At 60.5% G+C, this 113,197-nt stretch carries 108 protein-coding genes and 8 pseudogenes (1 of these 116 running past the window's edge); 53 read left to right on the top strand and 63 right to left on the bottom strand.

The annotated features are described in order from the left end of the window. Window positions 1–47 precede the first annotated feature (47 nt). Window positions 48–257: a hypothetical protein gene (locus tag HP062_RS07255; protein ID WP_042933086.1), complete on the bottom strand. Its 210-nt coding sequence runs from the start codon at window positions 255–257 to the stop codon at window positions 48–50. 178 nt (window positions 258–435) lie between these two features. Between HP062_RS07255 and HP062_RS07260 the strand changes: the two genes are divergently transcribed. Further along, on the top strand, window positions 436–675 hold the full coding sequence (locus HP062_RS07260) for a hypothetical protein (protein WP_077749261.1): 240 nt from the start codon (window positions 436–438) through the stop codon (window positions 673–675). Window positions 676–817: 142 nt separating this feature from the next. Here HP062_RS07260 and HP062_RS07265 read toward each other — a convergent pair whose 3' ends face one another. Beyond that, window positions 818–1,165 carry a hypothetical protein gene (locus HP062_RS07265; RefSeq protein ID WP_077749262.1) on the bottom strand — a complete coding sequence of 116 codons (348 nt, stop codon included), beginning with the start codon at window positions 1,163–1,165 and terminating at the stop codon, window positions 818–820. 118 nt (window positions 1,166–1,283) lie between these two features. Next, window positions 1,284–1,484 (bottom strand): hypothetical protein, encoded by a 201-nt coding sequence (locus tag HP062_RS07270; RefSeq protein ID WP_010455040.1) that lies wholly within the window; start codon window positions 1,482–1,484, stop codon window positions 1,284–1,286. A gap of 212 nt (window positions 1,485–1,696) precedes the next feature. Here HP062_RS07270 and HP062_RS07275 point away from each other — a divergent pair, with 212 nt between their 5' ends. Continuing rightward, on the top strand, window positions 1,697–2,059 hold the full coding sequence (locus HP062_RS07275) for an NUDIX hydrolase (RefSeq protein ID WP_077749263.1): 363 nt from the start codon (window positions 1,697–1,699) through the stop codon (window positions 2,057–2,059). Window positions 2,060–2,074: 15 nt separating this feature from the next. On the opposite strand, the gene HP062_RS07280 is transcribed toward HP062_RS07275, so the two are convergent. From HP062_RS07280 to HP062_RS07315, 8 genes are all read right to left on the bottom strand, one after another. After that, a complete protein-coding gene (locus HP062_RS07280) occupies window positions 2,075–2,848 on the bottom strand; it encodes a 1,6-dihydroxycyclohexa-2,4-diene-1-carboxylate dehydrogenase (RefSeq protein ID WP_010455044.1) in 774 nt (257 codons plus the stop codon). Between the two features lie 89 nt (window positions 2,849–2,937). Further along, complete coding sequence (gene benC, locus HP062_RS07285; RefSeq protein WP_172791154.1) at window positions 2,938–3,951, bottom strand: benzoate 1,2-dioxygenase electron transfer component BenC; 1,014 nt, start codon at window positions 3,949–3,951, stop codon at window positions 2,938–2,940. Between the two features lie 10 nt (window positions 3,952–3,961). Then, the gene (benB, locus tag HP062_RS07290; RefSeq protein WP_083376537.1) at window positions 3,962–4,450 is read right to left on the bottom strand and encodes a benzoate 1,2-dioxygenase small subunit; all 489 of its coding nucleotides are present in this window, start codon (window positions 4,448–4,450) and stop codon (window positions 3,962–3,964) included. Further along, entirely contained in the window at window positions 4,447–5,811 is a 1,365-nt protein-coding gene (benA, locus tag HP062_RS07295) for a benzoate 1,2-dioxygenase large subunit (RefSeq protein WP_083376536.1), read from the bottom strand. The genes benB and benA overlap by 4 nt, the downstream gene beginning before the upstream one ends. 297 nt (window positions 5,812–6,108) lie before the next feature. Further along, window positions 6,109–7,068, bottom strand: coding sequence for an AraC family transcriptional regulator (locus tag HP062_RS07300; protein WP_172791155.1), 960 nt, complete (start codon window positions 7,066–7,068; stop codon window positions 6,109–6,111). A gap of 268 nt (window positions 7,069–7,336) precedes the next feature. Further along, on the bottom strand, window positions 7,337–8,266 hold the full coding sequence (catA, locus tag HP062_RS07305; protein ID WP_172791156.1) for a catechol 1,2-dioxygenase: 930 nt from the start codon (window positions 8,264–8,266) through the stop codon (window positions 7,337–7,339). 55 nt (window positions 8,267–8,321) lie between these two features. Further along, window positions 8,322–8,612, bottom strand: coding sequence for a muconolactone Delta-isomerase (catC, locus tag HP062_RS07310; RefSeq protein ID WP_172791157.1), 291 nt, complete (start codon window positions 8,610–8,612; stop codon window positions 8,322–8,324). 10 nt (window positions 8,613–8,622) lie between these two features. Further along, a complete protein-coding gene (locus HP062_RS07315; RefSeq protein WP_172791158.1) occupies window positions 8,623–9,771 on the bottom strand; it encodes a muconate cycloisomerase family protein in 1,149 nt (382 codons plus the stop codon). Between the two features lie 127 nt (window positions 9,772–9,898). On the opposite strand from HP062_RS07315, the gene HP062_RS07320 reads away from it, so the two are divergent. After that, window positions 9,899–10,780 carry a LysR family transcriptional regulator gene (locus HP062_RS07320; RefSeq protein WP_172791159.1) on the top strand — a complete coding sequence of 294 codons (882 nt, stop codon included), beginning with the start codon at window positions 9,899–9,901 and terminating at the stop codon, window positions 10,778–10,780. Here the strand turns inward: HP062_RS07320 and HP062_RS07325 are convergent. Both HP062_RS07325 and HP062_RS07330 read right to left on the bottom strand, forming a co-directional pair. Continuing rightward, window positions 10,777–11,019 (bottom strand): DUF1652 domain-containing protein, encoded by a 243-nt coding sequence (locus tag HP062_RS07325; RefSeq protein WP_010455056.1) that lies wholly within the window; start codon window positions 11,017–11,019, stop codon window positions 10,777–10,779. The genes HP062_RS07320 and HP062_RS07325 overlap by 4 nt on opposite strands. Window positions 11,020–11,137: 118 nt before the next feature. Further along, window positions 11,138–12,037: a polysaccharide deacetylase family protein gene (locus HP062_RS07330; RefSeq protein WP_172791160.1), complete on the bottom strand. Its 900-nt coding sequence runs from the start codon at window positions 12,035–12,037 to the stop codon at window positions 11,138–11,140. A gap of 279 nt (window positions 12,038–12,316) precedes the next feature. On the opposite strand from HP062_RS07330, the gene HP062_RS07335 reads away from it, so the two are divergent. From HP062_RS07335 to HP062_RS07345, 3 genes are all read left to right on the top strand, one after another. Then, the gene (locus HP062_RS07335) at window positions 12,317–12,997 is read left to right on the top strand and encodes an SOS response-associated peptidase (protein ID WP_010455060.1); all 681 of its coding nucleotides are present in this window, start codon (window positions 12,317–12,319) and stop codon (window positions 12,995–12,997) included. Between the two features lie 251 nt (window positions 12,998–13,248). Further along, the gene (locus tag HP062_RS07340) at window positions 13,249–13,521 is read left to right on the top strand and encodes a hypothetical protein (RefSeq protein ID WP_077749271.1); all 273 of its coding nucleotides are present in this window, start codon (window positions 13,249–13,251) and stop codon (window positions 13,519–13,521) included. 181 nt (window positions 13,522–13,702) lie between these two features. Further along, entirely contained in the window at window positions 13,703–13,930 is a 228-nt protein-coding gene (locus HP062_RS07345) for a DUF6555 family protein (RefSeq protein WP_077749272.1), read from the top strand. Window positions 13,931–14,054: 124 nt separating this feature from the next. Here HP062_RS07345 and HP062_RS07350 read toward each other — a convergent pair whose 3' ends face one another. The 3 genes from HP062_RS07350 to HP062_RS07360 are packed head-to-tail and all read right to left on the bottom strand — an operon-like array spanning window position 14,055 to window position 15,282. Next, the gene (locus tag HP062_RS07350) at window positions 14,055–14,213 is read right to left on the bottom strand and encodes a hypothetical protein (protein ID WP_167362281.1); all 159 of its coding nucleotides are present in this window, start codon (window positions 14,211–14,213) and stop codon (window positions 14,055–14,057) included. A gap of 59 nt (window positions 14,214–14,272) precedes the next feature. Next, window positions 14,273–14,584, bottom strand: a complete 312-nt coding sequence (locus tag HP062_RS07355) for an AzlD domain-containing protein (RefSeq protein WP_010455066.1) — start codon at window positions 14,582–14,584, stop codon at window positions 14,273–14,275. Then, a complete protein-coding gene (locus HP062_RS07360) occupies window positions 14,584–15,282 on the bottom strand; it encodes an AzlC family ABC transporter permease (protein ID WP_042932778.1) in 699 nt (232 codons plus the stop codon). The genes HP062_RS07355 and HP062_RS07360 overlap by 1 nt, the downstream gene beginning before the upstream one ends. Before the next feature lie 168 nt (window positions 15,283–15,450). On the opposite strand from HP062_RS07360, the gene HP062_RS07365 reads away from it, so the two are divergent. Further along, entirely contained in the window at window positions 15,451–15,825 is a 375-nt protein-coding gene (locus tag HP062_RS07365) for a DUF2784 domain-containing protein (RefSeq protein ID WP_010455070.1), read from the top strand. Window positions 15,826–15,971: 146 nt separating this feature from the next. Here the strand turns inward: HP062_RS07365 and HP062_RS07370 are convergent, their stop codons facing one another. Further along, window positions 15,972–17,549, bottom strand: a complete 1,578-nt coding sequence (locus tag HP062_RS07370; protein ID WP_077749274.1) for a sensor domain-containing diguanylate cyclase — start codon at window positions 17,547–17,549, stop codon at window positions 15,972–15,974. A 165-nt stretch (window positions 17,550–17,714) separates the two neighbouring features. Continuing rightward, window positions 17,715–18,242, bottom strand: a complete 528-nt coding sequence (locus HP062_RS07375) for a DUF3087 domain-containing protein (protein ID WP_172791161.1) — start codon at window positions 18,240–18,242, stop codon at window positions 17,715–17,717. 226 nt (window positions 18,243–18,468) lie between these two features. Between HP062_RS07375 and ppnN the strand changes: the two genes are divergently transcribed. Continuing rightward, the gene (ppnN, locus tag HP062_RS07380; protein ID WP_010455076.1) at window positions 18,469–19,842 is read left to right on the top strand and encodes a nucleotide 5'-monophosphate nucleosidase PpnN; all 1,374 of its coding nucleotides are present in this window, start codon (window positions 18,469–18,471) and stop codon (window positions 19,840–19,842) included. A 177-nt stretch (window positions 19,843–20,019) separates the two neighbouring features. Here the strand turns inward: ppnN and HP062_RS07385 are convergent, their stop codons facing one another. Then, the gene (locus HP062_RS07385) at window positions 20,020–20,196 is read right to left on the bottom strand and encodes a DUF2790 domain-containing protein (protein ID WP_172791162.1); all 177 of its coding nucleotides are present in this window, start codon (window positions 20,194–20,196) and stop codon (window positions 20,020–20,022) included. A 204-nt stretch (window positions 20,197–20,400) separates the two neighbouring features. Between HP062_RS07385 and HP062_RS07390 the strand changes: the two genes are divergently transcribed. The 5 genes and pseudogenes from HP062_RS07390 to HP062_RS07405 all read left to right on the top strand — a co-directional run bounded on the left by HP062_RS07390 (window position 20,401) and on the right by HP062_RS07405 (window position 22,596). After that, entirely contained in the window at window positions 20,401–21,141 is a 741-nt protein-coding gene (locus HP062_RS07390) for a response regulator (protein ID WP_077749277.1), read from the top strand. Between the two features lie 22 nt (window positions 21,142–21,163). Further along, window positions 21,164–21,460: pseudogene (locus tag HP062_RS07395) on the top strand (two-component sensor histidine kinase); the annotation flags it as partial. 216 nt (window positions 21,461–21,676) lie between these two features. Further along, a complete protein-coding gene (locus tag HP062_RS07400; RefSeq protein ID WP_172791163.1) occupies window positions 21,677–22,102 on the top strand; it encodes a hypothetical protein in 426 nt (141 codons plus the stop codon). 65 nt (window positions 22,103–22,167) lie between these two features. Continuing rightward, a pseudogene (locus HP062_RS31000) lies at window positions 22,168–22,263 on the top strand (ABC transporter substrate-binding protein); the annotation flags it as partial. A 108-nt stretch (window positions 22,264–22,371) separates the two neighbouring features. Then, on the top strand, window positions 22,372–22,596 hold the full coding sequence (locus tag HP062_RS07405; RefSeq protein ID WP_010455083.1) for a hypothetical protein: 225 nt from the start codon (window positions 22,372–22,374) through the stop codon (window positions 22,594–22,596). Between the two features lie 158 nt (window positions 22,597–22,754). On the opposite strand, the gene HP062_RS07410 is transcribed toward HP062_RS07405, so the two are convergent. Continuing rightward, on the bottom strand, window positions 22,755–24,038 hold the full coding sequence (locus HP062_RS07410; protein ID WP_172791164.1) for a Zn-dependent hydrolase: 1,284 nt from the start codon (window positions 24,036–24,038) through the stop codon (window positions 22,755–22,757). A 131-nt stretch (window positions 24,039–24,169) separates the two neighbouring features. Beyond that, window positions 24,170–25,653, bottom strand: a pseudogene (locus tag HP062_RS07415) (NCS1 family nucleobase:cation symporter-1). A 554-nt stretch (window positions 25,654–26,207) separates the two neighbouring features. On the opposite strand from HP062_RS07415, the gene hydA reads away from it, so the two are divergent. The 3 genes from hydA (at window position 26,208) to preA (ending at window position 30,447) form a co-directional block, all read left to right on the top strand. Continuing rightward, window positions 26,208–27,647 (top strand): dihydropyrimidinase, encoded by a 1,440-nt coding sequence (gene hydA / locus HP062_RS07420; RefSeq protein WP_010455090.1) that lies wholly within the window; start codon window positions 26,208–26,210, stop codon window positions 27,645–27,647. 157 nt (window positions 27,648–27,804) lie between these two features. Continuing rightward, entirely contained in the window at window positions 27,805–29,172 is a 1,368-nt protein-coding gene (locus HP062_RS07425; protein ID WP_172791165.1) for an NAD(P)-dependent oxidoreductase, read from the top strand. Further along, a complete protein-coding gene (gene preA / locus HP062_RS07430; RefSeq protein WP_010455094.1) occupies window positions 29,173–30,447 on the top strand; it encodes an NAD-dependent dihydropyrimidine dehydrogenase subunit PreA in 1,275 nt (424 codons plus the stop codon). Window positions 30,448–30,594: 147 nt separating this feature from the next. Here preA and HP062_RS07435 read toward each other — a convergent pair whose 3' ends face one another. Then, complete coding sequence (locus tag HP062_RS07435) at window positions 30,595–31,215, bottom strand: TetR/AcrR family transcriptional regulator (protein ID WP_010455096.1); 621 nt, start codon at window positions 31,213–31,215, stop codon at window positions 30,595–30,597. 318 nt (window positions 31,216–31,533) lie between these two features. Here HP062_RS07435 and HP062_RS07440 point away from each other — a divergent pair, with 318 nt between their 5' ends. The 7 genes from HP062_RS07440 to HP062_RS07470 all read left to right on the top strand — a co-directional run bounded on the left by HP062_RS07440 (window position 31,534) and on the right by HP062_RS07470 (window position 38,710). Further along, window positions 31,534–32,829: an OprD family porin gene (locus tag HP062_RS07440; protein WP_010455098.1), complete on the top strand. Its 1,296-nt coding sequence runs from the start codon at window positions 31,534–31,536 to the stop codon at window positions 32,827–32,829. Window positions 32,830–33,014: 185 nt separating this feature from the next. Beyond that, window positions 33,015–33,833 carry an NAD(P)-dependent oxidoreductase gene (locus HP062_RS07445; protein WP_172791166.1) on the top strand — a complete coding sequence of 273 codons (819 nt, stop codon included), beginning with the start codon at window positions 33,015–33,017 and terminating at the stop codon, window positions 33,831–33,833. Window positions 33,834–33,886: 53 nt separating this feature from the next. Next, window positions 33,887–34,780 (top strand): SMP-30/gluconolactonase/LRE family protein, encoded by an 894-nt coding sequence (locus tag HP062_RS07450; protein ID WP_172791167.1) that lies wholly within the window; start codon window positions 33,887–33,889, stop codon window positions 34,778–34,780. A 61-nt stretch (window positions 34,781–34,841) separates the two neighbouring features. Beyond that, entirely contained in the window at window positions 34,842–35,813 is a 972-nt protein-coding gene (locus HP062_RS07455; RefSeq protein ID WP_010455104.1) for a TRAP transporter substrate-binding protein, read from the top strand. Between the two features lie 78 nt (window positions 35,814–35,891). Continuing rightward, complete coding sequence (locus HP062_RS07460) at window positions 35,892–36,419, top strand: TRAP transporter small permease (RefSeq protein ID WP_010455106.1); 528 nt, start codon at window positions 35,892–35,894, stop codon at window positions 36,417–36,419. Further along, on the top strand, window positions 36,420–37,700 hold the full coding sequence (locus HP062_RS07465) for a TRAP transporter large permease (protein ID WP_154501119.1): 1,281 nt from the start codon (window positions 36,420–36,422) through the stop codon (window positions 37,698–37,700). Between the two features lie 125 nt (window positions 37,701–37,825). Further along, the gene (locus HP062_RS07470) at window positions 37,826–38,710 is read left to right on the top strand and encodes an aldose 1-epimerase (RefSeq protein WP_172791168.1); all 885 of its coding nucleotides are present in this window, start codon (window positions 37,826–37,828) and stop codon (window positions 38,708–38,710) included. Here the strand turns inward: HP062_RS07470 and HP062_RS07475 are convergent. From HP062_RS07475 to pedF, 12 genes and pseudogenes are all read right to left on the bottom strand, one after another. Next, window positions 38,695–40,422: a NahK/ErcS family hybrid sensor histidine kinase/response regulator gene (locus HP062_RS07475; protein WP_172791169.1), complete on the bottom strand. Its 1,728-nt coding sequence runs from the start codon at window positions 40,420–40,422 to the stop codon at window positions 38,695–38,697. The two genes, HP062_RS07470 and HP062_RS07475, sit on opposite strands and share 16 nt — an antisense overlap. Further along, window positions 40,406–41,569 (bottom strand): alcohol dehydrogenase-like regulatory protein ErcA, encoded by a 1,164-nt coding sequence (gene ercA / locus HP062_RS07480; protein WP_010455114.1) that lies wholly within the window; start codon window positions 41,567–41,569, stop codon window positions 40,406–40,408. The genes HP062_RS07475 and ercA overlap by 17 nt, the downstream gene beginning before the upstream one ends. Window positions 41,570–41,796: 227 nt before the next feature. Next, the gene (pqqE, locus tag HP062_RS07485; protein ID WP_010455116.1) at window positions 41,797–42,930 is read right to left on the bottom strand and encodes a pyrroloquinoline quinone biosynthesis protein PqqE; all 1,134 of its coding nucleotides are present in this window, start codon (window positions 42,928–42,930) and stop codon (window positions 41,797–41,799) included. Further along, window positions 42,927–43,679 (bottom strand): pyrroloquinoline-quinone synthase PqqC, encoded by a 753-nt coding sequence (gene pqqC / locus HP062_RS07490; RefSeq protein ID WP_172791170.1) that lies wholly within the window; start codon window positions 43,677–43,679, stop codon window positions 42,927–42,929. The genes pqqE and pqqC overlap by 4 nt, the downstream gene beginning before the upstream one ends. Window positions 43,680–43,818: 139 nt before the next feature. After that, on the bottom strand, window positions 43,819–44,733 hold the full coding sequence (pqqB, locus tag HP062_RS07495) for a pyrroloquinoline quinone biosynthesis protein PqqB (protein WP_172791171.1): 915 nt from the start codon (window positions 44,731–44,733) through the stop codon (window positions 43,819–43,821). 53 nt (window positions 44,734–44,786) lie between these two features. Next, window positions 44,787–44,858: a pyrroloquinoline quinone precursor peptide PqqA gene (gene pqqA, locus HP062_RS07500; RefSeq protein ID WP_010455123.1), complete on the bottom strand. Its 72-nt coding sequence runs from the start codon at window positions 44,856–44,858 to the stop codon at window positions 44,787–44,789. Between the two features lie 247 nt (window positions 44,859–45,105). Continuing rightward, window positions 45,106–46,626, bottom strand: coding sequence for an aldehyde dehydrogenase family protein (locus HP062_RS07505; protein WP_077749287.1), 1,521 nt, complete (start codon window positions 46,624–46,626; stop codon window positions 45,106–45,108). Between the two features lie 262 nt (window positions 46,627–46,888). Beyond that, entirely contained in the window at window positions 46,889–48,664 is a 1,776-nt protein-coding gene (locus HP062_RS07510; RefSeq protein ID WP_102594346.1) for a PQQ-dependent methanol/ethanol family dehydrogenase, read from the bottom strand. 271 nt (window positions 48,665–48,935) lie between these two features. Further along, a pseudogene (locus HP062_RS07515) lies at window positions 48,936–49,873 on the bottom strand (quinoprotein relay system zinc metallohydrolase 1). Window positions 49,874–49,889: 16 nt separating this feature from the next. Next, window positions 49,890–50,651 (bottom strand): quinoprotein dehydrogenase-associated SoxYZ-like carrier, encoded by a 762-nt coding sequence (locus HP062_RS07520; RefSeq protein ID WP_010455133.1) that lies wholly within the window; start codon window positions 50,649–50,651, stop codon window positions 49,890–49,892. Next, complete coding sequence (locus tag HP062_RS07525; RefSeq protein ID WP_172791172.1) at window positions 50,648–51,526, bottom strand: ABC transporter substrate-binding protein; 879 nt, start codon at window positions 51,524–51,526, stop codon at window positions 50,648–50,650. The genes HP062_RS07520 and HP062_RS07525 overlap by 4 nt, the downstream gene beginning before the upstream one ends. Before the next feature lie 3 nt (window positions 51,527–51,529). Then, complete coding sequence (gene pedF / locus HP062_RS07530) at window positions 51,530–51,991, bottom strand: cytochrome c-550 PedF (protein ID WP_010455137.1); 462 nt, start codon at window positions 51,989–51,991, stop codon at window positions 51,530–51,532. 254 nt (window positions 51,992–52,245) lie between these two features. Between pedF and exaA the strand changes: the two genes are divergently transcribed. Further along, a complete protein-coding gene (gene exaA / locus HP062_RS07535; RefSeq protein ID WP_083376516.1) occupies window positions 52,246–54,138 on the top strand; it encodes a quinoprotein ethanol dehydrogenase in 1,893 nt (630 codons plus the stop codon). Window positions 54,139–54,372: 234 nt separating this feature from the next. After that, window positions 54,373–55,019, top strand: a pseudogene (locus HP062_RS07540) (pentapeptide repeat-containing protein). 139 nt (window positions 55,020–55,158) lie between these two features. Here the strand turns inward: HP062_RS07540 and HP062_RS07545 are convergent. Genes HP062_RS07545 through HP062_RS31005 form a run of 3 tightly spaced genes read right to left on the bottom strand, consistent with a single transcriptional unit; the run spans window position 55,159 to window position 57,181 of the window. Beyond that, a complete protein-coding gene (locus HP062_RS07545; RefSeq protein WP_010455143.1) occupies window positions 55,159–55,797 on the bottom strand; it encodes a response regulator transcription factor in 639 nt (212 codons plus the stop codon). After that, window positions 55,794–57,056, bottom strand: a complete 1,263-nt coding sequence (locus HP062_RS07550; protein WP_145310577.1) for a histidine kinase — start codon at window positions 57,054–57,056, stop codon at window positions 55,794–55,796. The genes HP062_RS07545 and HP062_RS07550 overlap by 4 nt, the downstream gene beginning before the upstream one ends. A 2-nt stretch (window positions 57,057–57,058) precedes the next feature. Next, window positions 57,059–57,181: a hypothetical protein gene (locus HP062_RS31005; RefSeq protein ID WP_255311831.1), complete on the bottom strand. Its 123-nt coding sequence runs from the start codon at window positions 57,179–57,181 to the stop codon at window positions 57,059–57,061. A gap of 159 nt (window positions 57,182–57,340) precedes the next feature. Between HP062_RS31005 and HP062_RS07555 the strand changes: the two genes are divergently transcribed. The 6 genes from HP062_RS07555 to HP062_RS07580 all read left to right on the top strand — a co-directional run bounded on the left by HP062_RS07555 (window position 57,341) and on the right by HP062_RS07580 (window position 62,619). Beyond that, window positions 57,341–58,525 (top strand): ABC transporter substrate-binding protein, encoded by a 1,185-nt coding sequence (locus HP062_RS07555; RefSeq protein WP_172791173.1) that lies wholly within the window; start codon window positions 57,341–57,343, stop codon window positions 58,523–58,525. 40 nt (window positions 58,526–58,565) lie between these two features. Then, complete coding sequence (locus HP062_RS07560) at window positions 58,566–59,525, top strand: YVTN family beta-propeller repeat protein (protein WP_172791174.1); 960 nt, start codon at window positions 58,566–58,568, stop codon at window positions 59,523–59,525. After that, window positions 59,522–60,253 carry an ABC transporter ATP-binding protein gene (locus tag HP062_RS07565; RefSeq protein ID WP_154913391.1) on the top strand — a complete coding sequence of 244 codons (732 nt, stop codon included), beginning with the start codon at window positions 59,522–59,524 and terminating at the stop codon, window positions 60,251–60,253. Before HP062_RS07560 ends, HP062_RS07565 begins: the two co-directional genes overlap by 4 nt. Next, complete coding sequence (locus HP062_RS07570; RefSeq protein ID WP_083376511.1) at window positions 60,250–61,041, top strand: ABC transporter permease; 792 nt, start codon at window positions 60,250–60,252, stop codon at window positions 61,039–61,041. Before HP062_RS07565 ends, HP062_RS07570 begins: the two co-directional genes overlap by 4 nt. A gap of 298 nt (window positions 61,042–61,339) precedes the next feature. Beyond that, window positions 61,340–61,897, top strand: a complete 558-nt coding sequence (locus HP062_RS07575; protein ID WP_077749299.1) for a PQQ-dependent catabolism-associated CXXCW motif protein — start codon at window positions 61,340–61,342, stop codon at window positions 61,895–61,897. A gap of 56 nt (window positions 61,898–61,953) precedes the next feature. After that, window positions 61,954–62,619: a response regulator transcription factor gene (locus tag HP062_RS07580; RefSeq protein ID WP_010455152.1), complete on the top strand. Its 666-nt coding sequence runs from the start codon at window positions 61,954–61,956 to the stop codon at window positions 62,617–62,619. A 180-nt stretch (window positions 62,620–62,799) separates the two neighbouring features. Here HP062_RS07580 and nahK read toward each other — a convergent pair whose 3' ends face one another. The 4 genes and pseudogenes from nahK to HP062_RS07600 form a co-directional block, all read right to left on the bottom strand. Then, entirely contained in the window at window positions 62,800–65,397 is a 2,598-nt protein-coding gene (gene nahK / locus HP062_RS07585; RefSeq protein ID WP_154504984.1) for a hybrid sensor histidine kinase/response regulator NahK/ErcS', read from the bottom strand. Further along, on the bottom strand, window positions 65,366–66,529 hold the full coding sequence (gene nosP / locus HP062_RS07590; protein WP_010455155.1) for a nitric oxide-sensing protein NosP: 1,164 nt from the start codon (window positions 66,527–66,529) through the stop codon (window positions 65,366–65,368). Before nosP ends, nahK begins: the two co-directional genes overlap by 32 nt. 275 nt (window positions 66,530–66,804) lie before the next feature. Further along, window positions 66,805–67,989, bottom strand: a complete 1,185-nt coding sequence (locus HP062_RS07595) for a porin (RefSeq protein ID WP_172791175.1) — start codon at window positions 67,987–67,989, stop codon at window positions 66,805–66,807. A gap of 175 nt (window positions 67,990–68,164) precedes the next feature. Beyond that, window positions 68,165–68,970, bottom strand: a pseudogene (locus HP062_RS07600) (sulfite exporter TauE/SafE family protein). A gap of 161 nt (window positions 68,971–69,131) precedes the next feature. Between HP062_RS07600 and HP062_RS07605 the strand changes: the two are divergent. Continuing rightward, complete coding sequence (locus HP062_RS07605) at window positions 69,132–69,995, top strand: MBL fold metallo-hydrolase (protein WP_172791176.1); 864 nt, start codon at window positions 69,132–69,134, stop codon at window positions 69,993–69,995. Between the two features lie 118 nt (window positions 69,996–70,113). On the opposite strand, the gene bkdR is transcribed toward HP062_RS07605, so the two are convergent. Continuing rightward, window positions 70,114–70,602, bottom strand: coding sequence for a Bkd operon transcriptional regulator BkdR (bkdR, locus tag HP062_RS07610; protein WP_025111414.1), 489 nt, complete (start codon window positions 70,600–70,602; stop codon window positions 70,114–70,116). 185 nt (window positions 70,603–70,787) lie between these two features. Between bkdR and HP062_RS07615 the strand changes: the two genes are divergently transcribed. From HP062_RS07615 to HP062_RS07635, 5 genes are all read left to right on the top strand, one after another. Beyond that, window positions 70,788–72,023 (top strand): 3-methyl-2-oxobutanoate dehydrogenase (2-methylpropanoyl-transferring) subunit alpha, encoded by a 1,236-nt coding sequence (locus tag HP062_RS07615; RefSeq protein WP_010455169.1) that lies wholly within the window; start codon window positions 70,788–70,790, stop codon window positions 72,021–72,023. Between the two features lies 1 nt (window position 72,024). Continuing rightward, window positions 72,025–73,083, top strand: a complete 1,059-nt coding sequence (locus HP062_RS07620; RefSeq protein ID WP_010455171.1) for an alpha-ketoacid dehydrogenase subunit beta — start codon at window positions 72,025–72,027, stop codon at window positions 73,081–73,083. Continuing rightward, window positions 73,084–74,361 carry a dihydrolipoamide acetyltransferase family protein gene (locus HP062_RS07625; protein ID WP_172791177.1) on the top strand — a complete coding sequence of 426 codons (1,278 nt, stop codon included), beginning with the start codon at window positions 73,084–73,086 and terminating at the stop codon, window positions 74,359–74,361. It begins immediately after the preceding gene. 3 nt (window positions 74,362–74,364) lie between these two features. Continuing rightward, complete coding sequence (gene lpdA / locus HP062_RS07630; protein ID WP_077749304.1) at window positions 74,365–75,747, top strand: dihydrolipoyl dehydrogenase; 1,383 nt, start codon at window positions 74,365–74,367, stop codon at window positions 75,745–75,747. Between the two features lie 242 nt (window positions 75,748–75,989). Continuing rightward, window positions 75,990–77,009, top strand: a complete 1,020-nt coding sequence (locus HP062_RS07635; RefSeq protein WP_010455177.1) for a branched-chain amino acid aminotransferase — start codon at window positions 75,990–75,992, stop codon at window positions 77,007–77,009. A 55-nt stretch (window positions 77,010–77,064) separates the two neighbouring features. Here HP062_RS07635 and HP062_RS07640 read toward each other — a convergent pair. The 3 genes and pseudogenes from HP062_RS07640 to HP062_RS07650 all read right to left on the bottom strand — a co-directional run bounded on the left by HP062_RS07640 (window position 77,065) and on the right by HP062_RS07650 (window position 79,950). After that, window positions 77,065–77,897, bottom strand: a pseudogene (locus tag HP062_RS07640) (TIGR03915 family putative DNA repair protein). Continuing rightward, a complete protein-coding gene (locus HP062_RS07645; RefSeq protein ID WP_172791178.1) occupies window positions 77,894–79,114 on the bottom strand; it encodes a putative DNA modification/repair radical SAM protein in 1,221 nt (406 codons plus the stop codon). Before HP062_RS07645 ends, HP062_RS07640 begins: the two are co-directional and overlap by 4 nt. 80 nt (window positions 79,115–79,194) lie before the next feature. Then, window positions 79,195–79,950: a helix-turn-helix transcriptional regulator gene (locus HP062_RS07650; RefSeq protein ID WP_172791179.1), complete on the bottom strand. Its 756-nt coding sequence runs from the start codon at window positions 79,948–79,950 to the stop codon at window positions 79,195–79,197. Window positions 79,951–80,032: 82 nt separating this feature from the next. Between HP062_RS07650 and HP062_RS07655 the strand changes: the two genes are divergently transcribed. Beyond that, window positions 80,033–81,187, top strand: a complete 1,155-nt coding sequence (locus HP062_RS07655; protein ID WP_172791180.1) for a cytochrome P450 — start codon at window positions 80,033–80,035, stop codon at window positions 81,185–81,187. Window positions 81,188–81,367: 180 nt separating this feature from the next. Beyond that, window positions 81,368–82,111, top strand: coding sequence for an SDR family NAD(P)-dependent oxidoreductase (locus tag HP062_RS07660; protein ID WP_102594361.1), 744 nt, complete (start codon window positions 81,368–81,370; stop codon window positions 82,109–82,111). Window positions 82,112–82,144: 33 nt separating this feature from the next. Here HP062_RS07660 and HP062_RS07665 read toward each other — a convergent pair whose 3' ends face one another. Continuing rightward, window positions 82,145–83,026: a LysR family transcriptional regulator gene (locus HP062_RS07665; protein ID WP_172791181.1), complete on the bottom strand. Its 882-nt coding sequence runs from the start codon at window positions 83,024–83,026 to the stop codon at window positions 82,145–82,147. Window positions 83,027–83,142: 116 nt separating this feature from the next. Here HP062_RS07665 and HP062_RS07670 point away from each other — a divergent pair, with 116 nt between their 5' ends. Both HP062_RS07670 and HP062_RS07675 read left to right on the top strand, forming a co-directional pair. After that, on the top strand, window positions 83,143–84,174 hold the full coding sequence (locus HP062_RS07670) for a D-cysteine desulfhydrase family protein (RefSeq protein ID WP_172791182.1): 1,032 nt from the start codon (window positions 83,143–83,145) through the stop codon (window positions 84,172–84,174). A gap of 151 nt (window positions 84,175–84,325) precedes the next feature. Then, window positions 84,326–84,673 (top strand): pyocin S6 family toxin immunity protein, encoded by a 348-nt coding sequence (locus tag HP062_RS07675; protein WP_306163359.1) that lies wholly within the window; start codon window positions 84,326–84,328, stop codon window positions 84,671–84,673. Between the two features lie 72 nt (window positions 84,674–84,745). Here the strand turns inward: HP062_RS07675 and HP062_RS07680 are convergent, their stop codons facing one another. Next, entirely contained in the window at window positions 84,746–85,084 is a 339-nt protein-coding gene (locus tag HP062_RS07680) for an FKBP-type peptidyl-prolyl cis-trans isomerase (protein ID WP_102594364.1), read from the bottom strand. Between the two features lie 165 nt (window positions 85,085–85,249). On the opposite strand from HP062_RS07680, the gene HP062_RS07685 reads away from it, so the two are divergent. Beyond that, window positions 85,250–86,323, top strand: a complete 1,074-nt coding sequence (locus HP062_RS07685; protein ID WP_172791183.1) for a sensor domain-containing diguanylate cyclase — start codon at window positions 85,250–85,252, stop codon at window positions 86,321–86,323. 9 nt (window positions 86,324–86,332) lie between these two features. On the opposite strand, the gene HP062_RS07690 is transcribed toward HP062_RS07685, so the two are convergent. Continuing rightward, complete coding sequence (locus HP062_RS07690) at window positions 86,333–86,641, bottom strand: RcnB family protein (protein ID WP_172791184.1); 309 nt, start codon at window positions 86,639–86,641, stop codon at window positions 86,333–86,335. A 205-nt stretch (window positions 86,642–86,846) separates the two neighbouring features. On the opposite strand from HP062_RS07690, the gene HP062_RS07695 reads away from it, so the two are divergent. Both HP062_RS07695 and HP062_RS07700 read left to right on the top strand, forming a co-directional pair. Next, on the top strand, window positions 86,847–88,139 hold the full coding sequence (locus HP062_RS07695) for an MFS transporter (RefSeq protein ID WP_010455198.1): 1,293 nt from the start codon (window positions 86,847–86,849) through the stop codon (window positions 88,137–88,139). Window positions 88,140–88,164: 25 nt separating this feature from the next. Further along, on the top strand, window positions 88,165–88,941 hold the full coding sequence (locus HP062_RS07700; RefSeq protein WP_010455200.1) for a substrate-binding domain-containing protein: 777 nt from the start codon (window positions 88,165–88,167) through the stop codon (window positions 88,939–88,941). Here the strand turns inward: HP062_RS07700 and HP062_RS07705 are convergent. Then, the gene (locus tag HP062_RS07705) at window positions 88,931–89,845 is read right to left on the bottom strand and encodes a LysR family transcriptional regulator (RefSeq protein ID WP_172791185.1); all 915 of its coding nucleotides are present in this window, start codon (window positions 89,843–89,845) and stop codon (window positions 88,931–88,933) included. The genes HP062_RS07700 and HP062_RS07705 overlap by 11 nt on opposite strands. A gap of 157 nt (window positions 89,846–90,002) precedes the next feature. On the opposite strand from HP062_RS07705, the gene HP062_RS07710 reads away from it, so the two are divergent. After that, entirely contained in the window at window positions 90,003–91,814 is a 1,812-nt protein-coding gene (locus HP062_RS07710; protein ID WP_077749315.1) for a monovalent cation:proton antiporter-2 (CPA2) family protein, read from the top strand. A 109-nt stretch (window positions 91,815–91,923) separates the two neighbouring features. Here the strand turns inward: HP062_RS07710 and hcnC are convergent, their stop codons facing one another. The 5 genes from hcnC to HP062_RS07735 form a co-directional block, all read right to left on the bottom strand. Continuing rightward, window positions 91,924–93,174: a cyanide-forming glycine dehydrogenase subunit HcnC gene (gene hcnC, locus HP062_RS07715; RefSeq protein WP_172791186.1), complete on the bottom strand. Its 1,251-nt coding sequence runs from the start codon at window positions 93,172–93,174 to the stop codon at window positions 91,924–91,926. Continuing rightward, complete coding sequence (gene hcnB, locus HP062_RS07720) at window positions 93,167–94,576, bottom strand: cyanide-forming glycine dehydrogenase subunit HcnB (protein ID WP_172791187.1); 1,410 nt, start codon at window positions 94,574–94,576, stop codon at window positions 93,167–93,169. The genes hcnC and hcnB overlap by 8 nt, the downstream gene beginning before the upstream one ends. Continuing rightward, entirely contained in the window at window positions 94,573–94,887 is a 315-nt protein-coding gene (hcnA, locus tag HP062_RS07725) for a cyanide-forming glycine dehydrogenase subunit HcnA (protein WP_010455211.1), read from the bottom strand. The genes hcnB and hcnA overlap by 4 nt, the downstream gene beginning before the upstream one ends. Window positions 94,888–95,123: 236 nt before the next feature. Further along, on the bottom strand, window positions 95,124–95,663 hold the full coding sequence (locus tag HP062_RS07730; RefSeq protein ID WP_010455213.1) for a hypothetical protein: 540 nt from the start codon (window positions 95,661–95,663) through the stop codon (window positions 95,124–95,126). Between the two features lie 304 nt (window positions 95,664–95,967). Then, window positions 95,968–96,909: a hypothetical protein gene (locus tag HP062_RS07735; RefSeq protein WP_010455215.1), complete on the bottom strand. Its 942-nt coding sequence runs from the start codon at window positions 96,907–96,909 to the stop codon at window positions 95,968–95,970. A 277-nt stretch (window positions 96,910–97,186) separates the two neighbouring features. Here HP062_RS07735 and HP062_RS07740 point away from each other — a divergent pair, with 277 nt between their 5' ends. Both HP062_RS07740 and HP062_RS07745 read left to right on the top strand, forming a co-directional pair. Then, the gene (locus HP062_RS07740) at window positions 97,187–97,870 is read left to right on the top strand and encodes a response regulator transcription factor (RefSeq protein ID WP_010455216.1); all 684 of its coding nucleotides are present in this window, start codon (window positions 97,187–97,189) and stop codon (window positions 97,868–97,870) included. Then, a complete protein-coding gene (locus HP062_RS07745; protein WP_172791188.1) occupies window positions 97,848–99,242 on the top strand; it encodes a HAMP domain-containing sensor histidine kinase in 1,395 nt (464 codons plus the stop codon). The genes HP062_RS07740 and HP062_RS07745 overlap by 23 nt, the downstream gene beginning before the upstream one ends. Before the next feature lie 136 nt (window positions 99,243–99,378). Here the strand turns inward: HP062_RS07745 and HP062_RS07750 are convergent, their stop codons facing one another. The 3 genes from HP062_RS07750 to HP062_RS07760 are packed head-to-tail and all read right to left on the bottom strand — an operon-like array spanning window position 99,379 to window position 101,632. Beyond that, window positions 99,379–99,789 (bottom strand): SRPBCC family protein, encoded by a 411-nt coding sequence (locus HP062_RS07750; RefSeq protein ID WP_172791189.1) that lies wholly within the window; start codon window positions 99,787–99,789, stop codon window positions 99,379–99,381. Between the two features lie 26 nt (window positions 99,790–99,815). Continuing rightward, on the bottom strand, window positions 99,816–100,613 hold the full coding sequence (locus tag HP062_RS07755; RefSeq protein WP_145311032.1) for an SDR family NAD(P)-dependent oxidoreductase: 798 nt from the start codon (window positions 100,611–100,613) through the stop codon (window positions 99,816–99,818). A gap of 11 nt (window positions 100,614–100,624) precedes the next feature. After that, a complete protein-coding gene (locus tag HP062_RS07760; RefSeq protein WP_172791190.1) occupies window positions 100,625–101,632 on the bottom strand; it encodes an aldo/keto reductase in 1,008 nt (335 codons plus the stop codon). 118 nt (window positions 101,633–101,750) lie between these two features. On the opposite strand from HP062_RS07760, the gene HP062_RS07765 reads away from it, so the two are divergent. The 3 genes from HP062_RS07765 to HP062_RS07775 all read left to right on the top strand — a co-directional run bounded on the left by HP062_RS07765 (window position 101,751) and on the right by HP062_RS07775 (window position 105,024). After that, a complete protein-coding gene (locus HP062_RS07765) occupies window positions 101,751–102,647 on the top strand; it encodes a LysR substrate-binding domain-containing protein (RefSeq protein ID WP_172791191.1) in 897 nt (298 codons plus the stop codon). Window positions 102,648–103,326: 679 nt separating this feature from the next. After that, window positions 103,327–103,686, top strand: coding sequence for a DUF6124 family protein (locus HP062_RS07770; RefSeq protein ID WP_083376491.1), 360 nt, complete (start codon window positions 103,327–103,329; stop codon window positions 103,684–103,686). A gap of 417 nt (window positions 103,687–104,103) precedes the next feature. Further along, entirely contained in the window at window positions 104,104–105,024 is a 921-nt protein-coding gene (locus HP062_RS07775; protein ID WP_010455251.1) for a LysR substrate-binding domain-containing protein, read from the top strand. Here the strand turns inward: HP062_RS07775 and HP062_RS07780 are convergent. From HP062_RS07780 to HP062_RS07795, 4 genes are all read right to left on the bottom strand, one after another. Beyond that, window positions 104,945–105,538: a DinB family protein gene (locus tag HP062_RS07780; RefSeq protein ID WP_172791192.1), complete on the bottom strand. Its 594-nt coding sequence runs from the start codon at window positions 105,536–105,538 to the stop codon at window positions 104,945–104,947. The two genes, HP062_RS07775 and HP062_RS07780, sit on opposite strands and share 80 nt — an antisense overlap. A 102-nt stretch (window positions 105,539–105,640) precedes the next feature. Beyond that, a complete protein-coding gene (locus tag HP062_RS07785; RefSeq protein ID WP_172791193.1) occupies window positions 105,641–106,756 on the bottom strand; it encodes an NAD(P)/FAD-dependent oxidoreductase in 1,116 nt (371 codons plus the stop codon). 16 nt (window positions 106,757–106,772) lie between these two features. Then, on the bottom strand, window positions 106,773–108,086 hold the full coding sequence (locus tag HP062_RS07790; RefSeq protein WP_102595068.1) for an MFS transporter: 1,314 nt from the start codon (window positions 108,084–108,086) through the stop codon (window positions 106,773–106,775). A 270-nt stretch (window positions 108,087–108,356) separates the two neighbouring features. Continuing rightward, window positions 108,357–109,145 carry an SDR family oxidoreductase gene (locus tag HP062_RS07795; RefSeq protein WP_077749434.1) on the bottom strand — a complete coding sequence of 263 codons (789 nt, stop codon included), beginning with the start codon at window positions 109,143–109,145 and terminating at the stop codon, window positions 108,357–108,359. Window positions 109,146–109,299: 154 nt separating this feature from the next. Between HP062_RS07795 and HP062_RS07800 the strand changes: the two genes are divergently transcribed. The 3 genes from HP062_RS07800 (at window position 109,300) to HP062_RS07810 (ending at window position 111,920) form a co-directional block, all read left to right on the top strand. Beyond that, window positions 109,300–110,466, top strand: a complete 1,167-nt coding sequence (locus HP062_RS07800; protein WP_172791194.1) for an iron-containing alcohol dehydrogenase — start codon at window positions 109,300–109,302, stop codon at window positions 110,464–110,466. A 13-nt stretch (window positions 110,467–110,479) separates the two neighbouring features. Further along, window positions 110,480–110,794, top strand: coding sequence for an NIPSNAP family protein (locus HP062_RS07805; RefSeq protein WP_077749436.1), 315 nt, complete (start codon window positions 110,480–110,482; stop codon window positions 110,792–110,794). Window positions 110,795–110,936: 142 nt separating this feature from the next. After that, window positions 110,937–111,920, top strand: a complete 984-nt coding sequence (locus HP062_RS07810; RefSeq protein WP_172791195.1) for a cyclase family protein — start codon at window positions 110,937–110,939, stop codon at window positions 111,918–111,920. Here HP062_RS07810 and HP062_RS07815 read toward each other — a convergent pair. Both HP062_RS07815 and HP062_RS07820 read right to left on the bottom strand, forming a co-directional pair. Further along, entirely contained in the window at window positions 111,913–112,842 is a 930-nt protein-coding gene (locus tag HP062_RS07815; protein WP_010455268.1) for a LysR family transcriptional regulator, read from the bottom strand. The genes HP062_RS07810 and HP062_RS07815 overlap by 8 nt on opposite strands. A 72-nt stretch (window positions 112,843–112,914) precedes the next feature. Continuing rightward, window positions 112,915–113,197: pseudogene (locus tag HP062_RS07820) on the bottom strand (aldehyde dehydrogenase (NADP(+))); it runs 1,300 nt beyond the window's last position.

The following is a 113,197-nucleotide window of genomic DNA, read 5'->3' on the forward strand; positions in this document are numbered from 1 at the left end:
GAAATGTAGCGCGTAGCGAACCAGACATCCATCTATAGAATCAGCCCTCAGGGCGTTACGTTGTGATCGGGATAAGACCGTTTGTTCAAATACGTCATCCATCGCTCATACGCTTCATGCTGCCATTGAGTGACCCGCTCCCACTCCGGCCCACTTAACTGATGGGCCGAAATCAGCTTCATCATCTCCGCAGTTGCTGCGTCCAGGTCAACCATCAGCTCATGCGCATGGAATCTGAAATCATCGGTGCTGGTCATTTGAAGTTGCCTCGCCCTAGCGAACATTCGCCACTTCAGTACGACATCACGCGGGTTCGTTCGCGCTCACTCTCCCGACAAGCGGCGCACCTTCCATCCCCTGAGCAGCAGGCGAGCAAACGCCCCGCCCGTTAATTGGGACTACTCTTTTGTAGCGGGGTATCAGCAGGAGGTCATCATGTGGCTCAACGAAAATGAAAACGAACTTCGGCGTGATCTGCAAGGAGTTGCGTCGGACCTGAGGTGGTCGGCAGTGGAGCTCTTGCGCATCGCAGAGCAGCTGCGCCTGGCCGGCAATGATGTCGATGCGCAAGCAACTAAAAGGCTGTGCGAGTTATTTCAGGGTGATGAACAGCGACTGATGGGCTATGCCGATGAAGTGAAAGCCAAAATCATCAGCCGGGCGAAAGCCCAATAACGGGAGCATTGTCATGAACACGCCTCTATTCGCGCTAGATGTCATGCTGGCAGCGACGGGTGGCTGCAGCATTGATTCATACGTTTATCGGGACCAGCCGCTGGTCGCCAAGCATGGTTACTAGCCAACATGGGGTGGCAAGCTAGCTGGAAGCGGGTTTATTACAAGTGTCCCGCCATTTATCCGCGAACCTGTTAATGGCTTGGCTTTTGAGTTCTGGAGAATCGAGGACGGGCTGGTTGTACGCTTCGTTGATCAACATGGCACCCAACTTGTCATGATCAGGATTACCCGACTTCACGGCCAGCAGGCTTTCTTTCGTTTCGTTATTTTGCCGAGACTGCATGATCGATCCGGCCAATGTACGAAAAACATCGCAGACCTTTTGATTGGTGTGGATTTCGCCTTGCGTCTGGGCTAGAACCTGACCAACACCAGCAAGGTAAACAGCAGATAACAATGCCAGAGCAGTGAAGCGACCTTTCAACATGCTTTCTTCCTTGAATTAAAAGCGGCCACCCTATCATCCAAATGTCACGTTTAAAATCTTCCAACTCCTGATTTCAAGACAAAAAAAGCCCCGGCATCCCAGGGCTTCAAACTTGCGCTCATTCTGATTTCTGGCTTGGCGTCGATCGAACCGCTCTTGCTCTGTAGGCAGGAAGCGCTGCCGCAAACGCCAGTGCCTCCTCTTTGCTGCCAAAAGCCCCGAGACGGTCGCCTTTGGTGCACACCCGCCAGGGGCCGTTGTTTACGCTGAGTACGTCATAACCGTTCATGTGCATTTTATTCAGCATCGGAACGCTCATAGTCACCTCCTTTTCGGCAGTGATAAGCCACGATTGACTTGGCTACCTTACACCCGCCCTTTGCCCAAGTGCCGACCAGACGTCGTGTCAGGTTTTCGACATTCCTTTGCACTTTCTACCGCTTCCCTCACTCCAACCCTTTGAAACAGAGGCATGGGCCTGAATATTGCATTTTCATGACTTTTTTATGACAAGCGGCGGTTTAGTAACACATGAAAGTACGGGCAACAGTCATTTGCGAGCAGGATCGGCATGTTCTCCTGGTGCGCAAACCCAGGTGTCGCTGGACCTTGCCCGGAGGAAAAGTCGAGCGCGGCGAAACCACTGCGTGCGCCGCCATGCGCGAACTCCAGGAAGAAACCGGGCTTGGAGTCGACGGCTTGTTGTACTTGATGGAACTGGAAACGAGCAGCACCCGCCACCATGTGTTCGAGGCGTCGGTCCTAAACTCGGACGAAGCCCGGCCCCAAAATGAAATCTTCGATTGCATGTGGTTTCCGCTGGACTCAGTCCAGAATCTGAACACAAGCGACGCCACGCTCAAGATCGTCAAAGCCTTCCAGCGTCGCTTGTAAGTTTGCGCAGCCGCCTCAGCCCTGATCGCCGCCGCCCACCGGCATGACCATGCCGGTGATGTACGAAGCCTCGTCGCTGGCCAGAAACAGAATAGCGCCAGCCTGCTCATCCAGCGTGCCGTAGCGCTTCATCAAACTGCTGTCGAGCGTCTGGCCGACAAGTTGCTGATACCAGACTTTCTCTTCGGCGCTCTGCTCTGCGCTGTTTCGCGGGATGACCCGCGGCGGTGCTTCGGTGCCGCCGGGCGCGGTGGCATTGACCCGGACTCCGCGACCGGCGGTTTCAAACGCCAGGCAAGCAGTCAGCGCATTGACACCGCCCTTCGCCGCGCCATACGGCACACGATTGATGCTGCGGGTGGCGATGGACGAAACATTGACGATCGCGCCGCTGCCCTGTTCAAGCATGAACGGCAGCGCGGCGTGGCAGCACCACAAGGTCGGAAACAACGAACGACGGACTTCGGCTTCGATCTGCTGCTCTTCGTAGTGTTCGAAAGGCTTCGCCCAGATCGTGCCGCCCACGTTGTTGACCAGCACATCCAGACGCCCAAAGCGCTCGACGGCGGTGCGCATCACGCGGCTGCATTCGCTGTATTGCTCAAGGTCGGCGGTCAGGGCAAGCACCTGGCTGCCCTGCCCCAATTGTTGCTGCACCTCGAACACCAGGTCCGAGCGATCAACCAGAATCAATCGCGCACCCTCAGCGGCCATGCGCTCCGCCACCCGCCGACCAATGCCTTGCGCCGCGCCGGTGATCAGCGCGACTTTTTCGTGAAATCTGTTCATGTGGACCTCGTGACGAAGGATGCCATGCAGTGAAAACGTCCCAGACAAAACACTGACCTGTGGAATCAGTGATCACGCAACGGCTGGACTCAAGCCGCGCTGGCAGCGAATTTCTCGTAATAGAAGTTCGCAGGCGCGACGCCTTGCTCGCGAATGTACTGACTGACCGCTTCGACCATCGGCGGCGGGCCGCACAAGTAGATGTCGACGTCGCCCTCGTTCAAATGTCGTGGCTCGATGTGCTGGGTCACGTAGCCTTTGAGCGGATGCTGGCTGTCGGGGTTGGCGACGCAGGCACTGAAGCTGAAATTCGGGATGCGCGCGGCAAACGCTTCGAGCCGGTCCATTTCCACCAAGTCAAAATCGTTGGTCACGCCATAGATCAGATGCAGCGGATGCTCGCTGCCCTGCTCGGCTATTTTCTCCAGCATCGCGGTGAACGGCGCCAGACCGGTTCCACCCGCCAGCAGCAACAACGGCCGGCGAATGTCGCGCAGATAAAAGCTGCCCAACGGCCCGGCCAGACACATGCTATCGCCGGCCTTGGCGATGCCGGTGAGGAAGCTGCTCATCAAGCCGCCGGGCACGTTGCGGATCAGGAAACTCACTTCGCCGTCACGCTGCAACGAGCTGAAGGAGTAAGCGCGGGTCTGCTCGCTACCGGGAACTCCCAGGTTCACATACTGACCCGGCAGAAACGCCAGTTTGCTCAGCGCTTCGCCCTTGATCGACAGCGCGATGGTGCTGTCGGACAACTGCCGCACGGCGCTGATGGTGGCGTCGTAACTGGCCTGCTGGGTACGGCAAACCTGCGATGAAGTCGGCACGCGCACCACGCAATCGCTCTGGGCGCGCATCTGGCAGGTCAGGACAAAACCCTGCTGCGCTTCATCGGCGCTGAGCGCGTCTTCGATGTATTCCTCGCCCAAGTCATAACGACCGGCCTCGGCGAAACACTTGCAGGTGCCGCACGCGCCGTCGCGGCAATCGAGCGGAATATTGATGCCTTGACGGTACGCGGCATCGGCCACGGTTTCGCCCACGTTGGCGTCGATGAACCGGGTGACGCCGTCTTCGAAATTGAATGCAATGGAATGAGTCATGACGGCCGCCTCAGAGGTGGTAGACATCGATGACCTGGCGAACGTAATCGTTCTTCAGGATCACTTTCTTGGCCTTGATCAGCAGGTTTTCACCGCGCCCATCAAGGGTGTAGAAACTGCTGCCGAAATAGCTGTCGACGGTCTTGTAGCGAAAGCTCAGGGTGTGCCAGTTGAAGCGCACCTTGCACAGGCCGTCGGCCTGCTCAAGCAGTTCGATGTTGCTGATGTTGTGCGACGTACGGGTGTCCGGAACACTGGCGCTGGAGCGCTCGGTCTTGATGCGGAAGATGCGGTCTTCCAGGCCGGTGCGGTTGCCGTACCAGATCAGAGAAATTTCCCGCTGCGGATCTTCGGTCAACTCGTCGTTGTCGTCCCAGGAAGGCATCCAGAACGAGGCATCGGCGGCGTACATCTCCAGCCAGTCGTCCCATTGCTTGTCGTCGAGGTAGCGTGCTTCGCGGTAGAGGAAATCGCGCACTGCATCATAAGTGAGGGTCATTGCACGGCCTCCACAGCAATCAATTCGGGCTGTTCGGCAGCCAGGGCCTTGAGCATGGTTTGCTGCCAGTATTTGTGTTGCAGCACGAACAGGCCTTCGTCTTCGGTGCGCACGCCGCTGAGCAAAGGATGCAGGTCGATTTCCCTGGCCGCCTCATCGGCGCCCTCGACCCAGTGCTCCGCACCGCGGGACATGTCATTCCACGTCGTGACGCTGCCCTGATAGCTGGTCTGGCACGAGCGAAACTCTTCCAGATCATCCGGGGTGGCCATGCCGCTGACGTTGAAGAAATCCTCGTACTGACGAATCCGGCTCGAACGGGCGTGGTCGCTTTCACCTTTGGGGGCAATGCAATAAATGGTGATTTCCGTGCGGTCGACCGAGATCGGGCGGGCGATGCGGATCTGCGAGCTGAACTGGTCCATCAGGTAGACGTTCGGGTACAGGCAAAGATTGCGCGAATTCTCGATCATCCAGTCGGCACGGGCCTGGCCGAAGTCCCGGGACAGCTCGTCGCGGCGTTCGTAGAGCGGGCGATCCTCGGGGTTGGACCAGCGGGTCCAGAGCAGCATGTGGCCCTTGTCGAACGAGTAGAACCCCCCGCCCTGCTTGGCCCAGGTCCCGGCGCTCATGGTCGGGTTGCTGTCACCGGCTTCACGCTGTTTGCGCTGGTTCTGGGTGGCGGCGTAGTTCCAGTGCACGGAGCTGACGTGGTAGCCGTCGGCGCCGTTTTCGGCGGTGAGTTTCCAGTTGCCTTCATAGATATAACTTGAGGAACCGCGCAGCACTTCGAGGCCATCGGCGGACTGGTCGACGATCATGTCGATGATCTTTGCCGACTCGCCCAGGTGCTCGACCAGCGGCACCACATCGGCGTTGAGGCTGCCGAACAGGAAGCCGCGGTACGACTCGAATCTCGCGACTTTGGTCAGGTCGTGGGAGCCTTCGCAGTTGAAGCTCGCCGGGTAACCCGCAGCCGCCGGGTCTTTGACTTTGAGCAGTTTGCCGGAGTTGTTGAAGGTCCAGCCGTGGAATGGGCAAGTGTAGGAGCTCTTGTTGCCGGTCTTGTGCCGGCACAGCGTCGCGCCGCGATGGCTGCAGGCGTTGATGAACGCGTTGAGCACACCTTCCTTGTTGCGCGCGATGAAGATCGACTGGCGCCCCATGGTGGTGGTGTAGAAATCGTTGATGTTGGGGATCTGGCTTTCGTGCGCCAGGTACAGCCAGTTGCCTTCGAAGATGTGTTTCATCTCCAGGTCGAACAGCCGTGGATCAGTGAACATCTCGCGCTTGCAGCGGTAGATGCCCTGTTCTTTGTCATCTTCAAGCAGGGAGTGAAGGTATTCGGGTCGCAGGGACATGGCCGCCGCCTCCATTGTTTTTATTCAGGCAGGGCCATGCTAGAGCGGGGGATGGGGCGGGCTATCCGATGGGTGCAGACCTGTATCCGTTTACTGCAACGTGCGGTGAATCATTGATGCCCACCCATCAGGACCGACAGGAACCTGTGGCGAGGGAGCTTGCTCCCGCCGGGCTGCGAAGCAGCCCCAAAACCTGCGACCGCGATTATTCTGCAAAACTGGGGGTCACAGGTTTGCGACTGCTGCGCAGTGGAGCGGGAGCAAGCTCCTTCGCCACAAGTTGCTTGTCGCCTGGGGTCAGTGCCGGCGCTTGAGGGTGTCGGACGGTAACTCGCCGAACTGTTTGCGGTAGTTGTCGGAGAACCGCCCCAGGTGCAGGAAGCCGTAATCCATGGCCACTTCCGTGACGTTTCGCACGTTGCAGGTCGGGTCGCTCAGGCACTGGTTGATGCGTTCGAGTTTCTTCTGCCGAATGTAGTTTTGCGGCGAAGTCCCGGCGTTGCGTTCGAACAAACCATACAGCGAACGCAGGCTCATCCGCGCCTGACGCGCCAGTTCTTCACTGTCGATGTCCTGCTTGAGGTTGCGCGCGATGTAATCGGCAATCCCCTCGAACGTCGTCGCCGGCGAGCCAAGGCTGCTGCGGATGACATTGGTTTTCATCAGGCTGAGCATCTTGCTGACGATGATCTGCGCGTAGTGTTCCTGAACCCGGGGAATCTGCTGGATGGCCTCGGCTTCCTGGCAAATCATTGCCAGCAGGCCGACGAAACCTTCCAGCTCATCAAGCTGATAACGATTCTCCAGAAACCGCACGCCCTGCCCCGGATAGCGCCAACGCTGCTCCTCGCACACCGACTCGAACAGCCGGGTAGGTACTTTGAGGATGAATTTTTCGCAATCGTCGGAGTACGTCAAGTCCACCGGGTCGTCGGGGTTGATCAGCAGCAATTCACCTGGCGCAAAGTAATGCTCCTGACCGTGACCGCGCCACAGGCAGTTGCCGCGCAGTAGCACTTGCAGGTGATAGATCGTTTCCAGCGCGCCCGAGGTCACCCGCACGCTGGCGCCGTAGCTGATGCGGCACAGGTCAAGGCTGGCGAATTTGCGATGATCGAGGCTGGCCAGTGGACGGCCGGCCCTGGGCATGAGGATGCAATGAGTGCCGACATGCTGATTGACGTAACCCGAAACCGCGTAAGGGTCGGCGTGGTCGAATACTCTGCTGCGCGGACTCAACAGTTGCGCCTGCATCATCGGGTTACTCTCGTTGTTGTTATTGATTGCGTCGGGTCATTCTAAGGCCATATTTGCAGCGGTGTGTCAGTGGGCTGACCTGTGGAAGGTTCTGGCCCTATCGCGAGCTGGCTCGCTCCCACAGTTGACCGCGTTCGCCCTGATGTAACTTGGTCAATGTGGGAGCGAACCTGTTCGCGATAGGGCCATCAGTCTCAACATCAACGTTGACGGACACCCCGCATTCGCAAGCAGACTCGCTCCCACAAAGATTCGACGATCGTGGCAATCAATCCTCGAGCGCGCGAACCCGTTCGTGGCGCTGCTGCTCGTCAGGTTGCGCGGAGGTCTGCAAGGTGAAATCGAAGTCAATCTCGGCAAACCGGCCGCTGACACCATGGGCCGCCGCGCGCTGCGGGTCGTCGCTGAAGGTGATGTGGGCGATCAGCTCGTCGCGGGTGGCGTAGGCAAAATCGTCATGCAGGTACTGATCGCCATCGAGGTTGATCTGGGTGGTCAGGTGACGATGGTCCGGCGCGGAGATAAAGAAGTGAATGTGCGCCGGACGCTGGCCATGACGGCCCAGTTGATCGAGCAATTGCTGGGTCGGACCGTCCGGCGGGCAACCGTAGCCCGACGGCACGATGCTACGGAAACGGTAGCGGCCCTCGGCATCGGTGACGATGCGGCGGCGCAGGTTGAATTCCGATTGCGTGGTATCGAAGTAGGAATAAGTGCCGCCCGTGTTGGCGTGCCAGACATCCACCACTGCGCCGGCCAAAGGTTCGCCAGCGGTGTTGTGTACCTGGCCCTGCATGAACAGAACCACGCCCGGATCGACGCCATCGTCCAGTCGTGCATCACCCTCGGACAACGGCGCGCCCGCCACATACAACGGGCCTTCGATGGTCCGCGGCGTACCGCCCGCCTTCCCCGCCTGCTCGTCTTCGGCGTCCATCAGCAAGTCCAGGTAGTGTTCCAGGCCGAGGCCAGCCACCAGCAAACCGGCTTCCTGGCGTGCGCCCAGCACGTTGAGGTAATTGACCGCTTTCCAGAACTCTTCCGGGGTCACGGCGAGGTCTTCGATGATGTTTACCGAATCACGCAAAATACGGTAAACCAAGGCTTTGACCCGCGGGTCGCCAGCCTCGTTGAGCAAGCCGCTGGCGTCTTCGAGAAACTTCTGGGCACTGGCAGTGTGGGAAATCTTGACGTTCATTTTTTGGGGTTCCTCATCTTGTAATTATGGGCGTAGCGAACTGAACAGGCTGGGTTCAGCGGTCATCCTCGCGAATGGAAGAAGGATGCCGGCACATCGCATCGACCTCGATCGCCATGTACGGAAACAGCGGCAATTGCATCAGCAGGTCGTGCAGTTCCTGAATGCTATCGACGTCGAAAACGCTGTAATTGGCATAGTGCCCGGCGATGCGCCACAGGTGACGCCATTTGCCTTGCTCTTGCAGGCGCTGGGCCAGGGCTTTTTCATCGGACTTGAGCTGGGTGGCGAGATCCGGGTTGATGTCGACCGGCAGATTCACGGTCATTTTTACGTGAAATAGCATGATGCTCTCCTCAGGCTTGATGAACGGAAGTGGATGTTTTGTCGCGCCGGAAAAACGCCAGGCGTTCCTCATCCAGGCTCAGGCCAAGGCCCGGTGTTTGCGGCACGTGCAGCGCAAAGTCGCGATAGACCAGCGGCTCGCTGAGCACGTCTTCCGTCAGCAGCAACGGGCCGAACAGCTCGGTGTCCCAGGCCAGTTTATTCAGGGTGATAAAGGCATGGGCCGAGGCCAGCGTGCCGATCCCTCCTTCAAGCATAGTGCCGCCGTACAGACCGATACCGGCAGCTTCGGCGATGGCGGCAGTCCGCAGCACGGCCCGTGGCCCGCCGTTCTTAGCGATTTTCAGGGCGAACACCGAAGCAGCCCCTTCGCGCGCCAGATTGAAAGCGTCTTCCACGCACTCGATGGATTCATCGGCCATGATCGGCGCCGGGCTCATGGCGTTCAGTCGCACCATGCCGGCGCGGTTGTTGCGTGAGATCGGCTGTTCGATCAGGTCGATGCCGTTGCTGCCCAGTATCCGGCAGGCGCGCAGCGCGACCGCCTCGTCCCAGGCCTGATTGACATCGACCCGCACGCTGGCGCGATCGCCCAGGGCTTTCTTGATGGCAATAACGTGGGCCAGGTCACGATTGACTTCTCCGGCACCGATTTTCAGTTTGAAGATCCGGTGGCGCCGCAGGTCGAGCATTTTTTCCGCTTCGGCGATGTCCTTGTCGGTGTCGCCGCTGGCCAGGGTCCAGGCCACCGGCAGCGCATCACGAACGCGACCGCCCAGCAACTCACTGACCGGCAGGCCAAGGCGTTTGCCCTGGGCGTCGAGCAAGGCGGTTTCGATACCTGATTTGGCAAACGTGTTACCTCGAATGCTGCGCTCCAGGCGCAACATCGCCGCATTGATGTTGCCGCTGTTCTCACCGATCAGCAGTGGCGCGAAGTGTTTGTCGATATTGGTCTTGATGCTGTCCGGGCTTTCATTGCCATAGGCCAGGCCACCGATGGTGGTGGACTCACCAATGCCTTCGATGCCATCGGCGCAGCGCACGCGGATGATCACCAGAGTCTGGTTCTGCATGGTGTGCATGGCCAGTTTGTGCGGGCGAATGGTCGGCAGATCGACGATGATCGTCTCGATCGATTCAATGGCAGTTGCACGCATGTCGATACCCGTCAGGTTCTTTAAGTTCTGAAATGGATTCTCATACGGCTTTTTGCCGACGGCCAATATAGAATTGGTCTGGATCGATACCTTAAAGGTATTCAGCCGCTCAATGCTTGGAGGCACCATGGAATTGCGTCACCTGCGGTATTTTCAGGTGTTGGCTCAAACCCTCAATTTCACCCGCGCCGCCGAACTGCTGCACATTGCCCAGCCCCCGTTGAGCCGACAGATCCAGCAACTGGAAGATGAACTCGGGGTGTTATTGCTCGAGCGTGGCCGTCCGCTGAAGCTGACCGACGCCGGGCGCTTCTTCCATGAACACTCCACCGCCTTGCTCGAACAGCTGGCCAAGGTCTGCGACAACACCAAGCGCATCGGCCTGGGGGAAAAGACCTGGCTGGGCATCGGTTTTGCGCCATCGACGCTGTATGGCGTGCTGCCGGAACTGATTCGTCGCTTGCGCAGTGGCGAGCCTCTGGAGCTTGAGCTCGGGCTTTCGGAAATGACCACGCTGCAACAGGTGCAGGCGCTCAAGGCCGGGCGCATAGACATCGGTTTCGGGCGGATCCGCATCGACGACCCGGCGATCATCCAGACGGTATTGACCGAAGACCGGCTGGTCGCCGCCCTGCCCGCCGGCCACCCGCTGCTGGCCGGGCCGATCAGTCTGCGCCAACTGGCGAAAGAGCCTTTTGTGCTGTACCCCGGCAATCCACGCCCCAGCTACGCCGACCACGTTATTGCGCTGTTCGAATCCTACGGCGTGAGCATCCACGTGGCGCAATGGACCAACGAACTGCAAACAGCAATCGGTCTGGTAGGGGCCGGTATCGGGGTCACACTGGTGCCCGCGTCGGTGCAGTTGCTGCACCGCGACGACATTGGTTTCACCCCGTTGCTGGAAGACAACGCGACGTCACCGATCATTCTCAGTCGGCGCGTGGGCGATGTGACGCCGGGGTTGAATCATTGCTTGAAGATAATTGATGAACTGCTGCCCCACTAACCGGCGAAGGCCCGGCGCCCGGCACGCAGTTCGGTGCGTAATTCGCCAATAAGGTCGGAGATCGCGCGAACGGTGGTCAGCCTGGCGGGCGTTACACAGGGAATCAGCAAATCGATGCGCCCGGTGGCCCGGTCGTACACCTTGATCCGCAACAATCCATTGGGATTCACTGTGCACTCGCAGGAAAGCGGCTTAAAACCGGACTCTACAATGTTGCAAAGGACTGAAATAGAAACCATGACTGACGCCTCCTTGGCGGCTCATCGGATTCGACCCGCTGAGGATAGATCCATTTTCGCCCGTCTGCGCCCGCCGGCCTCACATTAAGTGTTAGCTGTTTCTCATTTTGCTGAAGTTCTAATGAGAATCCCCGTCCCACAACCAATTCCAGATTCCCGGCAACTTCACTGCCTCTGAACCGCTTCTGACGGTGCGCGCCAAAGCCGCCCGTTGCAGCGCCGCCCTGTCGTCGTAAAACGGCTTCTGCGCCAACGTCACCCCCGTGGCACGGGCGCTGTCGAGGAGAATTTGCAGGTATTCGCGGGCATGCCGGGCGGTGTAGCGATTCAGGTCGTGGAAGGTCACCACCACCGGAATCACACCGTCCACCGTCGGCAATTCGCCCAGTGCAATGCGCTCACGCACTTCGGACAGTTGCCGCAACATGTTGGCCCGTCTCCGCGGGCTGGCGTTGAAGCCCCAGATCTTGCCGTCGTTGGCGCTCAGGTCGGTCAGCAGCAGGTGCAGACCATGTCGCTGATAGGCGGCGAACACACGTGTGTCGTAGTTCCAGAACGGCGGACGCACCAGGGTGGGCGGTGCGCCGGTGATTGCGGCAATGTCGGCACTGCCCTTGCTCAATGATTGCTCCAGCTCTTGCGGGCTCAGCGAGCGGTGATTGGTGTGCGAGTGGGTCGCCGTGTGGAAACCCAGCACATGCCCTTCAGCCTGCTCCCGGTGCATGACCCCGCGCCCGATGTCGCTGTCGCCGGCCCGTGGCGCGCCGGTCTGCACGAAGAACACCGCTTTGATCCCCGGTTGCACCGGGTTCTGCGCGAGGCTGTCGAGCACCGTCATGCTCGGGTTCCAGAAACTTGACGCGCTGGGACCGTCGTCGAAGGTCAGCACAAAGCGGATCGGTGGCTGCGCGCGCAGACGCTGTTCGGTCTGCGGGGTCAGCTCGATCGGTGAAGCGATGCAGCCAGCGAGCCCGACAGCGATGGCTAGCGTAGTGAGAGCCTTGAACAACTGTTTCATGGTTTGCCTTGGGCCAGACCGTAATGGTCATCACGTTAAAACGGCAAAAACCCTTCGCCCATTGATCCCTTGTCAGCCCGCAGGTCGCTGCAGGCCGAGGTTGGATCAGGGTACACAGTGTTTGGTTCCAGCGCTCACCCTCGTGGCTTACCGCGCCAACGACTGCTGGAACCATCGCCAGAGCTACATTCGTCAGAAATTGGCCGTTCAACCACAGCATCCTCGCGAAGGACGGTACCCGTGCTCCTACACTAAAAGCTCAAGCCTGAGGATTAACCGATGTGCGGACGACTCTCGCAGTACCGTGGCATTCACGACTTTGTCGCGGTGCTGAGCATTCCCGACGCGCTGATCAACCATGTCGGTGATGAACCGCTGGCCCGCTACAACGCCGCGCCCACCACTCAACTCGCCCTGCTGCACCTTGAGCCTGACGGGTTGCACGCCGATTCGGTGCGCTGGGGATGGCGGCCGCACTGGGCGAAGGACCGGGCGGCGCCAATCAATGCCCGGGTCGAGAAAGTCGCTCATGGCCCGTTCTTCCGGGCGATCTGGCCGCACCGTGCGATTGTGCCGATCGACAACTGGTTCGAATGGGTGGATGCCGGCGACACGACGCGGCAGCCGTGGCTGATTCGTCGACGGGATCGGGCGCCGATCTACTGCGCGGCGATCGGCCAGTTCCCCCACGGTGGCAGCGAGCCGCGCGGCGACGACGGTTTCGTCATCATCACGGCGGACAGCGCTGGCGGCATGCTCGACATTCATGACCGACGGCCAGTGGTGTTGTCTGTGCAACTGGCACATGAATGGCTGGACCCGGCTACGCCTAAAGAGCGTGCCGAGCAGATGGTGCTCATGCAAGGCGAAGTCAGTGAAGTGTTCGAGTGGTACAGGGTCGATAAGGCAGTGGGAAATGTCAGGAACCAGAGTGCAATGTTGATTGATAAGCTGACTTGAATTGGATCCATTTCCGGTTTCTGAATAGCCGAACGGCATAAACGTTACACGGACTGTTTCATCCAAGAAACACTAAAAGGAATGCGGCAAAACGATGCATTAACCGCTTGTCTGACAATTGAATTGTTGTACATACATTTAGTAGTGCTACAGATAGCATGCGCGCCGCATTTCCCCTGGCAGTACCTAATTGACCAAAGAGTCAATAAACAAGGAAATCCCTAAATCCAACGAGCCTGCAGAGAACTAAGTTGCGCGAAGATCTTGTCATTAATCAAGTCGGCGGTCTGGAGTGCGTGTACCTGTCGCTGACAGAACGCTATCAACTTGACTGCTTTATCGGGCAATACATAAAGACCCGAAACCTGCGTTCCATCCCTAATATCAACGACATCCTGCGCTCAACCCTCGCAGCCTACTCCGGCAAGCCGCCAGTCATGGTCAACGAATTGAATGCCTGGATCGACAAGACGTTGGGCTACCGGGCCTCCCACCCGGATTTTCCGTCACTGGACGATATTTGAAGTGAGGCGCTGCTGAGTTCAGCACAAGACTGAACGAACCGAACATTGTTGCACTCTGAAGAAGAGGCCCATCGAGGCCTCTTTTTTTCAGCTCTTATCCGCACAAGGATTGCACCCCAGACTTTGCGAATTGCCCGTTCGATGCCTGAATCAAAGCCCTGGCGAATTTAAGGAGGAATACATGAGCGAACTCGTTCCCTATGCCGTGCATTATTTGCTCGATGGCGTTCGTCAGCACTTTTTCAAACTGGCTGAACAGTTCTCCGATGTTGACGCGATTCGTTCAGCCTCGGCGCATGCCTTCCCGCAATCCGACGGAAAGATCGCCGCCCACGCCTCCCCCGAAACGGCGCGCTTGAGCGCTCAACAACTGGGTATCACGCAGATACGTTGGAATGAGGCGATCTGACGGCCTTACCCGCCCCGCTTGATCGCGAATGACTGTTCAATCAAGCAAAGCACTTCAGACACACCTGCTTCCGTGGCGAGGGCGCTTGCTCGACTGAAGGTCAGCGGTGGGGGATGCGGACCCGTCAGGGCTTCAGCGGACGCTCTTGGTCACGATCTGACAGTTCTTTACCATCGTCGGGGTGCTTCCAGTCCGGTGTCGAACGCCTCTGTCGCTCAAGCTCTTCTTGAGTCGGTTCATCCTCATCTTCATCCAGATCAGGACGTTTTGGTTCATTGGCCATACGCGCCTCGCTTCCTGAAGGAATTCCCTTTAAGCGTAGAACAGTTTCCGAAGCGCGACTCAAAGCCACCAGCGCAGCAAAAAGAAAAACCCCATGCTCAAAAGCATGCTGAGCAAGGTATTGCGGGTGTACAGCACCAATCCCACTGCCACCAGCGAACTGATCAGGTACGGGTTGTCCCACTGCAGATTCAGCTGTTTGTCCGGCATGAACACAATCGGTCCGCAGATCGCGGTCAGCATCCCCGGCACGGCAAAACCGAGGAACTGCCGGGCATTGCTGCTCAAGCGCAGCGGCAGTCGTGGTTCGAGGAATACGTAGCGGTTCAGGAAGACGAGCACGCCCATCCCGATAATTACAGCCCAGACCATCATGTGCGCCCCCCATGGAATTTGTTGCAGATGAAGCCTGCAGTCATGCCCGCCAACCCCGACAGCACCAGCGCCGAGCCCCATTGCCAGTAGCTGAACAACACGGAACAAAACAGCGAAACCGCGACGCAGACCACCGTCGGAACGTTGCGTACCACCGGGGTGATCAGGGCAATGAAGGTCGCAGCGATGGAGAAGTCCAGCCCCAAGTGTTCGAGGCCGGGAATGCTGCTGCCGAGGACGATGCCGGCCAGCGTGAACAGGTTCCAGGCGATGTAAAACGTCAGGCCAACGCCCAGGGCGTACCAGCGATTGAACTGCTGTTTGTCATGCTGGCTGGTCAGTGCGAACAGCTCGTCAGTGAGCAAAAACCCCAGCCCCACGCGCCAGCGACCCGGCAGCGGTGAAATCACCGAACGCATACTCATTCCGTACAGCAAATGCTGGGAGGTCAGTAACAGCGTGGTCAGCAAAATCGAAAAGATCCCGGCACCGCCCTTGAGCATGCCGATGGCGACCAATTGCGCGGCACCGGCAAACACGATGCTCGACAACCCTTGACCTTGCAGCGGCGTGAGATTGGCCTCGATGGCCATGGACCCGGCCAGCAGACCCCAGGGCGCGGTCGCCAGGGACAACGGCATGATCGCTACAGCGCCGCGAAGAAAGGCACTGCGCGGCATGAGTGAGTTCGACATAAAGCTCTACAACCAGGGGAAGACGCCAGACTGTGCCAGCAGTTGCGTTCGATGGCTTGAACAATCTTGCGCACTTGCGGGCAGCACTTGCCGAATAGCTCTGGGCAGCAGCAAGGAACAGAACCCGAGTACCATGGAGCCATTCGCCTAACGCGTCAGGGAGTCGACATGCTTTACCGGATCGCCGCCGATGGGCTGGTGCTGTTTCATTTGCTGTTCATTCTGTTCGTGCTGTTCGGCGGGCTGCTGGTGCTCAAATGGCGACCGCTGATCTGGTGGCACCTGCCCGCTGCTGTGTGGGGCGTGAGTGTGGAAGTCTTCCACCTGATGTGTCCCCTGACTCAATGGGAAAACGTCATGCGCCAGGCCGCTGGGCAAACCGGTTACGGCGGTGGCTTCATCGAACACTACGTGTGGCCGGTCATTTACCCCGCAGGGCTGACACCGGCGATTCAACTGGCGCTGGGCAGCGTGGTGCTGGTGATCAACGTCATGGTCTATCTTCGGCTGATCAGGTTGTGGAAGTTACGCCGGGCAGCCTGAAATACCCGCCGAGAATCGAAAATGCTGTCGATTGAAGACCTGACGTTGCTTCAAGCCATCCGCGAAACCGGCAGCCTGTCGCGGACCTGGGCAAAGCGCCTTCTACCGTGTCCTGCGGTCCAGGGCAGTGACCGCTTCGTTTCAAGTCAGTTGGCGATGACGCTCATGTTCCGCCCACTGGCCTTGGCCACGTACAACGCTTTGTCCGCAGCGGTGACCAGGTCGTCGGGCTGATCCTGCGAGGCCGGGTTGTAGGCGCAAACCCCCACGCTGACCGTCACCATACCCTCAGGGCATTCGCTGTGTACGATGCCGGCCTGCTGCACCCCGCGACGAATTTTTTCGGCGACCAGAAACGCCCCCACATAGTCGGTGCCGGGCAGCACCACCGTGAACTCCTCGCCGCCATAGCGGGCGGCCAGATCGCCGGGGCGTTTGATGTTGTCCTTGATAATCGCGCTGATTTTGCGCAGACAGTCATCACCCGCCACGTGCCCATAACGATCATTGAAGCTCTTGAAGTGATCGACATCGATCATCAGCATGGCGAGGTGGGTCACCGTGCGCCGGGCCCGGCCCATTTCCGCGAGGATGAACAGATCGAACTGACGCCGGTTGGAGAGCCCGGTGAGTGCGTCTTCGAGCGCCAGCAGTTCAAGGCTGCGGTTGACCTCGATGAGCTTTTCCCGGGCATCAAGCAGCACGCTCTGAAAATGATTCTGCTGCTTCATGAAGCGAATGAGGCGATAGCCGAGCCCTCCCAGAAACACCAAAAGCAACAGCACGATGCCAGCGCTGAGGATGGACTCCTCGCGCCAGCCGGCCAGGACGTCTCGCTTGTCCAGGCCGGCAAAGACGATCAGCGGATAACCATCAACCCGCCGAAACCCCACCACTCGCTCCACACCATCAACATATGACTTGACGGTGGCCGTGCCGGAATTGCCCTTGGGCAACAGCTGCATGAACAGCGGCCCCTTGGCGACGCTGGTGCCGACGTCTGCTTCGTTGAATGGCCGGCGAACGACGATGCTGCCATCGTCGGCGATCAGGTTGATCACGCCGTTTTGGCCCATGTCGATGCTGTCGTACAGCGCGAGAAAATGGTCGAGGTAGATCGTTGCCAGCGCCACACCGGCGAAACTGCCATCTGGATGATTGATCCTGCGTGACACGGTCATGATCCATTCGCGGGTCGATCGACTCTTGATCGACGGTCCGATATGAGGTCCCCGGTCAGTATGATCACGATGGTAGATGAAGTATTCACGGTCGGAATTGTTCGCACCGGGTATATCCGCACCGTTGGAATTGGCGATCCACCCCCCTTTTTCGTCAAATACGAACAGACCATGGAGCTGGGTCAGCTCACTGCGTTGGGCGGCGAGCAAACGCCTGAATCTGGGCAGCTGCGCTGAGGCCACGCCCTCGTTTTCGACGCGGTCCACCAAGGCAAACAGCAGCGTATCGGCCTGTTTGATTGACGACTGCGCTTGCGACGTCAGGGTCTGGGCAAGGTTGGACATTGCCACTTCTTTGTCATGCAAATGGTACTGGCGCGAGTTCCAGGCTTCCCAGATCACAATGGCCGTCAAGGACAGGCACACCGCCACGAGCAGGACAACCGCGTAGCGGACCCTGCGCCGGGACTCGATTTGCTCGGCCCCCCAAGGCGCGACGGGCCGGCTGTGTTCAATTCGGTCGTTGATGGACGGATGCCCCATGACGCTCCCTGACTCGTTATGACATGGCGACTTTTCCCGTTCGCCCTTTTAGCGCCATCCAGTCGTGCCTGACACTCGGACCGCTATGCCCCACCAGAAACAAGATAGGCGATTTGCTCGCGTTGTGACGGGTTTGTGTGGAGTGAGGATGCGACCCCACGGGATTTACGTCGGTGTCTGCTTCACTGCTTCAAGCCAGGCGGGGTTCAGTTGTGTTTGTTCGGTGTCGAGGCCCAGCGCTTCCATCCGCGCCTTGTGTTGCTCCACTTCCCGGCTCAATTGCCCATGGTCGCTGGAGTTGCCGTCCAGTTCGTGCATCTGGCTCAAGCCCAGATGGTAGAAGCGCAGCAGTTTCATGGCCGTCGGATCACCCGCCTCCACCGCCGCCGTCACTTGATGCATCACATTGGTGATGCTCATCAGGCTGCGCTTGAGCTGCCAGCCGTACACCGCCGGCGCCATCCAGGCCTGAGACCAGAACATGCCGCGCATCAGCGCCACCATCAGCAGCACCGCGACAAACACGCCGCCGACGTTAAATCGCAGATTGTCGCCCCCCGGCTCGCCAAACAACGCCACCGCCGCAGTGGACAGCACCATCGCCAGCGCCAGAAATATCAGCGCAATAATGACCGTGCTGCGCCGCGTCTGCTTTCGAAAGAGTTCGGGGTTCATCGGCTGGATTTCGAACATCGTGACGGGGTTCCTTGCATCAATGGTAAAAGGCTCGGTGAGCGAAAAGACTGCGGGGCATTATCGCCCCTGTGCAGGATTTAGCTATGCTGGGCGCCTCTTCATCTTTTCATCGTCAAACGGGGAACATGGCGATACAGCGCAGTTCGTGCCATCTTCTTTCTTGGATACACACTATTCGGATGCCATTTGCCTGTTTGAACGGCATCGTTTTAAGGATCATTGAATGACCCAACGACAAGTAATCAACGCCTCCGTCAGCCCTAAAGGCAGCCTGGAAACCCTTTCTCAACGTGAAGTACAGCAACTGAGCGAAGCCGGATCCGGCAGCACCTACACCTTATTCCGCCAGTGCGCCCTGGCCATCCTCAATACCGGCGCCCATGTTGATAACGCCAAGACCATCCTTGAAGCCTACAAAGATTTCGAAATCCGCATCCACCAGCAGGACCGCGGCGTCCGCCTGGAACTGCTGAATGCCCCGGCTGACGCCTTCGTCGACGGCGAAATGATCGCCAGCACCCGGGAAATGCTGTTCAGCGCCCTGCGTGACATCGTCTACACCGAAAACGAGCTCGACGCCCAGCGCATCGACCTGAGCACCTCCCAGGGCATCAGCGACTACGTCTTCCACCTGCTGCGCAACGCCCGCACCCTGCGCCCCGGTGTCGAGCCGAAGATCGTGGTGTGCTGGGGTGGCCACTCGATCAACACCGAAGAATACAAATACACCAAGAAAGTCGGCCATGAACTGGGCCTGCGCAGCCTCGACATCTGCACCGGTTGCGGCCCCGGCGTGATGAAAGGCCCGATGAAAGGCGCGACCATTGCCCACGCCAAGCAACGCATCCACGGTGGCCGCTACCTCGGTTTGACCGAACCCGGCATCATCGCCGCCGAAGCGCCGAACCCGATCGTCAACGAACTGGTGATCCTGCCGGACATCGAGAAACGCCTGGAAGCCTTCGTGCGCGTGGGCCACGGCATCATCATTTTCCCGGGCGGCGCCGGCACAGCCGAAGAGTTCCTGTACCTGCTCGGCATCCTCATGCACCCGGACAACGCAGGCCTGCCCTTCCCCGTGGTGCTCACCGGGCCGAAACATGCGGCGCCGTATCTGGAGCAACTCGACGCGTTTGTCGGCGCAACGCTGGGTGACGCCGCGAAACAACACTACGAAATCATCATCGACGACCCGGCCGAAGTCGCGCGCCAGATGACCCAAGGCCTCAAAGCGGTCAAACAGTTCCGCCGCGAGCGCAATGACGCGTTCCATTTCAACTGGCTGCTGAAAATCGACGAAGGCTTCCAGCGCCCGTTCGACCCGACCCACGAAAACATGGCCAACCTCAAACTCAGCCGCGACCTGCCACCCCACGAACTGGCGGCCAATCTGCGCCGCGCGTTCTCCGGCATCGTCGCCGGCAACGTCAAGGACAAGGGCATCCGCCTGATCGAAGAACACGGCCCTTACCAGATCCGTGGCGATGCGGCGGTCATGCATCCGCTTGATCAATTGCTCAAGGCCTTCGTTGCGCAGCACCGGATGAAACTGCCGGGTGGCGCGGCTTATGTTCCGTGCTATCAGGTGGTTGCATAACAAAGCTTATGTGAGCTGTAACATCGCGAGTCGGCCTTGTGAGAGCGAGGTTGCTCGCGATGAGGCCGGTACATCCAACTGTGCTGTTACCTGTACGACCGCTATCGCGAGCAGGCTCGCTCCTACAGGTTGAACGGGCAAATCCGGGGAATCTGGTCGGCCCGAAGGCCGCCGAGATCAGCCGCCCTGATTGCCACACGCCGCAAACTTGCTGTAATCCAATACCTTCTGCGTACCGCTCGAATCCAGATACGTCACCCGCGCACTCACAATCCCGCAATTTGCTCCGCCGTCTTCTACAGTGGAAATCACCGTCTTGATATCCCCATTTAAACGGCCGGAGGTATCTTCCATGTGTCGTAAAACCGGGACTACTAAGGCGTAAGGTGTCACACAGGGCAACCAATACAGTTCGATACACCCGCCCCTGAAAAAAAGCCGACTTGTATGCCCCTGTATCAAAGTCATCTCCAGATACAGTGAGATACAAAGGCCGGCAGGCAGGTGCGGCGTGGCTCCCTAGAATGCGCGACGTGCGAATAACAAGAGGTTTGAGCAATGGAACACGTGAACCACATCCTGATCGTCGATGACGATCGCGAGATCCGTGAACTGGTCGGTAATTACCTGAAAAAGAACGGCCTGCGCACCACCGTGGTTGCCGATGGCCGGCAGATGCGCAGCTTTCTTGAAACCAACACCGTGGACCTGATCGTGCTCGACATCATGATGCCCGGCGATGACGGCCTGCTCCTTTGCCGCGAACTGCGCTCAGGCAAACACAAGGCCACGCCGATCCTGATGCTCACCGCCCGCAACGACGAAACCGACCGCATCCTCGGCCTGGAAATGGGCGCGGACGATTACCTGACCAAACCGTTCTCCGCCCGCGAACTGCTGGCGCGGATCAACGCCGTACTGCGCCGCACCCGGATGCTGCCGCCCAACCTGCTCATCACCGAAAGCGGCCGGTTGCTGGGCTTCGGCCGTTGGCGCCTGGACACCACCGCCCGCCACTTGCTGGACGAAGACGACACGATGGTTGCACTCAGTGGCGCCGAGTACCGCTTGCTCCGGGTATTCCTCGATCACCCGCAGCGCGTGCTCAGTCGCGACCAGTTGCTCAACCTCACCCAGGGCCGCGACGCCGACCTGTTCGACCGCTCCATCGACTTGCTGGTGAGCCGTCTGCGCCAACGGCTGATGGATGACTCCCGGGAGTCGACCTACATCAAAACCGTGCGCAGCGAAGGCTACGTGTTCTCCTATCCCGTGGAATTGCTCGGCGCCGAATCATGAAACGCTACCTGCATTGGCCACGGACGCTGTCGGTGCGCAATATGCCTTGGCGTTTACTCGCATCCAAGGTGCGCAACAGCACTTCCAGGCACACCTGAAACTCGCCGACGGCAGCCCGCTGACCATCGACGTCCGGCCATCGGTGATGCCGTTGTCCTCGGGGCTGCCGATGGTGCTGCTGGTGCAACTGACCCTTTTATTGATCCTCGCCCAGGCAGTGGACACCTAGGATCCGAACACCCACGCGGTGCATCTGGACGAAAAAGGCCCGACCGAAGTCGCCCATGCCGCCAAGGCGTTCAACGCCATGCGAAGGCGGCGGCCTGTGCGCTGAGCTCACCCTCGCGGCAAAACCCTTGTCGCAGCTTGGGGCAAGGGTTTTGTATCCGTCTGTATAAGAACCCCGAACGGATACGTATAAGCCGATTTCAGCGCGTTCAAGCACACATCACCGATACACCCGGGCGTTTAACTGTGTTCACCGGATAGCAGCAGCTACCGACCCACACACATTCAAGCGCACGGAGAATCACCCATGTTCAACTTCTCGAAAGTCTCGTCCCTGGTACTCGGTCTGGCATTGGTTGGCGGCCTCGGCCTGTCGAACCTGGCGTCGGCCAATACCGTCAGCGCTGCGTCCCACAGCCAGATCCAGCAACTGTTGGTGGAAGGTGGCTCGGACCGGTTGCAACAGAATCGCGTCGCTGAATATGGCTCTGAAAACCTGCAAAACAACCGTGTTGCTGAAGGTGGTTCCGATCGCCTGATCGAGAACCGCGTTGCCGAAGGCGGTGCTGATCGCCTGCAAGAGCTTCGTGAGCGTGTGGCTGAAGGTGGCGCGGATCGCCTGCAAGAACTGCGCGAACGTGTCGCGTCGATCAACCCGAAGAATGCCATACAAGGGGGTGTTGTCGTCGCGGAGAATCGTCCTGAGTTCGGTTCCAAATATCAGCGTTACTGATCAAACTCTGCAAACCGCCAGAGATCAATTGTGGACGCGAGCCGGCCCCAGGCGGCGTGGTGGTGGTGGCGCGCTGGCAACAGGCGCTGGATGAAATGAGACGCGACGGACGTCTCGAACGACTCAGGCAGCGTTGGCCCAGCGACACCACCCCCCGCTGACAGTGGATCAACGCGCTCGATATCAACTATGCGCAAGGGTGTTTTCTCATCGCGACGCTCCAGCACTACAGTGGCCACATCTTCTCCCCACTCTACTGGAGCAACATCATGAAAAGCATCATTGGTCTTGGTTTCGCCCTGTCGGTTCTTGGCGCTACATCCGCCATCGCCGCCCCACATGCCACCTCGCAAGTCGTTGCGGCAGCCAAAGTCAGCCAACCGGCAACATTGAACGTGAACACTGTCGGCGTCGATCACAAAGACAGTCAGGCCAGCAAACTCTACGTCGCGGAAAACCGCCCTGAGTTTGGTTCGAAGTATCAGCGCTATTGATTAACGGCTTTGGGCCGTTTGAAACAGGAAACCCCGGGTAGATCCGATCTACCCGGGGTTTCTCGTATCCGGGCAGGCGTGTAACCGAATCACTGTAGATCGTAGGCTCCAGCGGCGCAGGCGCAGGCGCAGCCAAAGTCTACGATCATGTTCGCGCTTCAGGCCGCCAGTTGGCCGCTGGCAATCGCCGCCGACGCGGCCAGCATCGCCCGCAACAACACCGCACACCCTGCCGCCAGATCATCCGGCGCGGCATTTTCGATTTCGTTGTGGCTGATGCCGCCTTCGCACGGCACGAAGATCATCCCGGCCGGGCCGAGTTCAGCGAGGAAGATCGCGTCGTGCCCTGCTCCGCTGACGATGTCCATGTGCGACAGCCCCAGACCCTGCGCAGCCCCGCGTACCGCTTCGACGCAACCCTTGTCGAAGTAGAGCGGCGGGAAGTCGGCGGTGGGTGTCAGTTCGAAGGTCAGGCCGTGCTCCTCGCAGGTGGTTTCGATGACTTCACGGACTTCGGCGATCATCGAGTCCAGGCGCGCCGGTTCCAGATGACGGAAATCCAGGGTCATGCGCACTTCGCCGGGGATGACATTGCGTGAGCCGGGATAGGCTTGCAGGCATCCGACGGTGCCGCAGGCATGAGGTTGATGGCCGAGAGCGGCGCGGTTCACTGCGCCGACAATCACGGCAGCGCCGACCAAGGCGTCCTTGCGCAGGTGCATTGGCGTCGGGCCGGCGTGGGCTTCGACGCCGCGCAGTTTCAGGTCGAACCATTTCTGGCCGAGGGCGCCCATGACGATGCCGATGGTTTTGTGTTCGTCTTCGAGGATCGGGCCTTGCTCGATGTGCGCCTCGAAATAGGCACCGACGGCATGGCCGCTGACCTTGCGTGAGCCGGCGTAACCAATGGCATTCAACGCTTCACCAACGGTGACGCCATCGGCATCGACCTTGGCCAGGGTTTCTTCGAGGGTGAATTTTTCCGCGAACACGCCGGAGCCCATCATGCACGGGGCGAAGCGCGAGCCTTCTTCGTTGGTCCAGACCACCACTTCCAGCGGCGCTTCGGTTTCCACGCCGAGGTCGTTGAGGGTGCGCAGCACCTCGACGCCGGCCAGCACACCGAAGCAGCCATCGAACTTGCCGCCCGTGGGTTGGGTGTCGATGTGGCTGCCGGTCATCACCGGGGGCAGGTTCGGGTTGCGGCCGGGGCGGCGGGCGAAGATGTTGCCGACGGCGTCGACGCTGACGGTGCATCCGGCCTCCTCGCACCAGTTGACGAAAATGTCCCGGGCCTGACGGTCGAGGTCGGTCAGGGCGAGGCGACAGACGCCACCCTTGACCGTGGCGCCGAGTTTGGCCAGGTCCATGAGCGACTGCCACAAGCGGTCGCGGTTGATGTGCTGATGGGTGGACTGCAGAACGTCTACAGCAGCGTTCATGGTGATCTCCTCAGGCAGTTCTTATGAATATTTGTTTGGTGTTTTTGAGGCCGTCTTCGCGAGCAAGCTTCGCTCCTGCAAGGAATACGCGAACCTGTAGGAGCGAGGCTTGCCCGCGAAGAGGCCAGTGCTCACGCCGCAGATTTCGCGATTGACGCGCTAGGCCGCATCGAGCACAACCCGTAATAAATCAGCCCCCCAGCGCCGAGCCGGTAAACCAGCCATAACTGTAGAACCAGCTGAACGCGTCGCTGCCCAGGGACAGCAGCGTCAACGCCACCGGCACGCCAAACGCGATAAACCCGAACCAGTTCCACGCCGGGTACACGTCATCGCGATACAGACCGACCAAGTCCAGTTGCTGTTTCTTGATCAGGAAATAGTCCACCACCATGATCCCGGCGATCGGGCCCAACAGGCTCGAATAGCCCAGCAACCAATTGGAGTAAACCGTCTCCAGGCTCAGATCCGAAACGATCAATCCAAGCTTCTTCAACAGCTCATGGGCCATCAGCGCCAGGCCGACCAGGCCAGTGAGGATCACCGCCTTCGTGCGGTTGATGAGCTTGGGCGCGACGTTCTGGAAATCGTTGGTCGGCGACACGATGTTGGCCGCCGTGTTGGTGGACAACGTGGCAATGATGATCAGCGCCATGGCCACCGCGACCCAGACCGGGCTCTGAATGTGACCGATCAGGGTGACCGGATCGGAGACGCTGACGCCCACCAGTTTGACCGAGGCCGCCGTCATTACCACGCCCAGCGAGGCGAACAGGAACATGGTCAGGGGCAGTCCGATGATTTGCCCGACGATCTGGTCCTTCTGGCTTTTCGCATAACGACTGAAGTCCGGAATGTTCAGGGACAACGTGGCCCAGAACCCGACCATCGCGGTCAGCCCGGCGGCAAAGTAACTGACCACGCTGGCCCCTTCCGGGCGCTTGGGCGGGATCGCCATCAGTTCGGTCATCGACACGTTCGGCATGGCCCACACCAGCAGGCCTGCGCCCACCAGCACCAACAGCGGCGCCGAAAGGGTTTCCAGCCATTTGATCGAGTCCGCACCGCGAATCACCACCCACAGGTTCAAGGCCCAGAACACCATGAAGCCAATCACCTCGCCGGTGCCGCCGAGGGCTTTCCAGCCATCGAACACCGAGCCGAGAAACAGGTGAATGGCCAGTCCGCCAAACATTGTCTGAATGCCGAACCAGCCGCACGCCACCAGCGCCCGAATCAGGCAAGGAACGTTGGAGCCGAGGATGCCGAAGGACGAACGCAGCAGCACCGGAAACGGAATGCCGTACTTGGTACCGGGGAAAGCGTTCAGGGTCAGCGGGATCAATACGATGATATTGGCGAACAGAATCGCCAGCAGTGCTTCGCCGACACTCAGACCGAAATAAGCGGTGAGTACGCCGCCGAGGGTGTAGGTCGGCACGCAAATCGCCATGCCAACCCACAGGGCGGTAATGTGCCATTTGTTCCAGGTTCGTTCACGCACCTTGGTCGGTGCCATGTCGTGGTTGTAACGGGGACTGTCGAGGACGTCGCTGCCGGCTTCGAGCTCAAACAAGCCGTCGCGCTCGGTCACTTGCGATCTGATCTGTTGCATGGCCGCTCCACTGTTCTTTGAATTATTTTTTGCTCATCAGGGGCTGTTGGCATCAATAAGCGTGCCGGGCACCCCGTTTGCGCATCGGGCAGTTCCACAAAAACTTCGCAACCAACTGATGTTTATCAGTTTTTATATACCGTCCAAATAGTCCCTCGGTTACTTGCCTGTTCACTCAGGCCGAATGCCGGGCAAGTTGTCCGAACCGTCAGGGCTCAATCTGGTGCATGGGTCTTTTTTTTCAAAGTTGCGCATCAACCATAGACCATCCTCAAGCAGCTGATTTCACATAAGAAATCTCGTTCATTTTGAGAACCTGTCAAGTGCGTCAAAATGGTTCAGGACCACACCATTTTGGTGATTTCACAATTTAATCGTTATTTATCAATATGTTAAAACAGCAATAAGCTTATAAAAAATATTCTTGCTCATTCCATAAACTCAGACTAGTTTCTATTCCTGACAGCGCTGACAGGAATACACCTGTTTGCGCCGGCTTCATATAAAACATTTAGAACCGACATAAGTCGGTCATTGCCTGCGAGGAACTCGGAATGTCTCTGTTGATCCGTGGCGCCACCGTTATTACCCATGATGAAAGTTATCGCGCCGACGTCTATTGCGCCGACGGCGTGATAAAAGCCATCGGCGACAATCTTGATGTTCCGGCCGGCGCCGAAGTGCTCGACGGCAGCGGCCAATACCTGATGCCCGGCGGCATCGACCCGCACACGCACATGCAACTGCCCTTCATGGGCACCGTGGCCAGCGAAGACTTTTTCAGTGGCACTGCGGCAGGCCTTGCCGGTGGCACCACGTCGATTATCGACTTCGTGATTCCCAACCCGCAGCAATCCTTGATGGAGGCGTTTCATCAGTGGCGCGGCTGGGCTGAGAAGTCGGCGTCGGATTACGGTTTCCATGTCGCCATTACCTGGTGGAGCGAACAGGTGCGCGAGGAAATGGCGGAGCTGGTCAGCCAGCACGGGGTCAACAGCTTCAAGCATTTCATGGCGTACAAGAACGCGATCATGGCCGCCGACGACACCCTGGTAGCGAGTTTCGAGCGCTGCCTGGAGTTGGGCGCGGTTCCGACCGTGCATGCGGAAAACGGTGAGCTGGTCTATCACCTGCAACGCAAGTTGATGGCCCAGGGCATCACCGGTCCCGAAGCGCATCCACTGTCGCGACCTTCTCAAGTGGAAGGCGAAGCCGCGAGCAGGGCGATCCGCATTGCTGAAACCCTGGGCACGCCGCTGTACCTGGTGCATGTCTCGACCAAGGAAGCGCTGGACGAAATCACCTATGCCCGCAGCAAGGGCCAGCAGGTCTACGGCGAAGTGTTGGCCGGGCATCTGCTGCTGGACGACAGCGTCTACCAACACCCGGACTGGCAGACCGCCGCCGGTTACGTGATGAGCCCGCCCTTCCGTCCTCGCGGCCACCAGGAAGCGCTTTGGCACGGTTTGCAATCAGGCAACCTGCACACCACCGCCACGGACCACTGCTGCTTCTGTGCCGAACAAAAAGCCGCCGGGCGAGATGACTTCAGCAAAATCCCCAATGGCACTGCCGGTATCGAAGACCGCATGGCTGTGCTCTGGGATGAGGGGGTCAACACCGGCCGTTTGTCGATGCAGCACTTCGTGGCGCTGACCTCCACCAACACCGCGAAGATCTTCAACCTCTACCCGCGTAAAGGTGCGATCCGCGTGGGCGCTGATGCGGACCTGGTGCTGTGGGATCCGGAGGGCACGCGGACCATTTCGGCGAAGACTCACCACCAGCAGGTCGACTTCAACATCTTCGAAGGCAAGACCGTGCGCGGTGTGCCGAGCCATACCGTGAGCCAGGGCCGAGTGGTGTGGGCCGATGGTGATCTGCGCGCTGAGCGTGGTGCCGGGCGGTATGTCGAACGGCCGGCGTATCCGGCGGTGTTTGACTTGCTGAGCAAGCGGGCTGAGCAGAATAAGCCAACTGCCGTGAAACGCTGAAAATCGAGGCCTTCGGCCTTCGCGGGCAAGCCTCGCTCCTACAGTGGCACGCATTCCAAAAAACAGGAGCGAGGCTAGCCCGCGAAGAGGCCGGCCGCGACAACACAAAACCAATGCCCATCAGAGGCAGTACCTCAATAACCGTGAGGCCAACACCGTGATCAAGTCCCTGAACCACCTCCCGCATCCCTATGAGAATGCGGCCGCCCTTGCCGGCCACTTCACCGACCTGGCACCGCCACTCAACGACCGTCAGGCGCATCTGGAAGCTTCGCGCTGCCTGTATTGCTACGACGCGCCGTGCGTGAATGCCTGCCCGAGCGAGATCGATATCCCGTCATTCATCCGCAACATCCATCAGGACAACGTCCAGGGCGCCGCGCAGAAAATCCTCTCGGCGAACATCCTCGGCGGCAGCTGCGCACGGGTGTGCCCGACGGAAATCCTCTGCCAGCAAGCCTGCGTGCGCAACAACGACCACGAGTGCGCACCGGTATTGATCGGCCTGTTGCAACGTTACGCCGTCGACAACGCGCACTTCAGCGAACACCCCTTCCAGCGCGCCGCCACCACCGGCAAACGCATCGCTGTGGTCGGTGCCGGCCCGGCCGGGTTGTCCTGCGCTCACCGCAGTGCGATGCATGGCCACGACGTGGTGATTTTCGAAGCACGGGAAAAGGCTGGCGGCCTCAACGAATACGGGATCGCCAAGTACAAACTGGTGGATGACTATGCGCAGAAAGAGCTTGAGTTCCTGCTGCAGATTGGTGGCATCGAAATCCGTCACGGCCAGAAACTCGGCGAAAACCTGACCCTCAGCGAACTGCATCAGCAATTCGACGCGGTGTTCCTTGGCCTCGGCCTGGCCGCCAGCAAGCAACTCGGTTTGCCTCACGAAGACGCCCCCGGCCTGCTCGCTGCCACCGATTACATCCGAGAACTGCGTCAGGCCGATGACCTGAGCCAATTGCCGCTGGCCGATCATTGCATCGTCCTCGGCGCCGGTAATACGGCCATCGACATGGCCGTGCAAATGGCCCGCCTCGGCGCTCACGACGTGAATCTGGTGTACCGCCGTGGTGTCGAGGAAATGGGCGCCACCGGTCACGAGCAGGACATTGCCAAGGCCAATCAGGTGCGCTTATTGACGTGGGCGCAACCCGAAGAAGTGCTGCTCGATGACCAAGGCAACGTGCGCGGCATGCGCTTCGCCCGCACGCACCTGGTGGACGGCCGTCTGCAAACCACCGGCGAAACCTTCGAGCTGGCCGCCGACGCGATCTTCAAAGCCATCGGCCAGGCCTTCGACGCCAGCGCCCTCGCCGATCCGCTGGCACGCGAACTCAAACGCCAGGGTGATCGAATCCAGGTTGATGAACAGCTGCGTACCAGCATTCCCGACGTGTATGCCGGTGGCGACTGCACCAGCCTCGATCAGGACCTCACCGTGCAAGCCGTGCAGCATGGCAAACGGGCGGCCGAGGCCATCAACGCTCAACTGATGCTCAACGTGGAGGCTGCGTAAATGGCCGATCTTTCGATTGTCTTCGCCGGCATCAAATCGCCGAATCCGTTCTGGCTGGCCTCCGCGCCGCCGACCGACAAGGCCTACAACGTGGTTCGTGCCTTCGAGGCTGGCTGGGGCGGCGTGGTCTGGAAAACCCTGGGTGAAGACCCGGCAGCGGTGAACGTGTCGTCGCGTTACTCCGCGCTCTTCGGTGCCAACCGTGAAGTGGTGGGCTTCAACAATATCGAGCTGATCACCGACCGCTCGCTGGAGATCAACCTGCGGGAAATCACCCAGGTCAAAAAGGACTGGCCGGACCGCGCGCTGATCGTGTCGCTGATGGTGCCCTGCGTCGAAGAGTCGTGGAAGTTCATCCTGCCGCTGGTGGAAGCCACCGGCGCCGACGGCATCGAATTGAACTTCGGTTGTCCCCACGGCATGCCGGAACGCGGCATGGGCGCGGCGGTCGGCCAGGTGCCGGAGTACGTCGAGCAGGTCACCCGTTGGTGCAAGACCTATTGCTCGCTGCCGGTGATCGTCAAGCTCACGCCGAACATCACCGACATCCGCGTCGCCGCCCGTGCAGCCCATCGCGGCGGGGCCGATGCGGTGTCGCTGATCAACACCATCAACTCGATCACCAGCGTCAATCTGGAGCGCATGGTCGCCAATCCCGCCGTGGGCAGCCAAAGCACCCACGGTGGTTATTGCGGTTCGGCAGTGAAGCCGATTGCGCTGAACATGGTCGCCGAAATCGCTCGTGATCCGCAGACTCAGGGTTTGCCGATCTCCGGCATTGGCGGCATTGGCAGCTGGCGTGATGCCGCGGAATTCATCGCCCTGGGCAGCGGCTCGGTCCAGGTGTGCACCGCGGCGATGCTGCATGGCTTCCGGATTGTCGAGGAGATGAAGGACGGTCTGTCACGCTGGATGGACAGTCAGGGTTACGCCAGCATCCCGGAGTTTTCCGGTCGCGCAGTGGGCAATACCACGGACTGGAAGTACCTGGACATCAACTATCAAGTGATTGCGAAGATTGATCAGGACGCGTGCATTGGCTGCGGACGCTGCCACATTGCTTGCGAAGATACCTCGCACCAGGCGGTAGCCAGTTTGAAGCAAGCGGACGGAACGCATAAGTATGAAGTGATTGATGATGAGTGCGTCGGCTGCAACCTGTGCCAGATCACCTGCCCGGTGGAGGATTGCATCGAGATGGTGCCGATGGAGAACGGCAAGCCGTTTCTGGATTGGAATCATGACCCACGAAATCCCTACCATGTTGCCGTTTGAGATCTGCGTCGCCTGAGCCTTCGCCTGCGTCTTCGCGGGCAAGCCTCGCTCCTACAGGTTTTGTGTCGATCCACGATTAATTAATCGACGCTGGCCCTGCAGGCGCGAGGCTTGCCCGCGAAGAGGCCGTCAGCCGCACCGCAAACCTCAAGGCTCCAACCCGATCCCGCGCAAAATCACACTCGTCACCGTCTGCACCGCCCGTTCGAACTGCATGTCCGACAGTGGCTGATGGTCGTTGAGGATATTCACCTGATGATCAAAGTCCGCGTAATGCTGGGTCGACGCCCAGATCATGTACAGCAGGCTTGAAGGCTCCACCGGCAGGATGCGTTTGTCGTCCACCCACTGGCGGATTTTCGCTTCTTTCATCTTGGCCCAGTCGTACAGGCTCGCGTCCAGCGCTACGCCCAGGGTGGGGGCGCCGTGGATGATTTCATTGGCCCAGACTTTCGACCCATAAGGCCGGCTGCGCGAGTGGTTCATCTTGGCGCGGATGTAGCTGCTGAGCACTACGCGCGGATCATCAAACATCTCGAAGCACAGCGCGTCCTGCTTCCACACTTCCAGCAAACCCAACAGCACGGCGCTGTACAGCTCGCTTTTGGTGCTGAAGTAGTAATGCAGGTTGGAGCGCGGCAGTTGCACTTCGGCGGCAATGTCGGCCATGGCGGTGCCGCCGAAGCCTTTTTCGGCGAAGACCTTTTCAGCCCCCAGCAAAATCTTCTCGACGTTACTGCGACGAATCTCGATCTTGTGATTGCCCATGAGGGCTCCCTGACAACAGCGTTGGCCAAGACTAGCATCCGCTCTAGCTCGCGGCGACAAGGGAAAAACGAAACTTCACGCGCAGGTAAACCGGCGCTCCTTTCGACCGGCCTCCGAGGCGGCGGCGGTGCCTCCTCGGCTCCTTGCCCCCGACAATCGTGAGCCGAACCGGATCCCACAGGGATTCGAGCACACCGGAGCAAGTCATCGTATAACTTCTGATTGACAATCCCTGAACGGCCCGCAAATAATCGCCCCAATGTTGTACGACGACGTATGACAAAAAATAAAAACAACAAGAAACAAGGGAGCGTCACTGTGAGCAAACTCGTCCGCAATTCCTTCGCCAGCACCCCTCGCCCGACCTTTGTATGCCGCACCACCCTGAGCCTGATCGGTTGCAGCGGCCTGGCCTTCGCCTTGCCGATGACCAGCTATGCAGAAGGTTTCGTTGATGACGCCAAAGCCACGTTGAACCTGCGTAACGCCTACATCAATCGCAATTACACCAACCCGGCCTATCCCCAGGGCAAGGCTGAGGAATGGACGCAAAACTTCATCCTCGACGCCAGGTCCGGATTCACCCCGGGCCCGGTCGGTTTCGGTGTGGATGTGCTGGGCTTGTACTCGCAAAAACTCGACGGCGGCAAAGGCACAGGCGGCACCCAGCTGCTGCCGATCCACGACGACGGCCGCCCGGCCGACAATTTCGGCCGCATGGGCGTGGCCCTCAAAGGCAAAATCTCCAAAACCGAAGTGAAGGTCGGGGAATGGATGCCGGTGCTGCCGATCCTGCGCTCCGACGACGGCCGCTCGCTGCCGCAAACCTTCCGTGGCGGCCAGGTGACGTCCACCGAGATCAGTGGCCTGACGCTCTACGGCGGCCAGTTCCGCCAGAACAGCCCGCGCAACGATGCGAGCATGGAAGACATGTCCATGAACACCAAGGCCGCGTTCACCTCGGACCGCTTCAATTTCGGCGGCGGCGAATACGCGTTCAACGACAAGCGCACCCAGGTCGGCGTCTGGTACTCGGAACTCAGCGACATTTACCAGCAGCAATATTTCAACCTGAGCCACAGCCAGCCCATCGGCGACTGGACCCTGGGCGCCAACCTCGGTTACTTCATCGGCAAGGAAGACGGCAGCGCTTTCGCTGGCGACCTCGACAACAAAACCGCATTCGCCATGCTCTCGGCCAAATATGGCGGCAACACCTTCTACGTCGGCCTGCAAAAACTCAGCGGCGACGATGTCTGGATGCGGGTCAACGGCACCAGCGGCGGCACCCTGGCCAACGACAGCTACAACTCCAGCTACGACAACGCCAAGGAAAAATCCTGGCAGTTGCGTCACGACTATAACTTCGTCGCCCTCGGCGTTCCTGGCCTGACGATGATGAACCGCTACATCAGCGGCGATAACGTGCACACCGGGACGATCACCGATGGCAAGGAGTGGGGCCGCGAGTCGGAACTGGCCTACACCGTGCAAAGCGGCCCGCTGAAGAACCTCAACGTCAAATGGCGCAACGCGACCATCCGCAAGAGCTTCAGCACCAACGAATTCGATGAAAACCGCATTTTCATCAGTTACCCGATTTCGTTGCTGTAAGGCAGACATCCCTTGCGGGCTCACATCAATCCTGTGGTCAGAAGATCCTCTTATCACAGGGATGTGTGAAATGACCCTCCGTCATTTTCAACCAAAGTCGCGTTGACAAGACTCGGAAAGCCTTACGATACTTCAACAAAGTCATACGACAACCTACAACAATAATAGCGCCCCAAGGGACTCCCATGACCACCACTTCTACAGCCCCTTTCAATCGCCTGTTGCTGACCGGTGCCGCCGGTGGCCTCGGTAAAGTGCTTCGCGAAAGCCTGCGCCCTTATGCCAATGTCATTCGCCTGTCGGACATCGCCGACATGTCCCCGTCCATCGATGATCGCGAAGAAGTCGTCAAATGCGACCTGGCGGACAAGCAGGCCGTCCACCAGCTGGTCGAAGGGGTGGACGCGATCCTGCACTTTGGCGGCGTCTCGACGGAGCACTCGTTTGAAGAGATCCTCGGTGCCAACATCTGTGGCGTCTTCCACATCTACGAAGCCGCACGCCGCCATGGCGTGAAACGGGTGATTTTCGCCAGTTCCAACCACGTCATCGGCTTCTACAAGCAAGGCGAAATCATCGACGCCCACTGCCCTCGCCGCCCGGACAGCTATTACGGCTTGTCCAAGTCCTACGGCGAAGACATGGCCAGTTTCTATTTAGATCGCTACGGCATCGAGACCGTCAGCATCCGCATCGGCTCCTCGTTCCCGGAACCGCAGAACCGCCGAATGATGAGCACCTGGCTGAGTTTCGGCGACCTGACCCACTTGCTCGAACGCGCGCTGTACGCGCCGAACGTCGGGCACACCGTGGTGTACGGCATGTCGGACAACAAGAACGTCTGGTGGGACAACCGTTTCGCGACCGCCTTGGGCTATGCACCGCAGGACAGCTCTGAAGTGTTCCGCGAAAAAGTCGAAGCGCAGCCGATGCCTGCGGCAGACGACCCGGGCATGGTTTACCAGGGTGGCGCGTTTGTGGCGTCCGGCCCGTTCGGTGACTGAAACCGCTGACTTCACTTGATCCCCACAACAAAAATCCAAGGGAATGAGTTGCCATGCAAGCCGAATTGATTGTTGATGCCCGTAACGCGGTAGGAGAAAGCCCGGTCTGGGTCCCCGAGGAAAACGCCCTGTACTGGGTGGATATTCCTGCCGGTGGATTGCAGCGCTGGAGCGCCGACAGCGGTCATGTCAATGCCTGGAAAGCCCCACAAATGCTCGCCTGCATCGCCCGTCACCGCGATGGCGGTTGGGTGGCCGGGATGGAAAGCGGCTTCTTCCATTTGCAGCCGCACAACGACGGCAGCCTCGACAGCGAACTGCTGGCCCACGTCGATCACGCCCGCGTCGACATGCGCCTGAACGACGGTCGCTGTGATCGTCAGGGCCGTTTCTGGGCCGGCAGCATGGTGCTGAACATGGGCGCCAACGCCGCCGATGGCACGTTGTATCGCTACAGCGCCGGGCAACGCGGACCGCTCGAAGCGCAACTCGGCGGGTTCATTGTGCCCAACGGCCTGGGCTTCAGCCCGGACGGCCGGACGATGTACCTGTCTGATTCCCATCCTCTGGTCCAGCAGATCTGGGCCTTCGATTACGACATCGACAGCGGCACGCCATCCAATCGGCGGTTGTTCGTCGACATGAATCAATTCCCCGGACGCCCCGACGGCGCAGCGGTCGATGTCGAAGGCGGCTACTGGATCTGCGCCAACGACGCCGGGCTGATTCACCGCTTCACCCCGGACGGTCGACTGGACCGTTCCCTCGCCGTGCCCGTGAAAAAACCCACCATGTGCGCCTTCGGTGGCAGTCGACTGGACACGCTGTTCGTGACCTCGATCCGCCCCGGTGACGACGATGACCCGCAATCACTGGCCGGCGGCGTGTTTGCGCTCAATCCCGGCGTCAAAGGTTTACCGGAACCGCTGTTCAACGATCTGCTTTAACCGCTCCTGCTACACCCTTGCGCCTTGAATACAAAAAAAATAACAAACTGGAGACACCCCCATGGACTTCAAACGCACCTTGCTCGCCGCTGCACTCCCTTTGGCCTTCACCCTCAGCAGTGCCGCTCAGGCGCTGGAAATCAAATTCGCCGACATCCACCCCACTGGTTATCCGACTGTGGTGGCCGAGGAGCAACTGGGCAAAACTCTGGTGGCCGACAGCAACGGCGCCCTGACCTTCAAGATGTTCGCCGGCGGTGTGCTCGGCTCGGAAAAAGAAGTGGTTGAACAAGCCCAGGTCGGCGCCATTCAGATGGCGCGGGTCAGCCTCGGTATCGTCGGGCCGGTGGTGCCGGACGTGAACGTGTTCAACATGCCGTTCGTGTTCCGCGACCAGGCGCACATGCGCAAGGTCATTGACGGTGAAGTCGGCGACGAGATCCTGGCCAAAATCACCGATTCCGAGTTTGGCCTGGTTGCCCTGGCCTGGATGGATGGCGGTACTCGCAACATCTACACCAAAAAACCGGTCAACAACCCCGAAGATCTCAAAGGCATGAAGATCCGCGTAATGGGTAACCCCATGTTCATCGAAACCATCAACGCCATGGGCGGTAACGGTATCGCGATGGACACTGGCGAAATCTTCAGTGCCTTGCAGACCGGTGTGATCGATGGCGCAGAAAACAACCCGCCAACGCTGCTTGAGCACAACCACTATCAAAACGCCAAGTTCTACAGCCTGACCGGCCACCTGATCCTGCCCGAGCCTATCGTGATGTCGAAAATCACCTGGGAAAAACTCACCCCCGAGCAGCAGACGCTGGTGAAGAAAGCCGCCAAAGCCGCACAGGCGCAAGAACGCATCTTGTGGGATGCGAAGACGGCCAGCAGTGAAGAAAAACTCAAGGCCGCCGGGGTCAAGTTCATCACCGTCGACAAGAAACCTTTCTATGAGGCAACCGCCTCGATCCGCGAAAAATACGGCGCACCTTATGCCGACCTGATCAAGCGCATCGAAGCCGTTCAGTAACCCTCCTTGCCCTCATGAAAGGCCCGGCGCCATTGACGTGGGTATATGTCAGTGCGCGCCCGGTTACGGTGAAACCCGATGAAGAATCTACTGCTACGCATCAACGACAAAATTTACATGACCTGCATCTGGGTAGCCGGTCTGTCGGTCCTGACCATTTCCCTGATCATTCCCTGGGGCGTCTTTGCCCGTTACGTCCTCGGCACCGGCTCAAGCTGGCCGGAGCCCACTGCCATCTTGCTGATGATGGTCTTCACCTTCATCGGCGCCGCTGCCAGCTACCGCGCCGGCGCGCACATGGCCGTGGCCATGCTCACCGACCGCATGCCCCCCGGAGTGCGCAATGCGATGGCGATTGTCTCGCAACTGCTGATGGCGACTATTTGCCTGTTCATGACTATCTGGGGCACCAAGCTCTGCCTGTCGACCTGGAACCAGTTCATGAGCGCCATGCCGACGTTGCGTGTGGGCATCACCTACATGCCGATCCCGATTGGCGGCTTGCTGACGCTGATCTTTGTCCTGGAAAAACTCTTGCTCGGTGACCAGAGCAACCGTCGGGTCGTGCGTTTCGACCTGGTTGAAGAAAGCGAAGGGGCTGCCTGAATGGACGCGTTGATTCTGTTGGGCAGTTTTATTGCACTGATCCTGATCGGCATGCCGGTCGCTTACGCACTGGGGCTTTCCGCCCTGATCGGTGCGTGGTGGATCGACATCCCGTTCCAGGCGCTGATGATTCAGGTCGCCGGCGGCGTGAACAAATTCTCGTTGCTGGCGATTCCGTTCTTCGTACTGGCCGGCGCGATCATGGCTGAGGGCGGCATGTCCCGCAGGCTGGTGGCCTTTGCCGGTGTGCTGGTCGGGTTTGTCCGTGGCGGCTTGTCGCTGGTCAACATCATGGCGTCGACCTTCTTCGGCGCAATCTCCGGCTCTTCGGTGGCGGACACCGCCTCGGTCGGCTCGGTGCTGATTCCTGAGATGGAACGCCGCGGCTACCCGCGGGAGTTTGCCACGGCCGTCACGGTCAGCGGCTCGGTGCAAGCGCTACTGACCCCGCCCAGCCACAACTCGGTGCTCTACTCACTGGCCGCTGGCGGCACGGTGTCGATTGCGTCGCTGTTCATGGCCGGCGTCGTCCCCGGGCTGCTGATGAGCGCGTGCCTGATGGTGCTGTGCCTGATCTTCGCGAAAAAGCGCAACTACCCCAAGGGCGAAGTCATCCCCTTGAAGCAGGCGCTGAAAATCTGCGGCGAAGCCATGTGGGGCCTGATGGCGATGGTCATCATCCTCGGCGGGATTCTCTCGGGTATTTTCACCGCCACCGAATCGGCGGCGATTGCGGTGCTGTGGTCGTTCTTCGTGACCATGTTCATCTACCGCGACTACAAGTGGAGTGAACTGCCGAAGCTGATGCACCGCACAGTGCGGACGATTTCGATCGTGATGATCCTGATCGGCTTCGCGGCGAGCTTCGGCTACATCATGACGCTGATGCAGATTCCGTCGAAGATCACCACGATGTTCCTGACCCTGTCGGACAACCGTTACGTGATTCTGATGTGCATCAACGTCATGCTGCTGTTGCTCGGCACCGTGATGGACATGGCGCCGCTGATCCTGATCCTGACGCCGATCCTGATGCCGGTGATTCTGGGCATTGGCGTTGACCCGGTGCAGTTCGGCATGATCATGCTGGTGAACCTGGGGATCGGATTGATCACGCCGCCGGTGGGCGCGGTATTGTTTGTGGGGTCGGCCGTGGGCAAAGTCAGTATCGAAAAAACCGTGAAGGCGCTGCTGCCGTTCTATGCCGTGCTGTTCCTGGTGCTTTTGGCCGTGACCTACATTCCGGCGCTGTCGCTGTGGTTGCCACATTTGGTGTTGTAAAACCTTTTCTGCAGGAGCCAGGCTTGCCGGCGAAAGCGTCCATGAGTGGGCCTTCGCCGGCAAGCCTGGCGCCTACAAACAGCCTGTTCACCCATTACCGAAAAACCTGAATATCGCGGGTCTACATGACGCCAGAAATTCTCGAACTCAAAGACGAACTCACCCACCTCACCCTCGCCCCCGGACTCGGCGGCAGCGTTGTCAACTGGACCGTTCGCAGTACCGGGCAACCGCTGCTGCGTCACAACGACGCCCATGCGCTGAACACCGGCCTGCCGGGCAAACTGGGCTGCTATCCCCTGATCCCCTGGTCTAACCGCATCGCCGAAGGAGGTTTTGACTGCCCCGAAGGCTGGCTCGCCTTGACGCCCAACAGCCTCACCGATCCGTTACCGATTCACGGCAGCGCCTGGCAACAACCGTGGCAGGTGATGTCGCAGACCCATGACGAAGTCGTCCTGCAACTCAACAGCATTGCCCCCTTCGCCTATCGCGCCCGGCAGCGGTTTCATCTGAAAGAGGGCCGATTGAGTATCGATCTGCACGTCACCCACTTGGCCAAACACCCCGCGTGGCATGGGCTAGGCCTGCACCCGTACTTTCCGCGCACCGCCGGCACGCGACTACAGGCTCAAGCGGAAAAAGTCTGGTTATGCGATCAATCGAAACTGCCGACCGAACGGATGGACGTGCCCGACGAGTGGGACTTTCATCAGCTCAAAACCCTGCCGGACACGCTGGTCGACAACGGTTTCTGCGAATGGGACGGTCATTGCCTGATCCAGCAACCCGAGCTCGGTTATGAACTGGAATGCCAGGCCACCGGCAGCGATAACTACCTGCTCTACTGCCCGGTGGGCCTGGGTTTTTTCTGCATCGAACCGGTCAGCCATCCGGTCAACGCCCACCACTTGCCGGGTCGGCCGGGGCTGCGTCTGCTGGAGCAAGGTCAATCCACCGAACTGGGTTTCAGCCTGCACTATCGCCGGCTTGATCAGCCCAACATCTGACTGAGCACTGCACGCAACTTGCCGGGTTTCACCGGCTTGTTCAGCAGCGGCGCGTCGAGTCGCTGCAACGAGCGCCGACATTGGTCGGTGCGGTCGGCGGTGATGATCACCGCTGGAATCGTCCGGTTGAAATGCTCGCGCAAGTGCCGCACCACATCACAGCCCACCACCCCGTGATCGAGGTGGTAGTCCGCCAGGATCAGTTCCGGCGCCCGCCCCTGCAAGGCCGCCAGCGCTGAGTGCTCATCCGTGGCAATGACCACCTCACAGCCCCACTGCCCGAGCAACGCGCTCATGCTCTCCAGAATGCTCACTTCGTTGTCCAGCACCAGCAGGCGCCGGCCCGGCAACGGGTTACCCGTACCCGGCTGCGGCGCGGCCAGACTGATCGGTAGCGGAATCTCATGGGAAATCGGCACGTCAATGCTGAACATCGAACCGCGTCCCGGGCGCGAATGTACGCCGATTTTATAGCCGAGGATCTTGGCGATACGCTCGACAATCGCCAGTCCGAGCCCCACGCCCTTACGGTCAGCGGCGCGCCCGACGTCCAGTTGATTGAATTCGAGGAAGATCGAGTCCAGCCGGTCCGCCGCGATCCCGCGCCCGGTGTCCCACACTTCCAGGCGCAGCATGTTGCCGCGCCGTCTGGCCCCCAGCAGAATGCAGCCCTCATCGGTATATCGGCAGGCGTTGCTGAGAAAGTTGCGCAGGATTCGGGTCATCAAGCGCAAGTCGGTGTGAATGGCGTAGTCGCCCATGTGCACCCGCAGGTTCAACCCGGCGGCCTCGGCCACCGACTGGAACTCCGAGACCAGCGGCGCGAGCAATTCGTCGAGGCGGTACAACGCGACGTCCGGCTTGACGGCGGCCTGATCGAGCCGGGAAATATCGAGCAAATCGGTGAGCAAATCTTCAGCGCCTTCCAGGGCCTGGTGCGTGCGCTCCACCAGCACCTGCTCGACATCCGGCAATTTGCGCTCGCGTAACGTCGAGATCAGCAAACGGGCGGCGTTGAGCGGTTGCAGCAGGTCGTGGCTGGCGGCCGCGAGGTATTTGTCCTTGCTGCGGTTGGCGGCTTCGGCGGCGTCCCGGGCGTCGCGCAACGCTTCTGCGATCTGTTTACGCTGGGTGATCTGCTGTTGCAGGTTGCAATTGGCTTCGAGCAGTTCGTCGGTGCGCGCGGTCACCCGCTGCTCCAATTCGTCATTGAGTTGTTGCAGGCGCTGCTGGGCGATTTTGCGTTCGGTGATGTCGGCGACAAAGCCCTCTACCAGCCCTTCCTGATCGGGTTTGAGCAACAGGTTCATCAACACGTCGAGGCTGCTGCCGTCCTTGCGCCGCAATTGGGTTTCATAACCGTGCAGGCTGCCTTGGTGGCGGAGGATTTCGCCGATGTTCTCCAGCTCCCGGGCACCGCCGACAAACAGGTTGCTCGCCAGGTCCGCGAGCGAAAACAACACTTCTTGCGGGTCCTGATAGCCGAGCATTCGTGCCAGCGCCGGGTTGGCGGCGCGCATGCCTTGCAGCAGGCTGGCCTGGAAGATCCCGTGCACGGCGTTTTCGAACAGCCACTTGTAGCGGTTGCGCTCGGCTTCCAACTCGTCCAGCCGTGCGGCGAGTTCCGGGTAATGGCTCTTGCGCGCCGAGTGGCTGCCTAATCCCAGTAGCCCGGCGAGCGCGCGTTGCTGCTCGTCAGAGGGCTTCGCCATAGACGACCTCGACATCACGCTGACTGGATTCGCGCGGGTTGGTGAGGATGCAGGGGTCGTGCATGGCGTGTTGCGACAGGAACGGAATGTCCGCGGTGCTGACCCCGTGCAACCCCAGGGTTTCATGGAAGCCGATCGCGTGTTTCAGGGCGATCAGGTGCTCGACCAGCCGTCCGCTGATCTGCCGGTGATTGAGCCCACGGCAATCGATGCCGAGGGTCTCGGCGATCACCTTGAAGCGATCCGGCGCCGAGCTGTAGTTGAACGCCACCACGTGTTCCACCAATACCGCGTTACACAAGCCGTGGGGCAAATCGAGGAAGCCGCCGAGGCTGTGGGACATCGCGTGCACCGCGCCCAGAATCGCGTTGGAGAACGCCAGGCCGGCCTGCATGCTGCCCAGCATGATTTTTTCGCGCAGGGCGATGTCGCCCGGGTTGGCGATCATCTGCACCAGGTTACCGTTGATCAGGCGCATCGCTTCCAGCGCGTGCGGGTCGGTGAGTGGCCCGTGGCCGGTGGAGACGAACGCTTCGATGGCATGCACCAGCGCATCGATGCCGGTACAGGCCGACAGGAACGGGTCCATGCTCAGGGTGGTTTCCGGGTCGATCAGCGACACGTCCGGCACCACGGCCTTGCTGACGATGGAGAACTTCATGCGTTCTTGCTGGTTGGAAATGATCACGAACTGCGAGACATCGGCCGAGGTGCCGGCGGTGGTCGGAATCAGGATCAACGGCGGGCTGGGCACACGAATGGTGTCGACGCCTTCGAATTCAAGGATGTTGCGCCCGTGGGCGACGACGATGCCGATGCCTTTGCCGCAATCCATCGGGCTGCCACCGCCGACCGCGACGATCACATCGCAGTGGTTTTCCTTGTACAACTCGGCGCCGAGCATGACTTCCTCGACCCGCGGGTTGGGTGACACGTCGCTATAGAGAAAGTAGTCGATGCCCTGGGCTTGCAGGCTGGCTTCGACATCGGCCACCCAACCGGCGGCAATCACACCGGGGTCGCTGACCACCAGCACCTTGCGCGCACCAAAGGTTTTGGCGCAGTTGCCGACGTTATGCCGGCAACCGGCACCGAAGATGATTTCAGGCGAAACGAATTTACGCAGCTGGCTGAGACTCTGGCTCATTGGAAAGCCTGTTTTTATTGTTTTGAAGGTAGAACCACACTAACCCATCCCGACGCGAATGCAATCAGACCAATGGGTAGCAAGCAGGCCGATATTGTATTCACCGCAAATCCCCTGTGAGAGCGAGCCTGCTCGCGAAAGCGGTGGGTCAGGCAATGTAGATGTTGAATGTGCAGGCCTCGTCGCGAGCAGGCTCACGCCTACAGGGAATTTGTGTCGTCCTTGGTTTATCCGCGATAGATCAGCCGCGATGCTTTCTCGTTACGCAACGTAAGGTGCTCCATGCCCTGCCCCGGCGCGTCCGCTTCGTCGCGGGCCTTGAGGATCACCCCGTGGTGCGCCGACTTGCTGCACACCGGGTCAGCGTTTTCGGCATCACCGGTCAGCATGAACGCCTGGCAGCGACACCCACCCAAATCCTTGTGCTTCTCATCGCAGGAGCGGCACGGCTCTTTCATCCAGTCATCGCCACGAAAGCGATTGAAGCCGAAGGATTCGGTCCAGATGTGCGAGACGCTATGCTCGCGCACGTTGGGAAACTCCACCGGTAACTGGCGGGCGCTGTGACAAGGCAGTGCCGTGCCGTCCGGGGTGATGTCGAGAAACAGGTTGGCCCAGCCGTTCATGCAGGTCTTGGGGCGCTCTTCGTAGTAGTCCGGGGTGACGAAGATCAGCTTGCAGGGATGCCCTTGGGCCTCGAGTCGCTCGCGGTATTCGTTGGTGATGCGCTCGGCACGCTGCAATTGCTCGCGGGTTGGCAACAGGCCGACGCGGTTGAGTTCGGCCCAGCCGTAGAACTGACAGGTGGCCAGCTCGACGAAGTCCGCTTCCAGTTCCAGGCACAGGTCGATGATCTGCGCGATCTGGTCGATGTTGTGCCGGTGGGTGACGAAATTCAGCACCATCGGGTAACCCTGGGCCTTGACTGCTCGGGCCATGGCGAGCTTCTGGGCGAAGGCCTTGCGCGAGCCGGCGAGCATGTTGTTGACCTGCTCGTCGGCGGCCTGAAAGCTGATCTGGATGTGGTCCAGCCCGGCGACCTTGAAGTCGCGGACTTTCTGCTCGGTCAGGCCGATGCCCGAGGTGATGAGGTTGGTGTAATAGCCCATGTCCCGCGCCGCTTTGATCAGCTCGGCCAGGTCCTGTCGCACCAACGGTTCACCGCCAGAAAAACCCAGTTGCGCCGCGCCCATCTCCCGGGCTTCGCGGAACACCCGAATCCATTCTTCGGTACTCAATTCCTCGCCTTGCTGGGCGAAATCCAGCGGGTTGGAGCAATACGGGCACTGCAACGGGCAGCGGTAGGTCAGCTCGGCCAATAACCACAAGGGCGGACCGGGTGGCTGTTCGATCAGGTTCACAGGGCGATCCCCCGGTGCCAGACATTCTGCTTGGAGACGGTGTGATACGGCGGCCGACCCAGCTCATAGGCCATGCTCATCGCGTCGAGCATGCTCCACAGCACGTCGAGCTTGAACTGCAGAATCTCCAACATGCGTTGCTGGCCTTTGACCGTGACGTAGTGCCCCAGGGTGATGCGCAAACCATGCTCGACATCGCGCCGTGCCTGGCTCAGGCGCGTGCGGAAATAGTCGTAACCGGCCGGGTCGATCCACGGGTAATGGGTGGGCCAGGCGTCGAGTCGGGACTGATGGATCTGCGGCGCGAACAGTTCGGTGAGCGAACTGCTGGCCGCTTCCTGCCAACAGGCGCGACGGGCGAAATTGACGTAGGCGTCCACCGCGAAGCGCACGCCAGGCAGCACCAATTCCTGAGAAAGGATTTGCTCACGGTCCAACCCCACCGCTTCACCCAGACGCAGCCAGGCTTCGATCCCGCCTTCGCTGCCGGGGACGCCATCGTGGTCGAGGATGCGTTGCAGCCATTCACGGCGCACGTCGCGGTCCGGGCAGTTGGCGAGGATCGCGGCATCCTTGAGCGGGATGTTCACCTGGTAGTAGAAGCGATTGGCGACCCAGCCCTGAATCTGCTCGCGGGTAGCACGGCCGGCGTACATGGCTTGGTGGAACGGGTGGTGGATGTGGTAATAGGCGCCTTTGGCGCGCAGGGCTTGCTCGAACTCGGCGGGGGACATGGGTTGGTCAGTCATTGCGGTTCTCCGGATTTCTCGGTGTTACGGCTGACACCTTCGCGGGCAAGCCTCGCTCCTACAAGGTTTCGCCGACTGCAGAAGTGGCGCACGACACAAAACTTGCAGGAGCGAGGCTCGCCCGCGAAGAGGCCATGAGCTACAGCTCAATACTCATGCCATCAAAAGCCACCTCAATCCCCCGCCGCGTCAGCAACGCGCGCTCAGCCGAGTCTTCATCGAGGATCGGATTGGTGTTGTTAATGTGGATCAGCACTTTGCGTTGACGGGTAAACCCTTCCAGCACTTCAAGCATCCCGCCAGCACCGCTTTGCGGTAGATGCCCCATTTCACTGCCCAGGCTCTGGCCGACTTCACACACGCGCATCTCGTCGTCGCGCCACAGGGTGCCGTCCAGCAGCAGACAATCGGCGCGCTGCATCCAGCTCAGCACTTCGTCGTCGATTTGCCCAAGGCCCGGGGCGTAGAACACGCTGGCGCCGCTGCGCCGGTCTTCGATAAACAAACCGATGGTGTCGCCCGGTTGCGGATGGCCGCGATTGGGCGAGTACGGCGGCGCGTTGCTCACCAGCGGAATCGCGCGAAATTGCAGGTGTTCGCAGGCTTTGATGCGGAATGGTTCACGGTCCAGCCCGACCGGTTGCCAGTGCAACCCGCCGTTCCAGTGCTCAAGCATGGTGAATAAGGGAAAACCACTGCTCAGGTCTTGATGCACGCGTTCCGTGCACCAGACCGAATGCGGGCAGCCTTCGCGCAGGCTCAACAGACCGGTGCAATGGTCGATCTGGCTGTCCAGCAGGACGACTGCGGCGATCGCCGTATCGCGCAAGCGACGGGCCGGTTGTAGTTCCGGGAAACCTTCAAGCTGCGCGCGAATGTCCGGTGACGCATTGCACAGCACCCACTCCACACCGTTGTCGCTCAGGGCAATCGACGACTGCGTGCGCCGTTGCGCCCGCAGGCTGCCATTGCGCATACCGGCGCATTGGCGGCAGTTGCAGTTCCATTGCGGAAAACCGCCACCAGCGGCGGAACCGAGAACGCGGATGTGCATGGGAGGCTCCAGAAGGCAGGCCCGGCCAACGCGACGGCTGGCCGGGTGGACAATCAACGGTTGGCGAAATACATCGTCACTTCAAAACCAATGCGCAGATCGGTAAACGCGGGTTTATTCCACATGGGTCAATCCTCTTCTTGTGCCGGGACATTCCGGTAAAGCCATTAATGCACGGGGCGCTAGACGACCGAATGCTACTTTCGAACGAGGTGGCGGCGTGCGTTGGTAGGGGGTCGTCAAGCACTCAAAAACCAATGTGGGAGCGAGCCTGCTCGCGAAGAGGCCAGCACATTCAACATGGATGTTGACTGTCAGGCCGCCTTCGCGAGCAGGCTCGCTCCCACAGGGGATTACGGTGTGCCTAGGGGATCAGAAGAAGCCCATCGGGTTGATGTCGTAGCTCACCAGCAGGTTTTTGGTCTGCTGATAATGGTCGAGCATCATCTTGTGGTTTTCACGGCCGACACCGGACTTCTTGTAGCCACCGAACGCCGCATGCGCCGGGTACAGGTGGTAGCAGTTGGTCCAGACCCGCCCGGCCTTGATCGCCCGGCCCATGCGATAGGCGCGGTTGATGTCGCGGGTCCACAGGCCGGCGCCGAGACCGAACTCGCTGTCGTTGGCAATCGCCAGAGCTTCGGCTTCGTCCTTGAAGGTGGTGATACCCACCACCGGGCCAAAGATTTCTTCCTGGAACACGCGCATTTTGTTGTGGCCCTTGAGCAGGGTCGGCTGGATGTAATAGCCGCTGGACAAGTCGCCCTCCAGACGCTCGGCCGCGCCGCCGGTGAGCAGTTCGGCACCCTCCTCCTGGGCAATTTTCAGGTACGAGAGGATCTTGTCGTACTGCTGCTCGGACGCCTGGGCGCCGACCATGGTTTCGGTGTCCAGCGGGTTGCCGCGCTTGATCTTGACGATCTTCGTCATCACCACTTTCATGAAGTCGTCGTAGATCGACTCCTGCACCAGGGCCCGGGACGGACAGGTGCAGACCTCACCCTGGTTGAAGAACGCCAGCACCAGGCCTTCAGCGGCCTTCTCGATGAACTGCGGCTCGGCTTGCATGATGTCTTCGAAGAAGATGTTCGGCGACTTGCCGCCCAGCTCGACGGTGCTTGGAATGATGTTCTCGGCCGCGCATTTCATGATGTGCGCGCCAATCGGCGTGGAACCGGTGAAGGCAATCTTGGCGATGCGCTTGCTGGTGGCCAGCGCCTCACCCGCTTCACGGCCGAAGCCCTGGACGATGTTCAAAACGCCGGGGGGCAGCAAGTCGGCGATCAGCTCGGCGAAGACCATGATCGACAGCGGCGTCTGTTCGGCGGGTTTGAGCACCACGCAGTTGCCGGCAGCCAGGGCCGGGGCGAGTTTCCAGGCGGCCATCAGCAGCGGGAAGTTCCACGGAATGATCTGCCCGACCACGCCCAGCGGCTCGTGGAAGTGATAGGCGGTGGTCAGCTCATTGATCTCGGCGGCGCCGCCCTCTTGGGCGCGGATGCAGCCGGCAAAATAACGGAAATGGTCGGCGGCCAGCGGTACGTCGGCGTTCAGGGTCTCGCGCACGGCCTTGCCGTTGTCCCAGGTTTCGGTGACAGCGAGGATTTCCAGGTTCTGTTCGATACGGTCGGCAATTTTCAGCAGCACCAACGAGCGATCCTGGGCCGAGGTCTTGCCCCAGGCATCCGCCGCCGCATGGGCAGCGTCGAGGGCTTTTTCGATGTCGGCGGCGTTGGAACGCGGGAATTCGGCGATGACTTCACCGGTGACCGGCGAGGTGTTGGTGAAGTACTCGCCATTGACCGGGGCAACGAACTCGCCGCCGATGAAATTGCCGTAGCGCGCTTTGAAGGAAACGACGGCGCCGGGTGTTCCGGGTTGTGCGTAGATCATGGTGGGCCTCTGTCTGGGTCGATGCCTGTCGGGCAAACAGGCGATGAACCGATAGTAGAGAGCCCCGCGTGCCAGACGAATGCGCCGTTGGCAGGGGGACTCTCGTTATTTGGTCGTAGAAAACGCTTCGGTTCTTGATCGTTCCTACGCTCCGCGTGGGAATGCCTCAACGGACGCTCCGCGTTCGGCTCTTGGGACGCAGAGCGTCCCGGACTGCATTCCCACGCAGAGCGTGAGAACGATCAATGCGGTGGATTCAGGGTTAGTGTTTGGCGACGAGGTCTTTGGGCAGCTTGAAGGTCCAGAGCATCCCGCCCTGGTTGAAGTCCTTGATGCGCTTGGCTACTTCGCCGCCCCACAACGGCACGGCGCCACCCCAGCCGGACAGCACCGAAACGTATTGTTCGCCGTCCATTTCCCAGGTCACAGGCGAGCCGAGGACGCCGGAGCCGGTCTGGAATTCCCAGACTTTCTCGCCGGTCTTGGCGTTGAACGCCTGGAGGAAACCTTCCGGCGTACCGGTGAACACCAGGTTGCCCTTGGTGGTCAGCACCCCGCCCCACAGCGGCGCGAAGTTCTTGTGGCGCCAGACTTCCTTGCCGGTCTTCGGATCGATGGCACGCAGCACACCGATGTAGTCTTCGTTCAACGGCTTGATGGTGAAGCCTGCACCGAGGAACGCCGCGCCTTTCTTGTAGGCGATGCCTTCGTTCCAGATGTCCATGCCCCACTCGTTGGACGGCACGTAGAACAGTCCGGTGTCCTTGTTGTAGGCCATCGGCATCCAGTTTTTCGCGCCGAGGAACGCCGGGGCGACGAACACCGAACTGCCTTTGGCTTCGGTGCCCGGTGCGCCAGGGCGGCTGGCTTCGTTGTAGATCGGCCGGCCCTCTTTATCCAGGCCAGTGGCCCACGTGATCTTGTCCACGAACGGGAAGCCGCGAATGAATTTGCCGTTGGTGCGGTCCAGCACGTAGAAGAAACCGTTACGGTCAGCGGTGGCGGCGGCTTTGATTTCTTTGCCGCCTTCGGTGTAGTTGAACGACACCAGCTCGTTCACGCCGTCATAGTCCCAACCGTCGTGCGGCGTGCTCTGGAAGTGCCATTTGATGGTGCCGTCGTCCGGGTTGAGCGCCAGGCGCGACGACGAGTAGAGGTTGTCGCCAGGACGCAGGTGCGAGTTCCATGGCGCCGGGTTGCCGGTGCCGAACAGCAGCAGATTGGTTTCCGGGTCGTAGTAACCGCCGAGCCAAGGCGCCGCGCCGCCGGTTTTCCAGAGATCGCCGGGCCAGGTCTTGCCGGCTTCACCGCCGGAGATACCGTTCTCTACCGCTTTGCCGTCCTTGTAGGTGTAACCCATGTGGCCTTCGACGGTAGGTCGGGTCCACAGCAGATCGCCGTTTTTCGGGTCGTAGGCTTCGATCTTGCCGACCACGCCGAATTCGCCACCGGCCACGCCCGTGATCAGTTTGCCGTTGATCACCAACGGCGCGGCGCTGATCGAATAACCTTCCTTGTGGTCGGCAACTTTCTTGCTCCAGACCACTTTGCCGGTGTCCTTGTTCAGGGCCACAAGCTTGGCGTCGAGGGTGCCGAAGAACACCAGGTCGCCGTACAGCGCGACGCCGCGGTTGATCACGTCACAGCAAGGACGGATGTCATCGGGCAGGCGCGCATCGTATTGCCAGAGTTTCTTGCCGGTGCGTGCATCCACGGCAAACACTCGCGAGTAGGACCCGGTCATGTACATCACGCCGTCCTTGATCATCGGCTGTGCTTGCTGACCGCGCTGTTTTTCCCCGCCAAAGGAGAACGCCCAGACCGGGCGCAAGTCCTTCACGTTACTGACGTTGAGGGTGTCCAGCGGGCTGTAGCGCTGACCCTGGACGCCCAGACCGTTGGTGACGATCTGCTCCGGGTTCTTGGGGTCCTGGAGAATGTCCTGGTCGGTGACGCCGGCCAATGCCTGGCCGGACAACAGCATGGCACTGAGCAACAGGCTCAAGACGAAGGGTTGGCGACGTGCGGGTTGGGTCATGACGGCTGCCTCTGCGGTTTTTGTTATACCCGGGAAATTTTCCCGGTCTGGTGCAGATTCTTGGGCGCCGCCGCCCTCGCAACAATTGCCCGCAGTGTGGAGATTGCTAGTTCCTTAGTAGCGGGTCGGAGCAGATGAACACCGGTAATGTAAGTCGCACCGGCCCCTGTGGGAGCGAGCCTGCTCGCGAAGGCGCCGTGTCAGGCAACATTATTGTCAATCGGCACACTGCTTTCGCGAGCAGGCTCGCTCCCACAAAAAAGTGTGTGGGTCATTTGTTTGCGGTGGAATCGACTCGGGTCATCTGCGCGCGCTCATAGCGCGGATACAGATGGCTGACGCTGCGAATCAGCTCATAGCGACTCAGGCTGATGCCAGCAAACCGCTCGGGAATGGGGCTGCGGATCATCTCGCTCATGTCACTGCCATTGGCGGCGCCGTCGCGCATGAGCTGATCGAGCCAGGTGAGGTAGTCGCGCATTTGCTCGAACGGTTTTGTGTCCGTGGCCACCGGTCCATGGCCGGGCACGATCAGCGTCCACGGCAGGCCTTGTAGCGTGGCGATGTCCGCCAGCCACACCGACAGCCCCGGACTGTTGGGCGTGGTCAGCGCCCTTTGATAAAACACCAGGTCCCCGGCAAACAGCACGCCGGTTCTCTGGTCGAGAATAGCCAGATCCGCACCGGTGTGCCCACCCAGGCTCAGTAGGCGCAGATCGTGATTCCCAAAATTCAATACGCCAGGCTCCAGCGTCCGGGTCGGCAGCAGCACTTCGGTGCCGCGCATCCAGTCCCCACCAGTCGATACATATTTTCGGCCATGGCGTCACCCTGCCGATGCAACAGCTCGGTGGTGCCGGCCAACGCACCGATTGGCACGTCGCTGAAGGCCTGGTTGCCCAGCACATGGTCCGGGTGGTGATGGGTCAGCAACACCTCAATCACCGGTTTATCAGTGGTCGCGGCGATGGCTTTGCGCATCGCTTCGCCGTAGCGCCTGGACGGCCCGGTGTCGATCACCACCACCCCGCGGTCAGTGACGATGAACGCGGTATTGACGATGTTGCCGCCGTTAGCCTTGGCGAAATTGTCGGTGCTGCCTTCGAGCAGCCAGGTGTCTTCGGCGATTTGCCGGGGCTTGAGCACATAGTCGAGGTCCGCCAGGGCCGGCAGGCTCAGGCTCATGAACAACAGCAGCATCCAGCGCATCACGCGCTCCTTGGGGTCAGGGTATGGCCGCATCGAATTGATTGCCGCTGTTGTCGCGCAGCACCAGGCGCGTCTGCCCTGCCCCTTCGATGTCGAAGGCCAGGTTGGGGTTCTCGCTGACGGCGGGAAACAGCTCCAGTCGGGCCAGCAGCTGATCGTTTCCGTCGCGCAATTCAGCATGGTTGATAAAGAATTCAGGGATGCCGCTGACCATGCCGTTGTCCATCGGATGCGCCACTTGCAAGCGCACCCGGCTGAACTCACCGCGTGGATAACGACCGCCCAGTACTTCGCCGATGTGCTCTTCCCAGCCAGGCTCGGTGCGCACGACGCTGGGCGCAGTGCAACCACCGCCCGCCGCATCGATCAGTGTCGAGCCGACATGCCAGAGGCCGTCACGGGTCAGCACCGCCGCGCGCAACGGCGTGGCTTGTTCGATACGGATGCGGATCGACAGCCACGGCAATACGCGATCCAGCGGTTGGAAATCGACTATTTTCGGCAACGGATTGAGTTCCGCCCAAGCGAGGATTTTCACCACCTCGCCTTTGAACGCCCGGGCGTCGATTTCCAATGGCACTTGCCGGGCATCTTCGGCGAACGGCGGCGCCAGCAGCTTGACCCGGTCATCGAATACGAACGGTGCATTGCCGAGCATCTGCTTGTGGTAGAAGGCCCACATCACCGAGGGCACCGGGTCTTTGCCCGGCTCGATACCGGCAGCGTGCGCCGCCAGGGGCAACCAGCAGAGCAACAGGCAACTCGCTCGCCAGTTCACGGTTGGTACATCTCGGGCACGTCATAGCGCAGGCCGTAATGACCGTAAATGGTGTTGACCGCCCCTTCACGGATCAAGCCCTCCAGCGCCTCTTCCACGGCATAGGCCAGTTGCCGGTTGCTTTCATGCACCGCCATGCCGATCTCCCAGAGTTGCTTGCCCATGTTCGGGTAAGCGTTTTGCGCCAGCGCCACTTGTGGATCGTTGGCTTGGTGAACTTGCCAGTCGATCTCGCCACGCATGGCCATCACCGCATCGATTTCACCGGCCTTCATCGCGGCGAAGGCTTGCGGTACACCGGGATAGTGGTGGGTTTTGCCCGCGAGCATGCCGTTAAACACCGAGGTCAGGTAGAACGACGGCACGCTGTCGACTTCGACGCCAATCGGATGGTGTTCGAACACGGCGACGCTGCCTACCTTGTCGAGACGGCGGCGATCATAGGCGACCTGCCATTGTTCGTTCTGGTACGGCCCGAACATCACCACATGGCCGTTTTCCAGCTCACCCAGTTCGTTGCGTTTTTGCGCGTAATCGCGGTCATACGGCACGCGCATCATCAGGTCGGCCAGTTGCAGATCATGCAACTGGCTGGCCCGCCAGATGTAGTCGCGCAGGTCGTCATCGAGCTTCTCGCCGGCGGGCGCCCAGATCAGCGTCAGGCGCACGCCCAGCGCTTTGGCCAAGGCTCCGGCGAGCTCGACATCAACCCCGCGAGGCTGGCCGGCGTCTTCAAAACTGTAGGGGGCGAAGTCCTTGTAGACCGCCACTTTCAACTCCCCGGCAGCGATCATTTCGTCATAGGTACGGACCTGCGCCTGCACGACCTGGCAGCACAGCAACACAGCGCTGATCAACACAGCGAGCAGGCGCATGGGTTACTCCTCGACGCGAACAGTGTCCAGGTAGGTGCGCACCGCCCACAGAGCTTCCTGGCTCAGGTAATCGGCCATTTTCGGCATGTAGACCCGGCCATCCCGCACAGCGCCGTGACGCACGCGTTCGACGAACCATTCATCACCCGCTTCACCGACGTCGAGCATGCGCAAATCGGGGGCGATGCCGCCAGACTTGGCTTCCAGGCCATGACAGGCGGCGCAATTCTGGTTATAGGCCGATGAGCCGATTTCCACGGCTTTCTCATGTTCCGGGGAGGCGCGATACGGATTCACCGCCGCCCAACCGTCGGCATCCACCTGCACGCCGGCGTCTTTGATCGGGGTCAGGCCTGGGGTGGCGATCGCCTGCGGTACCACGTTGCCGTGGGCCCAGACGGAGCCTGCACTGATAAAGCCGGCCAGCAGTCCGGCAACGAGCAAGGCGTTGCGTTTTGTTGTCATTGTTATGCCCTCAAGATTGCACGCAAAACCTCTTTGAAGAGGCTATGGCACCCATATTGGTACCGGCCTCGCGCAATCCCCATGCTGCTTTGGTGGTCGCCTTCTAGTCCCTTGGTAGTAGGGCTTGTGACGCACACCCAAATCAGGTGCCGTTCGGGAAGTCTTCCCGGCCACAGCGGGACTTTTTCCGTATCCGGCAACCGGCCGGGCGCACCACCCTGTGCAGGCCAAAACCTCCACTGGGAACCGCAACCATGACAATAAGATCGCTACCCGCCCTTTCCCCTCTGTCTATCGCCGTGCAGGCTTTTCTGCTGGTGGGCAGCCTGTCCCTGAGTGCTGCAAGTCACGCCGCAACCGCTCCGGCCACGCCCACCCGCAACGTGACGTGGGAAGACATTGCCAACGATCACCTGACCACCAAGGACGTGCTGCAATACGGCATGGGCACCAACGCTCAACGCTGGAGCCCGTTGGCTCAGGTCAACGACAAGAACGTGTTCAAGCTGACGCCGGCCTGGTCCTATTCGTTCGGCGATGAGAAGCAGCGCGGCCAGGAATCCCAGGCCATCGTCAGTGACGGTGTGGTCTACGTCACCGGCTCCTACTCGCGGGTATTCGCCCTGGATGCCAAGACCGGCAAGCGCCTGTGGACCTACAACCATCGCCTGCCGGACAACATTCGTCCGTGCTGCGATGTGGTCAATCGCGGGGCGGCGATCTTTGGCGACAAGATCTACTTCGGCACCCTCGATGCGCGCCTGGTCGCCCTGGACAAGAACACCGGCAAGGTGGTGTGGAACAAGAAGTTCGGCGATCACGCCGCTGGCTACACCATGACCGGCGCCCCGGTGCTGATCAAAGACAAGACTACCGGCAAGGTGCTGCTGATTCACGGCAGCTCCGGCGATGAGTTCGGCGTGGTCGGCCAGTTGTTTGCGCGCGACCCCGATACGGGTGAAGAGGTCTGGATGCGGCCCTTCGTCGAAGGCCACATGGGCCGGCTGAACGGCAAGGACAGCACCACCACCGGCGACGTCAAGGCACCGTCCTGGCCGGATGACCCGACCACCGAAACCGGCAAGGTCGAAGCCTGGAGCCACGGCGGCGGTGCCCCTTGGCAGAGCGCCAGTTTCGATCCGGACACCAACACCATCATCGTCGGCGCCGGCAACCCCGGCCCGTGGAATACCTGGGCGCGCACCGCCAAGGATGGCAACCCCCACGACTATGACAGCCTCTACACTTCTGGCCAGGTCGGCGTCGACCCGAGCACCGGCGAGGTGAAATGGTTCTACCAGCACACGCCAAACGATGCCTGGGATTTCTCCGGCAACAACGAACTGGTGCTGTTCGATTACAAGGACAAGGACGGCAAAACGATCAAGGCCACCGGCCACGCGGACCGCAACGGTTTCTTCTACGTGGTCGATCGCAACAACGGCAAATTGCAGAACGCATTTCCCTTCGTCGACAACATCACCTGGGCCAGCCACATCGACCTCAAGACCGGCAAACCGGTGGAAAATCCAGGCCAGCGTCCGGCCAAACCGTTGCCGGGCGAGACCAAGGGCAAGTCAGTGGAAGTGTCGCCGCCGTTCCTCGGCGGCAAGAACTGGAACCCGATGGCGTACAGCCAGGACACTGGGCTGTTCTACATTCCGGGCAACCAGTGGAAAGAGGAATACTGGACCGAAGAGGTCAACTACAAGAAGGGCTCGGCCTATCTGGGCATGGGTTTCCGCATCAAGCGCATGTACGACGATCACGTCGGCTCGCTGCGCGCCATGAACCCCACCACCGGCAAAGTGATTTGGGAACACAAGGAAGCGCTGCCGCTGTGGGCCGGCGTATTGGCCACCAAAGGCAACCTGGTGTTTACCGGCACCGGCGACGGTTTCCTCAAGGCCTTCGACGCGAAAACCGGCGCTGAGCTGTGGAAGTTCCAGACCGGCAGCGGCATCGTCTCGCCGCCGATTACCTGGGAACAGGACGGCGAGCAATACGTCGGCGTGACCGTCGGTTACGGCGGTGCGGTGCCGTTGTGGGGCGGTGACATGGCCGAGCTGACCAAGCCGGTGGCTCAGGGCGGATCGTTCTGGGTGTTCAAGATTCCGAGTTGGGACAACAAGACTGCGCAGAAGTAATCCGCTGCCCCCTGTGCTCACAGGGGGTTTTCTGGTGCTAAACAAGCTTTTCTGTGGCGAGGGAGCTTGCTCCCGCTGGGCTGCGAAGCGGCCCCCTCATTTTTCAGCAACACCGAGTTGCCTGGATTTACGATTGCTGCGCAGCCGGGCGGGAGCAAGCTCCCTCGCCACAGGAACCCACATAACCGTTGTTTTTTGTGTATCCAGCTGCCCTCCACCTTTCGAGGACCTGTCATGAAGTACCTGCCCCTACTGCTATTGCTTGCCGCCCTTCCGGTTTTCGCCGACAACGGCGACGACTCCCCACTCATCATCAACGGCTGCACCATCGCCGATCACAGCCAATGCCCCGGCGCCAATCTCAAAGGCGCAAACCTGAGCAATCAGGACCTGCGCAACATGAACCTCAGCGGCGCCGACCTGCGCGATGCCGACCTGCGGCACGCCCGACTCGACCTCGCCAACCTGGAAAAAGCGCAACTGCAAGGCGCCAACCTGACCCGCGCCAGCCTGCAACAAAGCAACCTGCGGCTGGCGGATTTCACCGGTTCAACGTTGATGGCGATCCAGGGCTGGGGATGTTTGCCCAAGGCGCGCAATTCCAGGACGCCAACCTCAGCGGCGCCTACCTGCAATTCGCCCGCCTCTCCGGCGCGAGAATGCACAACACCAATCTGCGGGCCGCGGACCTGGAAATGACTTGGTTGAGCAAGGCTGACCTCAAAGGTGCCAACCTCAGTGACGCCAACCTGCAAGAAGCCAAATTAAGTGAAAGCAATCTGGAACAGGCCAACCTCAGCGGGTCGCGGCAGCATTATGCGAATTTTCAGGATGCGAACATGGAGGGCTGCAGCGGTTGCCCGACGACCTGGAACAAATGAACTGTATGCACACAAAACCATTGTGGGAGTGAGCCTGCTCGCGATAGCGGTGTAACAGTCAACTGAGAGGTTGAATGTGCCGACGTATTCGCGAGCAGGCTCGCTCCCACAGTGGATATGGGTTGCCGGCACTGTCGAGTCAGCCCGCCTTGCGCACCACCCCCATATCAATCCCCAAATGCACCAGTTCGGCATGGGACGTGACCTGCAATTTGCTCTTGAGCAAGGTCAGGTGGTTGGAGACGGTTTTGCTGCTGATGCTCAACTGTTCGGCAATCAAGCGGGCCGGGGTGCCTTTGGCGAGCATCACGAAAATCTCCAGCTCGCGCTGGGTCATGCTCTGCAATCGCGGGTCGCTGGCGTCCTGTTGCGGGTGGCACGCCAGTTGGGTGGCCAGGGGCTGTTCGATGTAGGCATGGCCGGCGAGGATCCGCTGCACCGCCTCGATCAGCACTTGCGGCGCCGAGCTCTTGGTCAAGTAACCCGAGGCACCCGCCTCCAGCGCCTGGCGCACCAAGGGCAGTTCATCGTGCATGCTGAAAAACAGCACCCGCAGTTGCGGCAGCCGTTGACGCAAACGTCGGGTGGTTTCCAGCCCGCTGATCCCCGGCAAACCGAAATCCATGATAACCAGGTTCGGCACGGCTTCCTGAACCCGGATCAGCGCGTCTTCGCCGGTGGCAGCTTCACGCACTTCCATTGCCGGCAACAACGCCCGCAACAAACTCGCGTAGCCCTGTCGGACCACCGCATGGTCATCGACCAGCAGAATATTCATGACACCTCCAAAGGCATGCTCAAGGCCAGCGCCCATCCGGCGCCGGGGTGGCTGATGACCCGCAATTCGCCGCCGACGCTGCGGGCGCGTTCGTACATCGAATACAAACCGACGCCGGGTCGCTGCGGTTGTGTGGCGCCGCGCCCGTTATCGCGAATCAACAGGTGCAGATGCGCGCCTCGATGTTGCAGGCGAACCCGCACCCGGGTGGCCTGCGCATGCCGGGCGACGTTGGTCAGCGCTTCCTGCAACAGGCGATAGAGCTGGGTTTTGTCCGGCGCGGACAAGGGCGGCAACTGCGCGCCGATCCGCAGCTGGCAGTCAATGCCGTGCCGCCCCTGCCATTGCTCCACCAGCAGGCCAAAGGCTTCTGCCAACGGCAGGTGTTGCAGTACCACCGGATAGAGGTCATGCACCAGTGCCCGAAATCCCTGTTGCAGGTGTTCGCAGTTGTGTTCCAGCTCACGCACCGTGCGTTCCATCACCACGGGTTGATCCGTCACCAGCCGCAACAGACAGGCCTGGGCGCGAATCCCTGCCAGGTACTGGCCGAGATCATCGTGCAGGGTCTGCGCCAGATGAGTGCGCTCCTGTTCCTGCACCGCCAATAACGTCTGTGTCAGATGGGCATTATCGGCGCGCGACTGCTCCAGCGCAGTGGTCATGCGATTGAAATGCGCTGCCAGCTGCCGTGCCTCCGGCATACCTTCCGCGCGCAATCGCACCTTGAGCTGGCCGCCCGAGACCTGCTGCAACGCGCGCAACAATTCATCGAGCAAGCCCATGCCACGGCGCACGGCCCAGCGGATGGTGAGCAGGCTCAAGATCAAGGCGAGGCCGCACAGGCCCAGCAATTGCTGCAGCGAATCCCAGACTTCGTCGATCTCATCCCTAGGATCGACCGCGATCTGCACGCGCCGGCCATCGTGCAAATCCAGGACTCGCGCACTGTGCCGGGCTTCGGCGAACAACAGCCGCCCGAGCCACGCATCGAGTCCGGCCTGAACCGGCAGCCGTGCCGCTTCGCCGGGCTCCAGCCAGCGCACCCGCACATGCCGCAGGCTGCCCGTCAGTCGGGGCTGGAGGCTGGCGGGATCACGCTCGGCGGTTTCGCTCAGGTACTCGACCACCGCCTCGGCGGATTGCAGCTCGCGCTCCACGTCCGCCAACGCCTGATGCACCAGCAACCCCATGCACGCCAGGGTGACCAGGACGAAAAACCCGCAGACCCAAAGGTTGATCCGCCACAGGGCCGACACGGTTAGCGCCCCGGTGTCGCGGGCAAGACCAGCAATGACACCGGGCGGGGGCTGTGGAGCTTGTCGACGCCGATCAGGGTCAGGATCAACAACAACGGCAGGAGCAGCGCTTTGAGAATACGCATGGTCAATCTCCTCCAGTGTGATGGCCGTGATGACCCATGCTAAAACCGCGCCGCTCCGGGCGAGCTACTACCTTGGTACTGCCTGACTGGTACTTTCTGCATATTTCAATCTGCCTCGCAGGCTTCCTATGCTGGCGCTACCTGTAATGGAGTGCCTTTATGCGCCAGCTTGCCCCTTACGCCCTGATCTACCTGCTGGCGATTGCCTGCGCCGCCGGGCTGGCGACGCAGAGCCAGGCGGCGGATGCGCCGCTGCAGGTGCGGATCGGCTACCTGGGCTACCGGCCTGACCCCGGTCCGCTGCTGTCCAACGTGATTCCCGAACCGGTCGATGCCGGGCTTCGCGGCGCCGAACTGGCGATCACCGACAGCAACAGCACCGGGCGTTTTCTCAACCAGAGTTACAGCCTCGTCACGGCCAATGCCGACAGCCCGGATGCCCTGATTGAAGCAGCCAAGGCCCAACATGCACAGGGTCTGCGCCTGTTTGTGGTGAATGCGCCGGTGGAGAGTCTGCGCCGGCTCAGCGCCGTGCTGCCCGACAGCTTGCTGTTCAACGCCGGCAGCCCGGATGACAGCCTGCGCACCACCGACTGCCTGCCAAACGTGCTGCACAGCCTGCCGAGCCGGGCGATGCTCGCCGATGCCCTGGCGCAGTTTCTGGTGCTACGCAAATGGCAACGGGCGCTGCTGATCGTCGGCCCGACCCCGGACGATCAGGCCTACGCAGCCGCCCTGCGCCGCGCCGCCAAACGATTCGGCCTGACACTGGTGGCGGAAAAAGCCTGGAGCTTCGACAACGATAAGCGTCGCAGCGCCCAGGCCGACATGCCGCTGTTCACCCAGACCGCCGAATACGATGTGGTGCTGGTGGCGGACGAACGTGGCGATTTCGGTGAATACGTGCCCTACCAGACCTGGTACCCACGGCCGGTCGCCGGCACGCAGGGCCTGACCCCCGTGGGCTGGCACAAAACCGTGGAAACCTACGGCGCCGCCCAACTGCAGAAACGCTTCGAAGCCCTGGCCGGGCGCTGGATGAATGACCGCGACTTCGCCGCCTGGATCGCCGTGCGCAGCATCGCCAGTGCGGTGAGCAAACTGCGACAGGTCGATCCCGTGGCGATCCGCACCCTGGAAATCAGCGATCAATTGCCGCTGGACGGTTTCAAGGGGCGCAAGCTCAGTTATCGCCCGTGGAACGGTCAGTTGCGCCAACCGATTCCCATCGTCCAGCCCCGAGCGCTGGTCAGCACGTCGCCGCAAGACGGCTTCCTGCACCCTTTCAACGAAATGGACAGCCTTGGCTACGACAAGCCCGAGGTCAGCTGCCGCTTTCCCTGAGCCAGCTTCCCACAAGAACTACAACAAAAAGGAATCCGCCATGCGTCGCACTCTGCTCTCTTGCGCCCTGCTGCTCGCCGCCGGGCACGCCGCTGCCAGCACCGCCTGGGTCTCCAACGAAAAGGACAACACCCTGAGCCTGATCGACCTGCAGACGTTGCAAGTCACCGACACCCTGCCCGTCGGCCAACGGCCGCGCGGTTTGCTGCTGTCCCACGACAACAAGCTGCTGTACATCTGCGCCAGCGACTCGGACCGGGTCCAGGTGATGGACGTCGCCACCCGCAAGATCATCAAGGAGTTGCCGTCGGGCAAAGACCCCGAGCAGTTCGCCCTGCATCCCAACAATCGCTGGCTCTACGTTTCGAACGAAGACGATGCGCTGGTGACGGTGATCGATACCGAAACCTCAAAGGTGCTAAGCCAGATCAGCGTTGGCGTCGAACCCGAAGGCATGGCCGTCGGCCCCGACGGCAAGTGGGCGGTGAACACCAGCGAAACCACCAACATGCTGCACTGGATCGACACCAGCACCCAGACCCTGGCCGACAGCACCCTGGTCGATCAGCGGCCGCGTTTCGTCGAGTTTTCACCTGAAGGCTCGCAACTCTGGGCCTCGGCGGAAATCGGCGGCACGGTGACCATTCTCGACGTCGCCACCCGCAAGGTCCTCAAGACCCTGACTTTCCAGATCAAGGGCGTGCATCCGGACAAGGTCCAGCCGGTGGGCATCAAGCTCAGCGCCGACGGCAAGTACGGTTTCGTCGCCCTCGGCCCGGCCAATCATGTGGCGGTGATTGACGCCAAGACCTTCGAGATTCTTGATTATCTGTTGGTCGGTCGTCGGGTCTGGCAGATGTCGTTCACCCCCGATCAAAAACAGTTGCTGGCCACCAACGGCGTCAGCGGCGATGTGTCGGTGATTGATGTCGACAGCCTCAAAGTGACCAAATCGGTGAAAGTCGGGCGCTATCCGTGGGGCGTGGTGGTGACGCCATGAACGCACTGGAAGTCAGCGAACTGAGCTTCGCCTATGGCGCGCGGGAGGCGTTGCGGCAGGTGAATTTCAGCCTGGCGCCCGGGCGTTTCGCGGCGTTGCTGGGGCCGAACGGCGCGGGCAAATCGACGCTGATTGCCCTGCTCACCCGGCTCTATGATTTGCAGCGCGGGGACATCAGGGTCGGCGGCTGCTCCTTGCGCAACGCGGCGCGTCCGGCGCTCAAGCAATTGGGCGTGGTGTTCCAGCAAAGCACGCTGGACCTGGACCTCAGTGTCGAGCAGAACCTGCGTTATCACGCCGCGCTGCATGGCATGTCCCGGCGCCAGACCGGCCTGCGGGTCGACGCCGAACTGGCGCGGCAGGCGCTGACCGAACGCCGTCGCGAGCGGGTGCGTGAACTCAATGGCGGTCACCGGCGCCGGGTGGAAATCGCCCGCGCCTTGCTGCATGAGCCACGGCTGTTGCTGCTCGACGAGGCCAGTGTCGGCCTCGATCCGGCCAGCCGGCTGGCGCTCAATCAACACATTCGCGACCTGTGTCGCGAGCAGCACATCAGCGTGCTCTGGACCACCCACTTGCTGGATGAAGTGCAGCCGAGCGATGACTTGCTGATTCTTCATCAGGGCCGTCTGGTGGCCAGCGGGCGGGCTGATGCCTTGAGCCAGGCGCATGGCGGCGACCTCGGTTCGGCCTTCACTCGCCTCACGACATCAGGAGCCGCCCGATGAATGCGTATTGGCAATGCTTCAGCGGCATCGTGCTGCGGGAATGGCTGCGCTTTGTGTTGCAGCGCACGCGGTTTCTCAGCGCGCTGGTGCGGCCATTGCTGTGGCTGCTGGTGTTCGCCGCCGGTTTTCGCGCGGCCCTCGGGATCGCGATCATTGAGCCCTACGACACCTACATTCCGTATGAGGTCTACATCATCCCGGGGCTGGCCTGCATGATCCTGCTGTTCAACGGCATGCAAGGTTCGCTGTCGATGGTTTACGACCGGGAGATGGGCAGCATGCGCGTGCTGCTGACCAGCCCCTTGCCCCGGACCTTCCTGCTGTGCAGCAAACTGTTGGCCACTTCGCTGATTTCGCTGCTGCAGGTGTATGCCTTTCTGGCGATTGCCTGGGTATACGGCGTACAGCCACCGGCCATGGGGCTGTTGATCGCCTTGCCGGCGTTGTTGCTGGTGGCGTTGATGCTCAGTGCGCTGGGCCTGCTGCTGTCCAATGCGATCCGGCAACTGGAGAACTTCGCCGGGGTGATGAATTTCGTGATCTTCCCGCTGTTTTTCCTGTCGTCGGCGTTGTATCCGCTGTGGAAGATGCGCGAATCCAGCGAGTGGCTGTACTGGCTGTGCGCGCTGAACCCGTTTACCCACGCTGTGGAACTGGTGCGGTTTGCCCTGTATGAGCGTTTCAATCCGCTGGCGCTGGCGGTGTGCATGGGGCTGACGCTGCTGTTCGCCCTGCTCGCTGTCCTCACTTTCAACCCGCAACACGCCGCGCTGCGCAAAACCAGCTGACACCATCAATCCCCCTGTGGGAGCAGACTCGCTCCCACAGGGGATCTGCGTCCTACAGATATTGCGAACAAATGAAAACCCCCTGTGGGAGCGAGCCTGCTCGCGATAGCGGAGTGTCAGTCAATAGAGATATTGAATGTTAAGCCGCCATCGCGAGCAGGCTCACTCCCACAGGGGATTTGTGGTGCACTGGCCAGGGAAATTACTACTTTAGTACTGGTTTTCCTGTCTATCGTCGCATTCCCAACGCCCCGAGACTGGCATGTAATGGGTTCATAACTATAAGGATTGAACCCCCATGCCGCGTGCCCAACGTCGTCTGTTGCGCCCTTCCCTTGCTGCGCTGTCGCTGAGCCTGCTGCTGGGCGCCGCGCACGCCGATACACCGCTGTTCTCCGCCGACGGCTATCGCATCAACCTCTATCGCAGCCCGACCCCGAATCAGCTTCAAGGCGCGGCCATCGTCGACACCGCCGCCCTGCAAACCCTGCTCACCCAGACACCGCGTCCGGTGCTGATCGACGTTTATCGCCGCCAATGGCTGCAAGGACGATTCATCGAAGACCAGCCCCACGAGAACCTGCCCGGCAGCCATTGGCTGGCCAATACCGGCGACGGCGACCTGACAGCTGACTGGCAGGGCTATTTTGCGCGTAACCTGAACGCATTGACCGCAGGAGACTTGGCGCAACCGCTGGTCTTCTACTGCCGCTCCGACTGCTGGCTGAGCTGGAATGCGGTAAAACGCGCCGCGGCCATGGGCTATAAGACACTGTATTGGTACCGCGACGGCCTGGACGCCTGGCAAGCCGCCAACCTGCCCGTTGAACCGGCCCGGCCCGAGCCCTTCCCCTGACCTTTACGCGTGCGTGTTGTTGCCACACCATAATGAAAATAATGAGGTGAAAGGCTATGTACAAAATTCTGATTGCCGACGATCACCCGCTGTTTCGCGAAGCCATTCATAACGTCATCAGCGATGGTTTTCCGGGCAGCGAGGTGATGGAAACCGCCGACCTCGACAGTGCCCTGCTGCTGACTCAGGAGCACGACGACCTGGACCTGATCCTGCTCGACCTGAACATGCCGGGCATGCACGGCCTCAATGGCCTGATCAACCTGCGCAACGAGGCGCCGACCATTCCGGTGGTGATCGTTTCAGCCGAGCAGGACAAGCAGATCGTGCTGCAAGCCATCACCTATGGCGCAGTGGGTTTCATCACCAAATCCTCGCCCCGGGTGCAGATGACCGAGGCCATCCAGCAGATTCTCAATGGCAATGTGTACTTGCCGCCGGACATCATTCGCACACAAAAGTCAGGCACCCATCGGCGCATGAATGACAACCCGAGCTTCCCGCCCGAACTGCTCCAGGCGCTGACCCGCAAGCAGTTGCTGGTGCTGGAACGCATGACCAAGGGCGAATCGAACAAGCAGATCGCCTACACCCTGGAAATCGCCGAAACCACAGTCAAGGCGCATGTCTCGGCGATCTTGCGCAAACTCAACGTGCACAACCGGGTGCAAGCGATTCTGAGTGCCGGGGATATTGATTTCGGGTCTTATCTGCGGCGCTGAATGTTGGGCATTCCCAGATCCCTGTGGCGAGGGAGCTTGTTCCCGTTGGGTCGCGAAGCGGCCCCCTTCAAACTTCCAGGTAAACCGAGTCGCCTGATTTACGACTGCTTCGCAGCCGGACGGGAGCAAGCTCCCTCGCCACAGAAAGCCTAGTCACCACAGGTCTGATGCCCGACGCGGCTAACGGGATGGGCCAAGCAAATGACTCATCGCCGTTTTCAGCTTCATCGGCCGTACAGGCTTATGCATCAACGTATGCCCCAACTCGCGAATCTGCTGCTTGAGCTCATTGCTGTAGTTGGCGGTAATCATCATCGCCGGGATCGCTGAACCGCGCCGGGCGTTGATCCGGGCCACGGCATCGACGCCGTTCTGCTCGTCATCGAGGTGATAGTCGGCAATCAGCAAGTCGGCTTCTTCGTGGTAGTTGTCCACCTGCCGCGCCAGGTCCTGCTCCGACAGGGCCGTGACCACCCGACACCCCCACCCTTCGAGCAATGTGCGCATGCCAGCGCAAATCGCCGCGTCATTATCCAGCACCCACACCCGCGCTCCGCGCAGACGCTCAAGCATCGGCTCACTCATCAACAACGCTGGCTGAGCCTTCGGAGCCGTGGCGCTCAACGGCACCTCGACGGAAAACATCGAGCCCTTGCCCGGCCACGAACGCACGTGAACGCGATGACCGAGAATTCCGGCAATCTTCTCGACGATGGCCAGCCCCAGCCCCAACCCACGGTCCTGATCCGGACGCTGCACATCGCCCCGTTTGAACTCCTGGAAAATCTCTTCCAGTCGATTTTCGGCAATGCCCATCCCGCTGTCCCAGACCTCGATCGTCAACCGCTGATGATGACGCCGACATCCGAGCACCACCCGACCGCTGTAGGTATAACGAATGGCGTTGCTCAGCAGATTGCGCAGGATCCGCGCCAGCAACTGAATGTCGCTGCGCACCAGCGCCGAACACGGGATGAAATGCAGCTCCAGCCCTTCATTGCGGGCCACCTGTGTGTACTCGGCCGCGAGGTTTTCCAGCAGCTCGCTCAGGGCGAACGGCGCGATGTCGGCTTTGATCACCCCGGCATCCAGTTTGGAAATATCCACCAGCGTGCCTAGCAGGTTTTCCACGTCCTCCAGCGAATTGCTGACATTGCGTACCAAAATCGCATTGGCCACCGGCTCGCGACGTTCCAGCAAAGCGCTGGTGAATAGCCGAGCCGCGTTGAGCGGTTGCAGCAGGTCGTGACTCACGGCGGCGAGAAACTTGGTTTTTGACAGGTTGGCCTGCTCCGCCTCAAGTTTGGCCTCGCGCAAACGCGATTCCACGCGCCGGCGCTCGTCGATTTCACGCAGCAATTGGTCATTGAGGGTGGTCAGTTCGGTGGTCCGTTCGCGTACCCGCAACTCAAGATTCTGATAAGCCTGGTGCAGCGCCTCGGCCGTGCGGCGGCGCTCGGTGATGTCACGGATCAACACGAAGATCCCCACCACTTCCCCGGTGGCCAGGCGATTGGGCACGTAGGAGCGCAGCATGTAGCGCTCCTGATTGTTGATGTTGGTTTCGGCAAATTCGAACGTCACGCTCTCACCGGCCAAGGCCCTGGCCACGTAGGCCTCGAGGCGCTGGTAATGCTGCGCGCTGTGAACTTCGCGCAGGCTCTGCCCGAGCATCACGCCGCGAGGCCAGCAGTACCATTCTTCGTAGACCTTGTTGGTGAATTCGTAGACCAGATCGGCATTGAGGTAGGCGATCAACGCGGGGACATGGTCGGTGATCAGGCGAATCCAGCGCTCGCTTTCGCTGAGGGCTTCGGCGTGCTGGTAACGTTCGGTGATGTCAGTGAAGGTATTGACGAAGCCACCGGTGGGCAACGGATGCGTGCGGATTTCCAGCACCCGGCCATCGTAAAGACGTTGCTCGCATTCCTGCACGTGCCGCCCGTTGGCATCGCGACTGGCCGGGGTCAGCAGGGTCAACTCGCTGTCGCCGATCACTTCGGCAAACGGCCGATGGGCCGCCACCGGGGCAAGCCCGCTCAGTTCGAGGAAGCGCCGGTTCCACAGTTCCAGGATGCCTTCGGCATTGACCATGGCCACGCCTTGGGACAGGTTGTCGACCGCCCGTTGCAGCAAGTGCGATTTCTGCGCCACGGCTTGCTCGCGGCGCACGGTTTCGCTGAGTTTGACGTCAGTAATGTCGGTGAACAGGATCACCCGCCCACCTTCCTGCGTGGGCCGTTCGCTGACTTGCAGCCAGCGGCCGTCCTGCAAGCGATAGATCAGGTTTTCGTCGGCATGCCCACGGGGTTCTTCCGTGAACAACCCGGTGGCAGACATCAGCCGTTTCACCTCGACCAGGCGCATGCCGGCGTTGATCCGCACCCGGCTGTTGTCCCAGAACGCCTTGAAACGGCTGTTGAACAAAACGATGCGCTGCTCGGCATCGAACAGCACAAAGGCATCGGAAATGCTCTCGATGGCATCGATCAGATGCTGATGCGCGGTTTCCGCCCGCAGGCGCGCTTCGCTGAGCAAGTGATTGCCCGACTTGAGCTCGGCCATGGCCTGGTTCAAGGCATCGGTCCGCTCACGCACCTGCTCGGCCAGCACCACCGAATGCTGGAACGCCGCGTAGGGATCATTGCCGCGCGTGACGCCGGATTCGATCCGCTCGATCAGCGCGCCGTTGATGCGCTGCAGTTTATGGTTGTCGTGGCGCAGGCTGGCGATCTGCGCCTGCAGCTCAACGATGTCCAGGGGACCGGCCTCGGGCAATGGCAACCCCGGTGAAGGTCTGGTTGATGTGCATGCCATTGAACTGTTCTCCGTAGGTGTTGAAACCCATCACCCGTTGGTCGCGCAAAAACGTTCCGATCTGCTCCAGGCTGCCGCCGTCTTCCAGCTCCAGACGCCTGAGAAAACAGTCGCAGCCGATGGTCAGTAACAGGTCGCCGAGGCGCTCCTGCAAGCCTTCGAACAAGGTTTGCAGGTTCGGCAGCATCGGGCCGGGGGTCATGACGGTGAGGACGATGCCGTTTTCCACGGCACAGTAGAAACTCAGGCTCAGGTCTGGATGAACCTGCTGGATCGCCCGCACGTAATACTGATCGTTGATCCGCACCGCCAAGGGGTGTGCGGCGAAGACCCGGTGATCGAGTTCGGCCACCGGCACGCCGATGTGTCGGGCGTACTCCTCGGCAGCCGGCTCGGCATTCAGTTCAAAGACCCGGCGCGAGGCGCTGTCGGCTCCGGTGACCACCAGTTTCTCCGCCCTCGGCAAGATGTGGTGCGTGGTGAACACCTCGAAATCCAGCCAGGTGTTGACCAGCACCACCACCGCCGCGCCGCTGTGAAACTCGCCGCCGAAATAGACGTGGGTGTGGGTCAGGTAGTTGTCATCGCCGGCCGAACCGCCGAAATGCGGGATGTCGCCCAACGCCGCGCTCAACGCCGCGAGGACCATTTCTTCGCGGCTGGACAGACCATCGAGCAAGGTCAGGGCAAAGCTGTTGCCCTTGATCGGCGCCAGGGTGTTACTGCGACAGCCGCTGGCCAGGCGCTCGACCATTTGCTGGGCGTCGATCAGGCTGAAGCGCTCCATCTCGCTGATCAGTTCGGCGTCGATGGAAAAATGCCGATGGTCGAATCCCACCGCCGTCACACAATTGCGGCCGTAGCCCAGGGGCGTGATCTCCCCGGCGCTGGTGCAGCCGACCAGGCGAATGCCGCCGAAGCTCAGATGCAAGGCCTGGCCCAGCGCCTGCAAGTCGTACTCGGCGGAGCAGAAGAACAACACGAAGCCCAGATGCGGGTGCAATAACTGCCGCGCGAGCTCCTGAGCCACTTGTTGGGCATCGGTGGCCTGGGACATGCCGCTGACCACCCCTTCACTCTGGACCTGCTGCATGACCACCCCCGCAGGTGCGCGTGTATGAGACACGAGTGTACGAAGCCTGCGGGCTGCGACGTATGCTACTTGGGTAGCGGGTAGCCGCTTCGATGGGATGAGAGTCGGCGGGTTGGCGGCTTGATGGCTGAAGCTTTTGTGGCGAGGAAGCTTGCTCCCGCTGGACTGCGCAGCAGTCCCCCAACCGGCCGATGCGCGACCAGAATAGGGACCGCTACGCGCTCCAGCGGGAGCAAGCTCCCTCGCCACAGGGGTAGGGTTCACAGATCAGCTTGTTACCAGTTCAACACCGCCCCCACCGCGAAGGTATCGGTGTCTTCGTTCTGGGCGCTGGTGTCGTGGCCGTTGATTTCGAACTGGTTGTACTCGGCCACGAGTTTGAGGTTGTCGTTGACGTCATGGAACAACGCAATGCCGCGGGTTTCATAGTCCGCGCCGCTGCCGACCACACCATTGCCGTCGTCATTAGTCTTGCCATAAGACAAGGCCAGGCGGTTTTTGCCCAGTTTGTACGAGCCTTGCAGCAAGTAGCCGTCGCTGTCGACGTTGCGCAGGGTCGGTTCGCCGGCGTTGTTGGTGAAGAACGGGTTAATCCCTTTGGCCTGGAAACCGGAGCCGGTCAGCGACAACCCGCCCATCTTCGCCTGCACACCGTAGCCGACGCCTTTGGAGGTGACCGATTCAACGGTGGAGTCGGTATTGTCCGAGGTCTGGAAGCTGCCGTTGACCCAGCTGTAAATCTTCGCGCCGCCGACATCAAACTGATAGGTGACCTCGCTCTCGGTACGCGGATTCTCCTGATACGCCTTGCCCAACGGGCTGCTGTCGTTGGTGTCCACCGGGTCGAGAATTCCCACGGCCACCCGCAAACCCTCCATCACCGGGGTGCGATAGGTGATCTGCGAGGTCGGGAACGGGTACGGGTAACCCGTACCGATATTGCCGAAGGACACGCCGCCACCGTCCACCAACCCCAGGGTATCGCTGACCTGACCGTAACCGGCGAGCATTTCATCGAGCAGAATGTTGGAGCGGGCGAACAGGCCGAAGTCCTTGCCGATCAACACTTCGCCCCATTCCGGATTGGCCACGGTGCCGTAGAACTGCCGCACGTCGATGGCGGTGTCGGTGCCATTGGTCTGGCTGTCGTTGATGGTCACCCAGAACGAGGCCCGCGCACCGAGCTTCAGGTCATCGACCTGTTTGCCCATGTTGAAACCCAGGTAATTGGGCAGATAGCCCATTTTCACCCGCGCCTGTTTCCGGTCGTACTGGTCGCCGGCACGGTCCACATCGCTGTTCACGTAGAAGGCGTTGATGTAGCCGTCGGTTGAGAACGTGGTCTGGTCCTTGTCGTACAGCACGATCTCGGCCTCGGCCATCGTGCTCAAACCGAGGGTCGAGAGGCTGGCGATGAAGGCAGGCAAGTAACGATGCTTGAAGTTCTTATTGTTGTGCATGACGCGCTCCGCAGCGGGGGACTGGATGTCGGAGGCGATTATCGAAAGGGGACGGGCGGTGGCATACGCTGCCTTGGGGGCGGTTTTGAAGTGCTTTGGAGTGGCCGGGCGTGAGCGGCAAATTCGGTGTAAGACCGGGCTCAGGCACGGCCCGGAACTTTAGGTGTAAGACCGGCTAGGTCGCCGCTCTGAACAGCATGTAGGCCGCGACCACGACACACACGCTGGCAAAACCGATTTGCAGGGCCCGAGCCGGGACGCGCGCGCTCAGTTGTCGGCCGACGATCATGCCGACTACGCTGGCGACAATGAACGTTGCACCCAGGGCATCAATCCTGACCCCGGCATGAAACGCCCCGATCACACCGATGGCGGAAATCAGGCTAATCACCATCAAGGAGGTGGCGACGATGCCGCGCATTTGCACATCGGTCAGTTGCTTGAAGGCCGGGACAATCAAGAAGCCGCCACCGACCCCGAGCAAACCGGAAACAACGCCGGTCACCGCGCCCAATGCCGCGAGGGTCGCGGTGCATTTGGCGGTCCAGGAAAAACGCCCGGTCTGCTGATCGAGCATGCAGTTCTTCTGACCCCAGTTGGCGTGGCCGTGGTCGCTCGGTCCTTCTTCCTGGCGCTCGCGACGCAACATCCGCCAGGCCACCATGACCATCAGCAGACTGAACAGGATCATCAGGATTTTTTCCGGCAACTGATGGGCAAAGTAGATGCCGACCGGCGAAAAAATCGCCCCCAGCAGTGCGATCAGCAACGCCGCGCGATAGCGCACCAGGCCATGGCGCAAACCATCAATGGCCCCAACCGCTGCCGCGCTGCCCACCGCAAACAACGCCACCGGCGCAGCCTGGGTCATGGTCAATCCCAGCCCCAGCACCAAGGCCGGCACTGCAAGAATGCCGCCCCTGCCCCGGTCAATCCCAGGACGAGGCCCATCACCACGCCAAAAAAACCTGCCAACAGCATAAAACGCTCGTAATCCGTGGGAAAAAGCCGGGAACGCCCGGTATCGATGTCTGACAGGATAGAGCCCGTGCGAATTTTTTCCTTCAGCATTTGACGCGGGGCTGGTCAGCGCAGGGAAAATGACACTACCCTCTTGGCTCGTCCTGAAAGAAACGGCCACCATGCCTGCCTTGATTGAAGCTTTTTTAGACCCTGCCTCCTCGACCTACAGTTACGTGATTCATGAAGGTGCTGGCAGTCAATGCGCCATCGTCGACCCGGTCCTCGACTACGACCCCGCCGCCGGTCGCACCGCCACCACCCAGGCGGACAAAATCATCGCCTTCGTTCGCAAGCATCAACTACAAGTGCAATGGCTGCTGGAAACCCACGCCCATGCCGATCACCTGTCTGCCGCACCGTATCTGCGTCGCGAGCTGGGCGGGAAAATCGCCATCGGCCAGTCGATCAGCAAGGTCCAGGGCGTGTTCAAGGCCCTGTTCAACCTTGAGCCGGCATTTCGCAGTGACGGTTCGCAATTCGACCACCTGTTCGCCCCGGACGAATCATTCATGATCGGCCACCTCAAGGCCACGGCCCTGCATGTGCCCGGCCACACCCCGGCGGACATGGCCTATTTGATCGACGGTGACGTGATTCTGGTAGGCGATACTTTGTTCATGCCAGACGTGGGCACGGCCCGTTGCGACTTTCCCGGCGGCAATGCCCACCAGATGTTCGCCTCGATCCAAAAACTGTTGGCCTTCCCCGCCAGTGTCCGGCTCTACGTCTGCCACGACTACCCACCCGAAGGCCGCGAATCCCGCTGCATGACCACGGTGGGCGAGCAACGCAAAAGCAATATTCACGTCCATGACGGCATCGACGAAGCGGCGTTCGTCGCCATGCGCACCCAGCGTGATGCCGGGCTGGGCATGCCGACGCTGTTGCTGCCGGCGATTCAGGTGAATGTGCGGGCGGGGAATATGCCGCCAGCGGAGGACAATGGCGTGACCTACCTGAAAATCCCCCTGAATAAACTCTGAAGCGATCGTTCCCACGCTCTGCGTGGGAATGCATCCCGTGACGCTCTGCGTCACATCCAGAAGCGGAACGCGGAGCGTCCCTGGCGGCATTCCCACGCAGAGCGCGGGAATGATCACTCTAGGCCCCCAAGGTCAGGCCATTCGCAGGCAACGGCAACGCGGTTTTATAGCGCACTTGCTTGAGCGCAAAACTTGAACGGATGTTGGCCACACCAGGCACTTTGGTCAGGAAGTCCATCATGAAGCGTTCCAGCGACTGAATGGTCGGCACCAGCACCCGGATCAGATAGTCCGGGTCCCCCGCCATCAAATAGCATTCCATGACTTCCGGGCGATCCGAAATCGCTTCCTCGAAATGCTGCAACGCCTCTTCCACCTGTTTCTCCAGGCTGACATGAATAAACACGTTCACGTGCAGGCCCAGCAAGTCGGCGTCCAGCAGCGTCACTTGCTCGCGAATCAGCCCTAATTCTTCCATCGCCTTGACCCGGTTGAAGCACGGCGTTGGCGACAGGTTCACCGAGCGTGCGAGGTCGGCGTTGGTGATACGGGCGTTCTCCTGAAGGCTGTTCAAAATGCCGATATCGGTACGGTCCAGTTTGCGCATGAGACAAAACCACCTGTTTTTTATGTTTATGCAGGTTTTTTATCCTCAAATGATCTCCCGCGCAACGAAACAGAGATAAATATTCTTCTGCGCCGGGCCTATGATTGTTGTAGGACAAGATTTCTTTTATCGAAGAATGACGGTCAGCTCACTACAAGAAATTCACAAGATCGAGCGTAGAAGCCATGAACCAAGCGTATGAACCGCTGCACCTGCACGTTCCCGAACCATCGGGCCGTCCTGGCTGCAAAACCGACTTCTCCTACCTGCGTCTGACCGACGCCGGCACGGTGCGCAAACCCCCAATCGACGTTGAACCCGCCGACACCGCCGACCTGGCCAAAGGCCTGATTCGCGTGCTCGACGACCAGGGTAATGCCCTCGGTCCATGGGCTGAAGGCGTACCGGTCGAGATCCTGCGAAAAGGCATGCGCGCCATGCTCAAGACGCGGATCTACGACAACCGCATGGTGGTCGCCCAGCGTCAGAAAAAAATGTCGTTCTACATGCAGAGCCTTGGCGAAGAAGCCATCGGCAGCGGCCAGGCCTTGGCGCTGAACGTCGATGACATGTGCTTCCCGACCTACCGCCAGCAAAGCATCCTGATGGCACGCGATGTACCGCTGGTAGACCTGATCTGCCAACTGCTGTCCAACGAGCGCGATCCGCTCAAGGGCCGTCAGTTGCCGATCATGTATTCGGTCAAGGACTATGGCTTCTTCACCATTTCCGGCAACCTCGCCACCCAATTCGTACAAGGTGTGGGCTGGGGCATGGCCTCGGCGATCAAGGGCGACACCAAAATCGCCTCGGCGTGGATTGGCGATGGCGCCACCGCTGAATCCGACTTCCACACCGCCCTCACCTTTGCCCACGTTTACCGTGCGCCAGTGATCCTCAACGTGGTCAACAACCAGTGGGCGATCTCGACGTTCCAGGCGATTGCCGGTGGTGAAGCCACTACGTTCGCCGGTCGTGGCGTGGGTTGCGGCATTGCCTCCCTGCGGGTCGACGGCAACGATTTCGTCGCGGTCTACGCCGCCTCCGCCTGGGCCGCCGAACGTGCGCGCCGCAACCTCGGCCCTACGATGATCGAATGGGTCACCTACCGCGCCGGTCCGCACTCGACCTCCGATGATCCGTCCAAATACCGTCCTGCCGACGACTGGAGCTACTTCCCGCTGGGCGACCCGATTGCGCGCCTCAAGCAGCACCTGATCAAGATCGGCCACTGGTCCGAAGAGGAACACGTTGCCGTCAGCGCCGAACTGGAAGCCGAAGTGATTGCCGCCCAGAAAGAAGCCGAGCAGTACGGCACCCTGGCCGGTGGCCAGATTCCAAGCGCCGCGACCATGTTCGAAGACGTCTATAAAGAGATGCCGGAGCACTTGAAGCGCCAGCGTCAAGAGTTGGGGATCTGACATGAACGATCACAACAATAATATCGAGTTGGAAACCGCCATGACCACGACCACCATGACCATGATCCAGGCCCTGCGCTCGGCCATGGATGTGATGCTTGAGCGTGACGACAACGTCGTGGTGTTCGGCCAGGACGTCGGTTACTTCGGCGGTGTGTTCCGCTGCACCGAAGGCCTGCAGACCAAGTACGGCACCTCCCGGGTGTTCGATGCGCCGATCTCAGAAAGCGGCATCGTCGGCGTTGCCGTGGGCATGGGTGCCTACGGTCTGCGCCCGGTCGCCGAGATCCAGTTCGCCGACTACGTGTACCCGGCGTCGGACCAGATCATTTCCGAAGCCGCGCGCCTGCGCTATCGCTCGGCCGGCGAGTTCACCGCACCGATGACCCTGCGCATGCCTTGCGGCGGCGGCATCTACGGTGGCCAGACCCACAGCCAAAGTATTGAGGCGATGTTTACTCAGGTCTGCGGCTTGCGCACGGTCATGCCGTCCAACCCTTACGACGCCAAAGGCCTGCTGATCGCCTCCATCGAAAACGATGACCCGGTGATCTTCCTCGAGCCAAAACGCCTGTACAACGGCCCGTTCGACGGCCACCACGACCGCCCGGTAACCCCGTGGTCGAAACACCCGGCCGCCCAGGTCCCGGACGGTTACTACACCGTGCCGCTGGACGTGGCCGCCATCGCCCGTCCCGGCAAGGACGTGACCATCCTGACCTACGGCACCACCGTTTACGTGTCGCAAGTCGCCGCAGAAGAAACCGGGATCGACGCTGAAGTCATCGACCTGCGCAGCCTGTGGCCTCTGGACCTGGACGCCATCGTCAAATCGGTGAAGAAAACCGGCCGCTGCGTGATCGTTCACGAAGCGACCCGCACGTGCGGCTTCGGCGCCGAACTGGTCGCCCTGGTGCAAGAGCATTGCTTCCACCACCTGGAAGCGCCGATCGAACGCGTCACCGGTTGGGACACTCCCTACCCGCACGCGCAAGAGTGGGCGTATTTCCCTGGTCCGTCCCGAGTGGGCGCGGCGTTGAAACGGGTCATGGAGGTCTGAATGGGCACGCACGTTATTAAAATGCCGGACATTGGCGAAGGCATTGCAGAAGTTGAATTGTCGGTATGGCACGTCAAGGTTGGCGACATGGTCGTCGAAGATCAGGTGCTCGCCGATGTCATGACCGACAAGGCGATGGTCGACATCCCGTCTCCGGTGCACGGCAAGGTGATTGCGCTGGGCGGACAGCCAGGCGAAGTCATGGCCGTGGGCAGCATCCTGATCAGCATTGAAGTCGAAGGCGCGGGCAACGTTAAAGAGTCGGCTCGGCCGGCAGCCCCTGCGGTGAAAGAAGCGCCGGTTGCGACGCCGAAAGTTGAGCCCGTGGGCGCAAGCAAACCGGTCGTTGCAGCAGCGCCCCGAGCCGCCGTTTGCCAAGGCCCGATGGTCGCTCGCGAAGCCGACGAACGCCCGCTGGCCTCCCCGGCCGTGCGCAAGCATGCGCTGGACCTCGGCATCCAGTTGCGTCTGGTCCGTGGCACCGGCCCTGCCGGTCGCGTGTTGCACGAAGACCTCGACGCCTATCTGGCCCAGGGTCAGCAGCCGCAATCGACCGTGGCCGCCGCTTACGCCCAGCGTAACGACGAAGAGCAAATCCAGGTCATCGGCATGCGCCGCAAGATCGCCCAGCGCATGCAGGATGCCACTCAGCGTGCCGCTCACTTCAGTTATGTCGAAGAAATCGACGTGACAGCCGTCGAAGAACTGCGCGCGCACCTGAACGAAAAACACGGGGCGACCCGAGGCAAGCTGACATTGCTGCCGTTCCTCGTCCGCGCACTGGTTGTCGCCCTGCGCGACTTCCCGCAGATCAATGCCCGTTACGACGACGAAGCCCAGGTCATCACCCGCCTCGGCGCCGTCCACGTGGGCATCGCCACGCAAGCCGACATCGGCTTGATGGTGCCAGTGGTGCGTCACGCCGAAGCCCGCAGCCTGTGGGACAACGCGGCCGAAATCTCCCGCTTGGCCACGGCCGCACGTAATGGCAAGGCCAGCCGCGATGAACTGTCCGGTTCGAGCATCACCCTGACCAGCCTCGGCGCGCTGGGCGGCATCGTCAGCACGCCGGTGCTGAACCTGCCGGAAGTGGCGATCGTCGGCGTCAACAAGATCGTCGAACGCCCGATGGTGGTCAAAGGCCAGATCGTGATTCGCAAGATGATGAACCTCTCCAGCTCCTTCGATCACCGCGTGGTCGATGGCATGGACGCGGCGCAATTCATCCAGGCCATTCGTGGTTTGCTCGAACAACCCGCCACCCTGTTTGTGGAGTAAGAGATGCAGACTTTGAACACCACTCTGCTGATCATCGGCGGCGGCCCTGGCGGTTATGTGACGGCGATCCGTGCCGGCCAGTTGGGCATCTCGACCATTCTGGTGGAAGGCGAATCGTTGGGCGGTACGTGCCTGAACATCGGCTGCATTCCGTCGAAGGCGTTGATTCATGTCGCTGAACAGTTCCATCAGACGCAACACCACAGCCAGCACTCTGCGCTGGGCATCAGCGTCTCCGCGCCAACCCTCGACATCGGCAAAAGCGTCGAGTGGAAGGACGGCATCGTTGATCGCCTGACCACCGGCGTCGCGGCGCTGTTGAAAAAGAACAAAGTCCAGGTCATTCAAGGCTGGGCGAAAGTGATTGATGGCAAAACCGTGGAAGTAGGCGATACGCGAATCCAGTGCGAGCACCTGGTGCTGGCCACGGGCTCGAAAAGCGTGAACCTGCCGATGTTGCCGATTGGCGGACCGATCATCTCCTCCACCGAAGCCCTGGCCCCGACGTCCGTGCCGAAACGCCTGGTCGTGGTCGGTGGCGGTTACATCGGTCTGGAGCTCGGAATTGCCTATCGCAAACTCGGCGCTGACGTGAGCGTGGTCGAGGCGCAGGAGCGCATTCTGCCGGCCTACGATGCCGAACTGACCCAGCCGGTACACGACGAACTGAAAAAACTCGGCGTAAAGCTTTACTTGAAGCATAGCGTCCAAGGCTTTGATTCTTCTAGTAATACACTGCAAGTTTTGCAACCGGGTGGCGACACCCTGAACCTGGAAACGGATCAGGTGCTGGTGGCCGTCGGTCGCAAGCCGAATACCCAGGGCTGGAACCTTGAAGCGCTGAATCTGGACATGAACGGCTCGGCGATCAAGATCGACCACCGCTGCCAGACCAGTATGCGCAACGTGTACGCCATCGGCGACCTGAGCGGCGAACCGATGCTCGCGCACCGGGCCATGGCTCAGGGCGAGATGGTGGCCGAACTGATCAGCGGCAAATCCCGCGAGTTCAACCCGACCGCCATCGCTGCCGTGTGCTTCACCGACCCGGAACTGGTGGTGGTCGGCAAGACCCCGGACGACGTCAAGGCTGCCGGCCTGGACTGCATCGTTTCCAGTTTCCCGTTCGCGGCCAATGGCCGGGCGATGACGCTGGAATCGAAAAGCGGCTTCGTGCGCGTCGTGGCACGCCGTGACAATCATGTGATTGTTGGCTGGCAAGCGGTGGGTGTGGGCGTTTCGGAGTTGTCGACGGCGTTTGGCCAGAGCCTGGAAATGGGCGCTCGGCTGGAAGACATTGCCGGCACGATTCATGCGCATCCGACGCTGGGCGAGGCGGTGCAAGAAGCCGCGTTGCGCGCTTTGGGGCATGCACTGCACCTGTGATTCAGAACATGGATGGCGGCATAGATGACCCCATCGCCAGCAGGCCAGCTCCCACATTTGCAATGCCTTCTCCCGTGGGAGCCAGCCTGCCAGCGATTTCTTGAGGTCAACTCGATTTATCTGTCTGTCATCCGATAGTCCGGGCTGCGAAACAGGCCCGTAATGAAGTATTGTTGTCCCCATCCAGAAAAACGTCAGAAGCCTTGAACCGTTTCGGCGGTTGTTAAGTGATAGAGGGTGTCATGGGTAACGAAAGCATCAATTGGGACAAGTTGGGTTTTGACTACATCAAGACAGACAAGCGCTATCTGTCGCACTGGCGTAATGGCGAGTGGGACACAGGCACCCTGACCGAAGACAACGTGCTGCACATCAGCGAAGGCTCCACTGCCCTTCACTATGGCCAGCAATGCTTCGAGGGCCTGAAGGCTTATCGTTGCAAGGACGGTTCGATCAACCTGTTCCGCCCGGATCAGAACGCCGCCCGCATGCAACGCAGCTGCGCCCGTCTGCTGATGCCGCAGGTGTCCACCGAGCAGTTCGTCGAAGCGTGCAAGGAAGTGGTCCGCGCCAACGAGCGTTTCATCCCGCCTTACGGCACCGGCGGCGCGCTGTACCTGCGGCCGTTCGTAATCGGCGTGGGTGACAACATCGGCGTGCGTACCGCCCCCGAGTTCATCTTCTCGATTTTCTGCATTCCGGTCGGCGCTTACTTCAAAGGTGGCCTGACCCCGCACAACTTCCTGATCTCCAGCTACGACCGCGCCGCTCCACAAGGCACCGGTGCAGCCAAGGTCGGTGGCAACTACGCGGCCAGCCTGATGCCAGGTTCCCAGGCCAAGAAAGCCCACTTCGCCGACTGCATCTACCTGGACCCGATGACCCACACCAAAATCGAAGAAGTCGGCTCGGCCAACTTCTTCGGGATCACCCACGACAACAAGTTCGTCACGCCGAACTCGCCGTCGGTCCTGCCAGGCATCACCCGCCTGTCGTTGATCGAGCTGGCCAAATCGCGTCTGGGCCTGGAAGTGGTTGAAGGTGACGTGTTCATCGACAAGCTGTCCGACTTCAAGGAAGCCGGCGCTTGCGGTACCGCTGCGGTGATCACACCGATCGGCGGCATCAGCTACAACGACCATCTGCATGTGTTCCACAGCGAAACCGAAGTCGGCCCGGTCACCCAGAAGCTCTACAAAGAGCTGACCGGTGTTCAAACCGGTGACGTCGAAGCGCCAGCGGGCTGGATCGTCAAGGTTTGATCTGACGCCAGCGGCATCGAAGCCCTCCATCGCTTTGGCGATGGGGGCTTTTTTATCAGCGCTGCCCGGCTTCTCCCCGCGCAATACGTTTACCTCCCCTGCCCTTGATTCCACTCGCCTGGCCGTCCTGTTGCTTACCCGTGCGGGCCTGGGTGATGAGTCCCGGAATCAGCGCACCTTCCGGCAGGTTTTTCCAGAACCGGGCCGGCAAATGCCCTTGCATGACTTTCGGATTCAGGCGCGCCGGATTGAAGATGTGGCTGTAGTAGGTCAACCACATGTCGCTGTGCGGGTCGTCGACGTTTTGTGCCAGCTGCTGCCATTCAATTGGGCACTGGCGTTGGTGGATCAACTGCTCACCGTCGTAGTAGACCCCGTCCCTGGGCGTTGCAATCAACCAACGATGCCGGCCCATGCGCCCGATAAAATGTTCACTGGCACTGTGCAGGATGTCATGGGCCGGTTCATGCCAGGCAACGTATTGCGGGCCCTCACTTCCAGGCATCGCGACGAATCGTACGAATGCATGTAAGTGATGAGATTCACGCTGTACCTGTTTGATTCTTCTATGAAATTCACTGCCTAATTTGTCTCCGGCCAGCATGGCGGTGCGGTCACCATGACTGACCCGCCACAGCACTTCGTACAACAGACTCCAGCGCTGATCCCCCGATAACGAGCGGCGCGCTCCAGGGTGTCCAACAGCGTTCGCGGTATTCGTGCGTGAAACGGCCCCTGGGTTTGAGGTGGCGCATCGTCGCTGGCGAACAGATCGCAGACGCCTTCACTGGCCCAACTCACCTGGCTCGGGTCCACCTCATGGCTGAGCAGCCAGCGCGCCTGCTGGCGCCACGTGTCGAACAGGTCATCGCAATCGAGGCTGATCATCCCCATAACCCCATTTGTTGCGGCTGCGGCCGGTCGCGCAATTGCTGATACAGCAAATGGCTGGTGACCTCGGCCTGCTGCGGGTGGTAATCGCTGGTGATGAAGAACGGTTTGGCCTTGACCAGCACGCAACGCATCCGGGTCAGGTCTTCGTAGCGGATGCGGCGCTGACGGCGCAATTCCACCAGGCGCTCGGTGGTGCGAAGGCCAATTCCGGGAATGCGTGCGATCAACGATGCCTCGGCGCGATTGAGGTCCAGTGGGAAGATCTCGCGGTTCTCCAATGCCCACGCCAGTTTCGGATCGATGTCGAGCGCCAGGTGCCCGGGCCCCTTGAACAGTTCGCCAGCGGTAAAGCCGTAGCTGCGCAACAAGAAGTCCGCCTGATACAAACGGTGCTCGCGCATCAATGGCGGCGCGGCCAGCGGCACGCTTTTCGGGCTGTTGGGGATCGGGCTGAACGCCGAGTAATAGACCCTTCGCAAACTGAAGTTGCCGTACAACGCCTGGGCGCTATGGAGAATGGTGCTGTCATCGGTGTCATCAGCACCGACGATCATCTGCGTGCTCTGCCCGGCCGGGGCAAATTTCGGTGCGCGGGGTTCGTTGAGTACGGTCTGGACACCGGTGTAGATGGTTTGCATCGCTTGCTTGATCGAGCCCAGCTGTTTCTCGGGGGCCAGGGTTTGCAGGCTGGCGTCGGTGGGCAGTTCAATGTTCACGCTCAAGCGATCGGCATAGCGCCCCGCTTCCTCAATCAGCGCCGGATCGGCTTCGGGAATGGTCTTGAGGTGGATGTAGCCCCGGAACTCGTGGTCTTCGCGCAGCAGTTTGGCCACGCGGATCAGTTGCTCCATGGTGTAGTCCGCCGAGCGAATGATCCCGGAACTGAGAAACAACCCACTGACGCAGTTGCGTCGGTAGAAATCTAGGGTCAGCGTCACCACTTCTTCCGGCGTGAAGCGTGCGCGTGGCACGTCGCTGGAACGTCGATTGACGCAATACTGGCAGTCATAAAGACAGAAGTTGGTCAGCAGAACCTTCAGCAACGACACGCAGCGGCCGTCCGGCGTGTAGCTGTGGCAAATGCCCATGCCGTCGGTCGAGCCCAGGCCGCTCTTGCCCTCGGAACTACGCTTCGGCGCGCCACTGCTGGCGCAAGACGCGTCGTACTTGGCGGCGTCGGCGAGAATGCTGAGCTTGTCGATGAGTTCCATGGGGCACGCCTATTACTGTGTGGATATACAGTATAGGCTCGACCTTCAAGGCACAAGTCATCAGCGAACCCTTGGTCGGGTCAGATCACATCACGCGCAGGTAGCGGTGGGCGTTGTTCGCGGATGGGTTGCACGGTTGGCTGCGCCAGCGTCAGGTCGAACTGTGCACCCAATTCCTTGCGCCCCAGCGCCGTCAACGCCAGCGCCCTGCTGTCCAGATCCTGCGTCACCCATTTGCGCTTGATCGCGGTTTGCAGCAACGCCGCCCCCAGCGAACCTCCCAAATGTGGCCGACGCATGCTCCAGTCCAGGCATGGGCACGCGAAGCGGCGACGCAAGGTGTTCAGGTCATTGACTTCAATGCCCAACCTTTCCATCAACGCCTCGCCGCTGTCGCTCAGGCGATAAGCCTGCTCGTCAGTTTCCAGCAACCAGCCTTTTTCCAGCATCCGGTCGTGCAGCAGCACCGCCAGCGTCCCGGCCATGTGGTCATAGCAAGTGCGGGCGAATTGCAGGCGATTCGGTGTACGCGAGGTGAAAGTCGGCGCAGTGTTCTGGCCGATCACCATCAGCGCTTCCAGCGCCTGGGCCACGCGCTGGTCGGCGAGGCTGTAATAACGATGGCGGCCCTGCACGTGCAAACGCAGCAGCGCCAGCTCCTTGAGCTTGGCCAGGTGAGCGCTGGCGGTGGAAGCGCTGACATCGGCAATCGCCGCCAGCTCAGTGCTGGTGCGGGCGTGGCCGTCCATCAGCGAACAGAGGATTTTCGTCCGGGCCGGTTCCGCGATGGCCGCGGCCACTTGAGAGACGCCGATGTCGTGTTGTTCAACGTTCATATTTCGCTCCCGGACGAATCAAGGCCGTTTCGAACTGGAGATAGTAGCAACACTTCTCCCACCACGAACAAGGCTGCGACCCATGGACCCGATCATCGCTGCGACTCATGCCGATCCCTATCCTTATTACGCCCGACTGCGCGCCGAGGGTGGGCTGGTGTTTCACCAAGGACTGAAATTGTGGGTGGCGAGCAGCGCCCAGGCCGTTGCGGCTGTGCTGGCGCACCGGGATTGCCATGTCCGACCGGCCGCTGAGCCGGTACCCAAAGCGATTGCCGACGGCATGGCCGGCAAGGTATTCGGGCAATTGATGCGGATGAATGAGGGCGAGCGCCAGCGTTGCCCGAGGTCGGCGATTGAGCCGGGTTTGGCGCTGATTGATGTGGACGAGGTCAACGCACTGGTGAGCGCGCGGTTGATCACGCCGGATGCCGACGGGTTGTACAACGCCATGTTCCGCGGGCCGGTTTGCGTGGTGGCGGCGCTGTTGGGGTTTTCACCGGCTCAGGGCCGGGCGATCAGTGAGCTGACGGCGGATTTCGTGGCGTGTCTGTCGCCGCTCAGTGATCCGCTGCAATTGGAGACTGCCCACGCTGCCGCTGAGAAATTAAGGGGGCATTTCGTTGAATTGCTGGATGATTCGGGCAATAAAAGCTTACTGCTCGCCGGGATTCGGACGCGCTGCGCGGGTGATCCTGAAATGTTGATTGCCAATCTGATCGGGCTGTTTTCGCAGACGTATGAAGCCACCGCCGGACTGATCGGCAACGCAATGTTGGCGTTGATTAAAAACCTGTCGCTGCTACGCGACTCGACACCCGTTGACGACTTGATCGCCGAAGTTCAGCGCTTCGACCCTTCGGTGCAGAACACCCGCCGGTTTGTCGCCGCACCGTGCGAAATCGAGGGTGTAAGTCTCAATGCCGGCGATGTGGTTCTGGTGCTGCTGGCTTCGGCCAATCGAGACCCCCAACTCAATGAGAGTCCCGACGCATTCATTCTGGATCGCCCGCAGCGGCGCAGTTTTACGTTTGGTGCGGGGCGGCATCAATGTCCGGGGCAACTGCTGGCGTTGGGGATTGCCAGTGCCACGTTGAGCGAAATTCTGCTGCATCCCCCTGCACTGGATCGATTGGCCTGGAAGTACCGGCCTTCGCTGAACGGGCGTATTCCAGTCTTTAGCGAGTATTCACCCCGTCGCCGCAATGAAGGTCATCGCCACCAAGTGTCATTTTGACTACCGCGCAGTCGTTACGACTACTTTTCAATGGAGTCAAAGTAACAACATAGCCCCCACAACCCGCGTCCTGCCTGACATCCCGGACTGGCCCGTTTTTTGATCACACGTTTACGCTTTCGATCAACCAACGATCGCCCCCTAAAAGACAGGCTGGATTATCAGGAAGAGGATTACTGCATGCTCAACGAATTTCACAATCGCTTGGCCGTCGTTACTGGCGCGAGTTCCGGCATCGGCCTGGCTGTTACCGAACAGCTATTGGAGCAAGGCGCTCGCGTATTGGCGATGTCACGCCAGATAGGTGGCCTGGGCGAACTGGCGGAACGCTACAAGGATCAACTCGCCTGGGTGGCCGGAGACATCACCCGCCAAGAGGACCTCGCCCGGCTCGGCACTCGCGCCGAAGCCTTGGGGCCAGTGGATTTCGTGGTGCCCAATGCCGGCATTGCGCAACTGGCCGATGGCCTGGATGTAGCCGCCTTCGACCGACAGTGGGCGGTCAACGGCGCCGGTGCGCTGAACACCTTGGCCTGCCTGCGCAGCCACCTTGCGGCGACCGCGTCGGTGGTGTTCATCGGCACGTTCCTGGCCAACGTGACCTTTCCTGGTCTGGCCGCCTACATCGCCTCGAAAGCAGCGCTGATGGCGCACGTCCGGACCCTGGCCGTAGAATTGGCGCCTCACGGCATCCGTATCAACACCGTATCGCCAGGCCCTACGGCTACCCCGATCTGGTCGACGCTAGGCTTGAAGCCTGCGGAACTGGGCGATGTCGCCAACTCGGTGAACCAGCGGCTGCTCGACGGAGAGTTTCTAAAACCGAGTGCCGTGGCAGACGTCATCCTGTTCCAATTGAGCCGTGGCGCACGTAGCGTGTACGGCCAGGATTGGGTGGTCGACAGCGGGTACACCCTGCGCTAGACCCGCATTTGTCTGCGCTTCAGGACGCCACGATCACGCCAGTCGATCCGCGACAAACTCGACAAAGGCGTGCAACTTGGGCAACGACTTCCTGGAGCGCGGATACACCATCTGCACCGGTTTGGGCGGCGGTACGTAGGCGTCCATGATCCTCACCAGCTCACCTTTGGCCAACGCCGCCGACACCAGAAAGTCGGGCTGCATCAAAATCCCCTCCCCGGCCACGGCCGCCTGCAACAACACCTGACCGTCATTGCTCTTCAACACGGCGCTTTCGGGCCAGGGCACTTCGCTGGAGCCGTTTCTCAGCGGCCAGGCAAACCGGTTGTTCCAGGACGTATGAGTGAGAATTCGGTGCCGGTGCAGGTCCTCGGGGGACTGCGGTTCCTGCCATCTTTCCAGATACCGGGGCGAAGCGCAGATCACCATGCGATACGGCGGCAACGGCGTGGCCAGCAGGTTGACGCCAATCAGCTCGGAAATCCTGAACGCCAAATCGAATGACGTCTCGTACAGATCGATCACTTCATTGCTCAAAATCAGCTCGACCTGGATCTGCGGATAACGCTGCATGAATTCGGACACCAGCGGCCCGACCAGGGAAACGCCGAGACTCATCGGCGCGGTGATGCGCAACAGGCCGCTGGGTTCCGGGCTGGACGCTTCCACCCGACTGAACGCGTAGTTTACTTGCTCCAGCGCCAGTTTGGCTTCTTCGTAAAACAGCCGCCCCTCGCCCGTGATGGATTGCCGACGCGTGGTGCGTTTAATCAGCTGGGTATTGAGGGTTTTCTCCAGCCCCTGGATATGCCGCCCGACCATCACCGCCGACATCCCGACTTCACTGGCCGCATCGGCGAAGCTGCCCGCCTCGACCACGGCGACGAAGACTTCCATTTGCCTGAGTTTGCTCATGTCCCTGCCTTGCATTCAATACATCAGGTTAAAGGAGTAATAACCGGCGATGCGTTTATCACCCGGGACTTTGTCCCTAGAGTCACTGCAATAAAGTGCATAACGAGGCGCCATTGATGCAAACCCTACTGGACATGTCACTGAGTTCTTTTGCGCGGGCAGACCTGTTGCAAGGCCCGACGCCGATTCAGCGCGCCGAACGCCTGGAACAGCTGCTGGGTTTGAAGGCACAAGGCATTGGCCTGTTTCTCAAGCGCGATGATCACATGTTGATCGGCGGTGGCGGCAACAAACTGCGCAAACTCGAATTCCACCTCGGCGCGGCGCTGGCGGCCGGGGTCGACACGGTCATCACCATCGGCGGTCTCCAGTCCAACCATGCACGACTAACGGCCGCCGTGTGCGCCCGCCTGGGCATTGCCTGCGAATTGATCCTGACCCGCTCGGTGCCCAAAGCCGAAGTGGACTACGAGCTCAACGGCAACGTCCTGCTCGATCAGTTGTTCGGCGCCGACATACGGGTGCTTGCCGGCGGCAGCGACTCACTCGCCGAGGCCGAGAAACGCGCCGCCCACCTTCGGGAAGCCGGGCGCACAGTGTTGGTGATACCAACGGGTGGCTCAACGCCGCTGGGCAGCCTCGGTTACGCACGCTGCGCTGCGGAGATCGCGCAGCAGGAAACGCAACTCGGCCTCACCTTCAACCAGGTGGTCGTGCCCAATGGCAGCGCCGGCACCCACGCCGGACTCGCCGCAGGGTTCCAGTTGCTGGGTCGGGGTACGTCGATGGTCAAATCGTATTCGGTCTTGTCTGATCGGGACACGTCAGCGGACAGAACCGTGCGACTGACTCAGGACGCACTGACGTTATTGGGCAGCAGCGCCGTCGTTGAGGCGTCAGAGATTGTGATTGATGGCAGTCAACTGGGCGACGGTTACGGTCTGCCGACCCCCGCGATGCTCGACGCGGTGCGCCTGATGGCTCGCGCGGAAGGTCTGTTGATTGACCCCGTGTATTCCGGGAAAGCGTTTGCCGGGCTGTTGGGTGATATCAGGCAGGGACGTTTCCAGCGCGGTGACAATCTGCTGTTTGTGATGACCGGAGGAACGCCGGGGTTGTATGCGTATCGGGAGACGTTTCAGGTCTGATCCGAAAGGTTAACGGGAATCTGTGGTGAGGGTGCCTCTTCCCTCACCAATTTTGGAAAAAACGACCGAACATTCAGAAAAAACTTACATCCATTTAATGCCCATTGCTATAGCGTCCGCATCGTTTACAAAAGTTGAAACAAGGATGCTCATGGCTAGCAAGACACACACACCTGCGGTTCAAAACCCACCGTCACGCGACGGGCACCCGGCTTGCAACAACCGCCAGGATCACTCGGGAATAGATCAGCAGGCCCACTACGTTTTCTGGATCAGTGGATTTTCAAAAGGTGATGATGAAGGTGACTTCTTAAGGTACGAACTGACCGTTCTACCTGAATTTGAAGCTGCAATATTGAATGTACTTGGCTGGAACAATCTTGATGAAAGCGCCTACGGGGATTGTTTACTGACCGCCGAGCAAATTATAAAAATCGCCATCGCCATTGATGTGCAGCTACCGACTGACCTGGACCTCTTCATAGGCGTGCGGGAATAGTGGGGAAAGCTGTTTGATTGCAGCGAGGGGCTTGCCTCCTCGCAGCACCAGCCATTTCAGCCCACGCGCCAATCAATCATCCCGCGTCAGCACTTCCAGCAATTCAATCTCGAAAATCAAATTCGAATTCGGCGTGATCGCGCCCATCGTCCGCTCGCCGTAGGCCAAATGCGCCGGCACCCACAATTTGCGCTTGCCGCCCACCTGCATGCCCATAATTCCCTGATCCCAACCCTTGATCACCCTCCCTGTGCCAATCACACACTGAAAAGGTTTGCCACGACTGTAGGACGAATCGAATTCGGTGCCGTCTTCCAGCCAGCCGCGGTATTGGGTGGTGATCAGCGCGCCTTTGACGGCGGCTTTGCCGGCGCCCACTTCAAGATCGATTATCTGCAATTCATCATTCATCACGTTCACTCTATTGTTCTCACACCCGACAGGGCCCAATGGGCGCCGTTTTCCCAGAAATGTGCGCCATTGGCAACCCATTCGGAACGGTTTTCGGCATTAACCTCAACTAAGATAAGCAACACCAAGACACTCGGATCAATATGACACGATGGCAACCCCTGAATGAATGACGTCTGGACCAGCGCAGCCATCGGCTCAGTGATGCTTGCCCTGATCATTGCGCTGATCTGCCGCGAGCGCTCGCTGCAAAAGCAATTGACCGAGCAACGCGCGCTGATCGCCAGCCTGTCCGAAGGCCTGCACATTCGCCAGGACGGCGACGCCGAGCGTTTCAAGCGCAGCCAATACTTCGCCCGCATCGGCACCTGGGACTGGGATGTCGACACCGACAAGCTCTACTGGTCGGACGCGATCTACGGGATGTTCGGTTTCAAGATCGGCGAGGTCACACCCTCCTACGCACTGTTCTGCGCCTGCGTACACCCGGACGACCGGGCCAACGTTCGTGCCGGGGAATTGCGATGCCTGGAAACCGGTGAAAACCATGACGAGGAATACCGCGTTGTCTGGCCCGACGGCAGCATTCGCTGGCTGCGGGAAACCGGCAACGTGGTCAAGAACGAGCATGACGCAACCATCAAGATGATGGGTGTGGTGCGCGACATCACCGAGGAAAAAGCCTCGGCCAGTTACCTGCAACACCTGGCCCATTACGACCCGTTGACCGGCCTGCCCAATCGCCTGGTGCTTGAAGAACGTCTGTGCGAAGCGCTCGAACAGGCACGGGTCAGCGCCACCCGGGTGGCATTAGTGTTTGTCGATCTCAACGGGTTCAAGGCGATCAACGACCACTACGGTCATGCGGCCGGCGACCGGGTCCTGATCACGACCGCTACGCGATTGAAGAAAATCCTGCGCTCGACCGACACCGTTGCCCGGATCGGCGGCGATGAATTCGTGGTCATTCTGCAAGGGTTGCCCCAAGGCGTCAGCCTGCAAGACGAGGCTCGCACCATCTGCCAGAAAATCTTCGTCGAACTGTCACCGCCGATCACCATCGGCAACGACCAACGCCACATCGGCACCAGCCTCGGGGTCGCGGTATTCCCGGACCATGCGCCGAGCATGGACCGGTTGATTCATATAGCGGACCTGGCGATGTATGAGGCGAAACGCAGCGGGAATAATCAGTATCGGTTGGGCACTGAAAGCCCGGTGCGCGCTCACAGCGAGTAGCCGTTCGACCTAACGCTCAACCGGCGTAATGTCCACAATCGTGCCGTTGGTGATCATCACCATCATGTACTTGTCATTGATCTGCACCCACTGCGCCTGTTCCTTGGGTGCTTTCAGGCCTTTCGCCTTCCAGTTGCGCAGCGCTTTATCTGTGTGTTGATACATGTCCGGGGCGCGATCGCCGACCACCAGTTCGCGGGTGTTATTGACGCCGGGCTGGACGGTTTTTGCGGCGGGTTCATCCGCCTGAACGAGGGGGCTGATGCCGGCAACGCCAGCAGCGATAGCCAGGGCGGCGATGAGGGATTGGCTGTTCATGGGTGATCCTTGGTTGATGGCATACCCAACTCCGACTGTGTCCGCGGTGAATCATTCCGTTCGCACACATTGATCCGCCTCACGCATTAATGCATGCCAACAATGCACTTATCATATCGATCGCCCTGCTCCACCATTCGCCTCAATAAGAACCGTGCACTGCGCCCAGGCAATGCACGTCATAAAAGCGGTGGAGTACAGGTCAATGACAACAGCAATCCCTTCCGGGCGCTCTCGCGCCGGAGCAATTTTCCGGGTCACTTCGGGCAACTTCCTCGAACAGTTCGACTTCTTCCTCTTTGGCTTTTACGCCACGCAGATCGCCGCTGTCTTCTTTCCGGCCAGTAGCGAATTCGCCTCGCTGATGATGACCTTCGCGGTGTTTGGCGCAGGCTTCCTCATGCGTCCGTTGGGCGCAGTGGTGCTGGGTGCCTACATCGACGATGTGGGTCGGCGAAAAGGGTTGATTGTGACGCTGTCGATCATGGCCAGCGGCACGATATTGATTGTGTTGGTGCCCGGTTACGAAACCATCGGGCTGTTCGCACCGGCCATCGTCCTGATCGGCCGATTGCTGCAAGGCTTCTCGGCCGGTGCGGAAATGGGCGGGGTCTCGGTGTACCTCTCGGAGATCGCCACGCCCGGCAACAAAGGCTTTTTCACCAGTTGGCAGTCGGCCAGCCAGCAAGTGGCAATTATTGTCGCGGCGGCATTGGGGTATGGACTGAATCAATGGATGGCGCCGGCCATGATTGCCGACTGGGGCTGGCGGATACCGTTTTTCGTTGGCTGCCTGATCGTGCCGTTCATTTTCTTCCTGCGGCGCAACCTGGAAGAAACCGAAGAGTTCACCGCGCGCAAACACCGCCCGAGCATGGGCGATGTGTTCCGCACACTGGCGCAGAACTGGGTGATCGTCTTCGCCGGAATGATGATGGTCGCGCTGACCACTACCGCCTTTTACCTGATCACCGTGTACGCACCGACGTTCGGCAAAACCGTACTGCACCTGAGCACGTCCGATGCGCTGCTGGTGACCTTGCTGGTGGGGGTGTCGAACTTCTTCTGGCTGCCCCTGGGCGGGGCCTTGTCCGATCGTATCGGACGACGTCCGGTATTGATCGCCATGGCGTTGCTGACCCTTGCCACCGCGTATCCGGCGCTGACCTTCCTGGTCAACGCGCCGAGCTTCATGCACATGCTGCTGGTGTTGCTGTGGCTGTCGTTCATTTACGGCTTGTACAACGGCGCGATGATCGCCGCGCTGACGGAAATCATGCCGGTCGAGGTGCGGGTCGCCGGTTTCTCCCTGGCCTACAGCCTGGCCACGGCGGTATTCGGTGGTTTCACCCCGGCGATGTCGACCTTCCTGATTCAGTACACCGGCGACAAAGCCGCGCCCGGCTACTGGATGAGTTTCGCCGCGCTCTGCGCCTTGTGCGCGACGCTGTATCTCTACCGCCGCTCGACCGGTCGCCTGCAACCGGCGATGTCTTGAACCCGTCCTTTTCGAGAAGATGCCCATGAAGAAGCTATTTAACCTTGCAGCCCTGGCCTTGGCGGCCAGCCTTGGCCTGAGTGCTGTCGCCCAGGCCGAAGAGATTCGCGTGATGACCTCCGGTGGCTTTACCGCTGCCTACAAAATCCTCGGCCCCAAGTTCGCCGCATCCACCGGCAACACGCTCGACACCGCCCTGGGGCCATCGATGGGCAAGGCACCGGAAGCGATCCCCAATCGCCTCGCTCGAGGTGAAAAGGCCGACGTGGTGATCATGGTCGGCTACGCCCTCGACGACCTGATCAAACAAGGCAAAGTGGACCCTGCTTCACGGGTGGAACTGGCGGATTCGCGGATCGGCCTGGTGGTGCGCGAAGGCGCGCCGAAGCCAGACATCAGCTCGGTGGACGGCTTGAAAAAGACCCTGCTTGACGCCCGGTCGGTGGCGTACTCCGACAGCGCCAGCGGCGTATACATCGAGAATCAACTGTTCAAGCGCCTGGGCATCGAAGATCAATTGAAACCCAAATCCACAATGATCCCGAAAATCCCGGTCGGCTCGGTGGTTGCCACGGGCGACTATCAGTTGGGATTCCAGCAAGTCAGTGAGTTGCTGCCCGTGCCGGGGGTCAGTTTTGTAGCGAAGCTTCCTGAATCGGTGCAGTCGGTGACACGTTTTGCCGCCGGCATTCCAGTCGGCGCGCAACACCCCGCCGAAGCCAAGGCACTGCTCGACTATATGGCCTCTGCAGCCGCCCAGTCGGACGTGAAAGCAACCGGACTGGATTCGGTCAGCCGCTGAGAACGGGTGGCTGCACTTTCATTTCCACCACTAGCCGTTCCAGTTCCAACGCCGCCGGGGTCAGGGTTCGCCCCCGGCGTTTGATCAGACCGACACTGCGCATCACCTGCGGATCGGTCAGCGGCACCCGTGTCAGGATCGGGTGATCGGCTGCCGGCATCGCCATCGACGGCACCGCTGCCACCCCTAATCCCGCCTCCACCAGCCCAATCATCGTCGTGACATGGCGGGTTTCGCAGATACTCGGCCGCTGCGGCACGATGCCGGTCAGTGCCTGGTCCAGCAAAAAACGATTGCCGGACGTCTTGTCCAGCGAGATGTAATCCTGCTGATAAAACTCATCCCAGGTCACGCTGCTACGGCCGGCCAACGGATGATCGCGCCGACAGGCCACCACGTAACTTTCTTGCACCAGCGGCTCGAACTCGACCTCGGCCTCCAGCGCGCCCATGAAACTCAGACCGAAATCCGCCTCACCGTTGACCACTGCGCTGAGCACGTCATGTGCGCTGGAGTCGAGTACCTTGACTTTGATCCGAGGGAATTGCCGGTGGTAATGGGCAATCACGCGCGGCATGAAGTAATAAGCCGCCGAGGGTACACAGGCGACCGTGACATGGCCGAGCCGGGTTGAAGCCACTTCACTGATGCCCAGCAACGCGATGTCGAGGTCATCGAGCAATCGCTCGACACTCGGCATAAAACCGCGCCCGGCCTGGGTCAGGCTGACCTTGCGGGTGGTGCGCTCGAACAAACGCACACCGAGGGCATCTTCGAGTTTTTCAATTCGCCGGCTCAGTGCTGGCTGGGAAATGCGCACGGTATCGGCCGCCTTGCGAAAGCTGCCCTGCTCGACCACGGCACGGAAGGCTTGCAGATCGTTGAGGTCGAAATTGATCGCCATGGTGTGCACTCGAAGGACAGACAGATTGATCAGCTTATCCTATGAATGTAACCAATTGATGCGAGTTGTAACAGCATGACTCCCGCTCTTTGCTGACGTGTGAAGTCCCAACCTTTATCCTGTCGCCCCCGCCGTACCGAGTAGCTGGAGTTTTGTCATGCCCCATGAAGGCAACCTTTTACAAGCCGCCGTTGTGTTCCTGTTCGCCGCGGTGCTCACCGTGCCCTTGGCCAAGCGCCTGCAACTGGGGGCCGTGCTGGGTTATCTGTTTGCCGGTGTCATCATCGGTCCATCTGTGCTGGGATTAATCGGCAATCCACAGAGCGTCAGTCACATCTCCGAACTCGGCGTGGTGCTGCTGCTGTTCATCATCGGCCTGGAATTGTCGCCGCGTCGCTTGTGGGTGATGCGTAAATCGGTGTTTGGCGTGGGCCTGGCGCAGGTGTTGCTGACCGGTTCGGTGATCGGCGTGCTGGCGCTGTTTGTCTTTGGCCAGCCGTTGAACAGCGCCATCGTCCTCGGCCTGGGGTTGGCGTTATCGTCTACCGCGTTTGGCCTGCAAAGCCTGGCCGAGCGCAAGGAACTGACCAGCCCTCACGGGCGTTTGGCGTTCGCGATTCTGCTGTTCCAGGACATTGCCGCGATCCCCTTGATTGCCATGGTGCCGCTGCTGGCGGGCGGTGATCACACCACCACGGCGACCGAGGATTTGAATCACGGTTTGCGGGTGTTGGGCAGCATCGCGGTGGTGGTGATCGGCGGGCGGTATCTGCTGCGTCCGGTGTTTCGCGTGGTGGCCAAGACCGGTTTGCCCGAGGTGTCTACCGCCACCGCGTTGCTGGTGGTGATCGGCACGGCGTGGCTGATGGACCTGGTCGGCGTGTCGATGGCGCTTGGGGCGTTCCTCGCCGGGTTGCTGCTGGCGGACTCTGAATACCGTCACGAGCTGGAAGCGCAGATCGAACCGTTCAAGGGCCTGTTGTTGGGTCTGTTTTTCATCAGCGTCGGCATGGGCGCCAACCTGAGCCTGCTGCTCAGCGCGCCAATCACGGTGTTGGGCCTGACCCTGTTGCTGATCGCAATCAAACTGCCGCTGCTGTTTGTGGTGGGCCGATTGGCCGGCGGGTTGGGCAGGGTCAGTGCGATTCGCCTCGGCATCGTGCTCGCTGCCGGTGGTGAATTCGCGTTTGTGGTGTTCAAGATTGGCCGCGACCAAGGGTTGTTCGAGGCGCGTCTGTACGACTTGCTGGTGCTGACGATCACCCTGTCCATGGCGGTCACGCCGCTGCTGTTGCTGCTGTGCGCACGCCTGTATTCGCCGAAGGTGCAGCCTGTGGTGGTGCCGGAGAAATTCCGCGACATCGACACCGACGCACCGCGTGTGGTGATCGCCGGCATGGGCCGGATGGGGCAGATCGTGGCGCGGATTCTGCGGGCACAAAACATCAAGTTCGTGGCGCTGGACACGTCTGTGGAAACCATCGAGCTGTCCCGCAGCTTCGGCGGCGTGCCGGTGTTCTACGGAGACCCGATGCGCCCGGAAATCCTCAGCGCGGCCAAGGTCGAGCAGGCGGAGTACTTTGTCATCGCCACCGATGACCCGGACACCAACATCAAGACCGCCGAGGTGGTGCACAAGCTCTATCCGCACATCAAGATCATCGCCCGGGCCCGTAACCGTCAGCACGTGCACCGGCTGGTGGACCTGGGCGCCGAGGCAATTCGTGAAACCTATTATTCGAGCCTGGAAATGAGTCGTCGCACCCTGGTCGGACTGGGCCTGACCCAAGCGCAGGCCGATGCGCGGATCAAGCGCTTCAAGCATCACGATGAACAGGTGCTGGAGGCTCAGCATGCGGTTTATGACGATGCCGCGAAGGTGCTGCAGACCGCCCAGGAAGCTCGGGCGGAACTGGCGCGGTTGTTTGAGGCGGATGAGATGGAGGAGCGGGAAGCGGGCAAGGCTTGAGTCATTGGGTGAGTCTTATGCCGCTTTCGCGGGCAAGCCTCGCTCCTACAGGTCTGGTGTCCTTGTAGGAGCGAGGCTTGCCCGCGAAGAACGATAACGCGGTGTAATGTCAGGCCAACTTCTTCAGCCCAACGCGCTCCTCGGCAAACCGATCCGCCAAGAACGGCGTGATATCCAGCGGCAGCGGTTCGTTGTTAACCAGTTTATCCAGCAGCACCCCGGTAATCGCCGACGTCAGAATCCCCGTGCGGAAATGCCCACAGGCATTCAGATAACCCTCCACCCCGTTCATCGGCCCGAGAATCGGCAACTCATCCGGCGACCCCGGCCGCAGCCCCGCCCAGGTCCGCTTGAGATTCACATCCGCCAGCTCGGGAAGACAGCGCACCGCGCCCTGCACCAACCCGGCAATTTCCGGGTAGGTGGTGCTCACGTCGAAGCCTTTATCCTCCGTCGTGCTGCCAATCAGGATCTCGCCGTTGTCTTTCTGCGCCACATAACAATCGCTGGTGGTCAGGCAACCGTTGAGGATTTTCGGCAGGCGTTCGGTCAGCAGAATCTGCCCCTTCACCGGTTTCACCGGAATCCGGATACCGGTGGCCTGCTCACTCAAATCCGCCGCCCAGGCACCCGCTGCGTTGATCAGCGTGCTGCAGTGAAACACCCCGGCTTCGGCTGTCTGCACGCCGCTGACGCGAGAACCCTGGTGCAAAACCCCGGTGACGTTGGTGTTGAAATACAGGTCCACGCCGTTCTGTCGCGCGCCTTCGGTGTAGGCATCGGCCAGTCGGAACGGACTGACTTGATGGTCGCAAAGAAATTCCAGCGCCCCGCTCGCCTCATGGCTGACACTCGGCTCGGCCGCGCGCAGCGCCGCCTGGTCGAGCCAGCGCACCTGATCGGCCAAATGGGGAATGCAGGCTACGATGTGTTCGGCGTAGAGCCGGTCTTCCTCGTCGTAGATCACGAATTTCAGGCCGGTCTTTTCGAACTTGAAATCCATCCCGTGACGGTCTTTCAACTCGCGGTGCAGCGCCGGGTACATCGCGTTGGACTGCAAGGTGAAATCGAAGAACGACTGCGGCAGGATGTGCGGCGTGCTGGAATCCACCACCACCGCCGAACCCTGGGCTTCACGCTTGCGGTTGGCTGACATCATGCGAAAGAAAATTACCCCGCAGCCCAGTCCTACCGACTCGCCAATCGCCCACAAGCCGCCGGCTGACGCGCGGGTAGCGTTGCCCGGACGCTTGCAGTCGATCAAGGCGACTTTGAGGTTTTTGCGCTTGGATAACTGATAGGCGCAGGACGCCCCGATCACACCGCCACCAGCGATGACCACGTCATAGAACTTACTCATGATTCGCGGCCTCCGTGCCGACGGAGTGGAACGCAGAAAAGGGAATCGGATCGATAGGGAAACGCGGCCGCAACCAACCCACGTCCTGCCGACCGGTGACTTCGCGCAAGCGGTCGGTGCAATAGCCGACGCACATCCGCCCCTGACAATCGCCCATGCTCACCCGGGTGCGCATTTTCAGGCTGGCCAGGTCTTGCACGCCTTGCTCCAGCGCCCGGTCGATGTCGGCGCGGGTCGCGTGTTCGCAACGGCAAATCACCGTATCGGCGGCCGGCAGCGCGGTTTGCCCGGCGCCGCGCTCGGTGTATCGGTCGACCGCCGCGCGAAAGCGCACGATGGCCTTGAGTTTCGACAAATAGCGATTGCGCCGTACCAGGGCCAGTTCCGCGTCCAGCACGTCCCGTTGCAGCAGGATCGATGTGGCCGCAATCCGTCCCGCGAGCATCGCCGCTTCGCCACCGCGAATGCCGCCCATGTCACCGGCCAGGTGCACGTGAGGCTCGCTGCTTTGCTGCCAGATATTGGCACTGGCACGCAGATAACCGTCGTCGCTGTACCCGTGGTTCAGGCCCATCTGCTGACTGAGTTGGGTGCGCGGGATAAAACCGTAGCCAACCGCCAGCGTTTGCGCAGCAATCTGCTCGGCACGGGTCAGGTCCGGCACCCAGGTGCTGGAATATGGCGCCACGGTCACGGCATTCAGCTCTCCTTCGCCCTGCGCCGCCACCACGCCCCAGCCGTAATGCATGGGGATGCCGTGCAGCTTGAGGAACGCGAGCATGCTCAAGCCATCGAGGAACAACTGCGGCTTGTTCAGCAGTGACAGGCTTTCCCGAGCGATCTTGCCGAACGCGCTGGCCTCGTAAACACCTGCGACGCTGACACCGGACGCATGCAGCTGACAGGCCACCAACGGCAATAAAGGGCCGGTGCCGGCAATCACCACGGGGCCTTGAGGCTTGACCACCCCGCTCTTGATCTGCAATTGCAGGCCGCCCAGCAGGATCACCCCGGGCAAGGTCCAGCCAGGAAACGGCACGCTGCGTTCATGGCAACCGGCGGCGAGCAGCAATTGCGGGTAGTCGACTTTCTGCAACTGCTCCTCGCTGTCCAGCACCACCAACGCGCGCGTGCCCTCGGCACCGATCACGCGGTGATTCAGGCGTACCTCGATCAGCGCTGCGTGCGCCTGGAACTCGCCATGCAAGGTGGCCAGCGCCTCCGAGTACCGCGGCCCCAGATAGTCCAGTTGCACGCCATCGCGCAACGGTCCGCGATAGACCACGCCGCCCAGCCGCGAAGCTTCTTCAAGCAACGTGCAACGCACGCCGTGCCGGGCCAGTTCAATGGCCGCCGCCATCCCTGCCGGCCCACCGCCGACGATCACTGGAAGCAGGCTCATACACCCTCCTGCTCAACGATGCGGTTGACTTGGGTTTCGACCCGCATGCCGTCACGCACCACGGTCTGACAGGCGCGACGTTTGTGCCGACCATTGATTTTCACCAGGCAGCATTGGCACACGCCCATGCCGCAATAGGCGCCGCTGATTTGGTCGTGATCGTTACGGGCCACCTGGCGCAGGCCAAGGGATTGAATGACCGAGAGGACGGTTTCACCGAGGGCGGCGCTGACCGGTTGGCCGTTGATATGCACAGTCATATCCGCGCGCGGTAGCGGCTGGATATCAAACATTCTGTCTAGGCGAGGCATTGCGATGTTCTTCCATGAGAGTTCAGGTGAGGTTCCACAGCTCCTTGCTGCACTACACCTTGCGGGCCAACGACTCGGTAAAAGGCTCGCACCGGTACTTCGACAGCGCAACAGGGTGCGCGTCAAAGCAATGTAGTCGAAGCCACAGAAGGGGCTTGGATCTTTTACGGTAGGAGATATCGCAGAAGAGAATATTGATCCAGGCCAGTGAAAGACTCCGCCCCCCAACCTGCCGATCAGTTAGAGAAAACGTACTGACCCTTGACCTTTTTCGAGCCCACGAAGCCCAGGTCCGGGAACAACAGGTTTTTTACCAAGGCGACGAAGAACACCATGCCCAGGGTGATAACGACGCCGACCACGGTCATCACCGGGTCTTCTTCATATCCCTTGAACATCCGCGAAATCTGGCTGACGGTCAGAATCACGTAAATGGTGTAGGCCTGTGCCACGTTTTTGTAGAAGCCCCAGGCAAACGCCAGCGGTACCAACACCGCAAACAGGGTGAAAAACACGACCGCACCAGAACCGATCATCGCGCCCAGGTAAAACCCGGACACCGCACCCAGCAAGGCCTGTACGCAGGTCAGCGCGATCAGAAGGGTGACCTTGCGTGAATGCTTTTCCCGCAGTGCCGGATCGGGCCGGGCGCCAATCCAGTAAGCCAGCACCCGATCCTTGACCGCCCCACCGGAGAACGCCTTGAACGTCTCGGTTTTGGAGCGCCCGGCGTCGAGCATCGCCACCAGTTGCCGCTTGATTTCCTTTTTGTCCAACGTACTTCTCCCCTTCTTGAGTCAATGCAAAATAAAGGTGGGAGCGAGCCTGCTCGCGAAAGCGGTGCATCAGGCGACATCCTCATCGACTGAAAGTCCGCTATCGCGAGCAGGCTCGCTCCCACAGTGGGGCATCTTCGCTTTATTGGCCGCCAGAAAGCAAAACGCCGCTTCCACCCGAGGCGGAAGCGGCAGAGGCAAGAGCCTCAGTCGATCAATGCATGAACAGGGCGATCAAGATGATGATCGGGATGGGCACGCCAAGAAAAAACAGTAGTAATGAGCGCATGGTAATTCTCCTGGGTTAGCGAACAGGTGGCACGGAAGTGGTGGTCACGTAGGTGTCGGTTTCCAGATACACCACGGCATCCCGACGACGGCCGCCGAAGGTCGCGGCAAGGCTGGCAAAAAACGCACCGATCAGCAGTGCAATGAACATCCACAGCGAGGTCCAGGCGGCGACTTTAGCGGCAGTGTCAGCCGCTTGTTGCGCAGCGAGCTTGGCGTCGGCCACGGCTTTCTGGGTGCGGGCGTAGACTTCATCGACACGGCGTTCGGCATCGGCCTGGGTCAGGTTGGTGCGCTGGGCGACCAATTGCGCCAGGTAAGTCCGGTCTTCGGCGGACAGCTGACCGTCATTGCTCAGGGAGCGAACGAAGATGCGAGTCACGGTGCTGCGGGCGGCGTCATCGCTGACGGCAGCCGGACGATCATCGCGGAACAGACTGTCAACGAAATAGCCGTACTGGTCACTGTCGGTATTACCCGCCGCGGTGCCCGCCGCCTGAGTCGCAACGCTGGCAGCGCCACCGACCACACTCGCCCCGGCTTGCACGCCGCCGCTGACAATGCTGCTGACCGAACCGACGACCAGTGTCGCGGTGACCAGCGTGGCCACGCACCAGGCCAGGAAGCCATGGGCTGTGTCACGGAAATAGACTTCATCGCCGTGCATGTTGGCCCACTTCACCCGCAAGCGACCGGCAATATAGCCACCGAGTCCGGATGCGACGATTTGCGTAGCGGCCAGCCAGATGATCGTCGAGATCCCCAGGCCTTTGGCACTCACGCCTTCATTGGCCCAGGGTGAAACAGCCGAGAATCCCAGACCAAATCCCAGCAGCACCAGAATCAGCGACAACGCCGCCGCTGCAGCGGCACCGGCAAAGATCGCGCCCCAGGACACACCCGATAGCGTGCTTGATTCTTCGTAGGCGGGATAGAAACCATCAGAGGATCTATTCATTGTTTTATCGCTCCAGGCAGAAAGATGGTGTTACAACTCTTCGAAGAAGGAAGTGCAGTCACCGTGCCAGTCGCCAACTTTAAATAAATCGTTTTATTTCAATGATTTATAAATTTTGAACTTCCAATCCCGTTGCATTTTGCAAGGATGGCTGGATAGCAGCGGGTTTTATGCATTGATCAAAAGCGAGCTCGCATGAAGTTTTATTTAGAAAGCCGGCGGTCATTTCTTGGCAAAATGCCGCTCTATGTTGAGCACCTCTAATCAGGCAGGCCCCATGACCCGCATCTTGACCATCGAAGACGACGCCGTGACCGCCCGGGAAATCGTCGCCGAACTCAGTAGCCACGGCCTCGACGTCGATTGGGTCAACAACGGCCGCGAAGGCCTGGAGCGTGCGGTCAGCGGCAACTACGACCTGATCACCCTCGACCGCATGTTGCCGGAGCTCGATGGCCTGGCCATTGTCACCACGCTGCGGACCATGGGCGTGGCCACGCCGATCCTGATGATCAGCGCCCTCTCCGACGTCGATGAACGAGTGCGCGGCTTGCGCGCCGGCGGGGACGATTACCTGACCAAGCCGTTTGCCACCGATGAAATGGCCGCCCGGGTTGAAGTCCTGTTGCGTCGCCAGAACACGGTCACGGCCCAGGCGACCACGCTGCGGGTGGCCGATCTTGAGCTGAACCTGATCAGCCACGAAGCCAGCCGCGACGATCAACTGCTGACGCTGTTGCCCACCGAGTACAAGTTGCTGGAATTCCTGATGCGCAACACCGGGCAGATTCTGTCGCGGATGATGATTTTCGAAGAAGTCTGGGGGTATCACTTCGACCCCGGCACCAACCTCATCGATGTGCACATCGGCCGGCTGCGCAAGAAGATCGACCCGCCTGGCAAAGTCCCACTGATTCGGACCGTGCGAGGCTCGGGTTATGTCATTGCTGAACCCCTCTAACGGCTGGCGCTCATCCAGCAGCCGCTTGCTCGCGCTCTACAGTTCACTGTTCGTGATCTGGAGCGGGATTCTGATGGGGGTCATGTACTACGAGGTGTCCGCGTACCTGGACAATCTGGCCAAACACTCGCTGATGCAGCGCCAGCACCTGTTTTCGCACTTTCAAGGCGAACAATTGGCCGACGCCCTCGCCGTCAGCATGACCTTCGACATTCGCGGCATCGACGCCTATGGCCTGTTCGATTCGCAGCACCGTTACCTCAGCGGTGCGCTGCGGCACATGCCCGAAGGCTTGCCGCTGGATGGCAAGATCCACATGCTCGGCGACTGCGCCGAGTCTGACGACCCCAGCCTGCCCACCGACAGTTGCGACGCGGTCACGACCCAGACCAAGGACGGTCGCTGGCTGGTGCTGGTTCGCGATAACGGTTCGTTGTTTGCCGTGACCCGGATCATTCTGCACGCGTTGCTCTGGGGCGTGACGCTGACCATTTTGCCCGGCATCGCCGGTTGGCACCTGTTGAGGCGGCGTCCGCTGCGGCGGATTCGTGCAATCCAGGCCAGCGCCGAGGCTATCGTCGCCGGCGACCTGACCCGGCGTTTGCCACTGTCCAATCGCCGCGATGAGCTGGACATGCTCGCGGCCATCGTCAACGCCATGCTCGAACGCATCGAACGCTTGATGAACGAGGTCAAGGGCGTGTGCGACAACATCGCCCATGACCTGCGCACACCGCTGACACGCTTGCGGGCGCAGCTGTATCGAATCCAACAGCAGGCGGATGACGGCTCGACGCTGGCCGTGCAACTGGACTCGGTGCTCGGTGAAGCCGATACCTTGATGGCGCGGTTTCGTGGATTGCTGCGGATTTCCGAACTGGAGGACCGCCAGCGGCGTTCCGGTTTTGTACAGCTGGATCCGGTGCCGTTGTTGCAGGAGCTGCATGATTTTTACCTGCCGCTGGCGGAAGAAGGCGAGCTGCTGTTCAAGCTGCAATTGCCTGCGTCACTGCCAATGTTGAACGGCGATCGGGCGCTGTTGTTTGAAGCCGTGGCGAACCTGCTGAGCAACTCGATCAAATTTACCCCGCCCGGTGGCGAGGTGATTTTGCGCGGGGTCAATGACGCTGGGCACACGCGAATCGAAGTGCTCGACTCAGGGCCGGGTATCCCGGAAAGCGAACGCGAAGCGGTGTTCCAGCGCTTTTACCGTGCCGAGAGTGGGAATCAGAAAAGCGGGTTCGGGTTGGGGCTGTCGATCGTCGCGGCGATTGTCAGCCTGCATGGGTTTGCGCTTGAAGTGGGCACCAGTGAACTGGGCGGTGCGCGGTTGGTGCTCGATTGCGGCCACGATCTGCTTCCCCAGACCTGACCCGGTCTCCCTGAACGAACACATCCCCCTGTAGGAGTGAGCCTGCTCGCGATAGCGGTCTATCAGTCAATCTCTATGTTGAAGCTGAAGACGTCATCGCGAGCAGGCTCACTCCTACAGGGGATTTGTGGTGTTATCAGGTTGGGTAGTTCGCCCGCAGGGCTTCAAGACCGCCCTGATAGATCCCGGCAAACAACGCCTCAACCTCTGTTTCACTGACACCGACGGGCGTAAAGCGACCCGACCATGTCACCCGAGCCCTCTGCCCCTGAGCCTCGACCTTGATCGTCGCCAGGTACTCGGTCGCCGGAAACGGTGCATGCAAAATCGAGTAGCTGTAAGTCTTCCCGGCGTTATCAAACGTCTCCAACCGCTCAACCACCTTCGCCCCATCCGCCGTTTGCAGGCTGCGCACCCGCCCACCTTCACTCAGTTCGCTTTTCGGGATGAACGGCAGCCAGTCCGGCAGCGTGTCGAAACCGCCAATCAATTGCCACACCTCATCGGCCGAAGCCGGAATGTCGATAAATGCTGATGCCTTTGCCATGTAATCCTCTCTCTCAATCAATAAATTCAGATGGCCATGCTGTCGACGACACCGCCGTCGACCCGCAATGCCGCGCCCGTCGTGGCCGAGGATAGCGGCGAGGCGATGTAGGCCACCAGGTTCGCGACTTCTTCGACATTCGCCACACGCTGGATGATCGAGGTCGGCCGGGCCTTGCGCACAAACGCATCGGCTTCTTCCCGGACACTACGCCCCGATTCGGCGGTGGCCTCCTTGAGCATCTGCTCCAGGCCATCGGTCAATGTCGGGCCGGGCAGGATCGCATTGACTGTCACGCCAGTGCCCGCGAGCCGTTTGGCGAGGCCGTGGGACACCGCGAGGTTGGCGCTTTTGGTCACGCCATAATTGAGCATGTCGGCCGGGATGGCGATCCCGGATTCCGAGGACAGGAAAATCACCCGCCCCCAGCCCTGCTTGACCATGTCCGGCACGTAATGCCGGGACAGGCGCACGCCAGAGATCACGTTAACCTCATAGAAGCGCGTCCACTCGCTGTCCGGCGTGTCGAAAAAATCCACCTCGTTGAAGATCCCGAGGTTGTTCACCAGGATGTCCGCGCGCGGTTCGGCGGCGAACAGCTTTTCGGCACCGTCGGCGGTGCCGAGGTCAGCGGTCAGGCCACGCAATTGCGCGCCCGGCACGCTCTGGCGAATGCTTGCCAGCGCCTGCTCGACCTTGGCCGTCTCGCGGCCGATCACCACCACCGTGGCGCCGGATTCGGCCAGCGCCTTGCTGATGCCCAGGCCAATGCCGGCGGTGCTGCCGCTGACAATGGCGAGTTTTCCAGTCAGATCGATTTTCATGCTCAAACTCCTCAGAGGGGCAATGGAGCGCGTTCGCTCACCAGTTTCGCGTCACGCATCGCCTGCCAGAATGCAGCGGGGATCACGGCCGACAGTGCCGCAACATCTTCAGCAATCCGGTCCGGACGGCTGGAGCCCGGAATCACCGCAGCCACGGCCGGGTTAGCCAGCGAGAACTGCAACCCAGCAGCCTTGATGTCGACACCGTGGGCCGCCGCGATGCGTTTGATCTGCTCGACTTTGTCAACGATCGCCGGGCTGGCTTTCTGGTATTCGAAATGGGTTCCACCGGCCAGAATGCCCGAGCTGTAGGGGCCGCCGACCACGATTTCGACGTTCTGCGCCAAGGCCGCGTCCATCAGACGTTGCAAGGCCCGGTCGTGGTCGAGAAGAGTGTAGCGACCCGCCAGCAGAAAACCGTCCGGTTGGGCTTCGGTCAGATCAAGGGTCAGCTCGCAAGGTTCGACCTTGTTCACGCCCAGGCCCCAACCCTTGATCACGCCTTCTTCACGCAAACGGGTCAGCACTTTGAACGCGCCAGTGCGGGCCTGGTTGAAGTATTCCAGCCACTGGTCGCCGTAAAAATCCTGGGCGATGTCATGCACCCAGACGATGTCCAGGCGATCGGTTTGCAGGCGCTTGAGGCTGTCTTCGATGGAGCGCATTGTGGCGTCGGCGCTGTAGTCGTTGACGATTTTATTCGGGCGGCCGTGTTCGAACACCCCGCTCTTTTCGCCCAGGTCACGGGCCGATGCATCTTCGACCTCATTGAGGATGACCCGGCCGACTTTGCTGCTCAGCACGTAGTCGTCGCGGTTGTATTGGGCCAGTGCAGCACCCAGGCGAATCTCCGACAGGCCCGAACCGTAAAACGGCGCGGTGTCGAAGTAGCGAACGCCGGCATCCCAGGCCGCGTGAACGGTGGCCTGCGCCTCGTCTTCAGGAATGGCGCGGAACATGTTGCCCAACGGGGCCGTGCCGAAACCCAGCGCGCCGGGCAGTTTGTCTTTCAAGCTCATGGTTCAAATCCTCTTCAGTTTCAGAGGTCAGCTGAGTGACCGTTGGGCAGATCCTAGATTGCGATGATCGGACCGTCCAAGACATAATGCGCAGCACTTGAGTCCCTATAGGTCTTACATGATCGACATCCGCCAATTGCGCTACTTCGTCGCCGTCGCCGAAGAAGAACACGTCGGTCGCGCCGCCGAACGCTTGCACATCTCCCAATCACCTTTGAGCCGGCAGATCGCCCAGCTTGAAGAACGCCTGGGCCTGACCCTGTTCGAGCGCAGCCAGCAGCGCATCCGCCTGACCCGCGACGGCCAGACCTTCCTCGCCGAAACCCGCGCCCTCCTGACCCATGCCAGCCGCCTCGAATCCCTGGGCAAACGCCTCGGTCGCGGCGAAGAAGGCGGCCTGTGCATCGGCTACATCGAAAACGCCATGCACGCTGGCGTGCTGCCCAATGCCCTGCGGGTGCTGCGCGTCGACCGGCCGAACGTGCACGTTGCGTTGTACAACCTGAGTTCCGCCGAACAACTCGAAGGCCTGCGCCAGCGTAGTCTGGATATCGCCCTGGTCAGTGAACCGCCCGTCGCCGACGACCCGGACCTGCTGGGGTTTCAAGTGCTGGACGACCCGATGCTACTGGCCCTGCCCGAACACCATCCCCTCGCCCACCAGGCCACACTGACCCCGGCCGACCTGGCCAATCAGGAATGGATCGGCGTGCAACACCGACAGAACTGCGCCAGCCGCGAAGACTTCGTCAGCGCCTGCATCCGCGCCGGTTTCACCCCGGACATCCGCATGGAAGCCACCGAGCCCTTCACTGCGCTGGGGCTGGTGGCGTCGGGGCTGGGCATTGCGATGATTCAGAAAGGCTTGAGCCGCAATGCGCCGCCGGGTGTGGTGCTGCGGGAAGTGCCGTGGATTTCGTTTACCACGCCCTTGTGGGCGGCGTGGCACCGGATCAATTTGCGGCCGCTGGTGGAGACGTTCAGGAAGGTGCTGACCGAATCGGGCCCGCATTGATCGTTCCCGCGTCGAGGCGTCGAATCGTCCGCGTGGGAATGCAGCCCGGGACGCTCTGCGTCCCTTTCAAACGCGGGAACGCGGAGCGTCCCTGGAGGTATTCCCACGCAGAGCATGGGAACGATCAAAAATATGTGTCGGGGCGGCTGGCCTCATCGCGAGCAGGCTCGCGCCTACATCTGGAACGCATACCCCTGTGGGAGCGAGCCTGCTCGCGATGAGGCCGCCCCAAACACCGCATAACCAACAGATGAGATTTGCTCAATCGGTCTGTGCAACCCACAAAGCTGGGTGGATGAATTGATGCTGTCGCGCGCGTCTGTTTAAGCCTGAAACGGCGTCTGTTTAAAAACTCTCGCAGATACGTCCTGAAAGCTACAAAACCTTGCGCCGTTGCCTACGGCTGCGCCAGAATCCGCCGGCTTGTGCGCCTTGGGGCCGCTCGGTAACTTGATTCCCGTCACTGCTCATCAGTGATCGGGTTTAGTCGCCCGTGCTAACTCAGTTGTGCGTGCATCTGTCATGCAGGTCTTTCATTCCTGTATCTGATGGTGGCTGTACGCAGGGCGCTCTCGGGCGCGCCGGATTGCTGAGTTTCCCGGTCGACTAACCTGCGTGCAGCTGCCTCCCCTTACGTTTAGTCGCAAGAGGGGTGGCACCCAATTTGGAAACTCAGCATATGTTCAAAGTAACGCCCAACCCACCGGACACCGATCCGGTCTCCCCCTACGAACCCGATTCAAAAAAGCTCAACGAAGCCGCCGAGCGCGCCCTCGACTTCCACTTCCCATCGAACGCCGACATCAAAGCCACCCCACGCACACGCAGCACTCTGTTCTCCGTAGACCCCGAGGCCACGGCCGAAACCCTGGCGGTTTATCTGGTGGAAATACTCGCCTCGGTCGACGTGATGGTCCATCAGTTGGTGGATCACCTGGAGGGAGAGACGCGCTACGCCCTGCTGGGGATTTCCAACAGCATCATGATGGCGGAGATCACGGCGAACCGGGTGTTGGATAAGATCGATCTGCCCATATAAGTGCCGCTCTGCGGTGAGTGAATAACTGACGTTGAATTGTGCAGCGGTCCCATTTTTTCGGGGCCGCTTCGCGGCACAGCGGATAGATAAATAGATGCGTCCCCTTTTCTCGTGGAACTCACAAAACCCTGTGGCGAGGGAGCTTGCTCCCGCTGGGTCGCGCAGCGGCCCCAAAACCTGCAACTGCGGTGATTCAGGTAAACCGCGGGTATAGGATTTACGACTGCTGCGCAGCCGAACGGGACGGTGTGACGTTTCGCTACCCCCCCTCGCCACAGGTAAATCCCTTCACAGCAGGTGGCCCTTTCATTTCATGTGGTTTTTGCATCACAGGTAACCCCCTCATCACCGGTGCTCTCTCGCCACAGGGTTTGATGCTTTACTGAAAAGACCCAAAAACCCTGCGAGTACCCCCACATGAACCGCAACGACCTGCGCCGCGTGGACATGAACCTGCTGGTGATTTTCGAAACGTTGATGTTCGAGAAGAACCTGACCCGGGCCGGGGAGAAACTGTTTCTCGGTCAGCCCGCTGTCAGTGCTTCGCTGGCCAAGTTGCGCGATCTGTTCGACGACCCGCTGCTGGTGCGCAACGGTCGGGTGTTGGAGCCGACCCAACGGGCGTTGGCGATTCTCAAGGAGTTGCAGCCGGCGATGGACACCATTTCCGGCGCGGTCAGCCGGGCCAAGGATTTCGACCCGTCCACCAGCCGCGATGTGTTCCGCATCGGCTTGTCCGACGACGCCGAGTTCGGTCTGTTTCCGCCGCTGCTCAAGCAAATACGCGAAGAGGCGCAGAACGTCGTGGTGGTGGTGCGAAGGGTGAATTACTTGCTGATGTCACCGATGCTCGCCTCCGGGGAGATTTCCGTCGGGATCAGTTACACCACGGAACTGCCGGCCAATGCCAAGCGCAAGAAATTGCGCGACCTGAGCGTGAAGATTCTGCGGGGCGACAACCGTCCCGGCCCCCTGACCCTGGATGAGTATTGCGAACGCCCTCATGCGCTGGTGTCTTTTTCCGGAGACTTGACCGGTGCTATCGACAACGATCTGGCGCGCATCGGCCGCTCGCGGCGGGTGGTGCTGGCGGTGCCGCAATTCGCCGGGTTGCGTGCCCTGCTGGCCGGCACCGACCTGCTGGCCACGGTGCCGGATTACGCGGCGTGTGCGCTGATCGAAGGCAGCAACCAGCTGCGGGCCGACGACCCGCCGTTTGACATCGTGCTCTCCGAACTTTCCATGGTCTGGAACGGGGTCAACGATAACGACCCGGCAGAACGTTGGCTGCGTTCGCGAATTGCGCAACACATGTCGGCTGAGTTGCCGGTGCTTTGAGCGCGTTGAAAGCCGGATCGGTCTCGCGCAGGAAGATCGGCATGTCGGTCATCGGTGGCATCGCCGGAATGTCGAAATACATCTGGATCACCCAGCCGCGGTGGTAACTGGCGTGATTGACCACGTGCAGCAGCATCGCGCCGGCGCTCATGGTGCCGCTCTCGCCGGAGACGAACGTAAACTCGACCGGCTTATCCAGCGACCTCTCGGTCTGCCTTGCGCTCCAGTTGCAATACCAGTGATCGATGTCCTTTTGCGCCATGCGCAAATCAGCCAGGTCGGGATGGAGCAGATCGTGTGAGGTTTTGAAGCCGTGCCCTCGGCCTTCGAGGTGAGCCTGCCAGATGCAGTCCACGACATAGATGTGATTCAGGGTGCCGATCATGTTCTTGAACACCGACACCCGCTCTTTGTTGACCTCCCCCGGCGGCAGCGCGGCCAGGCTGTCAAAGAGGCGCTGATCGGCCCATTGCTTGTAATCGGCAAGCATGCGGGCAGTGCGTATGTTGATCATCAGAGTTCTCCCATTACGATGGGCACACTGGCAAGCATAGACCGCTCGGCGGCTGGCAGCGCAGACGCTGATAACCGGCACCTCACCGCAACGCGACAGCTGCTACAGGGAATGCGGTGTCAGGCGTTGTACCACCCGATCAGCCAGCGCCAGGCAGCTGGTGAGGCCCGGTGATTCGATGCCGAACAGATTCACCAATCCCGGCACACCATGCTCGGCCGGGCCGCTGATGAGGAAGTCGGCGGCCGGTTCGGTCGGGCCGGAAATCTTCGGGCGGATGCCGCTGTAGGCGGGTTGCAGGCTGTTATCGGGTAACGTCGGCCAGTAGCGGCGGATGGCCTGATAGAACCCGTCGACCCGGCGCGGATCGACGCGGTAATCGACATGGTCGACCCATTCGACGTCCGGCCCGAAACGCGCCTGCCCGCCAAGATCGAGGGTCATGTGCACGCCCAGGCCGGCGCTCTCCGGTGCCGGATACACCAGATGCCGGAACGGCGCCCGGCCACTGAAACTGAAATAACTGCCCTTGCACAGGCGTGCCTCGGGAACGTATTGCGTCGGCAAGCCTTCGATCCGGCTCGCCACCTCCGGCGCGGACAAACCGGCGCAATTGATCAACTCGCGACAGGTCAAGGTCATCGGCTGTGCGCCGCCCATGTGCAATTCGAAACCTTGTTCGGTGCAACGGGCGGACACCAATGGCGTGTGCAAGGCAATCGAGGTGCCCGAGGCTTCGGCGTCTGCCTGAAGCGCCAGCATCAGCGCATGGGAATCGACGATCCCGGTGGACGGCGACCAGAGCGCGGCGACGCAGGACAGCGCCGGTTCAAGCGACCGCGCCTGCCCGGCGTCCAGCCATTGCAAGTCATCGACGCCATTGCGCCGGCCCTGCTCCAGCAACCTCTGCAAGGCCGCGCACTGGCTGTCATCGGTGGCCACGATCAACTTGCCCAGGCGTTGGTAATCGACACCGCGCTCCTCGCAAAAGGCGTAAAGGCGATGCTTGCCCTCCACGCACAATTGCGCTTTCAGGCTGCCGCTCGGGTAATAGATGCCGGCGTGGATCACTTCTGAATTGCGCGAACTGATGCCCATACCAATCCCCTCGCCGGCTTCGATCAGGATCACTTCCCGCCCGCTACGGGCCAGTGCCCTGGTCACCGCCAGGCCAACCACGCCGGCGCCGACCACCACGCATTCGATATCGACGCTCACCTGCCCTCCGCTCATGTCAAGCCAGCCCTCGTTCCCGATAATCGATCAGGCTGGAGAATATCGCCAGCAGCATGGCCATGACCACGAAGAAGATCAGCACCAGGAAATACGAGCCGGTGAACTGCACGATCAATCCGATCAGGATCGGCACGATAACCCCGGCCATGTTGCCGCAGAAGTTCATGGTGCCGGCCAGCACACCGGTTTTCGAGGTGCCGCCGAGGATCGACGGAATGCACCAGTACATGCCGCACCAGCGAATGAAAAACATCGCTACGCAGAGCAGACCGATGGCCTTGCCGGCTTCATTGGTATAGGCCACCGCCAGCATGCACAGGGCCGCGACCAGCGCCGAACCACTGAACATGCTGCGCATCACCAGGTTGGGCGAGGCGCCGCTGGTTTTCCATTTATCCCCCAGATAACCGCCCACCAGCTCGCCGACGAAACCGCACATGAAAATCAGGAAGGTCGCACCGCCCATGCTCGAAATGTTCAGGCCGTGGGTCTGGTGCAGGTAGCTCGGCATCCAGGTCAGCAAACCGTAGAACACGCTGAGAATGCAGCAGTAACCGGCGAACATCGCGAGCACCGAACGGTCCTTGAGCAGCTCTTTGAGGGGGATGCTGGTCACCGTGCCGGGTTGGCTGACTTTGCGATTGCCTTCGGTGATGTGCGCCAGTTCCGCCGCGTTGACACCGGGGTGTTCGCTGGGATGGTTGCGGATGTATTTCCACGCCAGTACACCGGCAAGCATGGTGCCGATACCGGCGATCACGAAGGCGATGCGCCAGGAATCGAACCAGCCGATCAGCCCGGCAATGATGATCGCGCCGAAAGCACTGCCCAGCGGTGCGCCGCCATCGACCAGCACCGCGCCACGTCCGCGTTCGTTGGGAGTCAGCCAGGCGCCGTTGAGTTTGGCCCCGGCCGGCATGATCGGCGACTCGGCGATGCCCAGCCCCATGCGCGTAATCAACAGCGTGATCCAGTTATGCGCACCGGCAGCCAAGGCCTGGAAGGCGCCCCAGGCGACAGTCGCGATGACGATGACGCGGCGGGTCTGAAAACGGTCCAGCAGCATGCCGCCGGGAATCTGCATCAATGCGTACGACCAGAAAAACGCACTGAGCATCAAGCCTTCCAGCGCGGGAGGGATCTGGAACTCACTGGAAATCAGCGGCAAGGCCACCGACAGCGAAGCGCGGTCGATGTAGTTGATGGCGGTCAGCAGCAACATGATGAGGAAGATCCGCCAGCGCACGCTGGTCGGACGCTCGGTGGCAGACGCGGCGGCGAGCCGCAGGGTTTCGGCACTCGGATTGTTCATGAGGGGCGCTCTTGTTGTTGTGGGTGCAAGCGGCCCAATACCCGCCTATTAACGCAAAACCTGTAGGAGCGAGGCTTGCCCGCGAAGGCGGAGTGTCATTAACAATGATGTCCACTGACACTCCGCCTTCGCGGGCAAGCCTCGCTCCTACTGGGTTTACATCTTGGCTGACGGGTGTTGGGCAAGCACCCCAACTCTAATCACGCGTCCTCGGGCTGAATAATGAGGGGATCTGATTAGGGGATCACCAAACGTCATCCCCCGAAAAGATCAGAACGTCCCGGGGTAACTGCCGCCGTCCAGCAGCAGGTTTTGCCCGGTGAGGAAACCGGCATTGGCGCTGCAGATGAACGCGCAGTAGGCGCCGAACTCATCGGGTTGCCCGAAGCGCTGGGCCGGCACGTGCTTGCGCCGCTGTTCGCTGATGCTTTCGACGCTGGTGCCATTGGCCTCGGCGGCGGCGCTCAGGGTCTTGTGCAAACGCTCGGTCTCGAACGGTCCCGGCAGCAGATTGTTGATCGTCACGTTGTGCCCGGCCAGCCGTGACTGGCGTGCAAGCCCGGCGATAAAACCGGTCAGGCCGCTGCGTGCGCCATTGGACAGTCCCAACACATCGATTGGCGCCTTCACCGCGCCGGAGGTGATGTTGACGATACGCCCGAAACCGCGCTCGGCCATGCCATCGACGCAGGCCTTGATCAGCTCGATGGGCGTGAGCATGTTGGCATCCAGCGCCTTCAGCCAGTCGTCGCGCTGCCAGTCACGGAAGTCACCCGGAGGCGGTCCGCCGGCGTTGTTGATCAGGATGTCCACCTGCGGACATGCCGCCAACACCTGGTCGCGCACTGCGGGCGTGCTGATGTCCCCGGCCACCGTGCGCACGTCGATGCCCGGCGCCAGGCTGCGCAATTCTGTAGCGGCAGCCTGCAAGGTTTCGTCACCCCGGGCGTTGATCACCAGGTTGACACCCTCCTTCGCCAAGGCCCGCGCACAGGCCAGACCCAGGCCCTTGCTGGCGGCGCAGACGATGGCCCAGCGACCTGAAATACCCAAATCCATGACGATGCTCCTGACGGTTGGAAAACCTCACGTTACCACCAGGACCCGCCTCGCCGGGGGATGACAAAGGGTGATCGGCGGATCAGACCTTTTCATTATCGGCCGCCTCCCACGCTTATTACTGTCTGCGGACCAATAAGAACCGGAGAAACCCATGAACCCGTTCCAGTTTTATTTCCCCACCACTTTGAAAAGCGGCAACGGCCTGGTGCGTCAGGCCGGTGCATTGCTCAAGCCCCATGTTCGGAAAAAACTGCTGGTGGTCACTGACGCAGGGCTGATGGCGTCGGGCGTGATGGAAGGTTTTTTCGCCTCCCTGGCCGAGAGTGACATCGGCTATGAAGTGTTTTCCGGCGTTGAACCGAACCCCACCACCGACGTGCTGGAACGAGCCGTGGCCTTCCTGAAAAACCACGACTGTGACTCGGTGATCGGCGTCGGTGGCGGCAGCAGCATCGACACCGCCAAGGGCGTGGCGGCCATGGCCACCAACCCCGGCAACATCCTCGACTACGAGGGCTACGACAAACTGCTGCACCCACCCCTGCCGATCTTCGCGATCCCGACCACCTCCGGCACTGGCAGCGAATGCACCGCCTCCACCGTGTTCACCAACACCAAGACCCTGTTCAAAACCGTGATCATCAGCCCGGCACTGTTTCCGAAACTGGCGATTCTCGACGCCGAGCTGACGCTCAAACTTCCACCGTCGATCACCGCTTCGACGGGCATGGACGCCTTGACCCACGCCATCGAATCCTACGTGTCGAAGCAGGCCAACCCGGTCAGCCAGGCCCTGGCGCTGCAAGCGATCAAGATGATCTGCACGCACCTGCCCAAGGCATTTTTCAGCGGCTCCGACCTGCACGCCCGGGAACAGATGCTGCTTGGGTCGTTCCTGGCGGGCGTGGCCTTCGCCCAATCGAAACTGGGCAACGTGCATGCGATCTCCCATACCTTCGGCGGCGTCTTCAACATTCCCCACGGCATCGCCAACGCCACGCTGCTGCCCTACGTCATCGAATACAACCTGGCGGCCTGCCCGGAGCTGTTTCGCGAGATTGCCATCGCCATGGGTGAAGACATCGACGGCCTGAGCCTGGACCGCACCGGTCACAAAGTGGTGGACCACGTGGTGGCGCTGAACAAGGCCATCGGCATTCCCGACAACATCAAGGACCTGGGCGTGGATCTGGATTACATGCCGCAAATGGTCAGTGACTCGATGCGCAGCGGCAACGTGCTGGTCAACCCACGCCTGACCACCGCCGCCGACATTGAGCGAATCATCAGCAACGCCTGGCACGGCATTCATTCCTGAAGAGAACACGCCCATGTTTTACGAAATGCGCACCTACACGATTCAAATCGGAAAAATGCAGACCTACCTCAAGCACTTCGAGGAGGCCGGGCTACCGGTGATCTCCCGCTACACCACGCTGGTGGGCTGGTGGTACACCGAAATCGGCGAGCTGAATCAAGTCATCCACATCTGGGCCTACGAGAGCCTCGACGACCGGATCAAGAAACGGGCCGCGCTGTATCAGGACCCTGACTGGCTAGAGGGTTTCGTGCCGAAAGCGTTCCCGATGCTGGAAAAGATGGAATCGAAACTGCTGATCGCCGCCGATTTCTCCCCGATCAAATAAACCCCTGTGGGAGCGAACCTGCTCGCGATAGCGGTATGTCAGACGCATCAAGGTTAACTGGCACTCCTCATCGCGAGCAGGCTCACTCCCACACGGGGATTTGTACTGGCCTGCCGAATCGGCTCAAACCAAGGACAACCTCATGTGCGACCACAATCCCAACAATACCGCCGCCGACCGATCTCCCGACATCAAGGCCTTGCTCGAAGGCCTGCCCACTAACTGGGGCAAATGGGGGCCGGACGATGAAGTCGGGGCCCTGAATTACCTGCAAAGCGCCGAGATCCTCCGGGGCATCGCCTCGGTGCGCCAAGGCAAGACCTTCACCCTGCAAGTGCAGATCGGCCATCCCAAGGGCGAGCCGTTGTGGCCCGGCCGACGCCCGTCGATGCGTGTCAACGTGCTGGACAAGGGCCACTTCCTGGCGGGCAAGACCCACTTTGACGGTCACGTGGAATACGCCGACGATGTGATCTTCATGCACCTGCAAGGCTCGACCCAATACGATGCGCTCGGCCACGTCTGGCACGACAACAAACTGTGGAACGGCTATGACGCCATGAGCACCATCGGCAGCATGGACAAGGCCAGCATCCTGCCGATTGCCGAACGCGGAATTGTCGGCCGCGCGGTGCTGATCGACATGGCGCGCCATCGCGGCAAAGCGGTGCTGGACAAGGGGGAGACCTTCAACCACCTGGACCTGCAGGCTGCTGCAAAGGCGCAAGGCATCGAGATCCAGAAGCGCGACATCCTGATCATCCGCACCGGCTGGATCGGCTCGTTCTATGAGCGCGAACCGGAAGAGTTCTACAAGGACTTCGCCGAGCCGGGCCTGACCTTCAGCCGCGAACTGGTGGAGTGGTTTCACCAGATGGAAATTCCCAACCTGGTGACCGACACCATGGCCAACGAAGTGGCGGTCGACCCCACCTCGGGCGTGTTGATCCCGCTGCACAATGCCTTGATGCGCAACCTCGGCGTGACCTTCACCGAAGTGGCGATGCTCGACGACCTGGCCAGTGATTGCGCCGAAGACGGCCAGTGGCAGTTCCTCTACACCGCCGCGCCGTTGAAGATTGTCGGCGGGACCGGTGCGCCAGTGAATCCGATTGTGATCAAGTAGTCAGGTCCTGCTTCAGCTCGTTGATCAGCAGGGTCGCTGCCGGAGACAGGTCGGCGCCGGCCCGGCTGATCACACCATAAGGCTCGATCAGCGCGCGCATGGACACCGGCAATTTCACCAGCAAATCGTGTTGCTCGCAGAATTGCGCGACTTCCACCGGGATCACCGCCAGCAAGGTCGGGTCCTGCTGCACCAACAGAATGGTGGCGAAGGTCGATGAGGTTTCCAGCGGATAACGCGGAATCTCCAGCCCCGCCTCATTTAACTCACGCTCCAGGGCCTGGCGCATCGGCATGTCCTTGGGGTAGACCACCCAGCGGTAATCGCTCAGTTGCGACAACTGCAACGACTCGGCACGGGCCAACGGATGGTCTTTGCTGGCGACCACCGCCAAGGGCTCTTCGCTGAGTTCGATGCAGTCATAAGCGTCCGAGCGCTGGCCAACGCTGGTGCGACAGATCGCCAGGTCCAGCCGCCCTTGATCCAGCAAACCGAGCAAGGTGGCGCTGGTGTTTTCCACCAGTTCCACGGACAACTCCGGCTGCTTGAGCCTTAATTCGCTCAGGGCCCGGGTCAGCAACGGCACCGCGCCCATGATCACGCCTACCGACAACCGCCCGCCCTGGCCCTGCATGATGCTGAGCATTTCCTCGCGCAAATGTTCGACGTCGCTGTAGATCAGCCGTGCATACCGAATCATGCAACGGCCCATTTCATTAGCAACCAGGCCCTTGGGCTGACGTTCGAACAGCGGCATCCCAAGCAACGACTCGACTTCGTGCAAGGCCTTGGTGGCGCCGGACTGGGAAATCGAAATGTGCTCGGCGGCCTTGTGCAACGAGCCACGATCGTCCAGCGCGATCAGCAACCGCAGTTGTTTGAGTCGAAGCCGCGAAGCGATGCTGCCAAGTGAAGGGACCATGTCGGTGTGTGCTCGTTTCAATGGACAAATCCGTCAGGCCCACGCCGCCATTTGCCGGCGTGGGCAAAGTGGTTAGCTCAGGGGCGCCCTGCTCCACTGGCCATCGACCAGTCGATTGAGGCTCAGCGGGTTAGCGTTTTGCAGCGCCTGGGGCAGGTACTCATCAGGATAGTTCTGGTAACAGACCGGCCGCAGGAAGCGATCAATGGCCAAGGTGCCGACTGAGGTGCCGCGCGCATCCGAAGTGGCTGGATAGGGTCCGCCATGCACCATCGCATCGCTGACTTCGACGCCGGTCGGGTAGCCGTTGAGCAGCAAGCGTCCGACCTTGTCTTCGAGTAGCGGCAACAGCTCG

It is taken from the genome of Pseudomonas sp. B14-6 (assembly GCF_013260315.1).
In the GTDB taxonomy this organism is placed as follows: Bacteria; Pseudomonadota; Gammaproteobacteria; order Pseudomonadales; family Pseudomonadaceae; genus Aquipseudomonas; species Aquipseudomonas mandelii.

Bases quoted from the DNA above. Each gene is read 5' to 3' on its own strand.
- HP062_RS07255 (WP_042933086.1), bottom strand. From the start codon at position 257: ATGACCAGCACCGATGATTTCAGATTCCATGCGCATGAGCTGATGGTT.
- HP062_RS07260 (WP_077749261.1), top strand. From the start codon at position 436: ATGTGGCTCAACGAAAATGAAAACGAACTTCGGCGTGATCTGCAAGGA.
- HP062_RS07265 (WP_077749262.1), bottom strand. From the start codon at position 1,165: ATGTTGAAAGGTCGCTTCACTGCTCTGGCATTGTTATCTGCTGTTTAC.
- HP062_RS07270 (WP_010455040.1), bottom strand. From the start codon at position 1,484: ATGAGCGTTCCGATGCTGAATAAAATGCACATGAACGGTTATGACGTA.
- HP062_RS07275 (WP_077749263.1), top strand. From the start codon at position 1,697: ATGAAAGTACGGGCAACAGTCATTTGCGAGCAGGATCGGCATGTTCTC.
- HP062_RS07280 (WP_010455044.1), bottom strand. From the start codon at position 2,848: ATGAACAGATTTCACGAAAAAGTCGCGCTGATCACCGGCGCGGCGCAA.
- benC (WP_172791154.1), bottom strand. From the start codon at position 3,951: ATGACTCATTCCATTGCATTCAATTTCGAAGACGGCGTCACCCGGTTC.
- benB (WP_083376537.1), bottom strand. From the start codon at position 4,450: ATGACCCTCACTTATGATGCAGTGCGCGATTTCCTCTACCGCGAAGCA.
- benA (WP_083376536.1), bottom strand. From the start codon at position 5,811: ATGTCCCTGCGACCCGAATACCTTCACTCCCTGCTTGAAGATGACAAA.
- HP062_RS07300 (WP_172791155.1), bottom strand. From the start codon at position 7,068: ATGATGCAGGCGCAACTGTTGAGTCCGCGCAGCAGAGTATTCGACCAC.
- catA (WP_172791156.1), bottom strand. From the start codon at position 8,266: ATGAACGTCAAGATTTCCCACACTGCCAGTGCCCAGAAGTTTCTCGAA.
- catC (WP_172791157.1), bottom strand. From the start codon at position 8,612: ATGCTATTTCACGTAAAAATGACCGTGAATCTGCCGGTCGACATCAAC.
- HP062_RS07315 (WP_172791158.1), bottom strand. From the start codon at position 9,771: ATGCGTGCAACTGCCATTGAATCGATCGAGACGATCATCGTCGATCTG.
- HP062_RS07320 (WP_172791159.1), top strand. From the start codon at position 9,899: ATGGAATTGCGTCACCTGCGGTATTTTCAGGTGTTGGCTCAAACCCTC.
- HP062_RS07325 (WP_010455056.1), bottom strand. From the start codon at position 11,019: ATGGTTTCTATTTCAGTCCTTTGCAACATTGTAGAGTCCGGTTTTAAG.
- HP062_RS07330 (WP_172791160.1), bottom strand. From the start codon at position 12,037: ATGAAACAGTTGTTCAAGGCTCTCACTACGCTAGCCATCGCTGTCGGG.
- HP062_RS07335 (WP_010455060.1), top strand. From the start codon at position 12,317: ATGTGCGGACGACTCTCGCAGTACCGTGGCATTCACGACTTTGTCGCG.
- HP062_RS07345 (WP_077749272.1), top strand. From the start codon at position 13,703: ATGAGCGAACTCGTTCCCTATGCCGTGCATTATTTGCTCGATGGCGTT.
- HP062_RS07350 (WP_167362281.1), bottom strand. From the start codon at position 14,213: ATGGCCAATGAACCAAAACGTCCTGATCTGGATGAAGATGAGGATGAA.
- HP062_RS07355 (WP_010455066.1), bottom strand. From the start codon at position 14,584: ATGGTCTGGGCTGTAATTATCGGGATGGGCGTGCTCGTCTTCCTGAAC.
- HP062_RS07360 (WP_042932778.1), bottom strand. From the start codon at position 15,282: ATGTCGAACTCACTCATGCCGCGCAGTGCCTTTCTTCGCGGCGCTGTA.
- HP062_RS07365 (WP_010455070.1), top strand. From the start codon at position 15,451: ATGCTTTACCGGATCGCCGCCGATGGGCTGGTGCTGTTTCATTTGCTG.
- HP062_RS07370 (WP_077749274.1), bottom strand. From the start codon at position 17,549: ATGGGGCATCCGTCCATCAACGACCGAATTGAACACAGCCGGCCCGTC.
- HP062_RS07375 (WP_172791161.1), bottom strand. From the start codon at position 18,242: ATGTTCGAAATCCAGCCGATGAACCCCGAACTCTTTCGAAAGCAGACG.
- ppnN (WP_010455076.1), top strand. From the start codon at position 18,469: ATGACCCAACGACAAGTAATCAACGCCTCCGTCAGCCCTAAAGGCAGC.
- HP062_RS07385 (WP_172791162.1), bottom strand. From the start codon at position 20,196: ATGGAAGATACCTCCGGCCGTTTAAATGGGGATATCAAGACGGTGATT.
- HP062_RS07390 (WP_077749277.1), top strand. From the start codon at position 20,401: ATGGAACACGTGAACCACATCCTGATCGTCGATGACGATCGCGAGATC.
- HP062_RS07400 (WP_172791163.1), top strand. From the start codon at position 21,677: ATGTTCAACTTCTCGAAAGTCTCGTCCCTGGTACTCGGTCTGGCATTG.
- HP062_RS07405 (WP_010455083.1), top strand. From the start codon at position 22,372: ATGAAAAGCATCATTGGTCTTGGTTTCGCCCTGTCGGTTCTTGGCGCT.
- HP062_RS07410 (WP_172791164.1), bottom strand. From the start codon at position 24,038: ATGAACGCTGCTGTAGACGTTCTGCAGTCCACCCATCAGCACATCAAC.
- hydA (WP_010455090.1), top strand. From the start codon at position 26,208: ATGTCTCTGTTGATCCGTGGCGCCACCGTTATTACCCATGATGAAAGT.
- preA (WP_010455094.1), top strand. From the start codon at position 29,173: ATGGCCGATCTTTCGATTGTCTTCGCCGGCATCAAATCGCCGAATCCG.
- HP062_RS07435 (WP_010455096.1), bottom strand. From the start codon at position 31,215: ATGGGCAATCACAAGATCGAGATTCGTCGCAGTAACGTCGAGAAGATT.
- HP062_RS07445 (WP_172791166.1), top strand. From the start codon at position 33,015: ATGACCACCACTTCTACAGCCCCTTTCAATCGCCTGTTGCTGACCGGT.
- HP062_RS07450 (WP_172791167.1), top strand. From the start codon at position 33,887: ATGCAAGCCGAATTGATTGTTGATGCCCGTAACGCGGTAGGAGAAAGC.
- HP062_RS07455 (WP_010455104.1), top strand. From the start codon at position 34,842: ATGGACTTCAAACGCACCTTGCTCGCCGCTGCACTCCCTTTGGCCTTC.
- HP062_RS07460 (WP_010455106.1), top strand. From the start codon at position 35,892: ATGAAGAATCTACTGCTACGCATCAACGACAAAATTTACATGACCTGC.
- HP062_RS07465 (WP_154501119.1), top strand. From the start codon at position 36,420: ATGGACGCGTTGATTCTGTTGGGCAGTTTTATTGCACTGATCCTGATC.
- HP062_RS07470 (WP_172791168.1), top strand. From the start codon at position 37,826: ATGACGCCAGAAATTCTCGAACTCAAAGACGAACTCACCCACCTCACC.
- HP062_RS07475 (WP_172791169.1), bottom strand. From the start codon at position 40,422: ATGGCGAAGCCCTCTGACGAGCAGCAACGCGCGCTCGCCGGGCTACTG.
- ercA (WP_010455114.1), bottom strand. From the start codon at position 41,569: ATGAGCCAGAGTCTCAGCCAGCTGCGTAAATTCGTTTCGCCTGAAATC.
- pqqC (WP_172791170.1), bottom strand. From the start codon at position 43,679: ATGACTGACCAACCCATGTCCCCCGCCGAGTTCGAGCAAGCCCTGCGC.
- pqqB (WP_172791171.1), bottom strand. From the start codon at position 44,733: ATGCACATCCGCGTTCTCGGTTCCGCCGCTGGTGGCGGTTTTCCGCAA.
- HP062_RS07505 (WP_077749287.1), bottom strand. From the start codon at position 46,626: ATGATCTACGCACAACCCGGAACACCCGGCGCCGTCGTTTCCTTCAAA.
- HP062_RS07510 (WP_102594346.1), bottom strand. From the start codon at position 48,664: ATGACCCAACCCGCACGTCGCCAACCCTTCGTCTTGAGCCTGTTGCTC.
- HP062_RS07525 (WP_172791172.1), bottom strand. From the start codon at position 51,526: ATGCGCCTGCTCGCTGTGTTGATCAGCGCTGTGTTGCTGTGCTGCCAG.
- pedF (WP_010455137.1), bottom strand. From the start codon at position 51,991: ATGACAACAAAACGCAACGCCTTGCTCGTTGCCGGACTGCTGGCCGGC.
- exaA (WP_083376516.1), top strand. From the start codon at position 52,246: ATGACAATAAGATCGCTACCCGCCCTTTCCCCTCTGTCTATCGCCGTG.
- HP062_RS07545 (WP_010455143.1), bottom strand. From the start codon at position 55,797: ATGAATATTCTGCTGGTCGATGACCATGCGGTGGTCCGACAGGGCTAC.
- HP062_RS31005 (WP_255311831.1), bottom strand. From the start codon at position 57,181: ATGCGTATTCTCAAAGCGCTGCTCCTGCCGTTGTTGTTGATCCTGACC.
- HP062_RS07555 (WP_172791173.1), top strand. From the start codon at position 57,341: ATGCGCCAGCTTGCCCCTTACGCCCTGATCTACCTGCTGGCGATTGCC.
- HP062_RS07560 (WP_172791174.1), top strand. From the start codon at position 58,566: ATGCGTCGCACTCTGCTCTCTTGCGCCCTGCTGCTCGCCGCCGGGCAC.
- HP062_RS07565 (WP_154913391.1), top strand. From the start codon at position 59,522: ATGAACGCACTGGAAGTCAGCGAACTGAGCTTCGCCTATGGCGCGCGG.
- HP062_RS07570 (WP_083376511.1), top strand. From the start codon at position 60,250: ATGAATGCGTATTGGCAATGCTTCAGCGGCATCGTGCTGCGGGAATGG.
- HP062_RS07575 (WP_077749299.1), top strand. From the start codon at position 61,340: ATGCCGCGTGCCCAACGTCGTCTGTTGCGCCCTTCCCTTGCTGCGCTG.
- HP062_RS07580 (WP_010455152.1), top strand. From the start codon at position 61,954: ATGTACAAAATTCTGATTGCCGACGATCACCCGCTGTTTCGCGAAGCC.
- nosP (WP_010455155.1), bottom strand. From the start codon at position 66,529: ATGCAGCAGGTCCAGAGTGAAGGGGTGGTCAGCGGCATGTCCCAGGCC.
- HP062_RS07595 (WP_172791175.1), bottom strand. From the start codon at position 67,989: ATGCACAACAATAAGAACTTCAAGCATCGTTACTTGCCTGCCTTCATC.
- HP062_RS07605 (WP_172791176.1), top strand. From the start codon at position 69,132: ATGCCTGCCTTGATTGAAGCTTTTTTAGACCCTGCCTCCTCGACCTAC.
- bkdR (WP_025111414.1), bottom strand. From the start codon at position 70,602: ATGCGCAAACTGGACCGTACCGATATCGGCATTTTGAACAGCCTTCAG.
- HP062_RS07615 (WP_010455169.1), top strand. From the start codon at position 70,788: ATGAACCAAGCGTATGAACCGCTGCACCTGCACGTTCCCGAACCATCG.
- HP062_RS07620 (WP_010455171.1), top strand. From the start codon at position 72,025: ATGAACGATCACAACAATAATATCGAGTTGGAAACCGCCATGACCACG.
- HP062_RS07625 (WP_172791177.1), top strand. From the start codon at position 73,084: ATGGGCACGCACGTTATTAAAATGCCGGACATTGGCGAAGGCATTGCA.
- lpdA (WP_077749304.1), top strand. From the start codon at position 74,365: ATGCAGACTTTGAACACCACTCTGCTGATCATCGGCGGCGGCCCTGGC.
- HP062_RS07635 (WP_010455177.1), top strand. From the start codon at position 75,990: ATGGGTAACGAAAGCATCAATTGGGACAAGTTGGGTTTTGACTACATC.
- HP062_RS07645 (WP_172791178.1), bottom strand. From the start codon at position 79,114: ATGGAACTCATCGACAAGCTCAGCATTCTCGCCGACGCCGCCAAGTAC.
- HP062_RS07650 (WP_172791179.1), bottom strand. From the start codon at position 79,950: ATGAACGTTGAACAACACGACATCGGCGTCTCTCAAGTGGCCGCGGCC.
- HP062_RS07655 (WP_172791180.1), top strand. From the start codon at position 80,033: ATGGACCCGATCATCGCTGCGACTCATGCCGATCCCTATCCTTATTAC.
- HP062_RS07660 (WP_102594361.1), top strand. From the start codon at position 81,368: ATGCTCAACGAATTTCACAATCGCTTGGCCGTCGTTACTGGCGCGAGT.
- HP062_RS07665 (WP_172791181.1), bottom strand. From the start codon at position 83,026: ATGAGCAAACTCAGGCAAATGGAAGTCTTCGTCGCCGTGGTCGAGGCG.
- HP062_RS07670 (WP_172791182.1), top strand. From the start codon at position 83,143: ATGCAAACCCTACTGGACATGTCACTGAGTTCTTTTGCGCGGGCAGAC.
- HP062_RS07675 (WP_306163359.1), top strand. From the start codon at position 84,326: ATGGCTAGCAAGACACACACACCTGCGGTTCAAAACCCACCGTCACGC.
- HP062_RS07680 (WP_102594364.1), bottom strand. From the start codon at position 85,084: ATGAATGATGAATTGCAGATAATCGATCTTGAAGTGGGCGCCGGCAAA.
- HP062_RS07685 (WP_172791183.1), top strand. From the start codon at position 85,250: ATGAATGACGTCTGGACCAGCGCAGCCATCGGCTCAGTGATGCTTGCC.
- HP062_RS07690 (WP_172791184.1), bottom strand. From the start codon at position 86,641: ATGAACAGCCAATCCCTCATCGCCGCCCTGGCTATCGCTGCTGGCGTT.
- HP062_RS07695 (WP_010455198.1), top strand. From the start codon at position 86,847: ATGACAACAGCAATCCCTTCCGGGCGCTCTCGCGCCGGAGCAATTTTC.
- HP062_RS07700 (WP_010455200.1), top strand. From the start codon at position 88,165: ATGAAGAAGCTATTTAACCTTGCAGCCCTGGCCTTGGCGGCCAGCCTT.
- HP062_RS07705 (WP_172791185.1), bottom strand. From the start codon at position 89,845: ATGGCGATCAATTTCGACCTCAACGATCTGCAAGCCTTCCGTGCCGTG.
- HP062_RS07710 (WP_077749315.1), top strand. From the start codon at position 90,003: ATGCCCCATGAAGGCAACCTTTTACAAGCCGCCGTTGTGTTCCTGTTC.
- hcnC (WP_172791186.1), bottom strand. From the start codon at position 93,174: ATGAGTAAGTTCTATGACGTGGTCATCGCTGGTGGCGGTGTGATCGGG.
- hcnB (WP_172791187.1), bottom strand. From the start codon at position 94,576: ATGAGCCTGCTTCCAGTGATCGTCGGCGGTGGGCCGGCAGGGATGGCG.
- hcnA (WP_010455211.1), bottom strand. From the start codon at position 94,887: ATGCCTCGCCTAGACAGAATGTTTGATATCCAGCCGCTACCGCGCGCG.
- HP062_RS07735 (WP_010455215.1), bottom strand. From the start codon at position 96,909: ATGAATAGATCCTCTGATGGTTTCTATCCCGCCTACGAAGAATCAAGC.
- HP062_RS07740 (WP_010455216.1), top strand. From the start codon at position 97,187: ATGACCCGCATCTTGACCATCGAAGACGACGCCGTGACCGCCCGGGAA.
- HP062_RS07745 (WP_172791188.1), top strand. From the start codon at position 97,848: ATGTCATTGCTGAACCCCTCTAACGGCTGGCGCTCATCCAGCAGCCGC.
- HP062_RS07750 (WP_172791189.1), bottom strand. From the start codon at position 99,789: ATGGCAAAGGCATCAGCATTTATCGACATTCCGGCTTCGGCCGATGAG.
- HP062_RS07755 (WP_145311032.1), bottom strand. From the start codon at position 100,613: ATGAAAATCGATCTGACTGGAAAACTCGCCATTGTCAGCGGCAGCACC.
- HP062_RS07760 (WP_172791190.1), bottom strand. From the start codon at position 101,632: ATGAGCTTGAAAGACAAACTGCCCGGCGCGCTGGGTTTCGGCACGGCC.
- HP062_RS07765 (WP_172791191.1), top strand. From the start codon at position 101,751: ATGATCGACATCCGCCAATTGCGCTACTTCGTCGCCGTCGCCGAAGAA.
- HP062_RS07770 (WP_083376491.1), top strand. From the start codon at position 103,327: ATGTTCAAAGTAACGCCCAACCCACCGGACACCGATCCGGTCTCCCCC.
- HP062_RS07775 (WP_010455251.1), top strand. From the start codon at position 104,104: ATGAACCGCAACGACCTGCGCCGCGTGGACATGAACCTGCTGGTGATT.
- HP062_RS07780 (WP_172791192.1), bottom strand. From the start codon at position 105,538: ATGATCAACATACGCACTGCCCGCATGCTTGCCGATTACAAGCAATGG.
- HP062_RS07790 (WP_102595068.1), bottom strand. From the start codon at position 108,086: ATGAACAATCCGAGTGCCGAAACCCTGCGGCTCGCCGCCGCGTCTGCC.
- HP062_RS07795 (WP_077749434.1), bottom strand. From the start codon at position 109,145: ATGGATTTGGGTATTTCAGGTCGCTGGGCCATCGTCTGCGCCGCCAGC.
- HP062_RS07800 (WP_172791194.1), top strand. From the start codon at position 109,300: ATGAACCCGTTCCAGTTTTATTTCCCCACCACTTTGAAAAGCGGCAAC.
- HP062_RS07805 (WP_077749436.1), top strand. From the start codon at position 110,480: ATGTTTTACGAAATGCGCACCTACACGATTCAAATCGGAAAAATGCAG.
- HP062_RS07810 (WP_172791195.1), top strand. From the start codon at position 110,937: ATGTGCGACCACAATCCCAACAATACCGCCGCCGACCGATCTCCCGAC.
- HP062_RS07815 (WP_010455268.1), bottom strand. From the start codon at position 112,842: ATGGTCCCTTCACTTGGCAGCATCGCTTCGCGGCTTCGACTCAAACAA.